This is a genomic window from Desulfatibacillum alkenivorans DSM 16219 (genome assembly GCF_900142135.1).
GTDB lineage: Bacteria > Desulfobacterota > Desulfobacteria > Desulfobacterales > Desulfatibacillaceae > Desulfatibacillum > Desulfatibacillum alkenivorans.
On record NZ_FQZU01000023.1, the window covers coordinates 1 to 94005 of the forward strand.

Annotated in this window: 84 protein-coding genes; 52 read left to right on the forward strand and 32 right to left on the reverse strand. The window is 55.6% G+C overall.

Annotation, left to right across the window (positions count from 1 at the left end):
• Positions 1 to 249 (forward strand): IS200/IS605 family transposase (gene tnpA, locus BUE18_RS16945; protein ID WP_139264784.1); only part of this gene is annotated, 249 nt, incomplete at its 5' end.
• A gap of 36 nt (positions 250 to 285) precedes the next feature.
• On the opposite strand, the gene BUE18_RS16950 is transcribed toward tnpA, so the two are convergent.
• A complete protein-coding gene (locus BUE18_RS16950) occupies positions 286 to 753 on the reverse strand; it encodes a hypothetical protein (protein ID WP_139264785.1) in 468 nt (155 codons plus the stop codon).
• A 357-nt stretch (positions 754 to 1110) separates the two neighbouring features.
• Here BUE18_RS16950 and yedF point away from each other — a divergent pair, with 357 nt between their 5' ends.
• From yedF to BUE18_RS17090, 28 genes are all read left to right on the forward strand, one after another.
• Positions 1111 to 1722: a sulfurtransferase-like selenium metabolism protein YedF gene (yedF, locus tag BUE18_RS16955; RefSeq protein ID WP_073477384.1), complete on the forward strand. Its 612-nt coding sequence runs from the start codon at positions 1111 to 1113 to the stop codon at positions 1720 to 1722.
• Positions 1723 to 2072: 350 nt separating this feature from the next.
• Positions 2073 to 3611 (forward strand): methyl-accepting chemotaxis protein, encoded by a 1539-nt coding sequence (locus BUE18_RS16960; RefSeq protein WP_073477385.1) that lies wholly within the window; start codon positions 2073 to 2075, stop codon positions 3609 to 3611.
• 60 nt (positions 3612 to 3671) lie between these two features.
• The gene (locus BUE18_RS16965; protein ID WP_083611094.1) at positions 3672 to 4409 is read left to right on the forward strand and encodes a rhomboid family intramembrane serine protease; all 738 of its coding nucleotides are present in this window, start codon (positions 3672 to 3674) and stop codon (positions 4407 to 4409) included.
• Between the two features lie 199 nt (positions 4410 to 4608).
• Positions 4609 to 4890: an ATP-binding cassette domain-containing protein gene (locus BUE18_RS28710; protein WP_342039444.1), complete on the forward strand. Its 282-nt coding sequence runs from the start codon at positions 4609 to 4611 to the stop codon at positions 4888 to 4890.
• 2 nt (positions 4891 to 4892) lie between these two features.
• Positions 4893 to 5168: a hypothetical protein gene (locus BUE18_RS27555; RefSeq protein WP_073477388.1), complete on the forward strand. Its 276-nt coding sequence runs from the start codon at positions 4893 to 4895 to the stop codon at positions 5166 to 5168.
• Positions 5137 to 6174, forward strand: a complete 1038-nt coding sequence (locus tag BUE18_RS16980) for a shikimate dehydrogenase family protein (protein ID WP_083611095.1) — start codon at positions 5137 to 5139, stop codon at positions 6172 to 6174. Before BUE18_RS27555 ends, BUE18_RS16980 begins: the two co-directional genes overlap by 32 nt.
• The gene (locus BUE18_RS16985) at positions 6174 to 6983 is read left to right on the forward strand and encodes an NAD-dependent epimerase/dehydratase family protein (protein ID WP_083611096.1); all 810 of its coding nucleotides are present in this window, start codon (positions 6174 to 6176) and stop codon (positions 6981 to 6983) included. The genes BUE18_RS16980 and BUE18_RS16985 overlap by 1 nt, the downstream gene beginning before the upstream one ends.
• Positions 6984 to 6990: 7 nt before the next feature.
• Positions 6991 to 7752 (forward strand): cephalosporin hydroxylase family protein, encoded by a 762-nt coding sequence (locus BUE18_RS16990; protein WP_073477390.1) that lies wholly within the window; start codon positions 6991 to 6993, stop codon positions 7750 to 7752.
• A gap of 7 nt (positions 7753 to 7759) precedes the next feature.
• Complete coding sequence (gene rfbF / locus BUE18_RS16995; RefSeq protein ID WP_073477391.1) at positions 7760 to 8545, forward strand: glucose-1-phosphate cytidylyltransferase; 786 nt, start codon at positions 7760 to 7762, stop codon at positions 8543 to 8545.
• Positions 8546 to 8559: 14 nt separating this feature from the next.
• Positions 8560 to 9624, forward strand: a complete 1065-nt coding sequence (gene rfbG / locus BUE18_RS17000) for a CDP-glucose 4,6-dehydratase (protein ID WP_073477392.1) — start codon at positions 8560 to 8562, stop codon at positions 9622 to 9624.
• On the forward strand, positions 9621 to 10166 hold the full coding sequence (gene rfbC, locus BUE18_RS17005; protein WP_073477393.1) for a dTDP-4-dehydrorhamnose 3,5-epimerase: 546 nt from the start codon (positions 9621 to 9623) through the stop codon (positions 10164 to 10166). The genes rfbG and rfbC overlap by 4 nt, the downstream gene beginning before the upstream one ends.
• 13 nt (positions 10167 to 10179) lie before the next feature.
• Complete coding sequence (locus BUE18_RS17010; protein ID WP_073477394.1) at positions 10180 to 11403, forward strand: class I SAM-dependent methyltransferase; 1224 nt, start codon at positions 10180 to 10182, stop codon at positions 11401 to 11403.
• A 14-nt stretch (positions 11404 to 11417) separates the two neighbouring features.
• Positions 11418 to 11906, forward strand: a complete 489-nt coding sequence (locus tag BUE18_RS17015; RefSeq protein WP_073477395.1) for an acyltransferase — start codon at positions 11418 to 11420, stop codon at positions 11904 to 11906.
• Positions 11907 to 12318: 412 nt separating this feature from the next.
• A complete protein-coding gene (locus BUE18_RS17020) occupies positions 12319 to 14025 on the forward strand; it encodes an ABC transporter ATP-binding protein (protein WP_073477396.1) in 1707 nt (568 codons plus the stop codon).
• 62 nt (positions 14026 to 14087) lie between these two features.
• Positions 14088 to 15011 (forward strand): glycosyltransferase family 2 protein, encoded by a 924-nt coding sequence (locus BUE18_RS17025; protein ID WP_083611098.1) that lies wholly within the window; start codon positions 14088 to 14090, stop codon positions 15009 to 15011.
• 55 nt (positions 15012 to 15066) lie between these two features.
• Complete coding sequence (locus BUE18_RS17030; protein WP_073477398.1) at positions 15067 to 16425, forward strand: hypothetical protein; 1359 nt, start codon at positions 15067 to 15069, stop codon at positions 16423 to 16425.
• Positions 16426 to 16452: 27 nt separating this feature from the next.
• Entirely contained in the window at positions 16453 to 17433 is a 981-nt protein-coding gene (locus BUE18_RS17035; protein ID WP_073477399.1) for an NAD(P)-dependent oxidoreductase, read from the forward strand.
• Positions 17434 to 17486: 53 nt separating this feature from the next.
• Complete coding sequence (locus tag BUE18_RS17040) at positions 17487 to 18215, forward strand: acylneuraminate cytidylyltransferase family protein (protein ID WP_073477400.1); 729 nt, start codon at positions 17487 to 17489, stop codon at positions 18213 to 18215.
• A 49-nt stretch (positions 18216 to 18264) separates the two neighbouring features.
• Entirely contained in the window at positions 18265 to 19329 is a 1065-nt protein-coding gene (locus BUE18_RS17045) for a class I SAM-dependent methyltransferase (protein ID WP_073477401.1), read from the forward strand.
• A gap of 9 nt (positions 19330 to 19338) precedes the next feature.
• Positions 19339 to 20364, forward strand: coding sequence for an N-acetylneuraminate synthase family protein (locus BUE18_RS17050; protein ID WP_083611099.1), 1026 nt, complete (start codon positions 19339 to 19341; stop codon positions 20362 to 20364).
• A gap of 2 nt (positions 20365 to 20366) precedes the next feature.
• Positions 20367 to 21515 carry a UDP-N-acetylglucosamine 2-epimerase gene (neuC, locus tag BUE18_RS17055; RefSeq protein WP_073477453.1) on the forward strand — a complete coding sequence of 383 codons (1149 nt, stop codon included), beginning with the start codon at positions 20367 to 20369 and terminating at the stop codon, positions 21513 to 21515.
• A gap of 16 nt (positions 21516 to 21531) precedes the next feature.
• Positions 21532 to 22914 carry a surface carbohydrate biosynthesis protein gene (locus tag BUE18_RS17060; protein WP_073477402.1) on the forward strand — a complete coding sequence of 461 codons (1383 nt, stop codon included), beginning with the start codon at positions 21532 to 21534 and terminating at the stop codon, positions 22912 to 22914.
• A 31-nt stretch (positions 22915 to 22945) separates the two neighbouring features.
• Entirely contained in the window at positions 22946 to 23686 is a 741-nt protein-coding gene (locus tag BUE18_RS17065) for a class I SAM-dependent methyltransferase (RefSeq protein WP_073477403.1), read from the forward strand.
• A 45-nt stretch (positions 23687 to 23731) separates the two neighbouring features.
• Entirely contained in the window at positions 23732 to 24868 is a 1137-nt protein-coding gene (locus BUE18_RS17070; RefSeq protein WP_170868394.1) for a glycosyltransferase, read from the forward strand.
• A gap of 14 nt (positions 24869 to 24882) precedes the next feature.
• Entirely contained in the window at positions 24883 to 25962 is a 1080-nt protein-coding gene (locus tag BUE18_RS17075) for a polysaccharide biosynthesis protein (protein WP_073477404.1), read from the forward strand.
• Positions 25963 to 26000: 38 nt separating this feature from the next.
• Complete coding sequence (locus BUE18_RS17080) at positions 26001 to 27149, forward strand: NAD-dependent epimerase/dehydratase family protein (RefSeq protein WP_073477405.1); 1149 nt, start codon at positions 26001 to 26003, stop codon at positions 27147 to 27149.
• A 131-nt stretch (positions 27150 to 27280) separates the two neighbouring features.
• Positions 27281 to 27574: an integration host factor subunit alpha gene (locus BUE18_RS17085; RefSeq protein ID WP_012610787.1), complete on the forward strand. Its 294-nt coding sequence runs from the start codon at positions 27281 to 27283 to the stop codon at positions 27572 to 27574.
• A gap of 54 nt (positions 27575 to 27628) precedes the next feature.
• Entirely contained in the window at positions 27629 to 28579 is a 951-nt protein-coding gene (locus BUE18_RS17090; protein ID WP_073477456.1) for a UDP-glucuronic acid decarboxylase family protein, read from the forward strand.
• Between the two features lie 735 nt (positions 28580 to 29314).
• On the opposite strand, the gene BUE18_RS17095 is transcribed toward BUE18_RS17090, so the two are convergent.
• Entirely contained in the window at positions 29315 to 31777 is a 2463-nt protein-coding gene (locus BUE18_RS17095) for a carboxypeptidase-like regulatory domain-containing protein (protein WP_073477406.1), read from the reverse strand.
• Positions 31778 to 32038: 261 nt separating this feature from the next.
• Here BUE18_RS17095 and BUE18_RS17100 point away from each other — a divergent pair, with 261 nt between their 5' ends.
• The 6 genes from BUE18_RS17100 to BUE18_RS17125 all read left to right on the forward strand — a co-directional run bounded on the left by BUE18_RS17100 (position 32039) and on the right by BUE18_RS17125 (position 36714).
• Positions 32039 to 33340 carry a CBS domain-containing protein gene (locus BUE18_RS17100; protein WP_342039445.1) on the forward strand — a complete coding sequence of 434 codons (1302 nt, stop codon included), beginning with the start codon at positions 32039 to 32041 and terminating at the stop codon, positions 33338 to 33340.
• Between the two features lie 124 nt (positions 33341 to 33464).
• A complete protein-coding gene (locus tag BUE18_RS17105; RefSeq protein ID WP_073477407.1) occupies positions 33465 to 33914 on the forward strand; it encodes a CBS domain-containing protein in 450 nt (149 codons plus the stop codon).
• Positions 33915 to 34001: 87 nt separating this feature from the next.
• Positions 34002 to 34478, forward strand: a complete 477-nt coding sequence (locus BUE18_RS17110) for a TspO/MBR family protein (protein WP_073477408.1) — start codon at positions 34002 to 34004, stop codon at positions 34476 to 34478.
• Positions 34479 to 34528: 50 nt separating this feature from the next.
• On the forward strand, positions 34529 to 34903 hold the full coding sequence (locus BUE18_RS17115; RefSeq protein ID WP_073477409.1) for a pyridoxamine 5'-phosphate oxidase family protein: 375 nt from the start codon (positions 34529 to 34531) through the stop codon (positions 34901 to 34903).
• A gap of 17 nt (positions 34904 to 34920) precedes the next feature.
• Entirely contained in the window at positions 34921 to 36156 is a 1236-nt protein-coding gene (locus tag BUE18_RS17120) for an NAD(P)/FAD-dependent oxidoreductase (RefSeq protein WP_073477410.1), read from the forward strand.
• 135 nt (positions 36157 to 36291) lie between these two features.
• Positions 36292 to 36714, forward strand: a complete 423-nt coding sequence (locus BUE18_RS17125; protein WP_073477411.1) for a GNAT family N-acetyltransferase — start codon at positions 36292 to 36294, stop codon at positions 36712 to 36714.
• 106 nt (positions 36715 to 36820) lie between these two features.
• On the opposite strand, the gene BUE18_RS17130 is transcribed toward BUE18_RS17125, so the two are convergent.
• From BUE18_RS17130 to BUE18_RS17175, 11 genes are all read right to left on the reverse strand, one after another.
• Positions 36821 to 37906, reverse strand: a complete 1086-nt coding sequence (locus BUE18_RS17130) for a 4Fe-4S binding protein (protein ID WP_073477412.1) — start codon at positions 37904 to 37906, stop codon at positions 36821 to 36823.
• Positions 37907 to 38027: 121 nt separating this feature from the next.
• The gene (locus tag BUE18_RS17135) at positions 38028 to 38438 is read right to left on the reverse strand and encodes a MarR family winged helix-turn-helix transcriptional regulator (protein ID WP_073477413.1); all 411 of its coding nucleotides are present in this window, start codon (positions 38436 to 38438) and stop codon (positions 38028 to 38030) included.
• A 222-nt stretch (positions 38439 to 38660) separates the two neighbouring features.
• The gene (locus BUE18_RS17140) at positions 38661 to 41816 is read right to left on the reverse strand and encodes a PAS domain S-box protein (protein WP_170868395.1); all 3156 of its coding nucleotides are present in this window, start codon (positions 41814 to 41816) and stop codon (positions 38661 to 38663) included.
• A gap of 577 nt (positions 41817 to 42393) precedes the next feature.
• Entirely contained in the window at positions 42394 to 43338 is a 945-nt protein-coding gene (locus tag BUE18_RS17145; RefSeq protein ID WP_073477415.1) for a radical SAM protein, read from the reverse strand.
• Between the two features lie 131 nt (positions 43339 to 43469).
• A complete protein-coding gene (gene feoB, locus BUE18_RS17150) occupies positions 43470 to 45653 on the reverse strand; it encodes a ferrous iron transport protein B (RefSeq protein ID WP_073477416.1) in 2184 nt (727 codons plus the stop codon).
• Positions 45653 to 45877: a FeoA family protein gene (locus tag BUE18_RS27355; RefSeq protein ID WP_083611102.1), complete on the reverse strand. Its 225-nt coding sequence runs from the start codon at positions 45875 to 45877 to the stop codon at positions 45653 to 45655. Before BUE18_RS27355 ends, feoB begins: the two co-directional genes overlap by 1 nt.
• 3 nt (positions 45878 to 45880) lie before the next feature.
• Positions 45881 to 46606: a transcriptional repressor gene (locus tag BUE18_RS17155; RefSeq protein WP_083611103.1), complete on the reverse strand. Its 726-nt coding sequence runs from the start codon at positions 46604 to 46606 to the stop codon at positions 45881 to 45883.
• Between the two features lie 55 nt (positions 46607 to 46661).
• Positions 46662 to 46904, reverse strand: a complete 243-nt coding sequence (locus tag BUE18_RS17160; protein ID WP_073477458.1) for an FmdB family zinc ribbon protein — start codon at positions 46902 to 46904, stop codon at positions 46662 to 46664.
• A gap of 195 nt (positions 46905 to 47099) precedes the next feature.
• Positions 47100 to 48005, reverse strand: coding sequence for a class I SAM-dependent methyltransferase (locus BUE18_RS17165; RefSeq protein WP_073477417.1), 906 nt, complete (start codon positions 48003 to 48005; stop codon positions 47100 to 47102).
• Between the two features lie 106 nt (positions 48006 to 48111).
• Complete coding sequence (locus tag BUE18_RS17170; protein WP_073477418.1) at positions 48112 to 49068, reverse strand: SDR family oxidoreductase; 957 nt, start codon at positions 49066 to 49068, stop codon at positions 48112 to 48114.
• Between the two features lie 276 nt (positions 49069 to 49344).
• Complete coding sequence (locus tag BUE18_RS17175; RefSeq protein WP_073477419.1) at positions 49345 to 51846, reverse strand: 7TM-DISM domain-containing protein; 2502 nt, start codon at positions 51844 to 51846, stop codon at positions 49345 to 49347.
• A 179-nt stretch (positions 51847 to 52025) separates the two neighbouring features.
• Between BUE18_RS17175 and BUE18_RS17180 the strand changes: the two genes are divergently transcribed.
• From BUE18_RS17180 to BUE18_RS17195, 4 genes are read left to right on the forward strand one after another with little or no spacing between them, the layout of a single operon-like run.
• Positions 52026 to 52832 carry a DUF169 domain-containing protein gene (locus BUE18_RS17180; RefSeq protein WP_073477420.1) on the forward strand — a complete coding sequence of 269 codons (807 nt, stop codon included), beginning with the start codon at positions 52026 to 52028 and terminating at the stop codon, positions 52830 to 52832.
• Positions 52829 to 54238, forward strand: coding sequence for a tetratricopeptide repeat protein (locus tag BUE18_RS17185; protein WP_073477421.1), 1410 nt, complete (start codon positions 52829 to 52831; stop codon positions 54236 to 54238). The genes BUE18_RS17180 and BUE18_RS17185 overlap by 4 nt, the downstream gene beginning before the upstream one ends.
• Positions 54239 to 54257: 19 nt before the next feature.
• Positions 54258 to 55145: a DUF169 domain-containing protein gene (locus BUE18_RS17190; protein ID WP_073477422.1), complete on the forward strand. Its 888-nt coding sequence runs from the start codon at positions 54258 to 54260 to the stop codon at positions 55143 to 55145.
• Positions 55145 to 55570 (forward strand): HD domain-containing protein, encoded by a 426-nt coding sequence (locus BUE18_RS17195; RefSeq protein ID WP_073477423.1) that lies wholly within the window; start codon positions 55145 to 55147, stop codon positions 55568 to 55570. Before BUE18_RS17190 ends, BUE18_RS17195 begins: the two co-directional genes overlap by 1 nt.
• Positions 55571 to 55616: 46 nt before the next feature.
• Here the strand turns inward: BUE18_RS17195 and BUE18_RS28000 are convergent, their stop codons facing one another.
• From BUE18_RS28000 to BUE18_RS17245, 11 genes are all read right to left on the reverse strand, one after another.
• Positions 55617 to 55787 carry a hypothetical protein gene (locus BUE18_RS28000; RefSeq protein ID WP_170868396.1) on the reverse strand — a complete coding sequence of 57 codons (171 nt, stop codon included), beginning with the start codon at positions 55785 to 55787 and terminating at the stop codon, positions 55617 to 55619.
• Positions 55788 to 56599: 812 nt separating this feature from the next.
• Positions 56600 to 57742, reverse strand: coding sequence for a methylmalonyl Co-A mutase-associated GTPase MeaB (gene meaB, locus BUE18_RS17200; RefSeq protein WP_073477424.1), 1143 nt, complete (start codon positions 57740 to 57742; stop codon positions 56600 to 56602).
• Positions 57743 to 57818: 76 nt separating this feature from the next.
• Complete coding sequence (gene scpA, locus BUE18_RS17205) at positions 57819 to 59996, reverse strand: methylmalonyl-CoA mutase (RefSeq protein ID WP_073477425.1); 2178 nt, start codon at positions 59994 to 59996, stop codon at positions 57819 to 57821.
• Positions 59989 to 62154, reverse strand: a complete 2166-nt coding sequence (locus tag BUE18_RS17210; protein WP_073477426.1) for a methylmalonyl-CoA mutase family protein — start codon at positions 62152 to 62154, stop codon at positions 59989 to 59991. Before BUE18_RS17210 ends, scpA begins: the two co-directional genes overlap by 8 nt.
• A 62-nt stretch (positions 62155 to 62216) precedes the next feature.
• Positions 62217 to 62396 (reverse strand): hypothetical protein, encoded by a 180-nt coding sequence (locus tag BUE18_RS27560; protein ID WP_139264786.1) that lies wholly within the window; start codon positions 62394 to 62396, stop codon positions 62217 to 62219.
• Between the two features lie 198 nt (positions 62397 to 62594).
• Positions 62595 to 62789: an FmdB family zinc ribbon protein gene (locus tag BUE18_RS17215; RefSeq protein ID WP_012609368.1), complete on the reverse strand. Its 195-nt coding sequence runs from the start codon at positions 62787 to 62789 to the stop codon at positions 62595 to 62597.
• A gap of 232 nt (positions 62790 to 63021) precedes the next feature.
• Positions 63022 to 65232 (reverse strand): molybdopterin-containing oxidoreductase family protein, encoded by a 2211-nt coding sequence (locus BUE18_RS17220; RefSeq protein WP_073477427.1) that lies wholly within the window; start codon positions 65230 to 65232, stop codon positions 63022 to 63024.
• 23 nt (positions 65233 to 65255) lie between these two features.
• A complete protein-coding gene (locus tag BUE18_RS17225) occupies positions 65256 to 66197 on the reverse strand; it encodes a methyltransferase domain-containing protein (RefSeq protein ID WP_073477428.1) in 942 nt (313 codons plus the stop codon).
• Positions 66198 to 66474: 277 nt separating this feature from the next.
• Positions 66475 to 66984, reverse strand: a complete 510-nt coding sequence (locus BUE18_RS17230; protein WP_073477429.1) for a hypothetical protein — start codon at positions 66982 to 66984, stop codon at positions 66475 to 66477.
• A 688-nt stretch (positions 66985 to 67672) separates the two neighbouring features.
• On the reverse strand, positions 67673 to 68122 hold the full coding sequence (gene trxC, locus BUE18_RS17240; RefSeq protein WP_073477431.1) for a thioredoxin TrxC: 450 nt from the start codon (positions 68120 to 68122) through the stop codon (positions 67673 to 67675).
• Positions 68123 to 68213: 91 nt separating this feature from the next.
• On the reverse strand, positions 68214 to 69035 hold the full coding sequence (locus BUE18_RS17245; RefSeq protein ID WP_073477432.1) for a mechanosensitive ion channel family protein: 822 nt from the start codon (positions 69033 to 69035) through the stop codon (positions 68214 to 68216).
• 402 nt (positions 69036 to 69437) lie between these two features.
• Here BUE18_RS17245 and BUE18_RS17250 point away from each other — a divergent pair, with 402 nt between their 5' ends.
• Together BUE18_RS17250 and BUE18_RS17255 are read left to right on the forward strand one after the other, a co-directional pair.
• A complete protein-coding gene (locus BUE18_RS17250; RefSeq protein ID WP_073477433.1) occupies positions 69438 to 70571 on the forward strand; it encodes an OmpA family protein in 1134 nt (377 codons plus the stop codon).
• Between the two features lie 148 nt (positions 70572 to 70719).
• Entirely contained in the window at positions 70720 to 74040 is a 3321-nt protein-coding gene (locus BUE18_RS17255; RefSeq protein ID WP_073477434.1) for a DUF748 domain-containing protein, read from the forward strand.
• A gap of 600 nt (positions 74041 to 74640) precedes the next feature.
• Here the strand turns inward: BUE18_RS17255 and BUE18_RS17260 are convergent.
• A complete protein-coding gene (locus BUE18_RS17260; protein WP_073477435.1) occupies positions 74641 to 75924 on the reverse strand; it encodes a B12-binding domain-containing radical SAM protein in 1284 nt (427 codons plus the stop codon).
• A 50-nt stretch (positions 75925 to 75974) separates the two neighbouring features.
• Entirely contained in the window at positions 75975 to 77249 is a 1275-nt protein-coding gene (locus BUE18_RS17265) for a (Fe-S)-binding protein (protein ID WP_073477436.1), read from the reverse strand.
• A gap of 394 nt (positions 77250 to 77643) precedes the next feature.
• Here BUE18_RS17265 and BUE18_RS17270 point away from each other — a divergent pair, with 394 nt between their 5' ends.
• The 3 genes from BUE18_RS17270 to BUE18_RS17280 all read left to right on the forward strand — a co-directional run bounded on the left by BUE18_RS17270 (position 77644) and on the right by BUE18_RS17280 (position 81033).
• Positions 77644 to 78681, forward strand: coding sequence for a TRAP transporter substrate-binding protein (locus BUE18_RS17270; RefSeq protein ID WP_073477437.1), 1038 nt, complete (start codon positions 77644 to 77646; stop codon positions 78679 to 78681).
• 125 nt (positions 78682 to 78806) lie between these two features.
• Positions 78807 to 80423: a choice-of-anchor U domain-containing protein gene (locus BUE18_RS17275; RefSeq protein ID WP_073477438.1), complete on the forward strand. Its 1617-nt coding sequence runs from the start codon at positions 78807 to 78809 to the stop codon at positions 80421 to 80423.
• A gap of 91 nt (positions 80424 to 80514) precedes the next feature.
• Positions 80515 to 81033 (forward strand): hypothetical protein, encoded by a 519-nt coding sequence (locus BUE18_RS17280; RefSeq protein ID WP_073477439.1) that lies wholly within the window; start codon positions 80515 to 80517, stop codon positions 81031 to 81033.
• 13 nt (positions 81034 to 81046) lie between these two features.
• Here the strand turns inward: BUE18_RS17280 and BUE18_RS17285 are convergent, their stop codons facing one another.
• From BUE18_RS17285 to BUE18_RS17300, 4 genes are all read right to left on the reverse strand, one after another.
• Positions 81047 to 81541, reverse strand: a complete 495-nt coding sequence (locus tag BUE18_RS17285; RefSeq protein ID WP_073477440.1) for a Crp/Fnr family transcriptional regulator — start codon at positions 81539 to 81541, stop codon at positions 81047 to 81049.
• A gap of 127 nt (positions 81542 to 81668) precedes the next feature.
• Positions 81669 to 82286: a FlgO family outer membrane protein gene (locus tag BUE18_RS17290; protein WP_083611105.1), complete on the reverse strand. Its 618-nt coding sequence runs from the start codon at positions 82284 to 82286 to the stop codon at positions 81669 to 81671.
• Between the two features lie 29 nt (positions 82287 to 82315).
• Complete coding sequence (locus tag BUE18_RS17295; RefSeq protein ID WP_073477441.1) at positions 82316 to 83038, reverse strand: hypothetical protein; 723 nt, start codon at positions 83036 to 83038, stop codon at positions 82316 to 82318.
• A 34-nt stretch (positions 83039 to 83072) separates the two neighbouring features.
• On the reverse strand, positions 83073 to 83657 hold the full coding sequence (locus BUE18_RS17300) for a lipoprotein (protein ID WP_073477442.1): 585 nt from the start codon (positions 83655 to 83657) through the stop codon (positions 83073 to 83075).
• A 626-nt stretch (positions 83658 to 84283) separates the two neighbouring features.
• Here BUE18_RS17300 and BUE18_RS17305 point away from each other — a divergent pair.
• Entirely contained in the window at positions 84284 to 85075 is a 792-nt protein-coding gene (locus BUE18_RS17305) for a hypothetical protein (RefSeq protein WP_073477443.1), read from the forward strand.
• A 341-nt stretch (positions 85076 to 85416) separates the two neighbouring features.
• Positions 85417 to 86730 (forward strand): phosphoglycerate kinase, encoded by a 1314-nt coding sequence (locus BUE18_RS17310; protein ID WP_073477444.1) that lies wholly within the window; start codon positions 85417 to 85419, stop codon positions 86728 to 86730.
• Between the two features lie 213 nt (positions 86731 to 86943).
• Here BUE18_RS17310 and BUE18_RS17315 read toward each other — a convergent pair whose 3' ends face one another.
• Positions 86944 to 87423 (reverse strand): CBS domain-containing protein, encoded by a 480-nt coding sequence (locus tag BUE18_RS17315; RefSeq protein WP_073477445.1) that lies wholly within the window; start codon positions 87421 to 87423, stop codon positions 86944 to 86946.
• 228 nt (positions 87424 to 87651) lie between these two features.
• On the opposite strand from BUE18_RS17315, the gene BUE18_RS17320 reads away from it, so the two are divergent.
• The 4 genes from BUE18_RS17320 (at position 87652) to BUE18_RS17335 (ending at position 92052) form a co-directional block, all read left to right on the forward strand.
• The gene (locus tag BUE18_RS17320; RefSeq protein ID WP_073477446.1) at positions 87652 to 88431 is read left to right on the forward strand and encodes a cyclase family protein; all 780 of its coding nucleotides are present in this window, start codon (positions 87652 to 87654) and stop codon (positions 88429 to 88431) included.
• A 20-nt stretch (positions 88432 to 88451) separates the two neighbouring features.
• Complete coding sequence (locus BUE18_RS17325; protein WP_073477447.1) at positions 88452 to 89375, forward strand: beta-keto acid cleavage family enzyme; 924 nt, start codon at positions 88452 to 88454, stop codon at positions 89373 to 89375.
• Between the two features lie 226 nt (positions 89376 to 89601).
• Positions 89602 to 91155, forward strand: a complete 1554-nt coding sequence (locus tag BUE18_RS17330; RefSeq protein WP_073477448.1) for a bifunctional GNAT family N-acetyltransferase/carbon-nitrogen hydrolase family protein — start codon at positions 89602 to 89604, stop codon at positions 91153 to 91155.
• A gap of 291 nt (positions 91156 to 91446) precedes the next feature.
• Entirely contained in the window at positions 91447 to 92052 is a 606-nt protein-coding gene (locus BUE18_RS17335) for a hypothetical protein (protein WP_139264787.1), read from the forward strand.
• A 14-nt stretch (positions 92053 to 92066) separates the two neighbouring features.
• Here BUE18_RS17335 and BUE18_RS17340 read toward each other — a convergent pair whose 3' ends face one another.
• Positions 92067 to 92753, reverse strand: a complete 687-nt coding sequence (locus tag BUE18_RS17340) for a TetR/AcrR family transcriptional regulator (RefSeq protein ID WP_073477450.1) — start codon at positions 92751 to 92753, stop codon at positions 92067 to 92069.
• A gap of 117 nt (positions 92754 to 92870) precedes the next feature.
• On the opposite strand from BUE18_RS17340, the gene BUE18_RS17345 reads away from it, so the two are divergent.
• Positions 92871 to 93461 (forward strand): hypothetical protein, encoded by a 591-nt coding sequence (locus BUE18_RS17345; protein WP_073477451.1) that lies wholly within the window; start codon positions 92871 to 92873, stop codon positions 93459 to 93461.
• Positions 93462 to 93797: 336 nt separating this feature from the next.
• On the forward strand, positions 93798 to 94005 hold a 208-nt coding region (locus BUE18_RS28330), incomplete at its 3' end, for a hypothetical protein (protein ID WP_211482820.1).

Sequence of the window (94005 nt, forward strand, 5' to 3'; positions counted from 1 at the left end):
GTCCACATTTTTGTGTCTGCGCCACCCACAATGGCCCCCAGTGAGATAATGCGAAGGATAAAAGGGCGAAGCGCGACAAAGTTGTTTGAAGAGTTTCCCCATTTGAAAAAGCGGTATTGGGGTCGGCATTTTTGGGCGCGGGGATATTTTTGCGTAACCGCAGGCCAAGTTACCGATGAAATGATCAAGAATTACCTGGAGCATCATTTTGAACCCAATCCCGATGATAATTTCAAAACAGAAAGTTAGCGACGGGTCTTTGACCCGTATCCGTGCTTTCAGCACTTAAAGAAAACCCTCCGACTTTAGTCGGTGGTTGTTTAGTTGGTTTTTAAAAAGCACCTTGTCTTTTTGATATTCATTTGATTTCAGACAGTTCGGTATGCATTCCCACGCGAAGCATGGGAACGAGCGGAAAACATCGCCTTTAACCTGCGAGGCATACAAGGGCAATGTAGCTTCAGGGCTTGCCCTGCTCGGAATGCGACCTGGACTCCGGGCGTAAACAATGCCTGCGGCGATGAGTTCATCCAGGCAGGGCGGCCCGGGCATGCAATGCCTGGGGCCGTGAGGCCAAAAGGCGCGGCCTGTGAAGATTTTTGGAATTGGGGATGGCCGGCGGGCGAATGGAATCCGTTGAATGCATGCTTTTGCTTTGTATTTGGGGATGTCCATGCGGCGAAAGTTCTTTTGTTGGGTTTCGTTTGGCTCTTTCCCGCCTTCGGGCATTCTTAAAAAACGGATTTCACCCAAACGCCCCCTTTAACGCTGTGAAAACGCTACCAAACCTACGGCTCTGCTTGCCGCGGCGTAGGTTGGGTAGAGCGTTGGAACTGTATATTGAAGGCCCAAAACCTGCGCCCTGACGGAGCGCTATTAACTGGTTTTTCCTTCCCGCGAAACCCAACAAAAGGCAGCCCAATCCGCTTCATCAAATCCCGCCTTGCCCGGGCTCAAAGGACAAACATGGGCTGGACCTTAATTTGAGAAATACGCATAGAATTTATCTATGTTCCACCTTGAATTTATCCGATATTTTCAATTTGACACAGGGCCGGGATTCGGCGTTAATCTCCCAGGATTATAACCACGAGGTTTTAGGAGGTTTTCATGACCATAGAAATAGACGCCAAAGGATTGGCCTGTCCCGCGCCCGTTTTGCAAACGAAAAAAGCCGTTGAAGACGGCCGTCCGGAGACCATCAAGGTTTTGGTGGATAACGGCGCCGCCAAGGAGAATGTCACCCGCTTTCTGAAAAGCCAGGGGTACGAGTCCGCCGTGACGGAAAACGGCGGGGTTTTCACCATCAGCGCCTCCTCCACGGGTGAGCCTCCGGAGCCGGGTCCCGAGCCCGATTATCTGGCCTGCGACATTCCGGGCGCCCAAAGGAAGATCATGGTGCTTGCCGCGTCCAATTGCATGGGCCGGGGCGACGACGTTTTGGGTGAGAAGCTCATGATGAACTACATCGCCACCTTAAAGGAAATGGGGCCGGAGTTGTGGCGTCTTGTGCTGGTGAACAGCGGGGTGAAGATGGCTATTGAAGGCTCCCAGGTTCTACCCCACATTCTGGACCTGGAAAAAGCCGGCGTGAGCGTGCTGGTTTGCGGCACCTGCCTGGATCATTTCGGGATTTTGGAGCAAAAACAGGTGGGCGAAACCACCAATATGCTGGACATCGTCACGTCCATGCAGTTGGCGGACAAGGTGATCAAAGTCTGATTCCTTTACCCCTCATTCCCATCAATCATAATAACGCCTTGCGAAACGCGCCCTGTTTCCCAAGGCGTTTTTTTGTTTTTTCGCCTCGTTTCATGCATAAATCATCAAAATCATCTTAAAAATAAAGCCCTTATCTCCTTAGTGAAAAAAATTGCCAAGAAGGAAACACTGTGTTAATCTCTCCTGGTTAACGGCCTAAATGGGGAGGAGGGAAAGTTTCAGGACTTTCTTGGGTGTTAGGGTTCGCAAGAGCGCAACGCCGGAAGAGCGTCGGGAGAACGCGATTCTCCCCGTCCCGTGTTGCGTTTTTTTAATTTTCATAAACAATCCTGAAAGGGAAAATAATAACAATGCGTTGGACTATTCGCGCCAAAATCAGCCTGGTTTTTCTTATCGTCATCACCGTGGTCATGCTGCTCTATGCTCGTGTCACCTATATATTCGTCGACAGCCAGGTCAGAAGCTACCTGACGGAATTGGGGGAAAGCACCAAACTGCGTCTGGCCGAAAGCCTTTCCACCGCCGCGGCGACCAAAAACAAGGCATTGGTCCTGGAAATTACGGGCGCCGAAACCGTAGACAAACGCATCCATGCCGTGGTCGTCGAACTGGGGGAAAAGGACGGTAAGTTCCGGACATTGTACACAGGCGTCAGGACTTTGGGAAACGGCGAGTACGAGGAGATTTCGTCCATCGATGTGATCACCCAGGAATGCTACGAAAGAGAAGCTGAAATCAAGAAAGACGGCAAGGTCGTCGGCAGGGTCCGGGCCTACATCACTCAGGAGTACATCAAGGGCCGGGTCCGCAGCACCATGGCTGGCATGATCGGAATGCTTCTGGGGCTTGCTCTGACTTTTTTTGTGGCTCTCAATTTTTCCATAGGCCGGGTGGTGGGAAAGCCTCTCAGGAAAGTGGCCTCTGTCCTGAAAAATATTGCTGAGGGAGAAGGAGACCTTACGGCCCGGTTAGAAGTCAAGGGCCAGGACGAAATCGCCCAGCTTGCCGCCAGCTACAATGTCTTTGTGGAGAAAATTCAGTTTTTGGTGAGCAAAATCAAGGAAAACGCCGACATCCTGGCGACCTCCACCAGCCAGATTTCCGCCACGGCGTCCGAGCTTTCGGCCAGCGCCACGGAAAACTCCTCCACCATGAGCCAGGTTTCCACCACGGCCGAAGAAGTCAAGCAAACCAGCATGCTGGCCCATGAAAAAGCCGAACTGGTCGCCCGGCAGGCCGAGGACTCCGCCCAGATTTCCGAAGAAGGGGAAGAAGCCACCAGAGAAGCCGTGGAAGGCATGCAGCGCATCAAGGACGAAATGGAGTACATCGCCGAAAGCATTGTCAAGCTGAGCGAGCATTCTCAAAATATCGGAGAGATCATCGAAGCGGTCAACGAAATCGCCAACGAGTCCAACCTGCTCTCCGTCAACGCCTCCATCGAGGCCTCCAAGGCCGGGGAATACGGCAAAGGTTTCGGCGTTGTGGCCCAGGAAGTCAAATCCCTGTCCGACCAGTCCAGGCAGGCCACCTCCCAGGTCAAGGCCATCCTCAACGATATCCAGACCTCCACCAGCGCTGCGGTCATGGCCATGGAGCGCGGCTCCAAGGCCGTGGAAACCGGCGTCAAGCTGGCCAGCCGTTCCGGCGAGGCCATTTCCGTGCTTGCCCAAAGCGTGGAAAACTCGGCCAAGTCCGCCGCCCAGATCGCGGCCTCCAACCAGCAGCAGATTGTGGGCTTTGACCAGTTGACCCAGGCCATGGAAAGCATTAGAATCGCCAGCGAGCAAAATACGGAAGGCGCGGTTCAACTGGAAAGCGCCACCGCCCAGTTGCAGTCGCTTGGGCAAAGCCTCAAGGATCTTGCAGGAAGATTCAAGGTGGACTAAACGCATTCCAGCGCGCAGAACAATTCGAACGCGCAAAAATATAAATGGATTTGATTTGTCATGCCGAGTAATCCCCAATACGCCTCCATGAACTTCGGTCCGGGACTCACTTCCCTGGGTAAGAAAATGCTCATCGCCTACGCGGTCATCTACGTCCTTGAACTGGCGGCAACCCACTGGCTCAATCTGGGCATAGTCAGCCGCCTGGCCGTCTACCCGATAGGGAGCGGGCTTTTCGATTGGTGGCAGATCTTCACGCATCCCTTTGTGCACAACCCATACAGCCCCATCGGCTTTTTGCTCATCTGCCTGGTGTTCTTCTTTTTTTCCAACCATGTGGAGCAATACTTCGGCCCGCAAAGATTTCTGGCTTTCTTTTACATCTCCGCCGCAGGGGGCCTGGTTTGCGGCCTGCTTTTAGCCAATGTTCAGGCTTTTTCCCCTCCCTTTATGGGCATGTCGCCCAGCATCCTGGCCATGATTGTGGCTTTCGGGTTTTTAAACCCCGAAGCGACTATTTTGCTCATGTTCGTCCTGCCCATCAAGGCCAAGTACATGAGCTACGCGACCATTGTCGTCACCGCCGTGCTTTTTCTGGCCAAATCCAATCCCGCCGGCGCCTACCACCTGGGAGGTATGGCCGCCGGTTACTTGTACTTTAAATTCGGCCAGGGGGTCTCCCCCATCCTGTGGATCAAGTCCCAATACTTCGCCTGGAAAATGAAACGCTTGAAAAAACGCTTCACCGTCCTGGAGGGCGGCAAGGGCAAGGACGATGACAAACCGACCTATCACTAACTCAACTTTTTTCAAATAAATCGGAGGCTTTTTTAAAGATTCGCCCCAAAGCCCGCTTGATTTTTTCCCTTGACTTCCAGGCCGTGATGTGAGCAGTCTTCCTGTGTTCAAAAAATGAACACTGGGCAGGGGCCATACCCAAAAGCCTATGAAAAAAAACGAAAAATACATTGACGGTCATCAGAGATCTGACCACCGGATGCCGCAAAATGGGCTTTTTCGCCATCGCCGGACAAATAATGTTCAGCTGCGCTTCCTTGCCGATCTGCTTTTGGGGCTTTATCATCCCACAAAGGGCGGGATAACGGTTGACGGTAAGAGCTTCACGGACTATTCCTTGAAGTCATGGCGGGAAAAAGCGGAGTATGTGGGGCGGAAGCCGGTGATATTCAACGCCGGCGTCCGTGGGAACATTTTGGCGGGCAGGCCCGATGCCGCCGAGGATGAAATGATCCAGGCCGCCCGCACAGCCGGGATTTAAGATTGTATCACCGCCACGCCCAATGGTACGGCCTGTCCCAGGGGCCTCTGATGCAGGACATCAAGGACCGTCCGGCGGCCGGCAATCTGACGCCTTCCATATCGCCCGCTTCCGCAGTGAAAGCCGTCAGCCTGGTGCACGCCATTTACCACAGCGTGGAAACCAACGGTTGGGCCAGTCCCGGCGGCGCCGTTTCGGAACGCCTGGGCAAAGAAAAAAAAATCGCATCAAGGGGGAAGAACCAATATGGCGCAGGTTACGGACTTGATCGAAAATAAGGGATTGGATCTGGATGCGACGGAGATGTACGCGGCTATTCTAGGCGAGTCTCCCTCCAAGGGGGCTAAATCGCCTTCGTTGTGGAACGCAGCCTTTGACGGTCTGAATATTTCCGGGTTCATGCACCCCATGGACGTGATCCCCGAAAAGCTGGAGCAGGTCGCCGCCGCGCTGAAAGCGGACAAAAGATACATGGGCGGCGCCGTGACCATGCCCTATAAAATCACCCTGATTCCGTTTCTGGACAGGCTGGAGCCCGAAGCCGAGGTCATTGGCGCGGTCAATGGTATTTATCGCGAAGGAGACGATCTGGTGGGGACCAACACGGACGGCGCAGGCGCCATCCATTGCCTGAAGGCGGATTACGGCGAGGACCTTGCCGGAAAAGCCGTCCTTTTGATCGGAACCGGAGGCGCGGGCTACGCCGTGGCAGCCTATGTTGCAAGGGCCATCGGCGCGGGAGGCAGCCTGTACCTTGCCAATCGCAGCCCGGAACCCGCCGAAAAGCTGGCCGGCAAACTTTCCGTGCAATGCAAGACCAAAGCCGTACCCTTTCCTCTGGAAGCGGGCAGCTTTGGAGACGTGGACATCGTGATCAATTGTTCCAGTCTGGGCTTTGAAAGCTCCAAGCGGGACCGCCGGGGCGCATACTCCCATTTGCATTTCACGCCTCTGGGGCCGGTTGAGGACTCCTTGCGCGTGCCCCTGGGGGAAAACGTCCAGGCCCGATTCCTGGAAGCCGCCAAGGAAGCCGTCTCCGTCAATTTTGCGGCCTCCGCATCCTGTCTGGCGGACATGGGGAAAGCCTACGTCATGGACATCATCTATCAGCCCCGCGAAACCCTCATGCTCTGGCTGGCCAAAAGCCTGGGCTTGAGGACTCAGAACGGCGCAGCCATGAACCTGGAGCAGGCGGTCATCGCCTTCGATAAAGCCACGGCTGCGGCAGGCCTTCGGGAGGCCGACGCAGCCCCGGTTCGGGAACTCATGGGAAAAGTCTGGTAATGGCATTGGTGACAATATTGGGAAGCAGCGGGTTTATCGGCGGCCATCTGGCGGGGAAAGCCAGGGCCATGGGGCATGAGTGCTTTTGCCCGGCCCGGGACGAAGACCTGGCCGGCAAGGACCTGGGCCATGTGGTATACTCCATCGGCCTGACCGCGGACTTTCGCCAACGCCCCTTTGACACGGTCCAGGCCCATGTCTGCCGATTGGCGGAGATTTTGGCCCAGGCCCGGTTCGAGTCCTTTGTGTACTTGTCGTCCACCCGGCTTTACGGCTCGGGCGCCGGAGAGGCCAAAGAGGAAGACGCGCTGACGGCCCGTCCTTCGGACCCGTCGGATTTGTACAATTTGTCCAAGGCAATGGGCGAGTCCCTGTGCCTGCGAGCGTCCGAAAAAACCAAGGTCGCCCGGTTGTCCAACGTGTACGGCCCTGATTTCGGCTCCCGGAACTTTCTGACGGACATCATCGCTTCCGCCGTGGACAACAACGAAATAGTCCTGCGCAGCGCCCTGGACTCGGCCAAGGATTACATCAGCATCGATGATGCCACGGATTTGCTGCTTGCCATGCTTTTTAACGGCAAGGAAAGAATATACAACGCGGCCAGCGGAAAGAACGTCTCCCACGGAGAAATCGTCCGGGCCATTGCAGACGCCGCGGGATGCCGGGTGGAAGTTGCGCCCGATTCTCCCGTGATCCGATTTCCCAGGATTTCCACCGAAAGGGCGGATCAGGAGTTCGGCGGCGCACGCAAAAGCCTGTTGGAAGATATTCCGGCATTGGTCAAGGCTTATCAAACCGCGAAATGAGGATTGTATGAAACTTGTTGTGGAAGGGGATATCGTCAAGGTGATTGAAGGCGGCGAGGTCCGGGAAATGGGCGTCGGGTCCGCCGAAGCCTTTGAGATCATCAGCAAACTTTGGCTGAGGTCCGGCTGGGACGCCAAATACGTGTACGGCTTTTCCTGGTTGGGCAGGCCCGTCATTCAACTGCCCGACGACATGATTCGCATCCAGGAAGTGGTGTATGCGGTCAAGCCGGACGTGATTGTGGAAACCGGCGTTGCCCACGGCGGCTCCCTGGTGTTTTACGCCTCTTTGCTCAAGGCCATGGAAAAGGGCAGGGTGATCGGCGTGGACGTGGAAATCCGGCCTCATAACCGCCAGGCTATCGAAGCGCACGAAATGTTTCCCCTGATTTCCCTTGTAGAGGGGGACTCGGTCGCTCCCGAAATTTTGGGTCAGGTGCAGGATCAAATCGCCCCGGGTGAAACCGTCCTGGTGCTGCTGGACTCCTGCCATACCAAGGAGCACGTCCTCAAGGAACTGGACGCCTATTCTCCTCTGGTCACTCCCGGCTCTTACATCGTGGCCATGGACGGCATCATGAAGGATCTCGTGGGCGCGCCCCGCTCCAATACGGATTGGGACTGGAACAATCCGTCCGACGCCGCTTTGGAATGGGTCGAGGCGCACGACGATTTCATCATAGAGGAGCCGGCCTTCCCCTTTAACGAAGGGGACGTAAAAAGCCGCGTAACCTACTGGCCCAACGCCTTTATCAAACGAGTAAAGTGAGGACTGCATGCAAGTTGTCATCCTGTGCGGCGGACTTGGAACCCGGTTGAGGGAGGAAACGGAATTCCGCCCCAAACCCATGGTGAACATCGGCGCCCGTCCCATCCTGTGGCATATCATGAAGATATACTCCCATTACGGCCTGAACGATTTCGTCCTGGCTTTGGGGTATAAGGGCGAGATGATCAAGGAATACTTCTGCCACTACGAATGGGTGAACAACGACGTCACCCTGGAGTTGGGCAAGCCCGAAAACATGCTCATCCACGATTGCCACGAAGAGGCCGGCTGGCGCATTACCCTGAGCAACACGGGCCCCAAGACCCTCAAGGGCGGCCGGATCAAGAAGATCGAAAAATACATCCAGGGAGATACCTTCATGCTCACCTACGGCGACGGCGTAAGCGACGTGAACATCAAGGGTCTCCTGGATTTTCATAAAAGCCACGGCAAGGCCGTCACCCTGACCGGCGTGAGCCCGGCGAAACGCTTCGGCGAGTTGAAGCTGGACGGAAACCAGGTGGTTTCGTTCCAGGAAAAGCCCGACGCTTCCGAAGGCCTGATTAACGGCGGCTTTTTTGTCTGCAACCGCAAGATTTTCGACTACCTGACCACCGAAGACGACTGCGACTTTGAATACGGACCCCTGGAGCGCCTGGCTGAAGAAGGCGAGCTCATGGTCTATCGCCATCCTGGATTCTGGGCCTGCATGGATACCCTGCGGGACATGGATTATCTGAATGGGCTTTGGGATCGCAACGAATCCCCTTGGAAGGTTTGGGACTGCGACTAAGCTGAGGAAAAACCATGACGGACCGGTTTTATAAAAACAAACGCATATTCCTCACCGGGCACACGGGCTTTAAAGGCGCGTGGCTAAGCCTCTGGCTGTTGGAGGCCGGGGCCGAAGTCATGGGCTACGCCCTGGCGCCTCCGACGCAGCCCAGCCTGTTTTCCCTGGCCGGGCTGGAAGACCGCATGCAAAGCGTGACCGGCGACATACGGGATCCGGACGCTCTTACAAACAGCATGAAGCAATTCCAGCCGGACGTCGTCATTCACATGGCCGCTCAAAGCCTTGTGCGGGAGGGCTATTCCGATCCTGTGGGAACCTTTTCCACCAACGTCATGGGCACGGTCAACCTGCTGGAGGCCGTCAGAAGCGCGGACTCAGTCCGGGCCGTGGTCAACGTGACCACGGACAAGTGCTACGAAAACAAGGAATGGCATTGGGGATATCGCGAAAACGACCGCCTGGGCGGCCACGATCCCTACGCCGGGTCCAAGGCCTGCGCTGAACTGGTCAGCCAATCCTACGCCAAATCCTATTTTGACGCCCCGGGCGCCGCGGCTCTGGCCACGGTGCGGGCGGGCAACGTCATAGGCGGGGGCGACTTCGCCAAGGACCGGCTCATCCCCGACGCCGTGCGTGCGGCCCAGGCAGGAGCGCCCGTGGAAGTGCGCAGCCCGGGCGCCGTCAGGCCGTGGCAGCATGTTCTGGAACCCTTGCGCGGCTATTTGATGCTGGCCCGGAATCTTTACGAGCAGGGCGCCCAATGCGCCGGCGCCTGGAACTTCGGCCCCAGCCTGGAAGACTGCCAGCCCGTGGCCTGGATTCTGGACCGCTTTTTGGACGCCATGGGGCATGAGCCCGGCTGGACCGGCAGCGAAGGAGACCATCCCAAGGAAAGCATTTTCCTGAGGCTGGATTCCTCCAAAGCCAAACTGGACCTTGGGTGGACGCCCAGATTGGACATCAGCCAGTCCTTGAGGCTGACCGCTGAGTGGTATGCAAATTTTCTGGCCGGGGATCAATCCCCGCTGGATTATACAATCAAGCAGATCAGGGAGTATGTTCAGGGCGAATTATGAAGTTTCACGCAACCCCTATAAAAGGCCTTTGGGTCATTGAGCTGGAGCCCTTTGCGGACCATCGGGGCCGCTTTTCGCGTTTGTTCTGCAAAAAGGAGCTGGCCGAAATCGGCCTGCAGGCCGAAATCGTGCAGGTGAATCATTCGGTCACGGTCAACAAAGGGGCGCTCCGGGGACTGCATTTTCAAAACCCGCCTTACGGAGAGGATAAAATCATCCGCTGCCTGCGGGGCGAGGTTTTCGACGTGGCCGTAGACTTGAGGCAAGGATCGGAAACCTTTTTGCAGTGGTTCGGTCAAAGGCTCAGCCCGGAAAACAACCGGGCCATGTTTCTGCCCAAGGGCTTCGCCCACGGCTTTCAAACCCTGCAACCGGAGAGCGAGTTGATCTACTTTCACACCCAGTTTTACGCGCCCGAATACGAAGGCGGCTTTCGTTACAATGACGAATCCATCGGCGTAAACTGGCCCGAGGCGGTCACGGAGATTTCGGACAAGGACCTGGCCTTGCCAACCGTATCAAGCGATTTTAAGGGGATTTAAGGATACTGATTTTATGAAATGCCGTTTTTGTCAAACCCCTTTGGAGCACGAATTCATTGACCTGGGAAACGCCCCTCCGTCCAATGCCTTTTTGACGGAAGAGCAGCTTAACATGCCCGAGACGTTTTTCCCGCTTAAGCTCTTTGTCTGCCACAAATGCTTTTTGGTCCAGATCGACGAGTACAAGGCCAGCGAAGAAATTTTCGATAACGACTACGTGTATTTTTCGTCCTTTTCATCCACCTGGCTGGCCCACGCCCGGAATTACGCGGACATGATAACCAAGCGCCTGGGCCTGAACGCCGATAGCCACGTGGTGGAGGTCGCCTCCAACGATGGTTATCTGCTCCAGTATTTTGTGGAAAAACAGATCCCCTGTTTGGGCGTAGAGCCCACGGAAGGCACGGCCGCCGCAGCCAGGGAAAAAGGCGTCCCTGTTTTGTGCGAGTTTTTCGGCGAAAGCCTGGCCAGGGACCTGAAGGATCAGGGCAAGCAGGCCGACCTCTTGCTTGGCAATAATGTTCTGGCCCATGTGCCGGACATCAACGATTTTGTGGAAGGCCTCAGGATCGCCCTCAAGGATTCGGGGACGATCACCATGGAATTTCCGCACCTTATGCAGCTTGTGGCCCAAAATCAGTTCGACACCATTTATCACGAGCATTTTTCCTACCTGTCCTTTTACACGGTTCGGGAAATCTTCAAGGCCCACGGCCTGGTCCTGTACGACGTGGAGGAATTGCCCACCCACGGCGGCTCCCTCAGAATTTATGCAGGCCATGAAGGGGCCGGACATTCGATTTCCGAAAATGTGGAAAAGCTGCTGGCCAGGGAAGAGGCCGAGGGCATGCGGACCCTGAAGTATTACACCCGGTTGCCAAAGGCGGCGGAAAACATCAAGCTCGATTTGCTGGAGTTCCTCGTCCAGGCTAAAAAACAAGGCAAAAAGGTGGCCGCCTATGGCGCGGCGGCCAAGGGCAACACCTTGCTGAACTTTTGCGGCGTCAAAAGCGACCTCATCGCCTTTGCGGCGGACGCCTCTCCCTACAAGCAGGGGAAGTTCCTGCCCGCCAGCCATATTCCGGTTGCAGCCCCCTCGTTCATCCGGGAGGAAAAACCGGATTATCTGATTGTATTGCCCTGGAACCTGGCTGCGGAAATCATGGAGCAGGAAAAGGGCATCCAGGCGTGGGGCGGGCGGTTTGTCCTGCCCATACCTCAGGTCAAGGTGGTGTAAGGAGTAAGCGGCTTATGAAGATCATTCATGAAAGCGCAAAAATTTCCAGTCTGGCGGACATCGAGGATTCGGTCCGGGGAAGCCGCGTGGTCATCGGCGAAAGAACCATGATCGACTCCTTTGTGAAGATCAAATTCGCAGGCGGCCTGGGAGACGTGGTCATAGGCGAGGATTCCTATATCAACTCCGGCGTGGTCGTGTATTCGGGCAATGGGGTTTCCATAGGAAGCCGCGTGCTGATCGCCGCCAACTGCACCCTGGCGGCCGCCAACCATGAATACAAAGATCCGGAAAGATGCATCGTAGACCAGGGATTCATGGAGTCCCGAGGAGGCATTGTCATCGAAGACGACGTCTGGATCGGGGCCGGGTGCGTTATTCTGGACGGCGCCAAAATAGGCAAAGGCGCAGTGATAGGCGCCATGTCCCTGGTCCGGGGCGAAATCGAGCCTTACGGCATTTACGCCGGAAATCCCATCCAACGGATCGGGTTCAGGAAGTAAATGATGCGCCGCTTATGACAAAACATGGGAAAAAATTCCGGCAGGGTTAGGCGATCTCTTGAAAGTAAAAGGGCGGGTATGAGTTTTTTCGCAGTGTTGCCTATGTTTAACCGTTGCAGGATTTTGGGCGCCGCCCTTCAATCCGCGCTTAACCATACCTCATACTTCTGCGAGTACAGCATGCCCCTGAGTTTGCTCCATACCTGGCGGGCCTCCTTGCTTCGGCCGCAGGCGAGTTGTCCGACAACCCCACCTGTCATTAACCAATCGTTTTTCATATAAATCTGAGGCTTTTTTTTAAACAGGCGCTCCGGCCCCGTTTCACGTTTTTCCCTTGACTTCTCGCATGCGATGTGAACAATCTTCTTGTGTTCAAAAAATGAACACTAAGCAAGGGCGCACCCGAAAGCACATGAAAAAAAAGAAAAGTACATTGGCGGTCATCAGTGATTTGACCGCCGGACACCGGAAAATGGGATTGTTCATTCTGTTGGTGATGGTTCTGGCCGCCTTTTTTGAGGCCTTGGGCCTGGGAATGATCCTGCCGGTGCTATCCCATCTCATGAGCCCCGAGTCCGCCCAGAGCGGGGCCATGGGCGCGTTTGACAAAGTCCTGGCGGTTTTCCCCCAGGAACATAAGATGATCATCCTCCTGGGGGCTTTGCTGGCTGCCTTTTGGTTCAAGAACATTCTTGCCGCAGCTCTTCGGGGATTGAACGCCCATTTTACGTTCAAGCTGCGGGAAATATGGTCCACCAAGCTGCTTTATCAATATCTTCGTATGCATTACTCCCAGGTCCTGGAATCCAAACAGGGGGTTATGCTGCATAACGCCATTGTCGAGCCTAGGCAGGTGGCTTTTTCATTTCTAATTTTATTGCAGCTTGTGACAAAACTGATTTTGTTCCTGGCTATCGCTTTGGTGCTGGTGGCGACCGATTGGAAGGTCACCCTGTGGCTGGCTGTTATTGTGGCGACCATTTTTGTCTCCATCAACAAGTTGATCACAACCTATTCCATCCGTTTCGGCAAGAAGCGATTGAAGATAGACCAGGAAACCAATTCCATCGGCGTGGAAAGTCTTGGCGCCGTCAAGGAGGTTAAGGCCCTTGGCATGGAAGGGCGGTATAAAGCCCTGTTAAAGGAAAGGATGGAACGGTACCGCCGCATTAATACGGCGTTCGCCATCGTGAATCACCTGCCTGAAAACCTGATTGAAATATTGGCGGTCACCGGAGTGGTTTCCGTGTTCGGATACATTCATCTAACCGGTGCGACTCAGACCACGGACGTGCTGGCGAAGATGGGCTTTTTTGTCATTGCCGGGCAAAAAATGTTCAGTTGCGTTTCCTTTGTACTGGCTCAAAGAATGAAGTTCGCCTCCATGGAGCCCGGCATGTTTCTCATCTATGAAGCCATCCATCATCCGGAGGAAATGGAGGCGTTGGCCCAGGGGGAATCCTTCCGGAGCCTGGAGCAGGGAATTAAGCTGGAGCGTGTGGGCTTTTCCTATAGGACCGGAAGTCCGGTTTTAAAGGATTTTTCCATGGAAATTCCGGTGAATAAAATGACCGCCGTTATCGGGCCGTCCGGCGCTGGAAAATCCACCATCGCGGATTTGCTTTTGGGCCTCCATCACCCCCAGGAGGGACGGATTACGGTTGACGGTAGGGACTTGTCGGATTATTCCTTGAGGTCATGGCGGGCAAAAGTGGGCTACGTAGGGCAGGAGCCGGTGATCTTCAATGTGAGCATTCGGGAGAACATCCTGGCCGGCCGCCCTGGCGCCTCGGAGGATGAGGTGATTCAAGCCGCCCGGATCGCCCGAATCCATGATTTTGTTGGCACTTTGCCGCAAGGTTACGACACAATAGTGGGCGACCGCGGCGCAAAATTGTCCGGCGGACAGAAGCAGCGCGTGGTTATTGCACGGGTGATCATCCGCAATCCGTATTTGTTCATCTTTGACGAAGCCACCAGCGCCCTGGACAGAGAAACCGAGGCGGAAATCACCGCCGCCATGGAGGACCTTGCAGGGCATAGAACGTTGTTGGTCATCGCCCACAGGTTGTCTACAATCAAAAAAGCGGATCATGTGTACGACCTCTCAAAGGTATAAAAGATGTGGAAAAATACTGGCCAATGCATTTTTGAAGAGAGCGGCCTGAGGAGGGCAATGTCTTGAGTAGTGTACCCAGTTCAAGGAATGAGGCGCAACCCTTGGTTTCCGTGGGCGTGCCCGTTTATAACGCCGTCAAAACCATCGGCAGGACCCTTGATTCCTTGATTAATCAGGATTATGACAATCTGGAAATCATTGTTTCCGACAATTGCTCCGACGATGGAACCTATGAACTGTGCCAGGAGTACGCCAGGGAAGATGACCGTATAGTCGTCTCCCGCAATAATGAGAATATTGGCGCAGGAGATAATTTTTTGCTGGTCTGCAGGAAGTCGTCAGGAAAGTATTTTTTTTGGGCTGCAGGAGACGATCGATATCAGCCCGAATTCGTGGGCGCGTTGGTGCAGGATTTGGAAAACAGACCGGATGCAGTGGTTTCCCTGCCGCAAGTTACTTTAGAAAAGTCTACGGGAATCCCTGACTGCGTGGTGGACTTTGATGGCGATAAAGACCCCTACACCATGCCTGAAAGAGAACTTGTTCGCAACCTGATTTCATTCCAGACGGACATGAAATACTTGAGATACAATATGTTCATTCATGGTTTATGGCGTCACGAGCGCATCAAGGATTTGCATTTGTGGTATTCGTTTACAAGAAATATGGAAAGACCGTTATTGGCGAATATGGCCATGAAATATAAGTTTTCGTATGTTGCTAATAACCTCATGACCAAAAGAATACATGAAAGATCGTTTAAGTCGCGGAATCCGGATGATCCTATTTCTACAGCAAAACGAAGGACGGGACTTTGGGGCCGTTACTTTTTTATTTTTAGCCTGATGTTCAAAGATCCGTTAATCAGGTCTTCTAAACAATACGCCATTCTGGCGAGTTTGATTTTTGAGATGCTGTTGAAGGTTTCGGTCCACAGGCTGCGATTCCGGGCCGGGTCTATCCGTAGGTTTGGACGGGCTAGCTGATTTTGGGCAATAATCCAAAATATTGGCGATCTCTTAAAGAAAACAGGTTACTTATATGAATTACGCGGCTGTCAGATACCGAGCCATCGAAAAAATTTCCAGCCCCATCCTCACGGCAATGGCCCGCATGAACATGGCCCGGGCCGCGGCGGTGTTTATCGGCGCTCACATGAGGACGGAGCAAAGCGCCGAAGGCGCCCATCCGGTCAACATCGTGTACCTTCCCAAGCCGGGCCATACCGAAGACATCATGGCCTGCTTCAAGGGGCGGGAGCGCTACGGCATCCTTACCCTGGACCGCAAACTGGTCAAGGCGGTGTTTGCGGCTTTTCTGCCCAAAACCATGGACGACAACAACTACAAAACCGCCGACGCCCAGGCCAACGCAGCCAAGCTAAGGCTCCGGGCCTTTTGGGTGCGGGTGCTCAAATACCTGCAGCCCTCCCTGAATTTTCATGCGCTGTTTACAGGCAATTTTTCCTACGCTTCCGAACAGGAACTGGCCGCCGCCTGTACGGAATTGGGCGTCCCTTTCATCGCCCTGCACAAGGAGTGCATGAAAACCCCGGGCCTGCGCCCCTTTTATGTGGACGTGTACAAAACCCGCAAGATTCCTTTTCAGGGAACGGCCATCTGCAATTACAACGAGATGGAAACGGGCATCCAGGCCGAAGCCGGGGTGTTCGACCCGGACAGGATAAAAATCGTGGGCATGCCCCGCTTGAGCCGGGTGCACTGGCGCAGGGAGGACCTTGTCCGTTCCGGCAATAAGGCCGACGCGCCTACGATCCTGTTTTTTTCCTTCAATTCCAAGGCGGGGCTTCCGGTTTTGGGACGTAAAATCCCCGGCTCCTATGAAACCCTGCAGGCCGGGCTGGAAAAACTGAATGTGGAAAGAGCCTCTGACGCCTGCCATCATGCGTTGGTGAATCTGGCCAGGGAAAACCCCGGAATCAAGGTCATCATCAAAACCAAGGGCGACCAGAAAGCCAGGCGCTTTATGACGCGTTTGTTCGGCGAAAATCCGGACTTTCCGTCCAATCTGCATTTGGCCGAGGGCGGAGACCTTCTGGATATGCTGAGCCAGGCGACCGTCGCGGCCAGCTTCAACTCCACCACCCTGTTCGAGGCCATAGCCCTGGATAAGCCTGTGGTGGTTCCCTGGTTTTACGAAATCACCGACCCCGCTCTCAAGCCCTATATCCTGGATATGGACGACGCGGTGCTTTACGCCCATTCCGAGGAGGAATTTTGCTCCATGTTGAAGGATCTGGCCCTGAAGCCCCATGAGGGAGGGAGGGAGCTTTCCCAAACCTCGCAGCGTCTTTTGGAAAAATGGTGCGGCAACCCGGACGGCAAGACAGGGGACAGGGTCCGGCAAGTTCTGGACTCCCTGCTGTCAAAATCCGATTAACGATCAATTTACGGATAGATAAAATTTATGAGCCTGGATAACAACAAACCGGTTTTGGTCTACTACACCATGTTGAACTACGCCCCGGCGGCGGAAAAACTCATGACCGATAATTTTCGGGTGATCATCCTGGAAAACCCGGACGAACTCAAGCCCGTGGTCATGGATCGCGCCGAAGTGCTTCTGGCGCCCCTGGGCTATTACCTGGGCAGGGAGATCATGGACGCCTGCCCCAAGCTCAGGGCCATCGGCTCCAACACCACGGGCCATCCCCACATTGACGTGGATTACGCCCGGGAAAAAGGCGTCAAGGTGGTGACCCTCAAGGACCATCAGGACTTTCTGGACACCATCACCCCCACGGCCGAGCTCACCTGGGGCCTGATCATCGCCCTGACCCGCAACATCGTCCCCGGCTTCAAATCCGTGCTGGACGGCCAATGGGCCCGATGGCCCTTCGGCGGCAAGGCCATGCTCTCCCGCATGAGCCTGGGCGTGGCCGGTCTTGGCAGGCTGGGCAAGCTGGTGGCTTCCTACGGCGTTGCATTCGGCATGGACGTCAAGTATTACGATCCTTTCGTGGAAAAATCCCCGGTGGAGGGCGTGACAAGACTTTCCTCCATGGAATCGCTGGTGGAGAGCAGCGACATCGTGACGATTCACATCCCCCACGAGCCGGAAACCGAAAACCTGTTCTCCTCCGAAATGTTCGATAAATTCAAGGACGGCGCCTTTTTCGTCAACACCTCCCGGGGCGAGTTGGTGGATCACGACGCCTTGCTGAAAGCCCTGGAGTCCGGCAAGCTGGCCGGCGCGGCCGTGGACGTCCTGGACGGCGAGTTCGACCCGGATTTTGTGAACAAAGTCCTGGATCAACCTCTGGTGAAATACGCCCAAGAGCACGACAACCTGATCATCACTCCCCATATCGGCGGGTCCACCCTGGACGCATGGAGCCTGACCCAGGAATACACCATTGCCAAGATCATCGAGGGGCTGGGGCTGTAAATCGCCCCTAATGAAATTAATGGATGGATGGAAAGCGGCGAGGATATTTAAATATGAGTGAAGATTACGAAATTCTCGGACTCATCCCGGCGCGGGGCGGCTCCAAGTCCTTGCATAAAAAGAATATTGCATTGTTGGGCGGCCATCCCCTTTTAACCTGGGTGGCCCGGGCCGGAAAGCAATCCCAAAGCCTGTCGCGCATCCTGTGCTCCACGGACGACGAGGATATTGCCTCGGTTTGCCGTGAGCACGACATAGAAGTCGCCGAGCGTCCCCCTGAATTGGGCCAGGACGACACCCACATCGTAGACGTGATGGTGGACCTGGTCAAAACCCTGGAGGAAAGGGAGGGCTATCGCCCCAAGGCCGTGGCCCTGCTGCAGCCCACCTCGCCCTTTTTGCTGGCAGAGCATGTTGACGATTGCTGCCGGGCGCTCATGGCCGATCCCAAGGCCCATTCGGCCCAGACCATCAGCCGCTTTCCCTCCATTTTTCACGCCTTCAACCAAAGGATTATTGAGGACGAAGGCTACGTGCGCTTTCGCTACATGGAGGAGCGCAAGGTCTGCTACAACAAGCAGCGTAAGCCCGAGCATTTCATCCTGGGCAATTTCATCGTCACAACCACCGAGGCTTTGATTAACGAACGGGAAGTCTTCGCCCTGCCTTCCATACCCGTGGAGGTCCCCTATTCCTATGCCCTGGACGTGGACGGCCCCGAGGATTTTGAAACCGCTGAATGGTATTTGAAAAGCGGCAAGGTAAAGGGTTTTGATCTATAAATTATAAGGCGGATCGCGTCTTAACCCCTATGAAAGAATGAGGCGTTTCATGAAAGAAACGGATAAACAAAGCGCAAGCACTTACGATTTTGTGCAGCAAACCGGCCGGGACAAGTATTTCGCCGCCAGGGACAGGGAGATCGCCCTGCTTTCCGACGGCGCCGGCGGCATCAAGCCCGAGTTCGCTGAGCCCGTGGAAAAATGCCCGGTCTGCGGCTGCGGCCAAAGCGAGCTATGGTTCAAAAAGCAGGGCTTTGAATTCCGGCGCTGCAAAAACACGTCTGTATGCGGCCATATTTTCGGCAATCCCCAGATCAACGAAGACGCCCTGAACGACTGCTATCGCGGCGCGGGCGAAGGCGGCGAGTGCGCCGAGGTTTCCGCCAACGACCTGTGGATCGAGGTTCTGCTCTCCCAGGCCAACGCGTCATACGACAAAGGCAAGTACCAGCGCGGCATCGACGCCATGCAGACGGCTCTGGGAACGGACAAGCCGGGCCGGGTTCTGGATATCGGCTGCTCCATCGGCCATTTTCTGGCCCTGGCCAAGGAAGCCGGCTGGGACGCCGTGGGCCTGGAACTGAACGAAAAGGCCGTGGCTTATGCCACCAAGGAGCTTGGCCTGGACGTGCGCCCTCAGTTGCTGGACGAGGCCGGCTTCCCGCCCGAATCCTTTGATGTGGTCACCCTCTGGGGCGTTATCGAGCACTTGAAACGGCCTGTTGAGGTAATCAGCCAGATCGCCGAAATCCTCAAACCCGGCGGCATCCTCCTGACCTTTTGCCCCAACGGCGCCAGCATGGTCTGCCGGGTCCTGCGGGAGCACGCAGCCACGTTCGACGGCCGGAACCATCCCTCCTACTTCACGCCCCAAAGCATCAAGTACGTCATGGAGCAATCCGGGCTGGAAAATATAGCCATTTCCTTTCATCAGCCGGACCTGGACGCGGTGTTGAATTACCTGGAAGGCAGGGATCCTTACTTGCGGGATGAGCAGGAAAAAGGCCCTCTGCACGCATTCTTTTCCGGCGAAAACAGGCCCAAGGCCGAGGATTTCATCCGGGAAAACGGATACGGCTACAAGATGATGACCTTAAACAGAAAGCCGGTATAAGAGGGCGCCATGGCCTTTGAATTTGCCAATCAGTTTGAGATTGACGGACGCCCCGTGGGCGCCGGATGCCCGGTGTACATCATCGCCGAGGCGGGCGTGGCCCATTTCGGCAGTTTGAAAAAAGCCTATGACCTGGTGGATCTTGCCGTGGAAGCCGGAGCGGACGCCGTCAAGTTCCAGGTGTTTCAGGCGCGCAAACTCATCTCCAGCGCCTCCCGGGAATGGATCGACCGTTTGTCCTCCAGGGAGCTGCCTTACGATTCCTTTGTGAAAATCGCCCAATACTGCCGGGAAAAATGCATCACATTTTTCGCCACGGCCCACGACGAGCCCAGCCTGGACTTTTTGGATTCCCTGGAAACGCCTGTGTATAAAATCGGATCGGGCGAAGTGGAAAACTGGCCCTTTATCCGCAAGGTCGCCCAAAAGGGCAAGCCGGTGATTTTATCCACGGGCATGTACACGGAAGAGCAAATGCAAGAGGCCGTGGACATCTTCGCCAAGGCGGGCAACCCCCAACTGGCCGTGCTTCATTGCGTCACGGCCTATCCCACGGCGCCCCGGCTGATCAATCTCCGCGCTATCAAAGCCATTCAAGACATGGGCGTGATCGCCGGGTATTCGGACCACACCATGGGGTATCACATCCCTCTGGCCGCCGTGGCCATGGGCGCAGCCGTCATTGAAAAGCACATCACCCTGGATTACGACGTGCCCAACGCCCAGGACTGGAAAGTCTCCTGCGGGCCGGACGACCTGCATCTTTTTGTGGAGCAGGTCCGGGAGGTGGAGGAAAGCCTGGGCAGCGGGGCTAAAAGCCCCAATAAGGCCGAAAAGCAAAGCCTGGCCTGGGCCCGCAAAAGCATCGTCTCGGCCTGCGCCATCAGCGCCGGCCAGTGCATCACCGAAGACATGCTGGTGTGCAAAAGGCCCGGAACCGGCATTTCCCCCGCCGAATTTGAAAAGGTTCTGGGCAGGGAGGCGGCCGTTGACATCCGGGAAGACGAATTGATTACATGGGAGCAATTGCGTTGAAAATGAAACTATGCCTGGTCATCACTACGAGAGGCAATTACGCCAAGGTCAAGTCCATCATACAGGCCGCGGAAAACGACCCGGACGTGGAACTGCAGATCATCGTGGGGGGCGGCGCCATTCTGGCCAAGTACGGCAACATCGCCGATTCCCTCACAACCATGGGCGTGAACGTGGATCGGCGCATCCATTTTCTGGTGGAAGGCGAAACCCCGGTCACCATGGCCAAAAGCGCCGGCTTGGCCGTCAGCGAGTTCACTACGGCTTTTGAAAACCTCCAGCCGGACGTGGTCATGGTCATCGCAGACCGCTTCGAATGCCTGTCCATCGCCATGACCGCCTCGTACATGAATATCCCCGTGGCGCACATGGAAGGCGGCGAGGTTTCCGGCTCCATTGACGAAAGCATCCGCCACGCCATCACAAAACTCTCCCATGTGCATTTCCCCGCCACCCGGGAAGCCGCGGACCGCATCATCAGAATGGGCGAAGCGCCCGAAACCGTGTTCCCCGTGGGCGCCACCAGTCTGGACGTCATCGCCGGCCTGGATCTGGACAACCTGCAGCCGATTATGGAAAAGCAGGTTTCCGCAGGCGTGGGCGCCCGGGTGGACCTTGCCCAGCCTTATTTGACGGTCATCCAGCATCCGGTCACCACCGAGTACGCCGAAAATCTGGAGCACGTCAACCAGACCCTGAACGCCATCCACGAGCTGGGCATGGGAACTATATGGATCTGGCCCAATATGGACGCGGGATCGGACGGCATATCCAAAGGCATCCGGATTTTTCGCGAGAAGCACGTGGACGCGCCCATGCACTTTTTCAAAAGCCTGCCCATCGAACATTACGCGCCCCTGCTTAAAAACGCCAAGGCCATTGTGGGCAATTCCTCCAGCGGCATTCGCGAGGCCGCCTTTCTGGGAACCCCCTGCGTGAACATCGGCTCCCGCCAGTCAGGCCGGGACCGGAGCAGCAACATTATCGACGTAGGCTACGACAAAGCCGAGATCAAAGCCGCCATCCAAAAACAGCTGGACCACGGCCGGTACGAAGAAAATCACATGTGGGGAGACGGCAAGGCCGGCCCGAAGATTTTGGAGATTTTAAAAACCTTTGATTTTACTATCCAAAAACGGATTTGCTATTAGGAGCGCCGCCTTTTTTATGCAAGACAAGCCGTACATATTCTTACCCGTTGAAACCAAAGTGCGGGAACTGCATTCCAAAACCTTGCTTGCCTGTTATGCGGCGGAAGCCGGGTTCTCCGTTGTATTGGGCCAGCAGGCGGAGCTTTTACGCCGCATTAAATTTCTTCCCGCCGGCATCTATGTGGAAAAGGGCGTGGCCCCCATGAAAGCGCCGGGAGTTCGCCTTCTAAAGGATCTTGGCCATAAGGTCGCCGCCTGGTGTGAAGAGGGGCTGGTCATTGTGGATCAGGAAACCTACGCCAGGGACCGGGTTTCGGAGGAAGTGTTCTCCATGCTGGATGCTTTTTACGCCTGGGGCGAGGTCCAAGCGGGCGCCATTGCCCTGAAAATGGGGGATCAGACTGAAAAGACCGTAATCGCCGGCAATCCCCGGTTTGATCTGTTGCGGGAGCCGTATCGGATTATTTTTGAAAAGGACGCTCAAGATATCCGATCCCGGCATGGCGAATTTTTGCTTGTGAACACCAACTTCGGCCTGTTCAATAATTTTTTTGGGCGGGATTATTTTGTGGAAAATCTCATGCGCCGCTATGGGCGCATTCAAGGCCCGGAGCACGAAGCCTTTCTGAAAGAATGGGTGGCCCATGTAGGCAGGGTTTTCGAGGCGTACAAGGCCTTTTTGCCGGCTCTCAGCAAAGCGTTTCCGAACCTGAAAATCGTCCTGCGGCCCCATCCGTCGGAAAATCACGAAGAATGGAAAGAGGCCGCCCGCGGCTTGTCCAATGTAGAGGTCATCCACCAAGGCAATGTCATCCCCTGGATATTGGCTTCCAGGGTCCTGGTGCATAATTCATGCACCACAGGAGTGGAATCCTATATACTCGGCAAACCCGTAGTCGCATATCGGCCGGTGCTTTCTCCCGTCTATGAGTATGAGTTGCCCAAAGCCGTCAGCATCTCCGCTTTTTCCCAAGAAGAAACAATTCAGGTGATCCAAGATTGTCTGGATGACAAACTCAAGACGGCGCCTGAGATCGCCGTGGGCCGAAAATACGCGAGAAACATTGACGGGCCGTACTCCTGCGAGACCATCGTCGAGTCATTAAAAGCTCTTGCCCAAGAAAGGCGTCCGGAATCTTATGGGGCCTTAAAAGCCGCCAGGGCGCGTTTGTCCTGGATAGCCAAAGACGGTTTGTATGGCGCAAAGGTAATGGTCAATAATCTGATCGGCCGCAAGGGAGAGTATCAGGAGTACGAAAAACAAAAAACCGGAGTCATCAAACACAAGGAAGTGGAGGATATTATTCGCGCGTTCGCTCAATCTTCCGGGCTGTTTTCCTCCGTTCATGCAAAAACGCTCAATGGCGCTAAGATGTGTCTGAAGATTACAAAAGACTAACCGGCTGCGGAGGGCCTGCAGGAAAATGGATATGAGAGAAGTTAATAATAAAACGGGTCTTTTTCTGGAAACTATGGTCCGGCAGGGATTGTATGCGCATCCGAAAAGGCTGCAGTTCAAGATGAACAGGCTATTCCGGGATATTGATTTTCACGGCAAGCGAGTTTTGGACATAGGGGCCGGGGCGGGGCTATATACCTTTTATGCAGCCTGTCAGGGCGCGAAAGAAGTGGTCTCCATCGAACCGGAAGCAGACGGAAGCACCACCGGAGTGACGGAAAAGTTTTATTTTCTGCAACGGCAATTAGGCCTGGAAAACGTCACGCACAAGGCCGCGACTCTCCAGGATTTTGAAGCGGACGGCCGCGTCTTTGACGTCATCATGCTGTACGACTCTATCAACCACTTGGACGAAAACGCCTGCATTCATTTGCTGGAAGACCAGGAATCCTGGAATATTTATAAGAACTTATGTTCTAAGATTTTCCATATGGCCGGGCCGGGCGCAAAAATTATTGCCTGTGATTGCGGCAGAAACAATTTTTTCGATAAGATAAATATCACCAATCCTTTTGCGCCCTCCATAGAATGGCATAAGCACCAGAATCCTGAAACCTGGGTCAGGCTTCTAGCGGGCGCGGGTTTTACAAACCCAATTGTGCGTTGGCATCCCCCAAACATTTTGGGCGCCTTGGGCGACTCCCTGCTGGGAAATTCTGCGGCGGCCTATTTTTTTACTAGTCATTTTCAATTGAATATGGAAGCGTCCTGAGGCAGAGTGGGAAACTCCATAAGACATAAAACGGATAAAATTCGTTTGCTATTATTGGCCAGCGCCCTGGACGCCGGAGGCGCCGAACGGCAACTGGTCGCTTTGGCCAAAGCCCTGGACAAAGACGCCTTTGAGGTGACTGTCTGCCTTTTTTACGAACGCGGCCCTTTGCTCAAGGACCTGGAAAACCAGCCGGGAATCGATATTTTTCTGTTGAATAAAAAAGGCCGGTGGGATCTGTTTTCCGCCTGCGCCCGACTCATCAAGGAGTTTCGCCGCCGCCGCATCCAGGCGGTGTACTCTTTTTTGCCCGGCCCCAATATCTATGCAATCCCCTGCGCCAGGCTGGCCGGCGGAGTCAAAGTGATCTGGGGCGTCCGGGCCTCGGACAAGGACTTGAACAGTGCGGGCTGGTTCGCCCGCATGTTTTATTTTGTGGAAAAAAGCCTGTCCGGCTTTCCCCATCTGATCGTCTCCAACTCCCAGGCCGGAGCGGCCGACGTCATAGCCCGGGGATTTCCCCAGGCCAAGGTGGAGGTGATCCACAACGGTATCGACGCAGCCAGGTTCGTAAAAAACGCGCAAAAGGGCAGGGTGCTGCGGGAAAAATGGGGCGCGCCCGAGGGCTGCACCGTGTTCGGCGTGGTCGCTTCCTTAAGGCCCATGAAAGGCCATCGATATTTCCTGGAGGCGGCACAACTCGTTTCAAAACAAGAAGATGACGTGCGCTTTGTGTGCGTGGGCCCCAAGCCCGGCCCGGCCCGGCGGGAGTTTGAAGACCTGGCCGTCCGGCTGGACGTGGCCGGCAAAGTGATCTGGGCCGGCCCTCACTCGGACATGCCGGCCGTCTACGGCGCTTTGGACGTCCTGGTGTCCTCCTCGGTGGAGCACGAAGGCTTTTCCAATTCCATCGGCGAGGCCATGAGCTGCTCGCTTCCCTGCGTGGTCACGGACGTGGGAGACTCCGCCCTTATTGTGGGGGATTGCGGGATTGCCGTTCCGCCCCGAGACTCGGAAAAACTGGCCCGGGGCATGCTGGAAATCAGGAAGCGCATTGCAATTGAACCTGATTTATGTCAAAAAAACAGGTCAAGAATTCAGGATAATTTCGATGTGAGCTTACTGGCCGACAGGACCGCCCAGGCCGTTCGCAAAGTCCTGGGCAAGGACGAAAGCCGGTAAGAAAGGGTAGTTGCATGGAGTCATTCCTTAAAGGAAAGAGGGTGTTGGTCACCGGAGCCTGCGGCACGGTGGGTTCGGAACTGGTGCGCCAGTTGTTGGAAGAGCATCAGGTGGAGGAGCTGATCGGCCTGGACAACAACGAAAGCGAGTTGTTTTTCCTGGAGCAGCGTTTTCAGAAGAACGCCAACGGCCGTTTTTTTCTGGCCGACGTCCGGGACGAACACAAGCTGGCCCGCAAGATGCGCGGCGTCCACGTTGTTTTTCATTCCGCAGCCTTCAAGCACGTGATCCTCTGCGAAAAATCCCCCTTTGAAGCGGTCCGCACCAATATCATGGGCGTGCAGAACATCATCACGGCCGCGGCCGACAACAAGGTGGAGCGGGTCATCTTCACCAGTTCGGATAAAGCCGTAAACCCCACCAACGTCATGGGCACTTCCAAGCTCATGGGCGAACGCCTCATGACCGCTGCCGACTCCAACTCCCGGGACGGCGGCCCCATTTATGCCTCCACCCGTTTCGGCAATGTGCTCGGCTCCCGGGGATCGGTCATCCCCATATTCCGGGAGCAAATCCGCAAGGGCGGCCCCGTCACCCTGACCGATCCCGGCATGACCCGCTTTATCATGAGCCTGCCCCAGGCCGTGCAGCTGGTGATCGACTCCGCCTCCCTGGCTTGCGGCGGCGAGGTCTTTGTCACAAAAATGCCCTCCATCAAAATCAGCGATCTGGCCCAGGTGATGATCGACGAACTGGCCGCAGAATTCGGCCGCGATCCCCAGTCCATCGAGATAGCAAACATAGGCATCAAGCCCGGCGAGAAAATGTACGAGGAATTGATGAGCCACGAGGAAACCCGCAGAGTGTGGGAGCTTCCCAAGTACTTTGCGGTGCTGCCGGCGTTCACCTCCTTGTATCGCGAGGTTTCCTACGATTACCCCCAGGTGGCGGGTAAAACAGTGGACAACCCTTATAACTCAGGCATCGAGGAAAACATGAGCCGGGAAGCCCTGGCCGCCTTTTTAAAGGAAAACAACCTGCTATTTGAAGGCGATAAGGGGAAAGAGCACCCGAGTCAGCGTTATTTTCCCTAAAAAGCATCTACATACAGATTGAATATACGGAGCGACTCATGCGCGTTTTGATTTTAGGAGGAGACGGATATCTTGGATGGCCCACGGCCATGCAGCTTTCGGCCCTGGGCCACGAAGTGGCCGTGGTGGACAACTACCTGCGCCGGAACATCTGCCGCGAGATGGACGTCCGCCCCTTGTTTGAAGTCCCCTCCCTGGACGAACGGGCCGCAATCTGGAAGGAAAAATCCGGCAGGGACGTAAAAGTCTTCATAGGCGACCTTATGGATTGGAGCTTTACCGCCGAGGTGTTTGAAAAAATCAAGCCCGAAACGGTCATCCATTACGCCGAGCAGCCTTCCGCGCCCTATTCCATGGCTAGCCGCCGGGCCGCAACCCTGACCCTGAAAAACAACCTGGAGGCCACGGCCAACACGATTTTTGCGGTGCGCGAGTTCGCCCGGGACGCCCATATCGTCAAAATCGGCACCATGGGCGAGTACGGCACTCCCAATATCGACATTGAAGAAGGCTGGATCGACATCGAGCACAAAGGCCGGTCCCAGAAGTTTTTGTACCCCCGCCAGGCCAGCAGCCTGTACCACACCACCAAGATCATGGACACGGACATGCTCTGGTTTTACGTGCGCATGTGGGGCCTCAGGGTGACGGACCTCATGCAAGGGCCGGTCTACGGCCTGATAACGGATGAGAGTCAGGACGACGAGCGGCTGTTTCCGTTTTTCAACTACGACGAGTTGTTCGGCACGGTCCTCAACCGGTTCATCGTCCAGGCCGTGGTGGGCTACCCTTTGACCGTGTATGGCTCCGGCGGCCAGACAAGGGGCTATTTGAACATCAAGGACACCCTGAACTGCGTCCGGCTGTCTTTGGAAAATCCGCCAGAAAGACCGGACCTGCGCATCTTCAATCAGTTCACGGAGACTTTTTCGGTGAATGAACTGGCGGAAAAAGTGCAGCGGGTCGGCAAGTCTCTGGGGCTGGACGTGGAGGTCAAATCCGTGCCCAATCCGCGCAAGGAGGCGGAGGAGCATTATTATAATCCGTCGCACACGGGGCTTTTGGATTTGGGCCTTGAGCCAAATTTTTTAACAGATGATGTCATGGCGCAAATGATGGAAGTTGTCATGAAGCATAAGCACAATATTTACCGCGATTCCATTTTCCGGGGCGTCAAATGGGATTAATTTCAGGCCCCTGGATGTGCAAATCTTCTTGACAAGATGATTTTTCAACGGTATCGTTGATCCATCGTTGGACAAATGCTTGATAATTTTTGATAAACCAAGAGTATTGCGTTAACGGGAGCACCTTGCCAATGGCACTTACCAAAGCTCAGATAGTGGAGGAAATCCACAACCAGTTAGGTCTTCCAGCAAAACAATGCGCCACCATGGTAGAGGACCTCCTTGAAATCATCAAGTCTTCCCTGGAAAACGGTGACGATGTGTTGATTTCCGGTTTCGGAAAATTTCGCGTGCGCGACAAATCGCAACGCCGGGGAAGGAATCCTGCCACTGGCGACAGCATCATCCTTGACGCCAGGAAGGTGGTTACCTTCACCTGTTCCGGGGTCCTTCGGGATCGCATTAATTCCAACGAAAAGGGGTAGTCTGCCCCGGGCAGGGCCTGTCATTTAGTCTCCGCTCGTTTTTTGTACGCAATTATGAATCTGCCCAAGAAAGTTTTGGTCACTGGCGGAGCCGGGTTTTTAGGATCCCACCTGTGCGAGCGCTTGCTGAATGACTCCTGTGAAGTCCTGTGCGTGGACAATTTTTTCACGGGCTCCCGGCAAAACGTCCTGCATTTGATGGATAACCCCCGTTTCGAGCTCCTTCGTCACGATATCACCTTTCCCTTATACGTGCATGTGGATGAAATTTACAACCTGGCCTGTCCGGCCTCGCCCATCCATTATCAAAACGACCCGGTCATGACCACCCGGGTGAACGTGCACGGCGCCATCAACATGCTGGGGTTGGCCAAAAGAGTGTCTGCGAAGATATTCCAGGCGTCCACCTCCGAGGTGTACGGCGATCCTGAAATCCATCCCCAGCCTGAATCCTATTGGGGCCACGTGAATTGCGTGGGGCCCCGTTCGTGCTATGACGAAGGAAAACGCTGCGCCGAAACCCTGTTTTTCGACTATTACAGAGAACACGGCCTGAAGATCAAGGTGGCCCGCATCTTCAATACCTACGGCCCCCATATGCATCCCCAGGACGGCAGGGTGGTTTCCAATTTCATCATGCAAGCCTTGCGGAACGAGCCTATCACCGTGTACGGCGACGGCTCCCAAACCCGTTCGTTCTGCTATGTGGACGACCTGGTGGAAGGCTTTATCCGCCTCATGAATTCCTCCGACGAAGTGACCGGCCCCATGAACCTGGGCAACCCCGGGGAATTCACCATTCTGGAACTGGCGGAAAAGGTCATATCAATCATTGGCTCCTCCTCCAAAATTTCCTTTTTGGACCTGCCTGCGGACGACCCGAAACAGCGCAAGCCGGACATCACCCTTGCGAAAGAGGTTCTGGACTGGGAGCCCAAAATCCGCTTGGAGCAGGGCTTGCTAAAGACCATCGCCTATTTTGACAATCTGCTTTCCAGCTCCTGATTCTTTTTTTAAAAAATGAGAATAAAAAAAGCCGGCCCTGTTTTTCAAGGCCGGCTTTTGCTTTCGTTATTATTGTACACATTGAGCGATTTCTGTTGGGTTTGAAGTCCGCGCAGGTTTTCGCCGTGGGATGCTCAACGCAGGACTTCTTAACCCATGCGGCAAGGTTGGGTAGAGCCCCGCGAAACCCAACAAATAGCGGCGCCAGAATGTTCCAAGCGCTTCTTTCCGCACCGGCGCGCTCCCCCGTCCCGGCCGCCTCAGGAGCATTAGCGCGGCCGGGGACGGCTCCAACGCGAATGGGCTGGCGGAAACCGAGTTTGATTTTGGAAAGGGCGGCCCAGGCACGGTTTTTATTTGCCTGGGGCCGGAGGCCAAAAGGTGCGGCCGGGAATGATTATTGGAATTGGGATGGATGGGCGGTCTGACGGTCTTGGTCGAGTTCCTTTTGTTGGGTTTCGTTTGAATCCCTCCAGGCTTCGAGCTTCCCTAATAGCAGATTCAACCGAAGGGCCTTTTTAATGCCGTACATACTCTACCCAACCTACGGTCTTTATGGATAAAACGTAGGTTAGGCAGAGCATGCGAAACCCAACAAGATCTTGAGGTTACGCTGGTTAGTCTTTATCTGCATCCCTGCAAAGGCTCCACTTGATATGACCGTTCGGAAGCGGAGCCCCAGCATCCTTTGGTTCATGCAGCGCCCGTGAGGATGGGCCTGCTTGCTTAATTCCGCTATGCGCCGGCCCTTTTTCTGCGTCTGGTCATCAGCGCCAGGCATCCGGCAAGAAAAAGAGAGGCCGCGCCCAGGACGGCCCGGGTCTTTGCAGGCTGTTTTTCAAGGGATTCCACAAAGCATCCCCATAATTCATAGCGCTCAAATTCAGCCCACTTGTATGATCCCGCTCCCTTATACGTGGTTCCCTCCGACCCGCCGATTCCGTAGTAAGAAAAGCTGTCGGCCCTAAAGGTGACCCATCCGGTCTCTCCGTCGCCCAGGTAGTCGATGGCCAGGATGTCCGAGAGGGGCAGGTCATGGGCGTATGCCGTGGCCAGGTCAGCTCGGCTTACGCCTCTGCGCACATAATAGATGCCCGATTCAAAATCCCCAATATCCACGGTCAGCAGGTCAAAGGGGAGCGTCATGATGGCGCCGTAATCCCCTACGAGTTCGGCATTGCCATTGCCGTTGATGTCCGAACTCGTGCTGACGGTGGCCTCAAGCAGCCTCAAAGACCCGTTTGCGTAATTGCCGTAGCCATCCAAATAGTTGGCATCCTCCTTGCTCAAGGGCGTTTTTTCGGAGGTCATGGATATCTTCACGGTGCTTGTGCCGGTCAGCACAGAGGTGTCCGTGAACCCTGGACGCATGTCCGCCTGAAAACGCAGCTCATCGTCCGAGTTTCTGATTTCAAAAGCCACGCCGCCCAAGTACGTGGGGGCGGCCAGCACTTGGGGCGCTGGGCCTGAGGTCTGGACGATGGGCGCCAATTCCGCCTCTGCCACTTTATATTCCAACGGGGTTGCGGTTCCGTCCACGGTGGCTGTAGGCGGCAGATACTCCTGCATGTCCATGTCCATCTGGAAGGGAAGCTGGAGGCCGTCGGCCGGAAGCTCGGCGATGCGGAAGATCTGGGCGGCCGAGTAATTTTGCGTATAGGCAATTAGCGAATAGCTTTGGCCAAGCGGCGCCTCGCCGGGAATGTCCAGGCGATAGGGTTGCGTGGTCAGCGTATTGGCGTAAACCACCTTGGTTTCGGCGATCACCTCTGCAGGGCTTTGGCCGTAATCCACCAGCGAAACGGTCACAATAGCTCCGTCCTCCAGGTTGCCGGTTCCCGGCGTGTAATCCAGGTTTCCGTAAATGTAGTTTTGCGCGTCCGCCGCTTCCAGGGTTATGCTTCCCCCCTCGTTGTCAAAGGATGCGGAGGTGAACAGCTTGGAGGCGAATCCGGGCGCATCGGCCTGAAAGTAGTATTTTTGCCCTTTAAGAAGGCTGAAGTTGAAGGCTCCGTCCGCTCCGGTGACATATTGGGCCTGGTATTGCTCGGGCGCAATCAGCAGGATTTCCGCGCCGTTTACGGGGTTCTTGCTTTCGTCCACTATCACCCCTTCTATGGCCGATCTGAGACGGATGGTGATGGGCCCGAGCCACACGTCGTAGATGTTGGTTTCGTAATTTCCGACGCTGTAGATCAGTTCCTCGCTGGCGTTGCCCCGAATCCAGAAGCTGTTGGCCGAAGTGGGAGCCGTGGGCGGATGGTAGGTGATGACCAGGGAGCCGGATATGGGGGCGTTTCCGTTATCCAGGGTGATGCGTCCATATTCCGCGGGCAATCCTGTATACTCCGTGGAGCTTTCCGTGTTTTCAGCCATGATCTTGAAGGAATAGGTCATGGTGATGGGGTCGCCCGTGTCCGGGTCGCGGATGTAGTCCCCCGTCTCCGGATCGATGGGATGGGTGGGGGCGCCGGTTAGGGTGTAGGTGACCGGCGGGCTGTTTTCCTCCAGAAAAAAGTGTTCGCCGTCCAGCCACGCGAATTCGTAAAGCTCCACATTGTCCCGGCCTTCCGCCTCTTCCAGGGCCGCGCCGGTCAGGGAGTCGTCGATCACGCGTTTAAGCTGGTCGGAAACCCAGGCAGTATGGATGCCCGCAAATTCTCCGGTGGAAGGCGCCACAAATTCAAAGGGATCTGCAGCGGCAACGCCGGTGATGACCGACTCAACCTGCAGGTTTGGGCCGATCACCGTCCATGTGTAGGGGGCCAAGCCGCTGGAAGCGGTCATTTCTTCGGTCAGGCCCGGGTAGTAGATAAGCCCGATTTCTTCCTTGTCCTCCAGCACCACATGGGGGTAGACGTTTACAAACTCCATACTTTGAGCGCCGGAGCCGTCCGCCGCCGTCCAGACAATGATGTATTGGTCGTACGCCGAGGAAATGGATTTAGGCAAACGCCAGTACACGGTGGAGGCTGTCTCATCCGCACCCAGGACCGCGGTTCCGTCTTCGTCGGAGTAGATTCTTGTGGTGGCCGGGCCTTCGCTGTACCAGGTTCCCGGCGCGTCCGCGATCACGGTGATGAGCTGTCCAACGCGGGCTTCACTTGGGCTGTATATAATGCCCGCCCAGGCTTGGGACGAAAAGAGGGTAAGGCAAAGGACAAACAAAACGCCGGTGAGTTTCGCCTTTTTTTTCATGTGCACTCTTCTTTTTTTACAGGTTGATTATGGTCCGGAATCGCGGCATCCACCCTGATAACCGCTATCGCCGCCGCCCAAGGCAAGGCCTATATAACCAGGAGCGGAGGTTTTTATAATGATTCCAATTTTATATGACAGGCATCCATGTTTTGCAAGGATTTTTTGTATTTTTCGGCAATAGCCAAAAAGGTTGTGCACCCAACTGGGGGGTGGTATTATTCGTCAGTGTAAGCAGTTCCCACCCTGCAAAAGGAGAGTATGTTGGATATCGCCACCACGCACAATTCTTCCGACTTTGACGCATTGGCCTCCCTGGTCGCCGCCGGAATTTTGTATCCGGGAGCCGATCTGGTCCTGCCCACCCGGGTGAATCCGAACATCCAGGCTTTTCTGTCCATCCACAAAGATCTTTTTGAAATCAAAAGTTTCAAGGACGTGGATGTGAACGCCGTTACCCGATTGATCGTGGTGGACGTGAATCAGTGGAAGCGGCTGGAGCGCTTGAGTACGTTGTCCTCCAGGGAGGATTTGGAAGTGCACATCTGGGACCATCACATGGTTCCTTCGGACATGAAGGCTTCCAAGGTGGTTCAGGAGCCCCTGGGCGCGTGCACCACGCTTTTGATTGAGGAAATCAAAAGGCAAAACCTGGAAATTTCGCCCATGCAGGCCACCCTGTTTTTGGCCGGAATTTATGAAGATACCGGCAACCTTGCCTTTCCGTCCACCACCGCGCGGGACGCCATGGCCGTGGCCTATCTGCTCTCCCATCAGGCGGATTTGAACGTGCTGGAGAACTTCCTCAGGCCGGCTTACGGCGTCAAACAAAAGGACGTGCTCTTTGAAATGCTCCAAAAGGCCGAACGCATTAAGGTGGGCGGCCATCGGGTGAGCATTTGCGAAATGGAAATCACCGGCCACACCCACGGCCTGTCCCTGGTGGTCCATATGTATCGGGACATCCTGAACGTGGACGCGGCTTTCGGCATATTTAACGACGCGGAAAAGGGCCGCTGCATTGTCATCGCCCGAAGCGGCGTAGACAGCATGGACGTGGGCCAGATCATGCGCATCATGGGCGGCGGCGGACATCCGGCGGCGGCTTCCGCCATGCTTCGGGACGTCAATCCCATCGGCGTGAAAGAATGGATTCTGGAGTTGATCCGCGAAAATCAGCGCTCCACGATATTAATCGGAGATCTCATGTCCTTTCCCGTGGAAACCATCGACGCCAAAACCAGCATGAAGGATACGGCCGAAATCCTGAAAAAAAGAGCCATCTCCGGCATGCCGGTCACCGAAGAAGGCAAGCTGGTGGGCGTGATTTCCAGGCGGGACGTAAACAAAATCAAAAAGCAGTCCCAATGGCGCGCTCCGGTCAAAGCCTTTATGTCCACGGACATGATCACCGCGCCCCCCCATATGAGTGTGCCCAAGGCCGCCAGAATCATGGTCAAGCACGACGTGGGCAGGCTGCCCGTGGTGGACGACGGCGAGTTGATCGGCATATTCACCCGGTCCGACGCCATGCTGTATTATTACGACCTGCTGCCGGAATAGAATATGGGGTCAAATCTACGTTTGACGTTTGAGTTCAATCCCCTTATTCCACCGGAAGCTAATTTGGGTTCAAAGGGCTTAGATTAACCGCCTCGATATTTAATTTAATGCAAAGGAGTCCTCTGTGCAAAAAGTCAGCGACATCATGACCACTGAAGTTATTTCCTTTAAGCCGGATACGGACATCTCGGAAGCGGCGAAGCAATTGCTGGAAAACAGGATCAACGGCGCCCCCGTCGTGGACGAGGACGGCAAAGTAGTGGGCATCCTCTGCCAGAGCGACCTCATCGTTCAGCAAAAGCGTTTTCCCGTGCCTTCCTTTTTCACGCTCCTGGACAGCGTCATCCCCCTGGTTTCCCAAAAGCATTTTGAAAAGGAAATGGAAAAAATGGCCGCCTTCAAGGTCTCCCAGGCCATGACCGAAAAACCGGTGGTTGTCTCGCCGGACACCTCCCTGGAAGACGTAGCCGCCCTCATGGTGGATAAAAAACTCCACACCCTGCCGGTGGTGGATAGCGGCAAGCTGGTCGGCGTCGTGGGCAAGGAGGACATTCTGCGCACGCTCATGCCGTAATACCCCCTCATATTTTGAAGATGTACGGCGCACGGCCGCAACCGCCCGCGCAGTCAAGGGCAAACCGGACATGAGGTTTTATCGACTATGAAAAAAAGCAATCTCATAGCGCTCCTTGTCGTATCGGCCGCAGTGGGGGCAACAGCCTTGTTCGGGGGGCTTTTCACCGGCCCCAATGTGGCGCCCATGTTTCAGGATGTCCGAAAGCCTGCCTGGGCGCCTCCGGGCTGGCTTTTTGGGCCGGTTTGGACCTTGCTATACATCCTGATGATCGTTGCAGGGCGGCAGGTTTGGGTGGCAATGTCCTCCCAAAACGTCCGGACGCCTTTGACGCTGTTTTTTGTGCAGCTTGTTTTCAACGGGCTCTGGACCCTGATATATTTTGAACTCCGGATGCCCTGGCTGGCCTTTTTTGAAATCATGGTTCTTTTGGGTCTTATTTTGGCTTGTATCAGGACCTTTTGGAGCGTCTCCCGCGCAGCCTCTTTATGCATGGCGCCCTACGCATTGTGGGTGGGCTTCGCCGCAGCGCTGAACTTCAGCATAGCGATAATGAATCCATAGAGCGCCGGCCGCTCCGGATAACATGAACCTCAAAACCTAGGAGTGATACTATGGAAGACATGAAAGCATATTTTACGGAAAACAAAGGCGTTGGCGTTCTATCCACCTCCGGAAAAAGCGGCGAGGTCAACGGCGCCGTCTTTTCCCGGCCCCATTGCATGGAGGACGGGACCATCGCTTTAATTATGCCGGAGAGGCTGACCTACGCCAACCTGTCGGAGAACCCGAACGCCCATTATTTGTTTTTGCAGGAAGGTCCGGGGTACAAGGGGAAAAGGCTGGTTCTGACAAAGGTCGCCGAGGAGCAGGATACGGAAAGGCTGTATGAACTCAGAAGGCGGGAGGGGGAAAAAGACCCGGAAAATCCTCGCCATCTGGTCTTTTTCCGGGTGGAAAAGGAACTGCCCCTGGTGGGCGCCAAATAGCGGGAAAGGCGACGGCCATGGAAATATTACGGCGCAAAAAGCGGCCCCGCGTCTTGATCGTGGGGGCCAATTTTGGAGGCTTGTCTGCTGCAAAATCCCTGCCCGGGAGCTTTCGCGCCACGGTTCTGGATCCATGGCCGTACTTTGAGTTTTCGCCCAATATCCATGAACTGGTCAGCAGGATCAAGTCGCCCCGGGACCTCAGGCTTTCCAAACGGAAAATCGTCGAAGCCGCAGGGCATCGATTTGTGCAGGACAGGGCCGCAACCTGGCGGCCTGAAGAAAACTGCGTCAGGACGGAGAGCGGCTTGGAAATTCCTTACGATTATGCTGTTTGCGCTGTCGGAGGCGTTTCCAACTTTTTTAACACGCCCGGCGCCCGGGAAATCGCATTCGACTTCAAAAGCGTGGAAAACTGCCATGCCATCGGGAAAACCCTGGCTGCGAATATGAGGTCAGGAAAACCATGCTCCATAGTCATTGCGGGAGGGGGCATTGAAGGCGTTGAAGCTCTGGGCGAGGTGCTTCGCCGATACGGCGATAAGCCGGGGACAGCCGTTCATCTGGTGGAAGGGAGGGACAGGGTTCTGTCGTTCGGGCCTCCGGGGCTTCATGACGCAGTGGTTGGCGGATGCCGGACCATGCCGGTGTTATTTCATATGGGAACATCCGTTAAAAGGGTCGCAAAAAATGCCGTTGAACTCTCCAACGGCGAAACCATTCCGGCTGATATGACCATATGGACAGGCGGGGTCAAGCCCCTCAAGGACCTGGCGCCTTGGGGGCTGGCCAATGAATCCGGCCAATGGGCGCCCGTGAATGAATTCCTTCAAAGCCCGATGCACCCTGAAATTTTTGTCGCGGGCGATTCCGCAGGCCTGATAACCCCCCTGGGCAAGCAGGCGTACCATGCCATGGACATGGGCGTATGCGCCGCGCAAAATATCATCAGGCTTTCAAAGGGCGGAAGTCCAAGAAAATTTAAACCCTCGCCAAAACCAACCCTTGTCGCCTTCGGCGCCCTGGACGCGTTTTTGGTCGCGGAGTCCATTACGCTCGCAGGCCCGGCCTTGTCATTCGCCAAAGAGGCCGTGTACCAAAACGCCATGCACCGGTTCGATCCGGCCTGGAAACCGGCCCGGGCCGCCCATACGGCGGCGCGCCTGACCAGGGCGGGATTAAACAAAGCCCTGTCTTATGCCTTGTCTCCCAAGGACTTGATTCAATTGGGAAATTTTCGGGTTATCCGGTAGTTTTCCAAGCAAGGCCCGCGTTGGAAGCCTGAACCGGGCGCCAGGCCCCAAACGTAAAACCTAGATTCGACCCCATGGCTTTTCGGCGTACGGGCATGGGCCGGTTCTATGCTCAGTCATCCATAGGGATAAACCATGATCAGACCCATGAAATCATCCGACATGGACGCGGTGCTGACAATCTGGCTGGAGGCGTCCATAGAATCGCATGACTTTGCGGGCCGCGATTTTTGGGAGTCCAGGCTGGAGGATATGCGGAATATTTATCTTCCGGCTTCCAAGACCTATGTTTTTGTGGAAGACGTCGGCGTCAAAGGATTCGTCTCTCTCCATCAGGACGTTTTGGCGGCCCTGTTCGTCTCTCCAAAGGAGCAGGGCAGGGGGATCGGCGGCCTTTTAATGGACAAGGCCAAATCCCTCAGAAACAGGCTGCGCCTTTCCGTGTATAAAGAGAACCAAAAAAGCGTCCGGTTTTACGAAAAACGCGGCTTTATCGCCGTCCGGGAGCAAAAGGACCAACACACAGGGCGCCCGGAAATTGTGATGACCTTCCATTGACGAGTCCCCAGGCGCCGCTGTGGAGCGGTGGGCCAGCCTGCGTTTGACGCTTGACGGGCTTAAACGCGTCTCAAACGTCAAACGTAGACTTGACCCCATTGTTGGGTCAGGCGCCTGCAAGGCTTGCTTTATAGGCCTCCTTCATGGCCTTGGCGTTTTCCGGCGGGGGCGCAAATCCCGGTTTGCTGACCATGGAGATCGCCTCCACAGGGCAGCCCGTTGCGCAGGCCGCGCAGCCGAAGCAGAGGTCCAAATCCGCCTCCGGAAGGTCCTCATCGCCCATGGAAAGGGCTTGAGGAGGACACCGGTCAATGCAGGTTTCGCACGCCGTGCATAAATCCGGATCGAACTTGGGCTCAAAGCCCGAGTTGAAAAACACGCCCGGCTTGGGCTTGGCCATGGCGGACTTCACCGCCACGCAGTGCCAACGGTCGCAGTTGCACAAAAAGTCTATCCCGTCCGCCATGTTCTGGCTCATGTGGATGAGTCCGGCTTCCTCGGCGCGTTTCAGCACCTCCATGGCCTCTTCCCTGTTGACCTTGCGGGCGTTCATGCGCTGGATGGCAAACTGGGCGTTCACGCCGAACTGCATGCACACGTCCATGGGCATGCCGTGTGTGTCCTCCCCCCGGAGCATGGCGGCGTGGCGGCAATAGCATGTGCTGACTGCGATGTCTTCGTTCTGCTCAATGACGGTCTTTACCTGATCGTAGGTGTGAACCGTATTTCCTCCTTCGATGGCCTGGTCCACGGTGATAACCCGAAACACGGGGAATTCATTGTCAGGCGGCTGGGTCCGGGCGTCGCAAGCGGTTTCATAGTCGTGGATGAGCCTGGCGATGCGCTTGTCCCGGTCCGACACCCTGCCGGACATGAACTGGAACTCCAGGATGCCGGGCATGAACCGGGCGCTCTGATAAAACTGGACGCCTCCCATTTTGACGGCCACGCAGGTTCCCTTGTCCGCCATGGACTCCAAAAGGGCCTCCACCTCAGAGGCCTCCCTTCCCATGGATTCGGCCAGGCCGGCGGCCTGGAAGGGGCCGCGGGGCATGGCGTTGTTCACGGCCGCCTCTTCCGGGGTGAAAAGCTCCTCCACCAGGGCGAAGAACTCCGGGATGTCCATCCCTGCGTATTTGCCGCCGCGTTTTTTCATCACTTCCAGCAGTTCATGATAAACAGGATCGCTCATTTTCAGGCTCCTTCCGTGGTTTGAAAGTTTTGGGTGGTCTGCCAGTCTTGGGCTATGCTTCCGGTCCGGCTTGCCTTGGTCCGGGGGATATCTCGCATACGAAGTAATCGCGCAAAAAAAATCACTGCGCAAGATCCTCCAGCATCCTCCGGAGCAGCATTTTCTCCTCCACACGGAATGAGGCAAGCACTTTTTCGTTAAGGCTTTCCACCATGCCGTCCAGCGCCGTCTTTTGCTCCATGGCTTGCTCCGTGGGGTGGATCTCCAGGACGCGCCGGTCCTTGGCGGATGTATTTTTGACGACCCAGCCCCGCTCGATCAGGCGTTCCAGAATCCCGGACAAGGTGGCGCTGTCAATGTGCAGGCGCTGTCCGATTTCGCCTGACGAAAGCCCCGGCTCTTCGAACACGGCCTGCAGGACGAGGCATTGGATGGGCGTAAGCCCCAATTCCGCGGCGCCGCTTTTGAACTCCGCGTGAACCCTTTGGTATGCCTTGGCCATTTGAAACATGATGCAGTCTTTATAATGCATAGCTTCCTCTGCGTCTCCCTTGCATCAGGGGGCGTAATACTTTGTATACAAGATTATTGGGGCCTTAGGTCAAGAAATTTTTTACAGGCAGGGAATCCCGCCTTTCGCGTATAGAGCCATTTTTAAAAAGCGGCCCGCCGGAGGCGTAACGTTAATCCGTTTTCCCTTCGCCGGAGGAGCGCTTTTCAGCTGTTTTCCGGCGCATTCCGCCGCTGTACGAGATCAGTCCAGCATGGTGCGGATTTTTTGGGACAGGCTTTGTAATGAAAAGGGCTTTTGGATGAAACTGACGCCCTTTTTCATGCCCCCCTGGTGGACTATAGCGTTGGTCGTATACCCGGACATGTACAGTATTTTAATTCCCGGACGGATTTTGTCAATGGCGTCGGCCAGCGACGGTCCGCCCATATCAGGCATGATGACGTCGGTGAGAAACAGATGGATTTCCTCTTCACGGGTTTCGGCCATGCGCAGAGCCTCGGACGGGGAGCCGGCTGCAATAACCTTATAGCCCAGATGAAGGAGCATGTTCGTGGTCATTTTCAACAAAATGGCGTCGTCTTCCACCAGCAGGATGGTTTCTCCCCGGCTTTGGGATATTGCCTTCTCTTCCTTATTGACTTGATTTTTCTCTCTGGTATAGCGCGGAAAGTAGACCTTGAATGTCGCGCCTTGTCCCGGTTCGCTGTATACCTTGACAAACCCGCTGTTCTGCCTGGCGATGCCGTAAACCGTAGCCAGGCCCAGCCCCGTCCCCCGTCCCTGGGGTTTTGTGGTGAAGAAAGGCTCGAAAATATGGGCGACGGTTTCTTCATCAATGCCGCATCCGGTGTCGCTTACGGCTATCATCACATATTCCCCGGGCAGGCAATCAGGATGGATAAGGCTGGTTTGTTCGTCAAAGACCTGCAGTTCCGTTTTTATGGTAATATCGCCGATGTCTGCGATTGCGTCTCTGGCGTTCACGCAGAGATTGGCGAGAACCTGGTCAAGCTGAGAGGGGTCGAGTTTGACTATCAACGGGCCGGGGCCCGGCGTCCAGTGCAGCTTGATGTTTTCGCTGATCAGCCTTTGCAGCATTTTGAGGAGTTCCCCGATAGCCGTGTTGATATCCAGAATCATCGGCTCCACGATTTCCTTCCTGGCGAAGGCCAAAAGCTGCCGGGTCAGGCTGGCGGAGCGAAAGGAGCAATCAAGAATCTGGCTGAAGGTTTCGTGCAAGGGGTGACTTTGATCCATTTTGTTCATGGCAAGCTGGGCGAATCCAATGATGGCGCCGATCATGTTGTTAAAGTCATGAGCCACGCCGCCGGCCAGGGTGCCCACCGCCTCCATTTTCTGGGCTTGCAGCAGTTGACTTTGAAGCCGTTGCTGCTCCTTCTCCAGTTTCTTATGCTCCGTGATATCCTGCATGACAAACAAAAAGGCCCATCCCTCCGAAAGCTGGATAGCTCGCGCCGAGTAAAGCCCGGAACGGATTTCTCCGTCCTTGCAGCAAAACTCCATTTCCTTGTTCAGAACATCCCGGCCCTGCATTATTTCGTGAATCATTTCCTCGCGGGCGGCAGAGTCGGCCCAGAAATTTATGCCGGAGGCGTTTTGCCCGACGATTTCCTGACGTTTCCAACCGGTGACTTCAGCAAAGCTGTTATTGACATCCAGGATCGTTTCATCATCCAGCCGGCTTATGGCGATGAGAAAGGGCGCCATGGAAAAGATTTTTGAAAATTTCTCTTCGGATTGGCGCAACTGCAAATCGGCTTGTTTTCGATCGGTTATGTCCATTACCATGGAAAGGACCTGTTTTTCGCCGGCGACCTCCATGACAACCGAGGAGAACACAATATGCCTGTGGGAGCCGTCAACGTTAACTATTTCCGTTTCGTAACCGTCAAGTTTTCCGGTTTCCGCCAATTTTTTCATTATCGCCTGGGCTTCCTCCCGGTTCATGGTGGAAAACCCGTTTTGGGGAATATCGGCGAAGTCCTCCGGACCGCTCAGTCCCCGGCTGACAAAAAAGGCTTTGTTGGCGTCAACCAGTTTACCGTCTTCAAAATTGTTTATGACAATGGCGTAGGGGGCGTTATCAAAAATCGCCCGGAATTTCGCCTCGCTTTGTTTTACTTCCTCCTGGACGTCCTTGACTGTCTGAATATTGACGTTTAGTCCAATAATGCGAGTGGGGCGCCCGCGCTCGTCCCGCTCCACGGTTCTTCCCTTGGACAACACCCATCGCCAACTTCCGTCGGCTTGTTTAAACCTCGCTTCATACTCCAACAAGGAGCGGCCTCCGCCTTCTATGTAGTCACGGAAATGGTTTGTAAGTCCAGGCAGGTCTTCAGGATGGATAAAGTCCTGAAAATCCTCGAAAGAGATTTCTTCCGCGTTGCGAGAGTAACCCAGCATGCTGAACCATTGCGTGCTGAGGAAACTCAGCCTTTCCTGAACGTGGAAGTCCCACATGCCCGCCTGCGCCGCTTCCGCCGCAATTCGTAACATTTTCGCCTGCTCGGAAATTTTTTTATGGGCTTCATCCAGGCTGGTTATTTTCTCCTGAAGACGCATTTTAAGAACATACGCAATGACAAACAAACCGGCGGCCAGCAACACGGCGAATCCCGAGAGTATGGCGAAGAGGCGCAGGGTTTCGCCCGACCACTTTGGATCAATGTCCAGGAAAATCCATCTTCTGCGCACGGATTCCAATTCCTTGGGGGGAATTGACGCCATAGCCTTTTTCACAGCGCTTGCCAGCAAGGGATATTTGCCGCTTATCCCGATGCTCCAGTCAAACTTATAGGGCGTGGCGCCGGCGACATGCAAATTCGGTATGCCTTCTTTTTCTATGTAGTATCCCGCGACAGCGATGTTTTCCAGGTAGGCGTCCACCTGCCCGAAAGAGGTTGCGCGCAAGGCGTGGACAACATCGGGCATGGGGACAATCTCCGCATGGAGGTTGGTTTGACGCCGCAAATACCCCTCGGAGGCGTATCCCGACACCACGGCTATCCGCTTGCCGTCCAGATTCGGCAATTCCAGGGACTCCTCTATCTGATTGCCGGTTATGATGACCACCGGCGCCGATGCATAGGGCGTTGTGAACTGGGCGTAGCCCTTCCTTTCCTCGGTCGCAACAATAGTCGGCGCTACGGCGCAGGCCCCGCTTTTCAAGGCGGCAAGATGTTCGTTCCAGTCCTCGGAAGGCTGTTTGATAAATTCAACTCCAAGCTCTTGCTCTATCAGGGCGATGACGTCCGCGCCCATGCCGGTGAACTTTCCGTTTTCGGAAATGAACTCAATGGGAGGAAATTCGGTGTTGAACCACAAGACCAGCTTGTCGGGATTGCTGTTCAGCCAGGATCGCTCCTCCGCCGTCAAATTCAGCGCGGCGTTCGCCCCGGCGGGAAGATGAAGACAAACCGCCGCAGTCAGAATCAGGCAGAGCCAAAAGCCTTTTCCGAATAACCGAAAATTAAGTGAATTTGGGCAGTTGCTATAAACTGCATCGCCTGGGCCTGACAGGCTGAAATATCGCATTCTCCGCCGTCTCCTCTTTCCGACTTGCCCGATGGGATGAACCCATTCCGATCTCAAAGAGGGATATGCAAGTTTCGTCCCAACATCGCATATAAAACCAAAACCTCACTTAAAAATAGTTCCCGAGTACTTTTTTGTGGGCGGAGCAGAAGCGCTTGCAATGTCGCTAAAGAAGGGGCAATCGCAGAAATTTTTTGTGAATGGCATGCGGCTTTTGGCGATGGGCGCAGCAAGCAGCGCCCCTACCGGAGAACCCCCCGGCAAGCAGCGTCCCTACCGGAGAAACGCCGCGGCACGCAGCGCATTTGAAATCTTTTTGATCAAACTTTTTTGCCGCTTTGCGGCCTGTAGAAAAAGAGTCGGCGCCGGAGGCACGCTATTCTGCCGTTTTTCCTCTGCCGGAGGCAGGTTTTTTAAATCAGTGTGTATATTCCACGCGGAAGACGCGGCGGCGTTCGTCCAGGCGGGATATGCCGGCTTTGAGGGCTTCGGCCACGGCCTGTTCGTATTCCCGGTAGGGGAGGGCGCTTTCCAGGCCCGGAACCTCGTTGGCCCGGCCCACGGGGCGGTATTGGGGCATGATGTTCACGTAGGTGTTGGGGGATATGTGCTGGGCGATGAACTCCATGATCTGCTTGGTTCCGGCGGTCTTGCCGGGCAGCACCAGATGCCTGACCAGCAAGCCCCGTTCGGCCAGGCCTTGCTCGTTGATTTGCAGGTCCCCGACCTGGCGGTGCATTTCTCGTAAGGCCGCGCAGGCGATTTGCCTGTAGTCCCTGGCCTTGCATGTTTTTTCCGCGATTTCCGGGTGCCAGAACTTGAAGTCCGGCATGTAGATGTCCACCACGCCGTCCAGCAGGCGGAGGCTTTCCACGGAATCGTACCCGCCGGAGTTATAGACCAAGGGGATGTGCAGCCCCTTGTCCGCGGCCATGTCCACGGCCTGGAGAATCTGGGGGATGACATGGGACGGGGTGACGAAGTTGATGTTGGGGCATCCCGCGTCCTGAAGCTGGATCATGACCTGGGCGATGGAATCGGGGCCGACTTCCTCGCCTTCTCCCAGATGGCTGATGCCGTAATTCTGGCAAAACAGGCAAAGCAGGTTGCAGTTGGCGAAAAAGATGGTACCTGACCCGCCTTTGCCCACCAGGGGCTTTTCCTCGCCGAAATGGGGGCCGAAGCTGGAAACCACGGCGTTGGGGCCGGTTTTGCACACACCGGTTTGATGGTTCAGGCGGTTGACCTTGCATTCCCGGGGGCAGAGCGTGCATTCCTTCATGGCCTCGCGGGCCTGGGCGATTTTTTGCTCCAAAAGCCCTTGGGCCTTGGTTTTGATATACGCGGGTTCAAATGCGCTCATATGCCGCCTTTGTGTTTGTGTTCCGATTCAAGGGGGAAAGGGATGACGACGGGAAAAGCCGTCGCCCCAGGCCCTGTTTTGCTTCACTTAATGGTAAGACTGGAGCGGCGGCCTGTCAAAAAAATTAGCGATCACGCAAAGCCCAATAATTGTCCGCCCTGGTAGATGATGAAAGCGACCACCCAGGCCAGGGTCGTGCTGTAGCCTATGGAAAAAGCGGTCCATTTCCATGAGTTGGTTTCCTGCTTGATGGCCGAAACCGTGGCGATGCACGGCACGTAAAGGAGGATGAAGGCCATCATGGAAAATGCGGACAGGGGCGTCATGCCGGATTTTTTCATGGCGTCGGCCAGGCCTTGATCCGTGTCGTCCTTGGTCGCATGAAGCACGCCCAGGGTGGAAATGACGATTTCCTTGGCCACAAAGCCCGTAAACAGGGCCACCCCGCCTTTCCAGTCAATGCCCACAGGCGCGAAGACCGGCCCGAAGAACCTGCCGATCCGGCCCAGGTAGGAGTTTTCCTTGGCGGCGGCCGTGTACTCGATTTCCAGGGCGGCCAGGGCTTTGTCCTTTTCCATCTCCCGGACTTTTACAGCCTGCCTGGAGGCGTCCGGCTTGCGTACGGCAAAGGTTTTTTCCATCTGCTGCCTTTTGATTTCGTATTGCCTGGCAAGTTGGGGATCGTTGGGGAAGGTGGACAGGGCCCATACGATGATGGAGCCCACCAGAATCACCCCGCCCATTTTTTTCAAAAACATCTTGCTCCGGTCCCACATGTGGATCATGAGGCTTTTGATCATGGGCGCGCGATAGGGCGGAAGCTCCATAACAAAGGGCGCTACGCTGCCTTTGAGCAAGGTGTTGCGGAAAATCCTGCCCATGACGATGGCCAGCACAATGCCCAAAAGATAAATGCTGAAAATGACGGTGCCGGCTTTCTCGGCGAAAAAAGCGCCTGCCAGCAGCACGTACACGGGCAATCGAGCCGAACACGACATGAACGGGTTGATTAAAATGGTCAGAATCCGGTCTTTTTCGTTTTCCAGGGTGCGGGCCGCCATAATGGCGGGCACGTTGCATCCAAAGCCCATGAGCATGGGAATGAAGGACTTGCCGTGGAGCCCCACCAGGTGCATGACCTTGTCCATCAAAAACGCGGCCCGGGCCATATAGCCCGTGTCTTCGAACAAGGCTATGCAGAAAAACAGAATCAGGATGTTGGGCAGAAACACCAGCACGGAGCCCACCCCGGCTATAATGCCGTTGACCACCAGGTCCTGGATCATGCCGGAGGGTAAAATGCGGGTCATGCCCAGGGAAAGCAATTCCACGCCGTGCTCGATCCACGCCTGGGGATAAGCGCCCAGGGTGAAGGTAAGCTGGAACATGGCCCAGATGAAAAAGAAAAAGATGGGAAAGCCCAAAATCCGGTTGGTGAGAAGCAGGTCGATGTTCCGGGACACGTCCACCCGTTTGATGGACGACCTCTTGACCACCTCCCGCACGATGCCGGCGATAAACCCGTACCGCTGCTCGGTCATGAGGATTTCCGGCTCGTCGTCGAACAGGTTGGAAATCCGCTCGCGCTGACGGGCGGTTTCCTCCAGGATCGGGCCCGCCTTGTCGCCCAGAGCCTTGACCGCCATGTCCCTCACCACTTCGTCGTCTTCGATGAGCTTGATGGCGGTCCACCGGGGATTGTACGGAAAATCCTTGTCCTCCACGGCCTGGAGCAGGTCGCGCACCACGGCCACGCCGTCCTCGATGTCCCGGCTGTACCTGACCCGACGCTCCGCACGCGGGCCCTGGCCGGTTTCCGCCACCTGGATGATATTTTTCAGCAGCTCGGCCGTTCCCTCGTTCCGGTTGCCCACCGTGGAGATGACCGGCACTTCCAGCAGGGAGGAGAGCTTTTCCTCGTCAATGACAATGCCCTTGTCCTTGGCCAGATCCGCCATGTTCAGGACGAAAAGGACCTTGGCGTCCAGCTCGCGCAACTGGGTGGCAAGATACAGGCTGCGGTCCAGGTTGGAAGAGTCGATGATGTCCACCACCACGTCCGGGCGGTTTTCCAGGATGAAGTTTCTGGCCACGATTTCCTCGATGGAAAAGGTGGTCAGACTGTAGGTCCCGGGCAGGTCCACCACGGTCAGGTCGTAATCGCCGAAGCGCACATGGCCTTCTTTTTTCTCCACGGTCACGCCGGGCCAGTTGCCGACTTTCTGGCGCGTGCCCGTAATATTGTTGAAGGTGGTGGTCTTGCCCGAATTGGGGTTGCCCGCCAGGGCTATAGTCAGTTTTTTTCGCGCGGCCATTATGCGTCTTCCATGACTATGTGGGCCGCTTCCTCTACCCGCAGGGAGACGTGGCACCCGTTCAAGGTGACTTCCAGGGGATCTTTCAAGGGGGCGTATTTTTCAACAAACAGGCTGGCGCCTTTTAAAAAACCCATTTCAAGAAGACGCCTGCGAAAAGCGCCCGCGCCGCCAACCTTGGCGATGACGCCTTCTTGGCCTTCTTTCATTTCGCTCAATAACATGGATCACCTATTGCCGTTTACGGGTTCCACCAAAATCTTCTGGGCTAGCCCCCTGCCCAGGGCCATGCGCCGCCCTTCCACGGAGACCACCACCTGGCCGCGGCCGTCGGAGGTGATCACCTCCAGGGCGTCTCCGGTGCGCAATCCCATGGTCAACAGGCGATGCCGGAACTTGGCGCAGCCGGTCGTGTCCCGGATGACGGCTTTTTCCCCCACCTTGGCCATGGCCAGGGGGAGGAGCTTGACCCTCTCCGTATAGCACTTGGAGCACAACCCGTAGATTTCCAGCCTGTGCTGGAGCATATGGAACCCGTAAGAAGCGGCCGCCTGTTTCTGGACCGCTTCCAGCTGGTCGTGTACGAATTCGGTAATGGATCCGCACTTGGTGCAGATCATGTGGTCGTGATGCTGGCCCAGATGCAGATGCTCGTAGGTGCTGTTCCGGCCCTCGAAATCATGCTTGCAGGCGAAACCGTACCGGCACATGAGCCGAAGCGTCTCCCGCACAAAATCAGGGTCGAAGTTGTACCCCGCCTTTTCCAGAAGGTCCATCAACTGAACCGAGGTGATGTGATCCTCGGTTTGCAGAAAAACCCGCAAAATGGCCAGACGGTCTTCCACGTCCTCTATGCCTTCGTCGGAGAACAGCCTTGCAAACTGCTTCTCCTCCAGGCTATGGACGCTCTGGCAAGTGTCGGGCATGGCCGTGGGAGCGAATCTAAATTTCATCAGGCGCCTTATATCGATCAGCAGCCGGCGCGCAGGAGCGCCGGGCCGGAAATTATCAGTCCACTCCGGGAACGTTGTAAGTGGTGCAGGAACCCGAAGAGCAATTGCGGGTTTCCGAGCTCATGCTGCTTTTGGGGCCGCCGCCGCTTCCCATGGCGAAATTGGTGGAGGACATGATTCTTTCAATATTGGGGGATTGGCACTTTTTGCATTCCATGGCGACGGTGTCGTCGGAATTGACGCAAAGGACCTCAAAAACCTCGTTGCACTCCATGCACTTGAACTCGTAAATCGGCATGACAAATCTCCGAATCAGGCCCAAACCCCCTTCCTGCACTAGCCAAAGGGGCGGCCTATGTTATATACTTTTCTCGAAAAACGGCCTAAGGCCGCATAAAAAGGGCGAATAATCTCCCAATGTTTGGCGAGCCTAGCACGGCCCGCCAAAACAAGCTAACAGTATATAATCATTTCATGCGATTTGTCAAAATCTTCAAGTTTTTGGAGAGGTGACCGCTTTGACCAGATTCAGGTAGGCGTGCTGCCTGCCCAACAGGCGGCCTTTTTCGTCGCAAAGGTAGGCGCGGGCCGCGTCCTTGGGCGCCATGTGGCGGATTAACTGAAGGCCCCGCTTTCCTAAAAATCGTTCAATCTCGTTTTCTTCAATCCCGTAAATAAAGGGTTCCCCCCGTTCCGGCCCCCGTTTTAAAACCTTTTGGGCGCCGTAGGGCTTGGTGCGGCCTTCCAAAGCCGCTTTCTGAAAATAATCGAAAACCAGGGAACTGCCCGCGGGAGAGGCCTCACGGACAAAAGCCAGCACCTTGTCCACGGAGTCGGCGTCCAGATAATAACAGACGCCTTCCCAGAAAAACAAAGTTTTTGCTTCGGGATCGTAGGACGCGCCGTTCTGCAGCAGGGCTTCTTCCAGGGTGGTTTTGTTAAAATCGATGGGGACGTAGCTCACGTGCCCGGGCAGTCCGCCCCAATGCTCCTCAACCTTGGCGGTCTTCCACGCCTGGCTTTCCGGTGTGTCCAGTTCGATGATCCGGGCGTTAGCCTTAAGAATTTCACGCTCGAACCGGAACGCCCGGGTGTCGTTGCCCGCGCCCATGATCAGCACCTGGCTGACGCCGTCCTCCAAGGCTTGGAGCAGGGCTTCGTCCCCAAACTGAATCCGGGAAATCTGATAAAAATAAGCCCCGGGGCTGACCTTTCTCAAGACCGCCTTGGCCCACCAGGGCCGGGCCGCCAACATCAGTTTTTGATGCGCCGGGCTGAGGAACTTGGGCGCCAGATAGTCCGGGTTGCGAAGCTGGGGATGGCGTTCATACTGGGACAAAGCCCGCAAAAAGGTGCACCCCTGGGAACTGGAACTGGGACGTAAATCGCTGCTTGCCATAGCTTCCTTCCACAAAAAAGCTAAAAATACCAACCAAAAAAGAACATAACTATGGCGTCAATCATGACATAAGTGGAATAAAATGTAAAGCAGGCGCCTGCGCCGTCTAAGGAATAATCCCTTTCGACCTCAGCATGATTTCAATGGTCTCCCGGGTGGAGTAGGTGTACTTGAATCCCAGGTCCATGAGCTTGGTCGTATCCAGCACCCACGGGTATTGGACGAAATCCAGGAAGGATTCCGGCGCCTTCAGAATGGGCAGGCCCAAAGCCCAGGTGGTCCTGAAAATCGCTCCCATCAAGGACGGCGTCAAGGGCGCGGCCGGCTTCCCGGACAAGGCGTTGACCTCGGACAACGTCATGGTGTCGGGCGGGGCCAGGTTGTAAGGCCCGCGGGCTTCCTTTTTCAACAGAAACATCAGGGCTGCAACCACGTCGTCCTCGTGCACGAACTGAAGCTGCGGAGACGGGCAGCCTTTCAGGTCCATGGCGATGGGCAGGGTGAAAAGCTGGCTGATGTAATTGTCCACGTTGGGGCCGTAGATGATGCAGGGCCGCACCCAGGACGTGACGATATCCGGGTTTTCCTCCACGAATTCGGCCAGGATGGCCTCCACGTCCGCTTTGTCCCGGGCGTATTGGAAGCCGGGATGCCGGCGGATGGGATCGTCCTCCGTAATGGGGATGGGATTGTCCGGCCACGCGCCGTAGGCCGTGCCGCTGCTGGTGACCAGCACCTGCTTGACGCCGGCGTTCTTGGCGGCTTCCAGCACGTTTTTCGTTCCGTCCACATTGATTTTGCGCATGCCCACGCTGTCGTGGGAGGGCTGCAGCACATAAGCCAGGTGCACGATCACGTCCGGCTGGATTTCGTCAATCCACTCGGCAAGGGCCGGATCGTTCACGTCCATTTTGCGGAATTCGCCCTTGGCGAACTTGTACAAGGGCTCCTTCACGTCCATGCCGTAAAATTTGCCGCAATAAGTTCCCCGGTCCAGCTCCCTGCATAAACACTGGCCCACGTATCCGCTCATGCCGGTCACAAAAACCTTTTTCCGTTTCATGGCTTCCCCCCTTGTTTGCAGAATTGTATGGGTGATTTTTCAACAGACGGAGCATTATACTAACAGCTTTCAATCAGATCGTCCATAAGCATGTGGAGGTTGCTGCAGGGCGTAAGGCAAAAAGGAAAATATGGCGGCGGCCGTGCTGACGAAGGAATTCGGGGAGATGACCTGATCTCTGCTAAAGTTTTCCAAATGGAACGGCCCCAAATGAGATCAGGATCGCGTCCCCTGAAATCCAATCCGGGAAGTTGAATGAATAAGAATAATGGCGGCTTATATGGGAATCGCGGGCGGGCCTTCCACGGGCAGGGAAATATGGAACAAGGCGCCCTGGCCGGGTTCGGATTCCACCCAAATGCTTCCGTTATGCAGCTCCCTAATGATGTGGGTGCATAAATACAGGCCCAGACCGGTGCCTTCCCCTTTCCTTTTGGTGGTGTAAAAGGGATCGAAAATATGCTCCAGGACATGGGAGGGGATGCCCGGGCCGTTGTCCTGGATTTCCACCACAACCCGGTCGTCTTTGGGAAAAATGCGGATGTCAAAGCGCGGTTTTTGCGCCGGATCCGTGGTTGCGGCAGCCATGGCCTGGGCGCCGTTTTTCAGGATGTTCAGGAAAACCTGCTGGATTTGGCCCGGCTCGCAATAGACTTCCGCAGCCTCGGGCGAAAAGTGTTCCCGCACCTCCATGTTGCGGAAGTTAAAACGCTTTTTCAGGTCGTAGTCGCTTCTGGCCATGTCCACGGTCTCACGCATGAGCGTCCGCAGGTCGTACACATCGGCCTCGCTTCCGCTTTGCCGGGAGAAGGACAGCATGTTGCGCACGGTTTTGGCCACCCGCATGCCTTCCTCCCTGATGGAATTCAGAATGCGGGGAATCTCCCTGGCTTCCATGTAGGCGAACAAGCTATCCAGGCTAAAGCCGATTTTCTTGGCGGCCTTTTCATTGGCGGCCATGGGTTTGGTCAGCCGCTGAATCAAAACCTGGGCGTTTTGCACCACCCCGGCAAGAGGGCTGTTGATCTCGTGGGCCATGCCCGCCGCCAGGGCGCCCAGGCTGACCATTTTTTCCGACTGGATCAGGATTTCTTCCGATCGCCTGTCTTTGGTGACGTCTTCATGCATGATCACCACGTTGCTTAACTTGCCCGTAGCCGTGCAAATGGGGTAAATCCGCGACCGGTAGTATCTTTCCCCGTCCTCCGGTCCATCCTCGCCGCCGCGCAGGGACCATTCCTCCAGAAATCCGCCTTCCCCCTTAAAGACTTTTTGGATGGAGGGGAAAATGGGCAGCTTTCGCATGGCCGGAGAGGCGAGGATGTTAAATTCGGCGCCCGCCACCGGGCCGTAGGTCCCCCAGGTGTCCTTGTGCACCTTGTTGGTCTGTACAAGATTGCCTTTGGGATCGTACAACTCGATCACCATGGGCGACTGTTCGATCATGCTTCTGAAACGATGCTCGCTGACCTCCAGCTCCTCGTGCAGGACCGTCAGTTCCGTGTTCCGGTCCTCAATGGTTTTATTGACGGAATGCAGGGCTTCATTGGCTTCCACCAATTCCACGTTTTTACGGCGGATTTTGGTTTCCGACAATTCCAGGCGCTGTTTCATGACATTGACTTTGTCGGCCAGGCCTATGGAAAAGGTCAGCATAAGCCACGCGGAGCTTACGGGCAAAACCCATTTGGAAACCGCGCCGGGAGGCAGAAATCCCAAAAAAGTCAGTATGGACAGAAATCCCGAAACCAGGATAAAACAATATCCGGCGGTCAGGAACACAGCCTGTCTGTCCATTTTTAGGCTCAGATAAATCAGGAGGGCGAAAAGCAGCACGCACGCCGCCATGCCGTGTAGGATCAAAATCTGGATGATGTTTGCAAAGCCCGCCCACGGTCCGGCGACCATATACACAAGGCCGGGAACCATCATGGTCCAGAAGATTATCCGGTGGATTGCCGGATGCCTCTTTTTCGTCCCGAGAAAGGACGTGGTGAACAGAGCCGATAAAAAGAGGTTCAGCGCCAAAGAAAGGACTAAGACGAGGTCCGTCAGTCGACCCGTCTCGCTGCAAAAAAATTGGGATATAAAGCCTTTGTGCGCCAACCCGATCAAAAGGAATGACAACCCGTAAAACACGAGATAAAGAAAGTTTTTATCCCGGGTGATTGAAAACACGCTCAGGTTATAAAGCCCGGCCATTATGATGCATCCGTAAATAAGCCAGATAAGGGAGTTCTCTCTGACGGAGGCGGAGGTCAAACCCGGGCCGCTGAAAAGATTGGCTTGGAATTCAATGGCGCCTTTTGATTGAATTCTCAAATAGCATGTTTGTTCTCCCTGCGGGAGGTCCATGGAAAACACATGATTTCTGTGCTTGACGTTTCGCTGGCTGAAAGGAACGCTGTCTCCGCCTTTCAGAAAGTGGAATCCTCCTTTTTCATCCGGGACGTACAAGTCCACATGGTCCAAAGTGGGAAAGTCTATTTCCAAAAACATTCTGGCGCTCTTGGGGCCGGGGTTTTTGAAAACCATACGGAACCAGTAAGCCGATTTTGAATAGCCTATATTGAAGTACGAAGCCTTGTTTTGCTTCCAATCCAGCCCGCTTTTGGACGCTTGGTCGATCGTCATGGCGCCGCTTGGATCTTCCAGCACGTCAAGCATGGACGTGAGGGGCGCTCGCCCGACGCCGTCGCCGACGCGCACAGGCGCCGCGCTCCAGCCTAAGCTGGACAAGATGGGAAAAAACAGAATTATGACTATGATACGTTGCATGGCGGCAAATCCCGGAAAAACCTAAAGCCAGTATAAGGCTGCAGAAGTGATGAAAGCAAGTTTTAAGCCAGGGATTGAAAAAGCCTGAAAAAAGAACCAAGTCTTTTCAAGCAATGATCCCAATGATACAATGAACATAGAAACTATTCAATACCATTAAGGAATGGGAGGGGGAGGTCATGAAGGATTTGAACGAGTGCCACGAGGCGGGACGCAGGTTTGAACAATATCTGCGCGTTTCCACCTTTCCCCTGGCTGTGCGCCTTATGCGCTCCGAAGAGGAAATCCAGCCCGGTTTCAAAAGGCCTTCCAAGGACCTGGGCCTCCAAAATTTTGTGTGCCAGAATTTTAAAATGGTCCGCACCTACGGATGGACCATGGCGGTCACGCCGGAGGATACAAACTGCCATCTGGCCAGGCTGGTTTACGGCTGGGACGAGCAGGACGAGGATTACATGGAAACCGGCCATAAGTTCAACATCGGCCTCTACGCCAAGGACATGGAAACCTCTCTCAAGCTGGAGGAAAACATCTTTCGGCTGGAAGGAAAATACCCCGGCCTGATCATCTCCCCCCTGGCGCGGACCAAGGTCGCTCCGGACGTGGTGCTGATTTATTGCCTGCCGGCTCAGGCCACTCGGTTGATTCAAAGCTACTTGTATATGAAGGGCGGCGCCCTGGAGTTTTCGTCCACAGGCCGCATCGGCTCCTGCCACGAGGGCGTGGCCAAAACCATGCTGACCCAAAAGCCTCAGTTTGTGGTCCTTGGCAACGGAGACAGGGTGTGGGGCGGCGCCCAGGACTCGGAAGTCATGTTTACTTGCCCGGCGGACCAACTGGACATTATGCTGGAAGGCCTGGAAGCCACCCACGCCGCGGGCTTGCGCTATCCCATACCGTCTTATATGAATTACGCCCCGGGTTTTCAGGCGGATTTCAAGGAAAAGGCCCTGGAACGGGCCGGAGGAACCATCATCAAGGAATGAATAAAAACCGGCTGACATTAATCGTAATCATTGTGCTGACGGCTTTGGCCGGCCTGGCTGTCTGGAGCGGATTGTCCACGCATAAATCCTCCATCCGAGAGGCTGGGAAAAGCGCCGAAACCACGCCTCAGAATGGAAATGAGGCGGCTGACGGCAGCCTGGAGGCCCTTGCCGGCCGCCTGGAGCTTTCTCCGCCGGTTTTGGACGCTATCATCCGTTCGATCCGGGACCACGGGATTCCCCCCCTGCGCGTTCACCAATTGCTGTTGCAGAAAAAAACGGAATTCAACGACTTAATAGGCCAGATGCAGCCTTCCAAAGACGGCGGGGAATCATTCACGCCGCACGCCCGGGAGGTCCTCTCCGCCCTTAACGCCGGAGATTTTGACAAAGCCCGGAGCCTGCTCCAAAAAGTCCTTTCCGAACTGGAAGCCGGAACGGTTTCTCCGGACAAGGACCCGGACCTGAAAGCCCTCACCCTGGCCCGTCTGGGCAGGCTGGAAAACCTGCAACTGGAATATAAAAAAGCAGCCGATTATTTCGGACAAGCCGCCCAAGCCGCGCAAAAGGACTCTTTGGCTCTCAAGTCCGACTTGTACGGCTGGCAGGGGACGGCCCTGTTTTTGGCCGAGGACTTCGAGCAGGCTGAAAAGGCGTACAAAGAGTCTTTGACTCTGGCTGAAAAGGCATTCTCTCCGGTTCATCCCGCGCAGGTCAACGCCTTGAACAACCTGGCCGGACTCTACCGCTCAACCGGCAGGCCCAAGTTGGCTGAACCCCTGTACCTCAAGGCCATGGACATCCGCCAAAAAGCCCTGGGCCCCCGCCATCCCTCCCTGGCCGCCCCCTTAAGCAATCTGGCGTCTCTCTATCTTGAGATGGGGGATTATAAGCAGGCCGTTATTTTGCTGGAAAACGCCCTGGCCATCCGGGAGGAGGCTTTGGGGCCGGACGATCCTTCCGTGGCCGCCTCCCTGAACAACCTGGCCAATGTATACCAGGCCGTAGGCAATCCGGACAAAGCCAAGGAACTGCTGCTGCAGTCCCTGGACATCACGCGAAAAGCACTGGGGCCGGATCACCTGCGAGTCGCCATGACCCTGAACAACCTGGCTAAACTGAGCCAGCGTCAGGGGGATGACGAAGGCGCGCGCGCACGCTATCTGGAAGCCCTCGCCATCAGCGAAAAGGTCCTGGGGCCGGTCCATCCGGACGTGGCTGCCATTCTTATCAATCTGGCGGAACTGGACATGAAGGCCGATCAATTGGACAAGGCGGAAATTCTTTGGCGAAAGGCCATGACCATCCTGGAGGCCACAGTGGGCCCCGAGCACCCCGACGTGCAAAAGATCAAGGAGCAGCTTGCCCAAATCCGAATCGCCAACGCAAAAAAGTCCATTCAATAAATTATTTGGAAAGAACGACATGCAGCCTAATGAATTGTACGACCGCCTGGTGCGGAGTCTGGAAATCCCGGGGATGAACATCCCCACCGCCTTTGTCAGGTTCTATAAGCATGCGGATAGCGTTCCCGGTCAGGTGCTGGAATATAACGTGGAGGAGGAAACCCTCACAAGCTGCCAGGCCATCCGCCACGCGGCTCACGGCCACCCCGTATATCTGACCCAGGAAAATTCCGGCTGCATTGCCGCGGCCATCAGCCTTGGCCTGGTGGACAGAAATCAGACCGAGCCTCTTCCGCGGCCCCGGCTGTACACCGAACTCATGAAAGCGCAAAGCAACCTGGGCAATGGATTTAAAGCGCCGTCCCCGGCCCAGTTTTCCTCCGGCGAGGTATACGCCTGCAAAGAACAGGGCAAGCCCTCTTTTTGCCTTTTCGGCGCCGAAGATTCAGGCCGGTTCAAAAACATAGAAACCGCCCGCAAGGCCATCAACTCCATGGCCGCCATTCAGCCGCCGGAAATGCAGGGCGTGTTCTTTTTCGGGCCGGATTATTCCAAGGACCCGGTCGTCCCTCATGTGGTGGTCATGGCGGTCCGGCCCGTGGAGTTGACCCGGATTATCCAGGGCTACCAGTTTTTAACCGGGGATCCTATCAACGCCGTCCTAAGCCCTCTGCGCGCCATGGATTCCGATCTCATCGCCAGGCCTTATCTCACCGGGAAAATCAACGTGTCCTCCCTGTGCCTGGGCGCGCGCCTTGTGGCCGGCTTTGAAGGAGACCGTATGGGGCTGGGCGTTCCGTGGAAAAGTTTCGAAAAGCTGGTCAAGGGCATGGAAGCATCGCGCACCGGGTTTCCCTTTTCCCGATATCCCGGCGCCAAGCCTTTTAATAATACCCCAAAAAAATAATGAGCGACCTGGATAGAGCACTGGAAATCGCCGTGCAGGCCCACAAAGGCCAGAAGGACAAGGCCGGGGCGCCGTACGTCCTCCATCCCTTGCGCTTGATGATGCGCATGCAATCCCCGGAAGCCCGCATGGCCGCCGTGCTCCACGACGTGGTGGAGGATACGGACTGGACCCTGGACGATTTAAAAAGGGAGGGGTTTTCCGAAGAAGTTTTGGAGGCCTTGGATCATCTCACCTGGAGACAGGATGAAAAATATTGGGAATACATCGAACGATTGAAAAGCAACCCCCTGGCGAGGGTCATAAAACTGGCGGATTTGGAGGATAACATGGATCTGACCCGCATCGCCCAGCCTTCGGCCAAGGATTTTGAACGGGTCCGCAAATATCACAAAGCCTGGACAAGACTATCCTCCCAGGCTTGACGGCCCTATATAAATCCTGAGCGTCCGCCGTTGTAAAGCTCGCCGCCTATTTCGGCAAAGGGGCGTCCGTAAAGACTTCAATCTTTCCCTCTCCGTAAATCTGATTCAACACGTCGTCGTTCCAGGCGCGTTTCGCCGGCCTGTTGATGTACAACCCGATCAAGCCCGCTACGATGCACAGAATAAAGACTATGTCGGCCGCTCCAACTGTTTGCATGGTTTCCTCCCCGGTTGGTTTTTTCAGATTTTTCAACTTGAATAGTCTATCGGCTTTTGGTCTCGATTTCTTGAGCTCAAAATTCGCCGGGGAGAGATAAATTCAATCGGCGGCGGCATGCCTTCGCGCCTGTTCCGTCAGTTTTTTAAAGACGCCCGCTGGCGGGGCGTTGCGCCGATATTGTCATGCATGCCGTAGAGAGCCAATTCGATATGCAGCGGCAGGCCCCCGCGCCTGCCAGGGAACGCGCATTGCGCGGTCCTTAATGTACGGCGCCTCATTTGCTTTCACTGAAGACCATCGCCGCAGGATTTGAAGTGGAAAGGCAGCTTCAGGGCTTGCCCTGCTTTCTTTTTCACGCGCCCGGGAAGGATTGTCGCAGTCAGGAAAGACTGGCCAGCGAAAAGCGCGGTTTTTAACCAGGGCGGCCCAGGCAGCGCTGTTTGCCGCCTGGGTTTGGAAGAAACACAAGGCGCGGCCGGAAAAGATCCTCGAAGCCAGGAAAGGGAGGCGGGCGGAAGGAGTTGGTTGACTTCCTGCTTTTTGTTTGGTGATAGACAGGGTATCCGTCCGTTGGACATGCCAGGATTCTATTCCCGATAAAGGTCGCGCCTTGTGCGCTATCGCGCCCAGGCACGGATCTGCTGTGCCTGGGGCGCCCAACTTCGGCGGCGGCTTTCAGTTGCCCGGGCGGCGCTGGCTGCGCCGTACGCCGCTCTTGCTTTCAAGCAAGAGTATTTTTGCTTTTATTTAAGATACTTATAAATAGATTTTCGCCGCCATAGGACAAAAAACATGGATGACTCCAATCCTCATGGATTGGCTTTGCAGTGGTTCTCGTATTCCTGCACCAGTTTTTGGACGGCCTGGGTGGGGGAGAGGCTTCCTTCCACCACGTCGGATTCAATGCCGGGAATCATGGCTTTCACCGTGGGATTGCCGTAAAAGGCCGTCCGCAGATAATCGTCCACCATGGAGTGGACCCACCGGACCGTCTGGGCGTTGCGGCGGCGTTGAAACACGCCGGAGGCCATGGTGTTGGCCTTGAACTTCTCCACGGTCCGCCACACGTCGGGAATTCTATCTCCGGTCAGGGAGGACGCGGTCAACGCTTGTGTGGTCCAGCCCTCGGTGGCCGGCAGCAGATAGTGGATGATGCGTTCAAATTCGGACCGGGCCGTTTCGGCGCGCTGCTTGTTATCGCCGTCGGCCTTGTTGATGAGAATGGCGTCGGCGAGCTCCATGATGCCTTTTTTCATGCCCTGGAGTTCGTCGCCCGCTCCTGCTATCAGGACCAGCAAGAAGAAATCCACCATGGACCGGACTTCGGTTTCGCTCTGGCCTACGCCCACGGTTTCCACCAAAATCACGTCGAACCCGGCGGCCTCGCAGACCAGCATGGTTTCGCGGCTTTTTCGGGTGACGCCGCCCAGGACTCCGCTGGATGGGCTGGGGCGGATGAAGGCGTTTTTATTGCGGGAGAGATTTTGCATGCGGGTTTTGTCGCCCAGGATGCTGCCCCGGGTGAGGGAGGACGAGGGGTCCACGGCCAGGACCGCCACTTTATGGCCCTGATCGCATAAAAGGGAGCCCAGGGCTTCGATAAAGGTGCTTTTGCCCGCGCCCGGCACGCCCGTAATGCCCACCCGGACGGAGTTTCCGGTGTGGGGGATGAGTTCCTTGAGCATGCGTTGAGCCCGCTCCATGTGGGCGGGAACGTTGCTTTCCACCAGGGTGATGGCCCGGCCCAGGACGGTCCTGTCCTGGGCCAGGACGCCTTGGACGAAATCCTGCACCCGCAGGTTTTTGCGCCGAACCACGGGCGGCGCGGCGGGTTTGGAGGCGCCGCCGGGCATGCCGTCGTGCCCGCCTTCCACGCCGTCAACAACCAGGGAAGCAAAGCCTTTGCCGTCACAATCTTGGGGCGCCCATTCGGGGCGTTTGCCTGAACTCATGCGCACTCTCTATGCAATGCAAAGGGGCGCAACCGGGTAAAACGGCTGCGCCCCTTCCGGTTATCGTTGGACTGGATTATTCAGCCAGCCGTTTGTTCAGCTCCACCATGACCTTTTGGGCCGCCACGGGGATGACCGTGCCGGGGCCGAAGATCAGGGATGCGCCGTGTTCTCTGAGGAACTCGTAATCCTGGGCCGGGATAACCCCGCCCACGATGACCATAATATCCTCACGGCCGTGTTTTTTCAACTCTTCCACCAATTTGGGCAGAAGGGTTTTATGCCCGGCGGCCAGGCTGCTCATGCCGATGATGTGGACGTCGTTTTCCACAGCCTGGAGGGCTGCTTCCTCGGGCGTCTGGAACAAGGGTCCGATGTCCACGTCGAATCCCAGGTCGGCGAAGGCCGTGGAGATGACCTTGGCGCCCCGGTCGTGCCCGTCCTGGCCCATTTTGGCGACCATGATGCGGGGACGGCGGCCTTCGGTCTCCTCGAATTCGTCCGTCATCTTGCGGACGGCTGCCACTTCTTCCTCTTCGCCGAATTCCGTGCTGTATACGCCGGATACGCTGCGCGTCACTGCTTTATGCCTCCCGGTGACCTTTTCGATTGCATAGGAAATTTCGCCCAGGCTGGCCCGGACCCGCGCGGCCTTGACGGCCAGGTCCAGCAGGTTGCCGTTTCCGGTTTCCGCAGCCTTTGTAATGGCTTCCAGCGCCTGGGACACGGCGGCCTCGTCCCGGCCGTCCTTCAACTGGGCCAGACGCCGGATCTGGGCGTCGCGCACGGCCGTGTTGTCCACTTCCAGGACTTCCATGGGATCTTCCGTTTCGGGGCGATATTTGTTGACGCCCACGATGACTTCCTTTTTGGAGTCGATGCGCGCCTGCCTGCGGGCCGCCGCTTCTTCAATTCGCATTTTGGGAAGCCCGGTGTCAATGGCTTTCGCCATGCCGCCCAGGGATTCGATCTCGCAAATATGGCCCCAGGCGCGATCCACGATCTGGGAAGTGAGGCTTTCCAGATAGTAGGACCCGGCCCAGGGATCCACCACCTTGCAGATTTTGGTTTCGTCCTGGAGGAACAACTGGGTGTTCCTGGCGATCCGGGCCGAAAAATCCGTGGGCAGGGCGATGGCTTCGTCCAGGGAGTTGGTGTGCAGGCTCTGGGTATGGCCCAAAGCGGCGGACATGGCCTCGATGCAGGTCCTGCAAACGTTGTTGTAAGGATCCTGCTCGGTGAGGCTCCAGCCCGAGGTCTGGGTGTGGGTGCGCAAGGCCAGGCTCTTGGGATTTTTGGGATCGAAGCCCTTGATGAGCTTGGCCCAAATCAAGCGGCCCGCCCGGAGCTTGGCCACTTCCATGAAGTGGTTCATGCCCGTGCCCCAGAAAAAGGACAGGCGGGGCGCAAAAGTGTCCACGCTCATGCCTGCGGCCACGCCGGTTTTGACGTACTGATAGCCGTCGGCCAGGGTGTAGCCCAGTTCGATGTCGGCCGTGGCGCCGGCTTCCTGCATATGGTAGCCCGAGATGCTGATGCTGTTGAACTTGGGCATGTTCTGGCTGGTGAATTCAAAGATGTCCGCGATGATCTTCATGGAGGGCGTGGGCGGATAAATGTAGGTGTTCCGCACCATGTATTCCTTGAGGATGTCGTTCTGGATCGTGCCCGTAAGCTGCTCGTGGGATACGCCCTGCTCTTCGGCGGCCACGATATAATAGGCCAGGATGGGCAAGACCGCGCCGTTCATGGTCATGGACACGGACATCTGGTCCAATGGAATGCCGTCAAACAGGATTTTCATGTCCAGGATGGAGTCCACGGCCACGCCGGCCTTGCCTACGTCGCCCACCACGCGTTCGTGGTCCGAGTCGTAGCCGCGATGGGTGGCCAAGTCGAAGGCAATGGACAGGCCCTTCTGGCCCATGGCCAGGTTGCGGCGGTAGAATGCGTTGGATTCCTCAGCCGTGGAAAAGCCCGCGTACTGGCGGACCGTCCAGGGCCTGGTGACGAACATGGTGGGGTAAGGCCCGCGAAGATAAGGCGGGATGCCGGACACAAATCCGGTGTGCTCCAGATCGGCGACGTCTTCCCCCGTGTACAGGGCCTTGACCGGAATCTGCTCGTTGGTCATCCATTCAAAATCTATAGCGTCGGCGGCAGCCTGATCCAGGGCTGCCTTCCATTCGGCCAGTCCCGCCTTGGATTTGGGCGGGTTATAAGCCATGGCAGTAAAATCAGGTGTCTTATTCATGAGTCAGTCCGCTCCGTTTTTGAAGGTTTAACAGCAGGGTGTAGCAATCAGCCCCCATAAAGATGTAATCGTCCATCCCTGCGTCCCTGTAGGATTGCTCCAGGTCCTTGGCAGGCTTGCCGGCAAGGAGCACGAAGGCGCCGGAGACTTTTTCCTTGAGCAGTTTGGCCAGGGGCGGAACCACTTCGGGATAGGCTTTATCCGTGGAGCAGATGATGGCGATCTTCGCGCCGGAATCGGCGAAGGCCTGGGCGCAGTCTTCAGGCGTCTGGAACCCGGTGTTTTCCACCATTTCAAATCCGCCGGGCTGGAAAAATCCGCCGGAGAAGTCGGCCCGGGCCTTATGCTGCGGAATGGGGCCCATGTTAGCCAGGAAAATCTTAACCCGCTGGCCGGTTTCCTTTATATGCTTGTCCATGGCGAAACGGAGGCTTTCAAAAGGCTCCGAGCCCCGGTGGACGGCCAAGGGCGTCACGCTTCCGGAACCGGCTTCCAGGGTTCCAAAGATGGCGCTCAGGCTGGCGCCGGCCTGGGCTGCGGCCACGGCTTTGTCCATGGTTTCGGGCGCCGCCGGGCTGTTTTTCATGGCCTCTTCCAGGGCTTTCAGCATGTCGCCGCCGTTTCCGGCCGCCTTGCAGAATTCCTCCACCTGGGCCGCCCGTTGGGATTGCAGCGCGGCGTGATCCACCGCCGGGACTTCCAGGGGCGTTTCCGCCAGGTTGGCGTACATGTTGGTTCCCACAAAGACGTCTTTGCGCTTTTTGATGTTCTTGGCCTTTTGAGCGGCCACGTCCGCGCACAGGCTTTGAGGCAGGCCTTGCTCCAGGGCCTTGGCCATGCCGCCGGCCTTTTCGATTTCCTGAAAAATGCCCCAGGCTTTTTCGGCCACCGTGTCCGTGAGGGTTTCCACAAACCAGGAACCGCCCGAAGGATCCACGGGTTGGGTGAACCGGCTTTCCTCCTGCAAGACGATCTGCAGATTGCGGGACACCCTGCGGGAGAACTCGTTGGGCTGACGGGCGACTTCGTCAAAAGGCGCCACGTAAACCATGTCCGCGCCGCCCATGGCGGCTGCAAAGCACTCGGTGGTGTTTCTCAGCATATTCACGTAAGGATCGCACAGAGTCTTGGTCCAGGCCGAGGTGCGGGCGAACATGAACAGTTTCTGCGATTCTTCATTGCCGCCGAAAGCGTCGGCGATCTGGGTCCAAAGAATGCGCGCCGCCCTGAGCTTGGCGATCTCCATAAAAAAATGGCCGCCCACGGAAAAGGAGAAGCAAACCTTGGGAGCGATCACATCGAATTCCACCCCGCGCTCCTGCATGGCCCTGACGTATTCCACGGCCGTGGCCATGGCGAAAGCCAGTTCCTGAGTGGCGCTGGCGCCCGCGTCATGATAGGGCGAGCCGCTGGCGATGATGGTCCGCACATGGCGGGCGTTGGACTTGGCCCACATGAGCAAGGCGGTCATGGAGTCGTAAGCCGCATTCAACGAAATGGGGATGGCGCCCTTGGCGGCCAATTCCCCCAGAGGATCGGCGCCGACGCATCCGGCCAGGCTGGCGGCGAACTTGCCGCTCACCAACTGTCCGGCGGCCATAAGGCTGGCTATGGGAAGGGCCGTGGCCCCTGCATTGACGAACATGGGAATGTTGGCGGTGTCCACCCCGGCCAGCGCCTTGGCGAAATCGCCTGCGCAAGCTGCGGAAAGCCCCATGGCCCCCACGTCTTCCGCCTTGGCCCGCCCCGGATCCTGACCCAGCTTGACTGCAGGGTCCAAAACCACCTGCAGGCCGGTCTGGCCCCTTTCCAGATCATGCACCGCCGCCTTGTTGAACTCCTCGGGCGTGGAGCACGAAATAGCCTGACAAATGTTCCAGGGATTGATCAGGAAGCCGTCCGCCTTGGTTCCGCGCACAAAGGGGGCGCTTCCCGGCATGGTGTCTATGTGCGGTAAATCCTTGATTTCATGCTGCCAGTACATGGGCTGAAGATCAATGTCCTCATAGGTTTTGGTGATGACCTTCTTTTCAAAGGGCGCGCCTTTGAGGCTGGCCACCGCCGCATCGTACCATTCCTGATAGCTGGGGAAGGAAAACTCGGAAAAGAGCTTCTCTCCTTCACCCCTCGGGGTTAGGGTCGGTGCATTGTTTGACATGGTAGACATCCGCTCCGTTGGTTATGGGTAAAAATGAAAAAAGGGCGGCCCCTGAACAAAATTTATTCCACTCGATCAATTTTATGGCCGAACGGGTTGGATTCAGAAGCGCGTCTCGCATCGCCAGGCAAAAAAAACAGGCCGCGTCCAAGCCATGAAAGTAAAAGAGAAACAAGCAGCTTTCTATTATTTTCAATAACTTGCAATTTCGCGCCGCATAGCGCGCCGGTTTTTTCCATCATGTTGTTCCAGCGCTTGATGTAAATTTATCATAGCCCGAATAAATATGCCATATTTTTTTGTAAAAGGAAAAGGGGGAATCGCCTGAAAATGGGCATTTTTTGAAGGGGGGAATGGCTTAGGGACTCCCTCCGGCCCAAGAGCCGGGCCGGAGGGACTTGAATGTAAAGCGCGGCGGACCGCCGCACGAATTAGGGGCCTCAGGAAAAGCCGCCGGGAGGGCCGCATGAGGACTTAGCAAAGGAACCGCCCCGCCGGCTGGAAAAGCAGGACATAAGGCGTTCGGTTTCCTTGGCGCCGCATTTGGGGCATGGGGGCGTTTCCTTGTCGGACATTCCCACAATTTCCTCAAAGTCCCGGCCGCATTTTTTGCAGTTGAATTCGTAAATGGGCATGATTTCCTCCGTTTGGTGAATTGTCGCTAACTATCAAAATAAGACAAGGAATAGAGGGCGTCAATATATAGCCAGGAAGGAATTGGCGGCGTTGGGATTCACTCTTCCTGTATTGCGTGAAGGAATCAGCATATGTATGCCTCGCCGCCCGCAACAAAAAAAGGGGCGGCCCGTGCTTTCCGGGCCGCCCTATTGGAATCATTGCTTGTTGATTTTTGATGGTGGAAGGATCTTACCCCACGCACCCCAGGGTGGGGTCGGGAACTTCGATCTTATGGCGCTTGTCCCGTTTGCGTTTTATCTGGCAAAGCAGGGTTTTGTACACGGGAAAGCCGGAAATGGGATCGAACTGCTCCAGGTCGGTGAGCATGTTCACGTTCGCCGCCTGCCATTCCTCGGTTCCCAAGGGGCCGCCGCCGCCCACCGGAGCGTAGACGAATCCCTCCATGATTTTATCCGTGACGAAAACCCGCATGACCACCGAACCCCGGGCGGTTTTGAGCGTGGCCAGATCGCCGGTTTCCAGCCTGCGTTCGGCCGCGTCCGCCGGGCTTATTTGAATGGCCGGGGAGGGGAATTTTTTCATGAACCTCGGGATGGCCCGGAAGCAGGACTTCATGTCCGGCTTGAAGGGGCCGGTGCCCAGGATCAGGGGGAATTTCTTGAAACGGTCGGGATCGCTCACCGGAGTTTCAAAGGATTCCTCGTACTTGGGCAGGCCGTCGTAACCGTGCTTTTCCAGGACGGTGGACTTGATTTCAAATTTTCCGGACGGGGTTTCAAACCCGGGCTTGCCGTCTTTCCGGAGCAGGCCTTTTTCCCATTTTTTGTATTCCATGGGCTTGCCGGGCTTTTTGATCACGAATTTTTCCGCGCTCAGTAGATCGTCCAGGCTGTAGCCCGAGCCTTCCAGGACGGAGCCCAAAAGGGTCTTGGGATCTTTGGCGTATAAACTTCCGTAGCCCAGGCGTTCGGCCAGTTCCGCCAGGATCTGGTGATTGGGCTTGGCCTCGCCCACGGGTTCGATCATTTTTTCCCGGTAGCGGATAGCGTTGCCGTAATAGCAATAGGATTCCTGCTCAAAAGCCGTGGATGCAGGCAGCACAATGTCTGCAAAGGCGGCGTCCCTGGTCATTTGCAGGTCGATGCAGACCAAAAAGTCCAGCTCCTCCATGGCTTTTTGCCAGACCTTGGGGTCGGGCCACGCCGTGAGGATGGATGCGCCCTGGATGAACAGCCCCCGGATTTTATAGGGATCGCCGTCGATAATGGCCTTGGGCAGGAGGATGGCGTGGGGCTCTCCGCCGCAGTATTCCGCATAAACCGGAAACTTGTCCGCGCCGATGGATTTCCCGAAGCCCGGAGTTTCCTTTAATATGGATTTGTTCAGGGGGATGAAGGCGTCATGATGCAAAAAGTTGCGGCCGCCTTCCACGTCCAACTGGCCGGCCACGGCCCACAAAGCCATGACCGCCCGGATGTTCTGAACGCCGCTTTTGGTGTATTCCAGGCCCGTGTACATGACGTAGGTTGCGCCGTCGGCCTCGGCGATGCTTTCGGCCAGCTCCTCGATGCGGTCCGCGTCAATGCCGGTCAATTCCGAGACGTATTCCGGGGTGAAGTCCTCCACGTATTCGGCGAACTCCTCAAAGCCCTGGCACCAGTTTTCCGTAAAATCCTTGTCGTGCAAATCGTCCCGGATGATCACATGCGCCAGGGCCAGGGCCAGGGCGCCGTCCGTGCCGGGGCGGATGGGCAGCCATTCGGCGCCGGGCAGGTCCGCGCTTTTGGTGCGCCGGGGATCGATGACGATGATTTCCGCGCCTTCCTCTGCGGCCCGCTCCAGCTTGCTGAACGCCGCCGGCGGGGTGGACGTGGAGGGATCCGTCCCCCAGACCAGGATCAGGTCTGCGTTGTCCAGGTCGGAGTACATGTCTATATGGAGGCAGCCCATGGTGACTTTGGGCGCCAATACGCCCAGGGACGTATAGCACGGGGCGCCCACGCCGAAGGTGTTGGGAGATCCAAACGGGAACAACACGCTGGAGGCCAGGTAGATTTCCGAGCCCTTCAACTGGTACGCGTCCTTAAAGGAGCGCTCGTAGGTTCCGGTGCCTGCGTAAAAGCCCACGGATTCCGGGCCGTACTTTTCCTTTAACTCGTTCAGCTTGGCTGCTATCTCGTCGTATGCTTCGTCCCAGGTGACGGGCTCGAACTCGTAGGTCCCTTTGGGGCCGGTGCGCCTTAAAGGCGTGGACAGCCTTTTGTCCGAGTACACAATGTCCCGGGCGCTTTTTGATATGGGGCACAGGACCTCGCCCATGGGCGCGTCCGGGTCCGGCTCCAAATGGTCGATCTTTCCTTCATCGTCAAAATGGACAATCACGCCGCAACCCGGGCTGTGAAAGCACAGGCCGCAAATGCCATGTTTGGTTTGCGTCATAACTCTTTCCTGTCAGGGGGTTGCTATCTGACTCCAATGAGGTACTGGGAGTGAATATGCTCCCATAAATTTTCCGTCTTTCTGATCTTCCACAAAACGTCCCCTTTTTTGCTCACTTCGAAGGGAGGGGTAAAGACCCCGTCCCCATTGCTGAGCAGGCGTTCCATGTTATCCATCCCGCGGCCCTTGTAAGGCCCCTGGTTGCGGCCTCCCAGCCAAAGGTCCGGGGTGGAGACGGAAGCGTCCCAGGAAAAGGGATCGGAAAAAACAAACACGGAATCCTTCTTTTTAAGAACCCGGTTGACGTCCTGCAAGTGCTGGATAGGGTGAGGAACCTTTTCCAGAATGTTGATGGACGAAGCCGTGGAAAACAAATCATCGTGAAAAGGCAGAGCCAGGGCGTCCGCCACAATAAACTCCACCCGGTCGTAGTTCCAGTCCGGGTTGAGTTCGCAAACCTGCCGCTCCGTGATATTGCCTTCCAGGATCATGTCAAAATGCAGGCTTCTTTCCTTCATAATGCGCCGCGCCCGCTTGATAAAGGACAGGGAGGTGTCCAGGCCGATAACGCGGGTGTGGGTCTTGCTCAGGTCAAAGGACAGCCTGCCCACGGCGCACCCGATGTCCACGGCGTAGCCGTTTTTTCCGTCAAACAAGGAGGACCAGATGGTGTATGCGTCCGTGGAGTTGGGGCCGTTGAAAAATTCGGAAAAGTGGCTCCACAAATACGCGGACAGCATGCTCTGGGAATTGTATCCCGAGGTTTCGGACAAAATATGCCGGGTTTTCTTGGGCAGCAGGATGGCCACGCCGCCGGAAATCTCGAACTTGGCGCCGCAATCCGTGCAGACGAGCCTCCCCTCCATGACGTCGTCGTCAACTTCTTCTTCAATTATCAAATCCAAAAGATTTTTATTGGAAAAACATTCCGGACAAGCCAGATCGTTTTGCAGCCATTTCTTCATTAATTAAAACCTTCCATCGCCCCGCGTACGAGGTTGTCAATATATAATCTCCAAAACCGAGTTTATAAAAGATATTCCATGAAGGGGGTCTTGGCAACCTTTTAAGCCGTAATAGCATATTTTTGAAAAGATAATATATTGATAATATGCAGTAAAATTGGAAAAATTAAAGAATAATGACAATCAGTGTCAATCCAGAATGGGGTCAAGTCTACGTTTGACGTTTGAGCCGCTCGTTTGGAAATCAGTCCATAAAGGCGCCTCTCCAAATAGGCTTTCAGGTATACAAAAAGGCGGGCCCGTCCTCCTGTTCCGCGTGAGGATGAATCATGGCCAGATTGATTTCGTCGTGGCAGTAATCGCTGACCAAGGCCACGTTCCCCCCCGCCATTTGCCGGCGGATGCAAAAATTGAAATCCAGCAAATGGGAGTAAAACTGATCAAACACCCTGTTGGTGGTGTCCAGGGAAATCCGGCATTGGTTGTTAAGATGATGGGTTTGGGAAAAATGGTGGATCATCAGATAAAAGGCCACGGCGGACATATATTTGCAATTCGTCCTTTTGGCCAATTCCGGATAAAACCGGGAGACGTGCAGGTTGTTTGCAAAGGTGTTCTGCGATAGCACCAGGGCCGACGATATGGTCTGGTGTTCGTCCAGGGTTTCGATAAAATACTCGGTGCACAAGCCTTCGTCATGGAAGGACAGGTCAAAACGCTCCAGGAACCTGGGCGTGTACTTGCTCATAAAAGGGGAGTGTGGATCGAAAAATGGTTTAAGGTGCATAACAGTCCGCCAGGGTACAGGTTAGGCCCCTGGACGGAGCGGTTGGCGGGACGAGAGTCTTTGCTTCCTATCCGTGGAGAGGTCGTAATTATATCGTCCTGATCGGTATGATCCTAATTGGCCGGCAAGTCAATGAAAATCGGATGTGATGATGGGAAGGGCGAGTTGCTTGTCTATGCAGGTCCGCTCTCGCGCCGTGCATCAAAAAATAGAATTTAACCACCTGAAATCATACATTTTCAAAATATTGACACGGCTGCTAAACCATGGGCAGCCCTGGCAAAGCAGTATTATGCCGGGGCGGGGAGCGCATGTGGTTCACCCTGTCAGCAACTGGAGTTCCACAATGCTTACGGAACGGGCGATCCATCCAAAACAAAGGCAGGAATCCAAACTGCACTGTTCGCCCGCCGGGCTTTCCTGATTTCGACGATTGTTTTCGGCCGCACAAAAAGAAAGCAGGCAAGCCCTGCCGCTACATTGCTTCTTGATTCCCGGCAGGTTGAATTTGATTTGCCGGAACAGGCCCCTGGCGCCTGTCCAGGATGCGCTTTGCGCGTTCCACGGCGCTCGCAGACGGGGCGGCTGCACAGTGCTTGCAACCCTTGTGGGCCCGAGCGCGCCCCGGCAAAACAGCCTCCTGCCGGGGCGTAAGCGGAAAATATACTGAAGTGCGCTTCCAGCCGCCCTACAGTTGATTTTGGATAAAATGAATGATCTGCTGCTTGGGCGCCGCCCCCACCAAACGGTCGATCTCCCGGCCGTTCTTGAACAGAATCATGGTGGGGATGCTCTGGGTTCTGAACCGGGACGCCGTGGCCGGATTGTTATCCACGTTCAGCTTCGCCACTTTGATCTTGCCGGCGTACTCCCTGGCGATCTCATCCAGGACGGGCGCCACCATCTTGCAGGGGCCGCACCAGGGCGCCCAGCAATCCAGGAGCACCGGAATAGGACAGGCGAGGACCTCGCTTTGGAAGCTCGCGTCGGTCACATCCACAGGGCGGTTGGTTGCCGAGGGCCCGGGCAGCCGGGTTTTGCACTTTCCGCAAACCGGGCGATCCTCCAGCCGGGAGGCCGGAACCCTGTTTTTGGCGCCGCAGGAACTACACGATATAATAACGGAATTGTCGCTCATAGTCGTCCTCCCTTCTTCGTGGGGGAATGGGGTCAAACGTCAAACGTAGATTTGACCCCATAGGTTTCTTTCCCCGCGAATCCGTGCGCAGTTATTCCGAAGTTTGTTGATACAAATGCACGTCCCTTTGGGGATACGGAATGCCGATGCCTTCCGCGTCCAGGCGCTTTTTGATGTTTTCCATGTAGGAAAAGTAGACCGGCCAGTAGTTTTCGGTTTTCACCCACGGCCGAACCACCCAGTTCACGCTGTTGTCGGCAAGTTCAAGGACGCCCACGAACAACTCCGGGTTTTTCAGCACCCTGTCATCTTTGAGGATTTCGTCCGTCAGGACCTTCCTGCAATGCTCCACGTCCGCGTCGTAGCTCACGCCGATGACAAAATCCACCCGCATGGTGGGCTTGGCGGAATAATTGATGATGTTATCGCCCGTCAGGACGGAGTTGGGAACGATGACGGTTTTGTTGTCCGGAGTTTTGAGCTTGGTGGTGAAAATATGGATGTCCTCCACAACGCCGGAAACCCCGCCCCCATCGATCCTGTGCCCCACTTCAAAAGGCCGGAAGATGATCATCAGCACCCCGGCCGCGAAGTTGGACAAGGACCCCTGGAGCGCCAGGCCGATAGCCAGGCCGGCGGCGCCCAATATGGCGATGAAGGAGGTGGTTTGGATGCCCAATTGGTTGAGGGCCGCCACGATGACGAAAATCAGGAGCCCGATGTATGAGATGTTGCTGACAAAGGAAACCAGAGTGGCGTCCACTTTGGCTTTTGTCATGAGGTTGACTATCATCGTGCGCAGGAACTTGGATATCCAGCGCCCCAGGATGAAAATCAACAACGCCGCAACGATTTTCAGGCCGTATAACGTAAGCAACTCCTGAGCCTTGGCGAGGATCACTTCAATGTCCATGGTATATTATCCTTTCTAAAAAAAATTATTGGCGGGAACCTTCGCCCTAATATAGGCCAAGCACCGGGGTTATGAAAAGGCCCGATTTGATAAAATTTGACATTTGCTGGAATTTTCATCAATTATGGTTATGTAGGAATTTTTATGGTTTTATGTGAAGTAATGGGGGCTTGCATGTTTTTTTATGGGATCTGGGTCTGACTGCAATTTTGGAAAAAATAATCCTTCTTAAAAAGAGTGCCTTGACCTTTCAGGACTTTGGGGCCTAAAATAGACGATGCTATGCTGAATGATATGATACGAAATATTAACGAACGAACTCGTTTATATTTTTGAAGCAAGAAACGCGTGTAAACGCAATTATCTACCCCCAAAAACGGTTTTTTTAGAGGAGGACCGATTATGAAGAAGCTGATGTGGATGCCGTTGATCGCCCTGGTCGTGCTTGCCATGGTAAGCGGCTGCGCTATGAAACAGCCAGCCCCCGCCCCTTTTAAGGTGTGCGACCTGAACGCCAAAATGGGCGAGTACACGCAAAAAGTGGACAACTTTTTGGTGATCCTGGATAAATCCGGATCCATGCGCGGCGGGGATCTGGAATCCGCTGTAACCACCTTGCGGCACATGAACCAGACCATTCCCGACCTGGATCTCCAGGCCGGCCTGCGCACCTTTGGAAGCATTTGCCCCTTTTCCAAAGTCAGCAAATTGGAATACGGCATGACCCAGTACGTAACCAAGGAAATGTGCGGCGCCCTGGCGGCCCAGAAAAAGGCCAGCGGCGACAGCCCCATGGACCTGGCTCTTTTGGGCGCAGCGGACGACCTTGTCAAAACAAACGGCTCCACCGCCGTTATCCTGGTTAGCGACGGATACAAGAACGCCATGGACGCTGCAGCGGCTGTAGCGGCGGCCAAAGATTTGAAAAGCCGTTACATGAACAAGGTGTGCATATACACCATCCAGATCGGCTCCGATCCTACCGGCAAAGCTATTTTGGAGAAAATCGCCAAGGCCGGCGGATGCGGCTTCTCCATCAACGCCTCTGAAATCGCCGACGGGGACGCCATGTGCGATTTCGTGACCAAGGTCTTTCTGAAGAAATCCGACAAACCCTTGGACAGCGACGGCGACGGCGTGTACGACAGCGCTGACAAGTGCCCCGGCACTCCCAGGGGCGCCGACGTCAACAAGGTGGGCTGCTGGATCATCAAAGACCTGGAATTTGATTTTGACAGCTATGAAGTCAAAAAGGAATACCAGCCCTGCATCAAAAAGATCGTTGCCATCCTTCGCGCCAACCCCGGCCTCAAGCTGATTGTGGAAGGCCATACGGACAACAAGGGCTCCAAAGCATACAACGAGCAGCTTTCCCTGTATCGCGCCGACGCGGTGATCGACAGCCTGGTGGGCAAAGGCATCATGCCGGAACGCCTGTCCGCCAAGGGTTACGGCTTCTCCAAGCCTGTGGCCTCCAATGATACGGAAGAAGGACGCGCCCGGAACAGAAGGGTCCAACTGACTCCCGTTTTTTAATTAGACCTTTTTGTTGCATAATTTCAGGGCAGGTTGCGCGTCCGCGGGCAGCCTGCCCTTTTCTCTTTTAAGTGACGCGCCGGCGCTGGCCGCCAGCCGGAGCATTTTCCCGCAACTACCGGTTCCCATTCCAATAAAGGTATATGCCATGAATCCCATTGCCCGCTGGAAACAACTGTCCCGACTCAAAAAAATCTTTATTATCATTTTAGGACTGGTGACCGCATACACGATTATAGGCTTTGTCCTGATCCCCGCGCTCATAAAATGGGGCGTGGTCCGTACTATAGAAAAGGATTACGGCCGAAAAGCCTCCATTGAAGACGTCGCTTTCAACCCCTATGGCCTGACCTTGAGGGTGGACGGCTTCACCATTCTCGACCCGGACGAAACCGCCTTTGTTTCCTTCGGCGGCCTGTCCGTGGACGTCAAAGTTTGGGATTCCATTACCAGCATGGCTGCCGTGGTGGGGGAAGTGGACCTTGAAAATCCCCTGGTCCGCGTGACCATGAATGAGGACGGTGCGTTCAACTTCGCCGATTTGATTCCCGCAAGCAATCCCGAAGCCAATGCCCCTGAAGAAAACAACGAAGAGCAGGAAAAAAAGCCGCCCAGGTTTTCCCTGGACATCCTTTCCGTCAGCGGCGGCAATATTGTTTTTGTTGATAAGCAAAAAGATGCAACCCATAAGATTATCGATTTGTTCGTAGCGGTCCGGGGCGTTTCCGGCCTGCCCGGCGACCTGGACAAGCCCGTTGAAATCAACCTGGAAGCCAGCATCAACGGCGCCCCCCTGACGGTTGAGGCCGAAAGCCTGATTTTCGATCCCAACCTGAAATCCTCGGCCGGCGTGTCTTTCCGGGATATCAGCGCGGCGCCCTACAAGGCCTACATCCCGGCCATAGAGGGCAGAACCCTGGTTACAGCCAAGACGCAGGTGTATGCGGCCATTCAATACTCCATGGAGGAGTCCGGCGCCCATAACCTGGCTGTCCGCAATCTCAAGGTCTCGGACACGCTCCTGGCGTGGAAGGATTCCTTTAACGACCCGGAACAGCCGGAAATCCGCGGGCCTTACCAGATTTCCCTGGGCAAGTTCTCCCTGGGAATGGACGTGCTGGTTAAAGACCCGGCGGCCGCAGACGTCCTTGTGAAAGACGCAGACGCCTCCCTGGATAATTTGCAGTTGTTCGCCCAGAACGGCGCTTTGAAGCTGGCGGGCGTGGAGCATTTTGACGTCCAGGACGCCAAAGCGGACATGGCCGCCCTGAAAGCCTCCGTGGGCGCCGTAAACACCAACGGCGGATGGTTCGCCGCCGCCCTGGAACCATCCAAGCGCATAAACATAACCCGGATGATCGAGCTTTCGGCAAAGGAAGCGGTGGAAGAAATCGCTGCAGCGGCGTCTGAAGCCGCCCCGAAGGAAGTCCGGCAGGATGTTCACGTGGATGCCTCCGAACCTCCCGCGGAAGAAGTCAAGGAGGACGCCGCCGCCCAAACAGCCGTTGCGGAAGCCCCGCAGGAGCCTGTCAGGGAGGATGCCCCGGATCAGGCCCCCGCAACAGAGCCCGTCCCTGCTCCTGAGCTTGCCAAGCAAGGCCCTGTCTGGACCGCGGAACTGGCTGCTTTAAACCTGGATGACTACAACTTCACCTTCAAGGATCTTTCCATGGCGGACCCGGTCAGCCTGGAAGTCGCCGGCATGTCCGTCAAGGTGCGGGACTTTTCCACGGCGCCCGGCGCCAAAACCGGCGTGTCTTTCTTAATGAATGTCAACGAACGGGGCGTAATCAGCGGAACCGGAGAGATCAGCCTGGATCCCATCGCTTCGGAGCTGGAAGTGCATTGCCAAAATACGGGGCTTGTCTTTCTCACCCCCTATCTCCAGGAATACGTGGATGCGTTGCTTAAAGGAGCGGATTTTACGCTGAAAGGCAAGACGACCTTCGCCATGCAGGACGACGTCCCTCGTGCGACCTTTCAAGGCGACGTCATGGTTTCGGGCTTTGACTTTGAAACCCGCAAGGAATCCAACCTGGCCGACTGGGACGTCCTGTCCGTCAAAGGCATTTCCGTGCAGACCGAGCCTCTTAGCGCCAGCGTCGAGGAAATTCATCTGAAAGACCTCAAATCCTGGGTCATCCTGGAGGAGGACGGCAGCATCAACTACGCCAACCTCATGAAAAAACCCGAGGATGTTGCGCAGGATATGGCCGCCGCCGAGACGGAGGAAGCCCAGGAAGCGTCTCCGTCCGAGGATGACGCCCAACCCCTGGAACTGCCGGATATCCAGGTGAAGCGCATTGTGCTGGAAAACGGCGTGGTCTATTTTCAAGACCGAAGTATAAAACCCCGTTTCACCACGCAGTTGGACGCCCTCAACGGAACCATCACCACCATCAGCAGCAATCCGGACGCCAAGGCAACCATTGAAATGACCGGCAAGCTGGATAATCATGCGCCGTTGAACATCACCGGCTGGGCCAAGCCCCTGACCATACCGCCCTCGGGCAAGGTGGTGTTCGGATTTAAAAACATCGAAATGGCGCCGCTCTCCCCATACACGGCTAAATACATCGGGTATCGCCTGAGTAAAGGCAAACTGACCCTGGCCCACGAATATCTTTACCAGGGAGGCCTGATCGACGGCGATAACCTGATCGTCATTGACCAGCTCACCCTGGGGGAAAAGGTGGACAGCCCGGACGCCATCAAGGCGCCCATCGAACTGGCCCTGGCCCTGCTGAAAGATCCCCAGGGAAGGATCGAGCTGCCGGTGCCGGTCTCGGGCGACCCCAGCAATCCCGAGTTCAAGCTGGGCAAGGTCATCAGCAAGGCCCTGGCAAACGTGATCATCAAGGTCATTACGTCTCCGTTCGCCGCTTTGGGCGCCCTGGTTGGCGGCGGCGAGGAACTGGCCTTTGTGGAATACCAGCCGGGCTCCACCGCGCTTTCCCCGGATGAATTGGATAAGCTGGACAAATTGGCCAAGGCCCTTCAGGAGCGACCCCTGCTTAAGCTGGACATCCAGGGGCTGACCAATCCCGATGCAGACAGGGAAGCCCTCACCCAGGCCCGGTACACCGCTCTTCTGGCTTCCGTCAAAAAAGCGTCCATGGGCAAAGCCGGGCAGGATACCCCGCTGGACCAGATTCAAATTGCGGACGAAGAGCGTGAGGAGATTGTCTGGAAAGCCTATAAAGACGCCGAATTTGAAAAAGAGAAAACCGCCCTGGGCCTGGTCAAGAAAATTGAAGTCCCGGACATGGAGGCCATGCTCATTAAATCGGTTACGCCGTCGGATGAGGAGTTGGTGCAAATGGCCTGGCAACGCGCCCAGGCGGCGAAAGACGTCTTGCTGAACGAAATGCAAATCGACCCGGCCCGCGTTTTTATTGTGGAGCCTCCGGCCCTGGACGGCCTGGACGACAAAACCAGCCTCTGCCGCGCGGAGTTCTCGCTGAAATAACGCGTGGGAGGATGGGGTCAAATCTACGTTTGACGTTTGAGCCCCGGCGCGGGATTTTTGGAGAGGATTTGGTGATTCATTTGTTGGGTTTCGCGGAAAGAGAAAGCCAGTAAAAAGCGACCCGGCAAGTGGCAGATGATGGGCTTCCAATATGCCCTTTTGACTGGGCGCGTCAGCGCAATAAGTGCGACCTGTTTGTTGTTAGAAATCAGAAGGTTACTGCGAACGAACGATCCACCCAAAACGAAAAAATGAATTCAATACATTCTTTCCGCCCGCCGGCCTTTCCTGACTTCGACAATCTTTCCCGGTTGCGCAAAAAGAAAGCAGGGCAAGCCCTGAACCTACATCGCCCTTTGAAGCCTGACAGGTTGATTTCGGTTGTAGGGGCAGGGTTTCCCTGCCCAAAAAGCGCTCTGCGCGTTTCAAAATGTACGGCGCCTCATTGGTCGATATTGAGTAATAACGCGGCAGGAATTCAAGCTAACATGTAGATTCAGGGCTTGCCCTGCTAATGGACGCTCTGCACATCAAGGGCGTCCGCGGCGAACCCATAGCAACCTCCCAGCGCCCCCCTTATTGTCCAACGCCTTCCCAAAATCACAAAAACACCCAATCCGGGTGGCTGGCCTGAAACTCCGCCACGGCGTTCTGCAACCAATCCTCCAGGCCGGGCTCCACGTAAAAGGCAGGGTGCAGGATGTTTTGATCCCGCTTTATGACCCCTTTGGCGACCGCCTGTTCGTACACGGCGGTTTTGGGATAAATGCGGATTCCCTGGGTGATGCGCACGGCGTCCAGTTCCAGGGATTCCATAAAGGCAAAGGCTTTTTTCACGCTTTCTTTGGTTTCACCGGGTCCTCCCAGCAACAAAAATCCGCCCTGGCCAATGCCGTGGGCTTTGAGCCTTTTCGAGACCTCCCGCACCTTTTCCAGGCCGAACTTCTTGTTGAAGGCCCGCAGCATGTCCTCGTCTCCATGCTCGAAGCCCAAAGACACCGCCTTGCAACCGGCCCTGGCCATGGCCTGGGCCAGGTCGTCGTCGAGCATGTTGGGATAGATGATGCCCTGCCATTTGGCGCCGGGCGCCCGTTCCTCCAGGGCCTTGCAGAGCGCGCGGGCGTAGGAGGGCGGCAGGTTGAATGTGTTGTCCGCAATAAAAAAGCAACGGAAGCCTTTGTCCATGAATTGGCGGACGTTTTCCGCGGCCGTTTCGGGGGATCGCTTGTGCAGGATGCGGCCTTCGATGTTTTTTGTGGAGCAGTACGAGCAATCCAGGGCGCAGCCCCGCCGGGACTGGATAGGAACCATGACGCTTTTCAGGTCCCAGTGTTCGGGCGCGATGATGTGCTTTTCCGGCAGGGGCAAGGGCCAGGCGTCCAGGTTCCGGACCGCCGCCAGCCTGCCGTCAAAGGGCTTGTCCGGGGCGACCAATCCGGGAATGCCGTCCGGCTGGGCCTCTTGCTCCATGCAATCCAGCAGTTCGCAAAAACTTTCCTCTCCTTGTCCGGCGATTCCCAAATCTCCGCCGGAATACGCCAGGATTTCGTCGGGAAACATGGTGAAACCGGCCCCGCCGATCACCACGGGCGCGGCCGAAGCCTCCTTGCACGCGGCGGTTATTTCCTTCACAGGCTCGATCAAAAACAGGGGATTGGTGCGATCCTGGTTGTCCACGTTGCGGGCGCACAGGCCCATGACCTGGGGCCGGAACTCGCGGATGCGCTCTTTTAAGGCTTTCAGGGATTCGGGGTCGTCCGTGGCGTTGAAGAGCGAAAACTCATGCCCTTTGGACTCCACGGCCGCTGCAATGCAGCCCAGGCCCAAAGGCAAAACCGGGATGTTCACGTTTTCCGTCACCGTATAAATGAGAAGAACTTTCACGAGACCTCGTTATTGGACAAAAGGATGACCGTTCGCAAAATTGCGTCCGGCTATTTCAGCAGTGTATCAACCAGAACCAGGGGATGGCAAATTTCCACTTGCGGGCGCTCCGCCGTGTACACGCCTTCCATGAACTGCATGAGGCAGCCGGTGCAGCCGGTCACGATTTTTTCCGGCGATTGCTCCAGGATGGGACCCAACCCGGATTGGTGGATTTTCAGGGACAGATCATGGTGATCGATATTGAACCCGCCGCCGTGGCCGCAGCATTGGGTCAGGCCTCCGGGGGGGATCAGGTCGATTCTTTGATCAAGCGACTTGAGCAAATCCAAAGGAGCTGAGGAGGCGCTTTTGCCGAATCGAAGGTGGCAGGGCGTGTGGTAGTACACGCGCGGCGTGTCACCATGGGCCGCGGCGTTGATTTGCTTCAGCAAATCCCGGAAATCCGGCGCGTCCAAAAGGATCTGGGCGGCGTCCCGGTGCATGGCCGCCATTTTTTCCGCCTTGGCCAAGTATTCCGGATCGTCCTCAAATAACTGGGGCAGATTGTGAATCTGGCTGCCGCAGGAGGCGCAGACCGTGGCCACCGCGTCCAAATCCAGGGCGGAAAAGGCGTCCAGGTTGCGCTTGGCGCAGGCGATGGCCGTTTCCCGGTCTCCGCCGGCATAGGCGGGCAGGCCGCAGCATCCCTGGCCGGGAACCGTAATGATGTTCAACCCGGCTTTCTCGCCCAGCCGCTCCAAGGCCTGGGCGTTTTGCTGAAACAGATGATCGGTTCCGCATCCCGCAAAAAAGCCGATCCGAAGGCCCGGGCCGGAAAAGTCCGCGCCCTTTTTGCGTTCCAGCCAAGACGGGGACGTAAACGCGGGGATGACCTTACGGTCCGTAAAAAAGGAGGCCGGAAAGCGCAAATACAGGCCGCTGGATTTGTCGATCTTGCCGCCCAAAAGTCCCTGGGCCAGCTTGCCGCCGGTCCGCAACAGGCCGCCTTTCAAGCCCTGATCCGTCAGGGCCGCCAGCTGCACCTGCTTGGGCAGGTTGAAGCGCTTGCGGGCGATTTCACGCCCCTGGATCACCCGCCTGGGCGCCGGAACCTTATTGGCGCACACGTTTTCGCAGGCGCCGCACAGCAGACACCGGGTAAGGACGTCCCGCATGATCGCCGAACGGGCCAGCTTTTCGTCCTTTTCCCCCTGCTTGAGCACAGCCAGCCTGCCCCGGGCCACGTCGGCTTCCATATGGGTGTTCTGGAACACCGGGCACACGGTCATGCACGATCCGCACTTGATGCATTCCTTGCCGGGTTTGTAAGCCTCTTTCGTCATATTCGCCAAATCATGTGTATAGGAATACTCATCCCATATTCTTTAGCTATCAGCTGCACCCGAAAACTCAACAAATAATAAAATCCCTTCAACCTCCGGGTTCCGGAGTATATACCCGGAAACTCGGCGGCATGCAAGGACAGGGCTCCGAAAGGATTGTTTATTTCGAATTTGCGGGATGTGAAATTCGATCTTGACACCGGGTGAGGAATTGGTTATTCCACGGAGAAAAAAGACTGACATGTCAGTTCAAAAATCGCTCCGCGCCGGACTTGCCCTGGCCTTGATCGCTTCCCGGATTGCTCCTTGCTCCCTATGCGCCCGCACAGTCCTGAAGAGATGCAAGCCGGCCGGAATTCCTTTTTGAGCCCTATCAATTCGGAGGAAAAAAGCCATGCTTTGCAAAAGACTTTTGTTGTCTGTTGCAGCAGCCATGTTGCTGCTGGGGGGGATAGGACAGGGCCGCGCCGAAACAGGCGCAGTAAAGCCCAAATACGTATGGAAATACGCCACCCTGGCGCCCAACGGAATAGGTTGGGCGGTCCACATTCAGGATTTGCTTCTGCCCATGGTGCAGGAACGCACCAATGGAGAGGTGCGGTTGAAGATATACTGGGGCGGCGTCATGGGGGACGACGAGGACATCCTGAAAAAAATGCGCATCGGCCAGTTGAACGGCGCGGGCTTGTCCGGCCAGGGCGTGACCATGGCCGTGCCCGAAATGACGGTGCTGGAGCTGCCGTTCTTGTTTCGGAATTATGACGAGGTGGATTATATCCGCGAGCAGATGATGCCGGAATTCGACAGCCTGGCCGAAAAGCACGGACTGTTTCTCGTAGGCCTTATTGATCAGGATTTTGACCAGATTTACTCGGTCAAATATCCCATGAACAAGCTGGAGAATTTCGAGAAATCCACCTTCAGCTGCTGGTATGGAGACCTGGAAGCCAATATGCTCAAGTCGTTGGGAGCCTCGGCCGTGCCGGTCAATGTGCCCGAAATCAGCACCTCCCTGCGTCAGGGCGTGATCGACGCCAACATCGGCCCGGCCATCTGGCAGGTGGGCTCCCAGATGTATTCGGTGTACAAATACGTCAACACCTCCAAAATCCGCTATTCTCCGGCCCTTATGATTCAACGGAAAGAGGACTTCGAAGCCTCGGAGGACGTTAAAGCCTATAAAGAGGCGCTGTTGCAAGAGAGAAGCGAATTTGTCAAACTGTTTACGGAGCGGGTTCGGGTGGACAATCAAAAATGCCTGGACGCCATGCTGAAATACGGCCTCATTCTGGCCCAGGCCTCGGACGAAGACATGAAGGTGATCGCCGCGCGCACCAGGCCGGTCTGGGACGAAATGGCCGGAGTGCTGTATCCCCGGGAGTTGCTGGACGAACTCCTGGAGCATTTGGCCGAATTTCGGGAGGAAAACTAAGGGGGGCGCCCTTATTATTTCTGTTGCGCTTTGCCAGGAATCAGGGTAGTCTTGAGATGCAATTCATCTCATAAAATCAAGTGTATAAAATTAATTTTGTTCATCCTTAGCAGGGAGGAATTGGCATGGCTGACCCGGTTTCCGAATTCCAAGGCAGGCGTTGGGCCTTATGGGCCCTTTTACTGGTTTGTTCCCTATTGCTCTTGGGCTGCCCCTTTGACGACGACGATGACATGGAGCCTCCCCGGGATGAGGAGATTCAGGTGAAGGTTACGTTGAACGCAACGGGAGAGATAGCCGACATCCAATACAACGGCAGGCATTATCAAATTGACATCACGGGCCAGGGCGGCGTTCTGGACCCGGCGTCCATCGGCATTCTGAACGTAAACCAAGTCACCAAGAACGGGTTTCCCCCGGGATTCTCCTTTCCGGACGGCCTCATAACCTTCAAGGTTACGGGCCTGAATTTGGGCGATACAATCACGGCTGTCTTGACCTTTCCGTCCGAGTTTCCCGCCGGAAGCCAGTACTATAAAGTGACGGACGACGGCTGGGTTTTATACGCCAACGCCGTGTTTACCGGCAATCAGGTCGACATAACCTTGACAGACGGCCTCGACGGCGACCTGGATGCGCTTCAGAACGGGGAAATTCTGGATCCCGGCGCTCCCGGACTGATTGATTACGGCATTCCCCATTTCACCGTATTCCCGGATAAAATGCTGGTCAGCGGCACGGAAGTCGATTTAAGCGGAAAAGGCGACGGCCCCTGGGTGGGCCATGCCTGGGTCAACACGGCAAACTCCCGTGTGGGCTGGTCTGTGCAAACGAGCCAACTGCCCAATTGGCTGAGCATCTGGCCGGAAAGCGGAACAGGCTCTGCGTATATGTCTTTTTACGCCTGTTACAGTTCCGCCCCCGCGGGAACCACATGGGTCAATGTACCCATCAGCGACACCGGGGGGTATACGCGCAACGTAAAAGTCGGAGTCAACAAAAGAGACCCGGAAAATCTGAATCCCCCCTTCGGCTCCTTTGATACGCCCTTGGACAACTCAACGGTCCGAAGCTCCATCCCGGTCACCGGATGGGCCTTGGACGACGCGGGCGTGGACAGCGTAAAGATATACAACACCACGGGCGGCGGCCAGATCTACATCGGCGACGCCGTCATGGTGGAAGGCGCCAGACCGGACGTGGCCAATCAGTACCCGGATTATCCCCATAACTCCCGGGCCGGCTGGGGCTACATGATGCTTACGAATTTCCTGCCTGACGGCGGCAACGGGACTTACATCATTGAAGCCGTGGCCACGGATTACGAGGGCAATCAGACCTCCTTGGGGTCGAAAACCATAATATGCGACAACGCCAATGCGGTGAAGCCCTTCGGCGCTCTGGACGCTCCAGCCCAAGGCGGGACCGCCTCGGGCTCCAGCTACGCAAACTGGGGCTGGGCGCTGACTCCCCAGCCCAACAGCATCCCCACGGACGGCTCCACCCTCAACGTCTACGTGGACGGAGTATATCAAGGGCATCCCACGTACAATCAGTACCGGGAGGACATTGCCAACCTGTTCCCGGGCTATGCAAACTCGGACGGCGCGGCCGGTTATTTTTATCTGGACACCACCGCCTATACCAACGGGTTGCACACCATCCGGTGGACCGCCCGGGACAACGCCGGCAATTCGGACGGCATAGGCAGCAGGTATTTCACCATTAACAATACGGACTGATCGGGTTTTATGCTATAAAAAAAGCGAGGCGCATCCGGCGTGCGGCCGGGGCGCCTCGCCTTTTTTTTATCCTTTGGGAAAGGAATTCGCCATGCGTTCAATGCGGTTTTATGCGGCTTTGGCCGTCCTTCTTCTGCTCGCCGCCGGCTGCGGCCCCAAAAGGGTTTCCTCCGTCCGGTACGGAAGTCCTTCGGCTGGAAGTAAAGTGCTGCTCGCCACGGAGGATACGGAATTTAAAAACACCATTCTGAAAAATGTCGTTAAATCTTACGAAGGTCAGGACGTATTTATTCAGGTGGAAAGCGTTCCCGCTTTGGACAAAATCAACGCCGAAGACTTCGACGCCGTGGTTTTGATCAACACCTGCATGGCTTGGAGAGTGGAGCCGGAAATCGAAGCCTTTATAAAAAAGACGGCGGACAAGCAAAAAATCGTGCTGCTGACAACGACGGGAGATCCGGACCTGAACATCGAAGCGCCGGGCGTGGATTCCGTGACTTCGGCGTCCCGGATGGAAAATGCGGACCATGTTTCGCAAAAAATCATCGGCAAGATAAATAGGATATTAGGGGCGGGGCAGGGCGGCGCAAAGGGATTCGCTGCGCCCTGAAAAACCGGGCGGGTTATGCGTGGACGGAGGGATCCTCGCAAACAGAGCCGTCTTCTATGTCTATCTTGCGCAGGTAGTTGGTGTCCATGAGCCGCCGGGCCAGAACCAGACCCAGGTTGCGCATCATCAGGTAGCCGATATGGTTGTTCCTTTCAAACAGCCAATGCAGCCGGTCTCCGTCTAATTTGAGAACGGACACGTCCCCCACAGCCATGACGCACGCGGATCTCCGCCATTCCTCCAAAAAGGCGATTTCTCCGAAAACATCCCCCGAGTCCAGGATTGCTATTTCCTCCATGGACTCTTTTTCTTCCCGGCAAACCTCTATCTGGACGCTAACCCTGCCTTCCTCCAGAATGTATAAGGAGGAGTTGATGGAGTGCTCCTTGATGATGGGATCTCCGTCCTTAAACTCCAGGACGTCGCAGCATAAGATAACCTCATCCAACTCGTCGGAGCTCAGGCCCTGGGCGATTACATATTGAGCCAGCCGCTTTTTTTTCAGCATGAATAATCCCTTTGGCTTTAATTCCGCGTCTTAGCCAGTCGTGAAAATTCTTCATAATATACCAACTAACGGAAAATCAAGCCAATAATGCCGAAAAGGCTGGAATTCTTCTTTTGTTAAAACAATCTCAGCGAAGCAAAGACTCCACGATGTCCGAGTTGTACAGCTGATAGTCGTGTCCTGCAATCACCGTGTTGTCCTGGGTCCTGACCAGCCGGACGCTCACAAAAACCAGGTCTTCGGCCACCGCATAGGTTCCCACCAGGACGGCGGCGGCGTCGTGGGTTTCGCCCAAATGCCTTAATTCGCGGGAAAGGAGAAATTCCCCCTGGCCCTCCTTGATGAACACGGAGTCTTGCCGCAATTTCAATTCCACAAAGGGGTATCCGTGCTGGGCCAGCCGGGACGCGATCTGCTCCGAAACCAGGCGTCCGAACGTGGACGACTCTTCAAGGTTATCTATATTTACCAGGCTGGACGCCAGCATGGGCCGGTTCATGGGCAGGCTTTGCCTTTTCAGGGCTTGGGCCAAAACGTCGCCGGCGTTATAGCTGGACTCCAGAAGACTTTCATGAGGAATGACTAGCGGGTTTACTCCATCGTCCAAGGGCCTGTTTCTTTTGTTGGAGCTGCATCCTCCAAAGGCCAGGACGGCCGCTAAAATCAAAGCGGCGGCCGGAAAAAGCGCGCCTTTTCCGCAGGCGCTGAAACGATTTTTTTTGATGATCCCATGTTGGCAACGCATGCGGCCCTCCCAATGGTTCGCAATAACGATCACTCAGACACAGTCCGATAGGTTTTTGCCTGCCCCGGGCCGCCCGCGTCCAAAGAGCTTCCCATGGCGATGGGGTTGGCGTCGTACTGCCACCAGTCGCCGTCGTTGATGTAGTAAATGTCGTTGGCGTGCATAAGATACCGATCCCCGTAGGCCAGGGTCGTTGTAATGAACAACTCCTTGGCCGGCTTGTCGCCCGTGGTGTAGCCCCGGGCCAAATCCCCCAGAATTCCCATGCCGACGCCCATATTCAGAATGTCTTCCGTGGCCCAGTCATAAGCGGCCCGGGCCACCCGCATGCTGCCCGCCAGCATGGTCCATTTGACCGGATTTTTCCGGATGATCCGGTCCTCGTGCTGGAGAATGCGGGCGCTGTAGCCAAGGATCAGGCTTCCTTCATTGGAGGGCGTGAGCACCAGGCCCCGGTTTACAAGATGGGAAACCAGCAGATTGTGGAACATCAGGGAGAAGGCGGTAGTTTCGTCCGGAGACGCCACGGAAACAGGCTGGGTTTCGATTCCCGGATGCTGCTCAATGGTCATCATCACTTGATTGGCCACGTCTTCCGCCAGAATGTCCCAATGATGGACCGCCTGCATTTTTTGCTGGGCGTTTATGGAATAGGTGACCGGATAAGGCGCCTGGGACCGGCACGCCCAAAGCAGACCGGACGCGGCAAGCGCCAGCACGGCTGCGGCGAGTTTTCTTTTCGTGAAAGTCATGGGCATTCTCCTGGGTATGAATCCAAACGGCGTTTTATCTGCCGGCCAAAAGCATCTTGCAAAATTTTCCCGCGTTTTTCTGCACCAGCGTCATGGCCGAGGGCGCCGGAACCGCATGCGTCTGCCCCAGCAAGTAGTCTTTGGGCTGCACCGGCCAACCGGTTTCCATCAGGCGGGCCCTCCACAGAATCCTATCCCCTTTGGACGAGGGCTTGAAAACCGTGACTTCCTGCTCCACCCGTGAGGGCTCCAGCGTGCTGCCTTCAAACCAGTACAAGACGGCCCCGGTGATGACCAAGTCGTACCTTTTGGCCTTGGCTATTTCGGCTATGGCCTGGGGTGGAACGTCCGCCTCCAGATGCACGGCGGAAAACACGCGGTTTTTCTCCAACTGCCTGCAAAAAACCGAAGCCGCGCTGTTTCCCGCGCCCCGGGCGTATTCGGGCGACATAAACGGAAAAACCCCAACCTTGGCGTTTCTGTACATATTGTAATCCGGCGAGGCGTATATCTCTTCCGGCATGGAAGCCCCGGATACATCCTTGGATTTACCGTGGGAGCATGCGGACAAAGCCGCGGCCGCTCCCAGAATCAACAAAAAAACACCGATTTTTTTCATGATGCTGCTCCTCCATATGACCGGACTCTATGAAAAACTCCCCAGATCCGGGGCGCCGGTTGCCTCTCAAAATCAAGCAAATGTCGTGCCACGCCTTGATTATCTGCACAAAGGATTGTTATTGGCGGTTTTTTAAAGACAAAAGGGCTTGCTTTTTGGTATACTCCGTCAACCATTACCAAAAGGGGGCAGGAAGATTTTTCCGCCTAGGAAAAGTCTGCTGCATGGGGATGGCGCTCAATAGGACAAATGGTTCGTCCCGATCAGGGACTGGATGCTTTTTCCCAATTATTTATAATTCCGGATAAATAAGCGTGTTTCGGCCTCCTCCGGCCAGGGCGGCCGGACAGGCGGGTCGATGTTTGTATGGGGTTTTCCCCTGACAGGCCGTGGACGCGGCCAAAATCTTTTCCGGCTCTTTAATTGTCTGTTATTTTTGGGGAATTGCTAAATCATCCGCCGAGAAGCAATGCTTGGCACGCAACGTGTACTTACGGTGAGGGCGATTGCAGCTCCGCCGGTTCCAAGGCGCTTTTTCGGCTTAAGATCGGGCTTGTTCTACTTGATAGGGCTGTGATTCTCAATCATTAAAAAGGGGCCGCCATAAGGCTCCGGGAGAATGAACCATGAAAGATTCCACAAACGCCGCCAATCGTAAGGCTCCTGTCTGCTCCGGCCATTTCAACAAAACCAAAGGCTCATACAGGGCTTTACTGATCTTGATTATAACGGCCGTGTGGATTTGCGCCCTGTGCCCGCCCGCCCTGTGCGGGCAGGAGACGCCTGCGCCCGAAGTCAAGGCCTCTCCGCGCACGGCCAACGTTCCCCAATGGTCCTGGGACTGGGTGGAGGACCTGCGCGAGACGGGCCATGCCATCATTCCCGTACCCGTCACCATCGATCCCCAATCCAGCTTTCAATCCAACTCCGACGCCAATTCCACCTATCGCTTTTCCATGGACGGAGCCGCAAGCAACGACAAACGCTCCCTGTTTTCCATGCTGGACGACGGCGAAGCCCTCCTGGACCTTCTGGACAGAAGCGGCCGCGAAAACAGCCCCGGCTTCGAAGGCATGCTCTCCGACACCCTGAACACCAGCTTCCTGAGCATGGGCTCCAGGCTGCAATTTCACGTCAGCAAACGCTTCTTGCCCTATCTGGGCGGCGGCATCATCTACGGAGGCCGCGACTCAGAAAGCCGCGTATCCCCCAGCCTGCCGGCGGCGTCCGGCTACGAACTGGGCGTGGGATTCTCCTTTTCCGACGCGCCCGTCCGTTTTGGCCTGGACTTTTTGTACCGCGGCATGGACTTGAGCGAAGAAGACCCCTCCATGACCATGCGCAAAGACGAATCCTGCCCCAACAACTTTGACAAAGACGGCTACTCCATGTCCCTGGGATTTACAATTCATTTCTAAAGCCGGAGCCTTCAGAGCCTGTTTTGATACGTTGTACGCTGTATTTTCTTTTTCCGTAGAAAACTTCCGGCCCGTTCCCATGCCTTAAGCCTGGATTCCGTCCTGGCTTTTCATACCCCTCGTTCCCATGCTTTGCGTGGGGATGAATACAGAACTATATGAAATTAAATCGATTTCATAAAATGTACAGCGTCTCTTGAAACAGCAAAAATCCTTTTGTGACTGGCGCCATTCACCCTTCCAACACCCCCCAAATTCCCCCGCCCATATTTTTTGCTGACACCACGTGCGCCCTGTGCCATTATTGGTCAACCCCTGTTTTCAACACAAAGGAGCGCGTCATGAACAGACATCTCATTGATTCCAGGCTTCCCCTGATCCAGGACGCCGACCTGGCCGGCAAAGTGGTTTTGGTCCGCGTGGACCACAACGTGGTCAAAAAGGGCGTGATTCACGATCCCTACCGGATCGACGCCACCCTGGGCACCCTGTACAATATCGTGGAGCGCGGCGGCAGGCCCATCCTCATGACCCACGTGGGCCGCCCCAAGGACAAGAAGGCCGGGACTATCAAGGTGGACGCCGGCACGTCGGTCCAGCCCATCGTGGAATACCTGGAGCGCAAGCTGTACACCACCTTCGCCATTCCCGAGTTTCCCGTGGACGGGGACCAGGGCATCCGCCAGATAGACACCTCCATCAACTGGCACATCCGGGATTTGAACGAACATCGCATCGGCGGGATTTACCTGCCCAACACCCGCTGGTTCTCCGGAGAGGCGGCCAAGGGAGAAGCCAGGGAGCGCCTGGCAAGGCAGCTTGCAGGATTGGCCGACGTATTTGTGAACGACGCGTTCGGATCGTGGCAGCCCGACGCCTCCACCTTTGACGTGGCCGAGCACCTCCCTTCCTATGCGGGTTTTCTCATGCAAAAGGAATTGATCAACCTGCGCCATGTTTTGGAGCCGGAAAAGCCCTTTACGGCCGTGGTTGCGGGCGCCAAATACGATACGAAAATAGGCCCCCTGCAGGAGATTTACAAAAAGGTGGATCACCTGATTTTGGGCGGCGTCATCTACAACGCCTTCCTGTGCGCCAAATACGGTATCTCCGTGGGCGGCGTGAGCGAGACGGACGTCCAGGCGGCCCGGGATCTGGTGGAGCAGGACAAGGATGCGGGTAAAATCGTGGAGCTGCCTTTCCTGGTGGAGTCAGACACCATCGAAGGCCGGGTGGAAGGCAAGTACCGGACCGTGCCTGCGGCCGACTTCGCCCCCGGCCAAAAGCGGGGATACTTCCTGGACATCGCGCCCGAATCCTTTAACACGCCCCAGGTGGCCCAGGCCATCGCCGGCGCCAGGACCATTTTCGTCAACGCGGTCATGGGCCTGACCCCCCATTTTTACGAAGGCTCCCAAAAACTGGACGCCACCATCGACGCCAACACAGGCGCCCAGAAGTTTTACGGCGGCGGCGACACCCTCCAGGAATTCAAAAACCTCAGCCCCGGCCTGTACCTGGCCGCCATGGACAGCGCCCAGTATTATTTCTTTACGGGCGGCGGCACGGTCTTGAAGGCCATCGAGGAGGGATCTCCCTACGGCCTGGACCCGGTCAAAGCCCTCATGGAAAACAAGGAGCGGTTTAAAGGCTGACTCTGGAGGCTGAGATGCAGCGCCCACGGCCAGACACGCTTCAAACGCTGGGTCTCCGTTATGAAATATCTTACGGCGGCGGATCTTCCCCTTTCCGCGATGATCCGCTCCACTGTTGTTCTCCAATTTGCTTCCGGACGCAAAAAACAAAAAGGCGCGGTAAAGGCTTCTTATAATGAAGCTCTTCCCGCGCCTTTCATTTTTGGATATGGATTAAAGCTCCGCGCCCAGCCATTCCTGGCAGATCTTGCGATAGACTTCCGTAATGTACACGACGCCAACCAGAATACCGTCTTCCAGCACCGGAAGGCGGCGGACCTTTTTGCGCACCATCTGGTCGATCAGAGGCAGGATGTTTTCCTCCGGGTAGGCGCCGGAAGTCTGGATGGTCATCACATGCTTGACGCTGAGCCCCTTGAATCTGTCGATGTACAGGGAAACATCGTCCATATCCATGCCGGCGTTGTCGTCCATGTAATTAAAAAAGGGAGGGCGCATGTGATAGAGGATGTCCAGCATGGAAACTACGCCGGCCAACCTGCCCATGGAGTCCGTCACCATCAGGCTGATGGTTCTGAACCCCGATTCGCGCACCTTGCCTTTTAGAATGCGTTCAACCGCCTCCATCACAGGGGCGTCCAGAGAGATGGTTTCAAATTCCTTGGACATAACTTCTTTTGCGGTCAATTTCATAAACCAGATTCCTTTTCCGCGTGAGCATAAAGAGTTAAAGAACACATTTCTTATAATGACTGCGCCTGTTGCTGTACGGTGTTAGAATAACTCCATTTTAAGAGATTTTGCAAGGGCGGCGTGCAAAATCATCCGGTGTAAGCTTGCTCTCAAAAGCCTTTCAGGGTTACTATGCATGCATCAAAAGGCTCTGAACTCCCCACACCTACAACCACAGCGAGGCGAATTATGGGACAAACATTCATTGATTTATCCATAGCCATTGAAACCGGTCTGCCGTCCGACCCTGAAATGATGATTCCCAAGGTGGATTTCATCGACCACGCCATGGGCGCGGAGCAGATGGAAACCTTTTTTCCCGGCCTGAAAAAGAACCAGCTTCCCAAAGGCCTGGGTTGGGCCGTGGAGTTTGTGCAGCTGACCACCCATTCAGGCACCCATCTGGACGCTCCGTACCATTACCATCCCACCATGGATAACGGCAAAAAGGCCCTGGCCATCGACGAAGTGCCCCTGGAGTGGTGCTTTCAGGACGGCGTGCTATTGGATTTTTCCCACAAGGCGGACGGCGAACGCATTACCGCCGAAGACGTGGAAGCCGAGTTGAAGCGCATCGATTACACTCTCAAGCCCCTGGACATCGTCTTGGTGCGCACCGGCGCGGACGCCTATTGGGGCAAGATCGACTACCTGGTCAAGGGCGCGGGCATGACCCGCGAGTCCACGCTCTATCTCTGCGAGAGGGGCGTGAAAGTGGTGGGCATCGACGCCTGGTCCTGGGACCGCCCCCTGCCGTTTTTGGCCCAGGAGTTCAAGGAAAAGGGAGACCCCGCCGTCATCTGGGAGGCTCATTTTGCAGGCATTGCAATGGGCTACTGCCACATGGAAAAACTGACCAATCTGGATAAAATCCCCCGGCCCCACGGATTCAAGGTGGCCTGCTTTCCCATTAAGGTGAAAGGCGCTTCCGGCGGGTGGACCCGTCCTGTAGCCATTGTAGAAGACTAACCCAAAGAAAGGCCCCCATCATGCCCAAATTCATTCTCAATTGCGCTGTAACCGGAGCCATCCACACCCCCACCATGGCTCCTTATCTGCCCATCAAGCCCAAAGACATCGCGGATCAGGCCGTGGACGCCGTCAAGGCCGGCGCATCCACAGTGCACGTCCACGCCCGGGACCCGGAAAACGGCATGCCCACCGGAGACCTGGACGTCATGGGCGAAATCGTCTCCTCCATCAACGCCCGGTGCGACGGCGTCGTTTGCATCACCACGGGCGGCGGCATCAACATGACCGTGGAGCAGCGTCTGGCGGCGGTTCCCAAATACAAGCCCGAGTTGGCCTCCTGCAACCTGGGCTCCATCAACTTTGCGCTCTTTCCCATGGCGGAGAAATTCACGGAATGGAAATACGAGTGGGAGAAAGTCTATCTGGAAGGCTCCCGGGATTTTATATTCAAGAACACCTTCAGCGACCTGGACATGGTCTTCAAGATCATGGGCGAGGCCGGAACCAAGCCGGAGCTGGAAGCCTACGACGTAGGCCACCTGCACAACGCCCACTATTATTTTCAGACCCGGCAGCTTAAAAATCCCGTGTACGTCCAGTTTGTCATGGGGATTTTGGGCGGCATCGCCTCCACCATCCCCCATCTGCTGCACATGAAGCAGACGGCCCAGTCCCTGTTCGGCGATAAATGCATCTTCTCCACCATCGCCGCGGGCAGAAACGAATTCGCCATGGGAACCACTTCCATGCTGCTTGGCGGCGGCGTGCGCGTGGGCCTGGAGGACAATTTGTGGCTTGGCCCCGGCGAAATGGCGGCCAGCAACGCCCAGTTGGTGGAAAAAATGATCCGCATCGCCAAGGAGTTCGGCTACGAACCCTACACCCCGGACGAAACCCGCGAAATTCTTCAGCTCAAAGGCCGCGACAAAGTGGCGTTTTAGGCGTTCAGCAATATTCCGGGAGCGGGGGGACGGCAAAAGGATGCATGGCCTTGCCCTCCGCTCCCCAAGCAAATCCGTCCGGCGGTTTTCGCGCTGTATTTTTTTCGGGCCTTTAAAAATTGAAATTTTTGAATTGTTTCGGCCCTGAAGAGATGTTAGGAGCGTGACTCTTTCGGATTGGCTGAAGGAATAATCCCGGCTCAAACAATAAAGGCATGGATCTATCATGAATGATAAGGAACAGCAGGAACAGCAGGAACACAAGTTTATACTCAGGGGTCTGAAAGATATAGATTACACGGACATCAAGCGCATCATGGATCGGGTCTATAAAGGAATGGGCGGCGCTTGGGAGCCGGAGGAGTTCGGCGCCTTGATCAAGCAATTTCCGGAAGGCCAGATTTGCATCGAGGATAACGGCAAGGTGGTGGGGGCGGCCCTTGCCATTCTGGTCAACGCAGATGCCTTTGAAAACAAACGGCATACTTATGAGGATGTCGTCAAGGGCGGCGAGATGTCAGCCCATGAACCCGAAGGGGACGCCCTCTACGGCGTGGACATTTTCGTGGATCCTGATTATCGCGGCCTTCGCCTGGGCCGGCGCCTGTATGACGCCCGCAAAGAGCTTTGCGAAACCCTGAATTTAAAAAGCATCATTTTCGGCGGCAGGATTCCCGGTTACGGGAAGCACTCCCATGACATGACGCCGGCCGCCTACATTCAAAAAGTGAAGGATAATGAAATCTACGATCCGGTTTTATCCTTTCAGTTGCTCAATGATTTTCACATAAAGAAAATAATGAAAAATTACATTCCGGAAGACGTCCAATCCGATTCCTACGGGGTGTTGATGGAATGGAACAATATCTACTACGAAAAAAGGCAGAAATTGTTCGGCGGCAGAAAATCCTATCCGCGCATTGGGGTGGTGCAGTGGCAGATGAGGCCCTTTGACAAAGTGGAGGACTTCCTGCATCAAGCCGAGTTTTTCGTGGACGCCGTGGCCGGCTATAATTCCGACATCGTTTTGTTTCCCGAACTGGTGAATGCCCCGCTTTTAAAAAACTTCAACCAGGAAAATCCGGCGGAAGCCATGCGATCCCTTTCCGAATATACGGAGGAAATCCGGATGGCTTTTGTCAACATGGCAATCACCTACAATATCAATATTGTGACGGGCAGCATGCCCGAGCTTCGGGACGACTTCCTGTATAACGTGGCTTTCGTCTGCCGGCGGGACGGAACATGGGACGCCCAGTACAAATTGCACATCACGCCGGACGAATCCCAGTATTGGGGTTTAAAGGGCGGGGATCAATTGAAGATTTTCGATACGGACCTTGGAAAGATCGGCGTCCTTATTTGCTATGATGTGGAGTTTCCCGAGCTTTCACGAAATCTTGCCGACAAGGGCATGACCCTGCTGCTTGTGCCGTTTTTGACGGACACCAAAAACGCCTATCTGCGGGTTCGAAGATGCGCCCAGGCCCGGGCCATCGAAAATGAGTGTTATGTGGCCATTTCAGGCAGCGTGGGCAACCTGCCCAAAGTGGAAAACATGGACATCCAATATTCCCAGTCCGCCGTCTTCACGCCGTCGGACTTTGCCTTTCCCCACGACGCCATTGCCGCCGAGGCCACGCCAAACACTGAAATGACCCTCATGGTGGATCTGGACCTTGACCTGCTCAAGGAACTGCGGCAGCAGGGAAGCGTGCGGAATCTGCAAAGCCGCCGCAATGAACTTTATGAAGTCGTCTGGAAAATGACGGAACAGTAGAAGTCGCCGATGGCGTCCCTGCACAGAACCGCCTGATGCAGTTCATCCATGACCCGGATTATGATTTATGGCAATGTTCGATAAAAGCAAATACATAGAACGGACATATTGATGAGCTCCCGGAAAAAGAAAAGAAAAACCAATCAGCGCGCTTTCAATAAAACCAACGCACAACTCCCTGACATTAAAGTAGTGCCCAATCCGGACTCCATGCCCAATCGCCATATGCCTAAAATCATTTGGGGCTGTGAGGGCAAGACCCCGGGCTCCGTAATTCGCAGGCTGGAAAAGATGCTGAATTTTCTAAGGCCAGAGGACCTGAGAAATCTTTATGCCGTTCGCGTAGTCCAGGATGACGCCATTAAAACGCCCGGCGGCTGCACAACCGGATGCTACTATCATAAGGCGGCGGCGGCGAGCGGGCGGCCCGAGGTATGGATCACCAAAGATCGCGTACATCCCGGTATAGGAATACAGATGGCATTTGGGCTGCTGGGAACGGATTACGCTTTGGACACCCTTTATCATGAAGTCGGGCATCATGTGGCTCATAAAAGTCCGGGGATCAGCAAATACAAAGGGGAGGCCTTTGCCGAAAAGTACATGGCCGGTTATGAGCAGGCCTGGAGAAACGCGAAGCCCATAGGCAAGCTAAAGACCCGTATCCTAAAGTTTTTATTTAAATTTGTCATAGTCTTCTTATCTATTGCCACCTTGAGAAAGGTTCCTGCGATTGACATTTTTTATAAAGGAGTCACCGGCCGAATGTCGTCAGAAGAAATGAATGATCAATTCACGGCTTTGATGGAAAAATCCACGGATCGCGGGAAAAAGAAGTGGAAGCATCCTCTTGAAAAAAAGAAATACCGGGAAAAATTCAATGTTAGGAGACGGTAGAACCTCAGTTATATTTATGCGGTCGTTACTTTATTGACCACGCTGGATCGCCGCGCTTTGGCCCGGGCCGCGGCGCCGTCTCCGGCGAAGACCCATAAGGCCGCCAGATCGTCAATAAACTGCTCCCGGGACATGGCGATATTGCCGTCCAGCCAGGTAAGAACCGCTTCCATACTCCCTCCGATCAGCAATGCGGAGGCCAGAATGTCCAAAGGATCCTCTTCCCCCTGGGCGTTGTGATGCTCGAGCCCGTAGGCGGACAGGGCCTTTGCAAGGCCGTGGATCGTGGCTTTGCGATGGGCCATGGCCTGGGGGGTGGCGGCAGCTTCCGTGAATAAAACGCGCGCCCTGCGCGAGTCCTCCGTGACGTACTCCACCACCGCAGCAATGGCCTTGCGAGCCAGATCGTCCGTGGACAATCCTTCCTCCCGAGCCTCTTGAACCGCACGAAAACCATGCTCCAACAAGGCCTGGGCGAGCTCGTCCACCACGGCGGCCGCAAGCTCATCCAAGCCCGGAAAGCTCTCGTAAAAATAGCGTTTGTTCAGCTTCGCCTTACGGCAGATCTTGTCGATGGTCGTCTGCCGCCAGCCGTCGGAGGCCAGCAGTTCAAAGGCCGTGTCCATCAACAGGCGGCGGCGCTCTTGGATGCGCTCTTCGGCGGGTTTGCCGAGATATGGTCGTACCGGAGATGTTGTCATAATCGCACCATGGCAAAATGTTCTTGACTTTGCAACGCAAACTTGGCTAAACTTGGTACAGGCTCGTACCAAAATTAATCAACAATGGGACTTTACAGGTAAATCAGGAGGGGAGCCATGACAATACCTTTGGATGCCACGTTGACGACAGCCTTGGGAGTTGCTTTTCATATGGCGGCGGGGGAGCGCCTGGAGGCCGGCGGTCCGGCCCAAGCAGGTGCAGGCGCCCCGTCCGGCGCGCGATCTTTGTTAAGCAGCCCGTATTATCGTTGGGGCATGGCGTACAACACGGCGGTGGGTATGGGCATTGCGGTAGCGGCCTACGCCTTGCAGCCGGACTGGATGTGGATGTACTGGCTGGACGCCTCGCGTTTGCCGATTTGGACGGTCCTATACGTTTTCTTGCTGTATCCGGCCATGTTCACCTTTGGATTTTTACTTGCCCATGAGGCGAAAAAGCTCAGGCCCGGGGGAGGGGGCGCGCTCCTGACCGGTTTGCTGGCCTTGCTTCTCTGCTTCATTGCGGCGACCTGGGGCCGGATCTGGAACGTGGGGACGATTTCGGAGTGGGACGCCGGCGCTTGCACGCCTTTGATCGGCGCCGGGTTTGCGGCCCTGCCGCTCACCTGGGTTTTGTCGATCGGGTTTGCCGTGGCCATTGTTTCTCTTGTTTGGGTTTTCAAGAAGTTCGCCAGGGGGCTGGAGTAGCGCCGGTGCGTAGCGGCGGTTGATGTGTTGGGTTTCGCAAGCTCTGCCCAACCTGTGTAATTTCAAGTAAAAATAGTAGGTTGGGTAGAGCTTGGAAAGTGTTTTCTTCGAGGGGCGTCAATTTAAGGCTGGAATAATGATCAAAGCCAAAAAGTCATGTGCGAAACCCAACAAATGAATTTCCGGTTGAGCCAATTGCAAAACCCCATAGTGGGTGTGAATTAATCGGGGTTTGAACTTGAGTTTTCTTGAAAATAATCCACTGAAATAATTGAATAAGTGGAGAGAATATGCTATTCCCTCAATTAGATTCACGGTCTAAGAAACGAGGTGAACATGCATACTCTCTCCAGGATGTGGCATAGCATACAAAACACTCTTTTTCCATGGCTGGAAGAAGAGTTGGACCCATTGACGGAAAAACAGCGCCAATTCGTTTCCGTCATGGAGCTTTTGGATCCCGTGCCCTTTCTTACACAGTTTCAATGGTGCGGCAACGGGCGCAAGCCAGAAGATCGCCTGAACCTGTTCAAAGCCTTTGTAG

Excerpts from the sequence above, each read along its gene's own strand:
- BUE18_RS17075 (WP_073477404.1), top strand. The coding sequence starts at position 24,883 with ATGGAGTCATTCCTTAAAGGAAAGAGGGTGTTGGTCACCGGAGCCTGC.
- rfbF (WP_073477391.1), top strand. The coding sequence starts at position 7,760 with ATGCAAGTTGTCATCCTGTGCGGCGGACTTGGAACCCGGTTGAGGGAG.
- BUE18_RS17230 (WP_073477429.1), bottom strand. The coding sequence starts at position 66,984 with ATGCACCTTAAACCATTTTTCGATCCACACTCCCCTTTTATGAGCAAG.
- BUE18_RS17300 (WP_073477442.1), bottom strand. The coding sequence starts at position 83,657 with ATGAAAAAAATCGGTGTTTTTTTGTTGATTCTGGGAGCGGCCGCGGCT.
- BUE18_RS17175 (WP_073477419.1), bottom strand. The coding sequence starts at position 51,846 with ATGCAACGTATCATAGTCATAATTCTGTTTTTTCCCATCTTGTCCAGC.
- BUE18_RS17210 (WP_073477426.1), bottom strand. The coding sequence starts at position 62,154 with ATGTCAAACAATGCACCGACCCTAACCCCGAGGGGTGAAGGAGAGAAG.
- BUE18_RS17050 (WP_083611099.1), top strand. The coding sequence starts at position 19,339 with ATGGCCTTTGAATTTGCCAATCAGTTTGAGATTGACGGACGCCCCGTG.
- BUE18_RS17020 (WP_073477396.1), top strand. The coding sequence starts at position 12,319 with ATGAAAAAAAAGAAAAGTACATTGGCGGTCATCAGTGATTTGACCGCC.
- BUE18_RS17320 (WP_073477446.1), top strand. The coding sequence starts at position 87,652 with ATGGGACAAACATTCATTGATTTATCCATAGCCATTGAAACCGGTCTG.
- BUE18_RS17040 (WP_073477400.1), top strand. The coding sequence starts at position 17,487 with ATGAGTGAAGATTACGAAATTCTCGGACTCATCCCGGCGCGGGGCGGC.
- yedF (WP_073477384.1), top strand. The coding sequence starts at position 1,111 with ATGACCATAGAAATAGACGCCAAAGGATTGGCCTGTCCCGCGCCCGTT.
- BUE18_RS17345 (WP_073477451.1), top strand. The coding sequence starts at position 92,871 with ATGACAATACCTTTGGATGCCACGTTGACGACAGCCTTGGGAGTTGCT.
- BUE18_RS17340 (WP_073477450.1), bottom strand. The coding sequence starts at position 92,753 with ATGACAACATCTCCGGTACGACCATATCTCGGCAAACCCGCCGAAGAG.
- BUE18_RS17295 (WP_073477441.1), bottom strand. The coding sequence starts at position 83,038 with ATGACTTTCACGAAAAGAAAACTCGCCGCAGCCGTGCTGGCGCTTGCC.
- BUE18_RS17265 (WP_073477436.1), bottom strand. The coding sequence starts at position 77,249 with ATGACGAAAGAGGCTTACAAACCCGGCAAGGAATGCATCAAGTGCGGA.
- rfbC (WP_073477393.1), top strand. The coding sequence starts at position 9,621 with ATGAAGTTTCACGCAACCCCTATAAAAGGCCTTTGGGTCATTGAGCTG.
- BUE18_RS17015 (WP_073477395.1), top strand. The coding sequence starts at position 11,418 with ATGAAGATCATTCATGAAAGCGCAAAAATTTCCAGTCTGGCGGACATC.
- BUE18_RS17310 (WP_073477444.1), top strand. The coding sequence starts at position 85,417 with ATGAACAGACATCTCATTGATTCCAGGCTTCCCCTGATCCAGGACGCC.
- BUE18_RS17135 (WP_073477413.1), bottom strand. The coding sequence starts at position 38,438 with ATGCATTATAAAGACTGCATCATGTTTCAAATGGCCAAGGCATACCAA.
- BUE18_RS17095 (WP_073477406.1), bottom strand. The coding sequence starts at position 31,777 with ATGAAAAAAAAGGCGAAACTCACCGGCGTTTTGTTTGTCCTTTGCCTT.
- BUE18_RS17280 (WP_073477439.1), top strand. The coding sequence starts at position 80,515 with ATGCGTTCAATGCGGTTTTATGCGGCTTTGGCCGTCCTTCTTCTGCTC.
- BUE18_RS17120 (WP_073477410.1), top strand. The coding sequence starts at position 34,921 with ATGGAAATATTACGGCGCAAAAAGCGGCCCCGCGTCTTGATCGTGGGG.
- scpA (WP_073477425.1), bottom strand. The coding sequence starts at position 59,996 with ATGAATAAGACACCTGATTTTACTGCCATGGCTTATAACCCGCCCAAA.
- BUE18_RS17155 (WP_083611103.1), bottom strand. The coding sequence starts at position 46,606 with ATGAAATTTAGATTCGCTCCCACGGCCATGCCCGACACTTGCCAGAGC.
- BUE18_RS28000 (WP_170868396.1), bottom strand. The coding sequence starts at position 55,787 with ATGCAAACAGTTGGAGCGGCCGACATAGTCTTTATTCTGTGCATCGTA.
- BUE18_RS17220 (WP_073477427.1), bottom strand. The coding sequence starts at position 65,232 with ATGACGCAAACCAAACATGGCATTTGCGGCCTGTGCTTTCACAGCCCG.
- BUE18_RS27560 (WP_139264786.1), bottom strand. The coding sequence starts at position 62,396 with ATGATGGAAAAAACCGGCGCGCTATGCGGCGCGAAATTGCAAGTTATT.
- BUE18_RS17290 (WP_083611105.1), bottom strand. The coding sequence starts at position 82,286 with ATGCGTTGCCAACATGGGATCATCAAAAAAAATCGTTTCAGCGCCTGC.
- BUE18_RS17190 (WP_073477422.1), top strand. The coding sequence starts at position 54,258 with ATGCAGCCTAATGAATTGTACGACCGCCTGGTGCGGAGTCTGGAAATC.
- BUE18_RS17100 (WP_342039445.1), top strand. The coding sequence starts at position 32,039 with ATGTTGGATATCGCCACCACGCACAATTCTTCCGACTTTGACGCATTG.
- BUE18_RS17245 (WP_073477432.1), bottom strand. The coding sequence starts at position 69,035 with ATGGACATTGAAGTGATCCTCGCCAAGGCTCAGGAGTTGCTTACGTTA.
- BUE18_RS17330 (WP_073477448.1), top strand. The coding sequence starts at position 89,602 with ATGAATGATAAGGAACAGCAGGAACAGCAGGAACACAAGTTTATACTC.
- meaB (WP_073477424.1), bottom strand. The coding sequence starts at position 57,742 with ATGAGTTCAGGCAAACGCCCCGAATGGGCGCCCCAAGATTGTGACGGC.
- BUE18_RS17090 (WP_073477456.1), top strand. The coding sequence starts at position 27,629 with ATGAATCTGCCCAAGAAAGTTTTGGTCACTGGCGGAGCCGGGTTTTTA.
- BUE18_RS28710 (WP_342039444.1), top strand. The coding sequence starts at position 4,609 with ATGCCGCAAAATGGGCTTTTTCGCCATCGCCGGACAAATAATGTTCAG.
- BUE18_RS17030 (WP_073477398.1), top strand. The coding sequence starts at position 15,067 with ATGAATTACGCGGCTGTCAGATACCGAGCCATCGAAAAAATTTCCAGC.
- BUE18_RS17115 (WP_073477409.1), top strand. The coding sequence starts at position 34,529 with ATGGAAGACATGAAAGCATATTTTACGGAAAACAAAGGCGTTGGCGTT.
- BUE18_RS17085 (WP_012610787.1), top strand. The coding sequence starts at position 27,281 with ATGGCACTTACCAAAGCTCAGATAGTGGAGGAAATCCACAACCAGTTA.
- BUE18_RS17145 (WP_073477415.1), bottom strand. The coding sequence starts at position 43,338 with ATGAGCGCATTTGAACCCGCGTATATCAAAACCAAGGCCCAAGGGCTT.
- BUE18_RS17080 (WP_073477405.1), top strand. The coding sequence starts at position 26,001 with ATGCGCGTTTTGATTTTAGGAGGAGACGGATATCTTGGATGGCCCACG.
- BUE18_RS17255 (WP_073477434.1), top strand. The coding sequence starts at position 70,720 with ATGAATCCCATTGCCCGCTGGAAACAACTGTCCCGACTCAAAAAAATC.
- BUE18_RS17185 (WP_073477421.1), top strand. The coding sequence starts at position 52,829 with ATGAATAAAAACCGGCTGACATTAATCGTAATCATTGTGCTGACGGCT.
- BUE18_RS17165 (WP_073477417.1), bottom strand. The coding sequence starts at position 48,005 with ATGGCAAGCAGCGATTTACGTCCCAGTTCCAGTTCCCAGGGGTGCACC.
- BUE18_RS16960 (WP_073477385.1), top strand. The coding sequence starts at position 2,073 with ATGCGTTGGACTATTCGCGCCAAAATCAGCCTGGTTTTTCTTATCGTC.
- BUE18_RS17285 (WP_073477440.1), bottom strand. The coding sequence starts at position 81,541 with ATGCTGAAAAAAAAGCGGCTGGCTCAATATGTAATCGCCCAGGGCCTG.
- BUE18_RS17065 (WP_073477403.1), top strand. The coding sequence starts at position 22,946 with ATGAGAGAAGTTAATAATAAAACGGGTCTTTTTCTGGAAACTATGGTC.
- BUE18_RS17010 (WP_073477394.1), top strand. The coding sequence starts at position 10,180 with ATGAAATGCCGTTTTTGTCAAACCCCTTTGGAGCACGAATTCATTGAC.
- BUE18_RS17110 (WP_073477408.1), top strand. The coding sequence starts at position 34,002 with ATGAAAAAAAGCAATCTCATAGCGCTCCTTGTCGTATCGGCCGCAGTG.
- BUE18_RS17130 (WP_073477412.1), bottom strand. The coding sequence starts at position 37,906 with ATGAGCGATCCTGTTTATCATGAACTGCTGGAAGTGATGAAAAAACGC.
- trxC (WP_073477431.1), bottom strand. The coding sequence starts at position 68,122 with ATGAGCGACAATTCCGTTATTATATCGTGTAGTTCCTGCGGCGCCAAA.
- BUE18_RS17035 (WP_073477399.1), top strand. The coding sequence starts at position 16,453 with ATGAGCCTGGATAACAACAAACCGGTTTTGGTCTACTACACCATGTTG.
- BUE18_RS17045 (WP_073477401.1), top strand. The coding sequence starts at position 18,265 with ATGAAAGAAACGGATAAACAAAGCGCAAGCACTTACGATTTTGTGCAG.
- BUE18_RS17215 (WP_012609368.1), bottom strand. The coding sequence starts at position 62,789 with ATGCCCATTTACGAATTCAACTGCAAAAAATGCGGCCGGGACTTTGAG.
- BUE18_RS17180 (WP_073477420.1), top strand. The coding sequence starts at position 52,026 with ATGAAGGATTTGAACGAGTGCCACGAGGCGGGACGCAGGTTTGAACAA.
- BUE18_RS17125 (WP_073477411.1), top strand. The coding sequence starts at position 36,292 with ATGATCAGACCCATGAAATCATCCGACATGGACGCGGTGCTGACAATC.
- BUE18_RS16965 (WP_083611094.1), top strand. The coding sequence starts at position 3,672 with ATGCCGAGTAATCCCCAATACGCCTCCATGAACTTCGGTCCGGGACTC.
- BUE18_RS16990 (WP_073477390.1), top strand. The coding sequence starts at position 6,991 with ATGAAACTTGTTGTGGAAGGGGATATCGTCAAGGTGATTGAAGGCGGC.
- BUE18_RS16980 (WP_083611095.1), top strand. The coding sequence starts at position 5,137 with ATGGCGCAGGTTACGGACTTGATCGAAAATAAGGGATTGGATCTGGAT.
- BUE18_RS16985 (WP_083611096.1), top strand. The coding sequence starts at position 6,174 with ATGGCATTGGTGACAATATTGGGAAGCAGCGGGTTTATCGGCGGCCAT.
- BUE18_RS17315 (WP_073477445.1), bottom strand. The coding sequence starts at position 87,423 with ATGAAATTGACCGCAAAAGAAGTTATGTCCAAGGAATTTGAAACCATC.
- BUE18_RS17225 (WP_073477428.1), bottom strand. The coding sequence starts at position 66,197 with ATGAAGAAATGGCTGCAAAACGATCTGGCTTGTCCGGAATGTTTTTCC.
- BUE18_RS17270 (WP_073477437.1), top strand. The coding sequence starts at position 77,644 with ATGCTTTGCAAAAGACTTTTGTTGTCTGTTGCAGCAGCCATGTTGCTG.
- BUE18_RS17325 (WP_073477447.1), top strand. The coding sequence starts at position 88,452 with ATGCCCAAATTCATTCTCAATTGCGCTGTAACCGGAGCCATCCACACC.
- BUE18_RS17160 (WP_073477458.1), bottom strand. The coding sequence starts at position 46,904 with ATGCCGATTTACGAGTTCAAGTGCATGGAGTGCAACGAGGTTTTTGAG.
- BUE18_RS17275 (WP_073477438.1), top strand. The coding sequence starts at position 78,807 with ATGGCTGACCCGGTTTCCGAATTCCAAGGCAGGCGTTGGGCCTTATGG.
- feoB (WP_073477416.1), bottom strand. The coding sequence starts at position 45,653 with ATGGCCGCGCGAAAAAAACTGACTATAGCCCTGGCGGGCAACCCCAAT.
- BUE18_RS17335 (WP_139264787.1), top strand. The coding sequence starts at position 91,447 with ATGCTGAATTTTCTAAGGCCAGAGGACCTGAGAAATCTTTATGCCGTT.
- rfbG (WP_073477392.1), top strand. The coding sequence starts at position 8,560 with ATGACGGACCGGTTTTATAAAAACAAACGCATATTCCTCACCGGGCAC.
- BUE18_RS17060 (WP_073477402.1), top strand. The coding sequence starts at position 21,532 with ATGCAAGACAAGCCGTACATATTCTTACCCGTTGAAACCAAAGTGCGG.
- BUE18_RS17195 (WP_073477423.1), top strand. The coding sequence starts at position 55,145 with ATGAGCGACCTGGATAGAGCACTGGAAATCGCCGTGCAGGCCCACAAA.
- BUE18_RS27355 (WP_083611102.1), bottom strand. The coding sequence starts at position 45,877 with ATGTTATTGAGCGAAATGAAAGAAGGCCAAGAAGGCGTCATCGCCAAG.
- BUE18_RS17250 (WP_073477433.1), top strand. The coding sequence starts at position 69,438 with ATGAAGAAGCTGATGTGGATGCCGTTGATCGCCCTGGTCGTGCTTGCC.
- neuC (WP_073477453.1), top strand. The coding sequence starts at position 20,367 with ATGAAACTATGCCTGGTCATCACTACGAGAGGCAATTACGCCAAGGTC.
- BUE18_RS17305 (WP_073477443.1), top strand. The coding sequence starts at position 84,284 with ATGAAAGATTCCACAAACGCCGCCAATCGTAAGGCTCCTGTCTGCTCC.
- BUE18_RS17170 (WP_073477418.1), bottom strand. The coding sequence starts at position 49,068 with ATGAAACGGAAAAAGGTTTTTGTGACCGGCATGAGCGGATACGTGGGC.